Annotated in this window: 88 protein-coding genes, 2 tRNA genes, 1 pseudogene and 1 riboswitch (2 of these 92 only partly in view); of the genes and pseudogenes, 35 read left to right on the top strand and 56 right to left on the bottom strand. The window is 64.3% G+C overall.

The features are described 5' to 3' along the window. The 5 genes from RCH14_RS09985 to RCH14_RS09965 form a co-directional block, all read left to right on the top strand. Positions 1-270, top strand: partial view of a GH1 family beta-glucosidase gene (locus RCH14_RS09985; protein ID WP_343025967.1) — the 3' end only. It extends 1,074 nt beyond the left edge of the window; the window shows 270 of its 1,344 coding nt (coding positions 1,075-1,344); its start codon lies off the left edge, out of view; its stop codon occupies positions 268-270. A gap of 15 nt (positions 271-285) precedes the next feature. Next, entirely contained in the window at positions 286-1,626 is a 1,341-nt protein-coding gene (locus tag RCH14_RS09980; protein WP_343025966.1) for an MFS transporter, read from the top strand. After that, positions 1,623-3,812 (top strand): heme-degrading domain-containing protein, encoded by a 2,190-nt coding sequence (locus RCH14_RS09975; RefSeq protein ID WP_343025965.1) that lies wholly within the window; start codon positions 1,623-1,625, stop codon positions 3,810-3,812. The genes RCH14_RS09980 and RCH14_RS09975 overlap by 4 nt, the downstream gene beginning before the upstream one ends. A 305-nt stretch (positions 3,813-4,117) precedes the next feature. Then, entirely contained in the window at positions 4,118-5,227 is a 1,110-nt protein-coding gene (locus RCH14_RS09970) for an HBL/NHE enterotoxin family protein (protein WP_343025964.1), read from the top strand. Positions 5,228-5,294: 67 nt separating this feature from the next. Next, a complete protein-coding gene (locus tag RCH14_RS09965) occupies positions 5,295-6,098 on the top strand; it encodes a hypothetical protein (RefSeq protein WP_343025963.1) in 804 nt (267 codons plus the stop codon). A 151-nt stretch (positions 6,099-6,249) separates the two neighbouring features. On the opposite strand, the gene RCH14_RS09960 is transcribed toward RCH14_RS09965, so the two are convergent. After that, positions 6,250-6,546 (bottom strand): hypothetical protein, encoded by a 297-nt coding sequence (locus RCH14_RS09960; RefSeq protein ID WP_343025962.1) that lies wholly within the window; start codon positions 6,544-6,546, stop codon positions 6,250-6,252. A gap of 187 nt (positions 6,547-6,733) precedes the next feature. On the opposite strand from RCH14_RS09960, the gene RCH14_RS09955 reads away from it, so the two are divergent. The 13 genes from RCH14_RS09955 (at position 6,734) to RCH14_RS09895 (ending at position 22,873) form a co-directional block, all read left to right on the top strand. Next, positions 6,734-7,330 carry a hypothetical protein gene (locus tag RCH14_RS09955; RefSeq protein ID WP_343025961.1) on the top strand — a complete coding sequence of 199 codons (597 nt, stop codon included), beginning with the start codon at positions 6,734-6,736 and terminating at the stop codon, positions 7,328-7,330. A gap of 130 nt (positions 7,331-7,460) precedes the next feature. Beyond that, the gene (locus tag RCH14_RS09950; RefSeq protein ID WP_343025960.1) at positions 7,461-7,742 is read left to right on the top strand and encodes a hypothetical protein; all 282 of its coding nucleotides are present in this window, start codon (positions 7,461-7,463) and stop codon (positions 7,740-7,742) included. 5 nt (positions 7,743-7,747) lie between these two features. Further along, positions 7,748-10,663 (top strand): monovalent cation/H+ antiporter subunit A, encoded by a 2,916-nt coding sequence (locus RCH14_RS09945; RefSeq protein ID WP_343025959.1) that lies wholly within the window; start codon positions 7,748-7,750, stop codon positions 10,661-10,663. Continuing rightward, complete coding sequence (locus RCH14_RS09940; protein ID WP_343025958.1) at positions 10,663-11,007, top strand: Na+/H+ antiporter subunit C; 345 nt, start codon at positions 10,663-10,665, stop codon at positions 11,005-11,007. The genes RCH14_RS09945 and RCH14_RS09940 overlap by 1 nt, the downstream gene beginning before the upstream one ends. Next, positions 11,004-12,686 carry a monovalent cation/H+ antiporter subunit D gene (locus tag RCH14_RS09935; protein WP_343025957.1) on the top strand — a complete coding sequence of 561 codons (1,683 nt, stop codon included), beginning with the start codon at positions 11,004-11,006 and terminating at the stop codon, positions 12,684-12,686. The genes RCH14_RS09940 and RCH14_RS09935 overlap by 4 nt, the downstream gene beginning before the upstream one ends. Then, entirely contained in the window at positions 12,683-13,201 is a 519-nt protein-coding gene (locus RCH14_RS09930) for a Na+/H+ antiporter subunit E (RefSeq protein ID WP_343025956.1), read from the top strand. The genes RCH14_RS09935 and RCH14_RS09930 overlap by 4 nt, the downstream gene beginning before the upstream one ends. Continuing rightward, complete coding sequence (locus RCH14_RS09925; RefSeq protein WP_407070067.1) at positions 13,185-13,463, top strand: K+/H+ antiporter subunit F; 279 nt, start codon at positions 13,185-13,187, stop codon at positions 13,461-13,463. Before RCH14_RS09930 ends, RCH14_RS09925 begins: the two co-directional genes overlap by 17 nt. Then, a complete protein-coding gene (mnhG, locus tag RCH14_RS09920; RefSeq protein WP_343025955.1) occupies positions 13,460-13,834 on the top strand; it encodes a monovalent cation/H(+) antiporter subunit G in 375 nt (124 codons plus the stop codon). Before RCH14_RS09925 ends, mnhG begins: the two co-directional genes overlap by 4 nt. A 287-nt stretch (positions 13,835-14,121) precedes the next feature. Next, complete coding sequence (locus RCH14_RS09915) at positions 14,122-14,637, top strand: gluconokinase (RefSeq protein WP_343025954.1); 516 nt, start codon at positions 14,122-14,124, stop codon at positions 14,635-14,637. A gap of 94 nt (positions 14,638-14,731) precedes the next feature. Beyond that, positions 14,732-17,710, top strand: coding sequence for a TonB-dependent receptor domain-containing protein (locus RCH14_RS09910; protein WP_343025953.1), 2,979 nt, complete (start codon positions 14,732-14,734; stop codon positions 17,708-17,710). Positions 17,711-17,722: 12 nt separating this feature from the next. Next, on the top strand, positions 17,723-19,039 hold the full coding sequence (locus RCH14_RS09905; protein WP_343025952.1) for a gluconate:H+ symporter: 1,317 nt from the start codon (positions 17,723-17,725) through the stop codon (positions 19,037-19,039). A gap of 20 nt (positions 19,040-19,059) precedes the next feature. Then, entirely contained in the window at positions 19,060-22,095 is a 3,036-nt protein-coding gene (locus tag RCH14_RS09900) for a glycosyl hydrolase family 28-related protein (protein WP_343025951.1), read from the top strand. A 10-nt stretch (positions 22,096-22,105) separates the two neighbouring features. After that, entirely contained in the window at positions 22,106-22,873 is a 768-nt protein-coding gene (locus RCH14_RS09895; RefSeq protein WP_343025950.1) for a ThuA domain-containing protein, read from the top strand. Positions 22,874-23,056: 183 nt separating this feature from the next. Here RCH14_RS09895 and RCH14_RS09890 read toward each other — a convergent pair whose 3' ends face one another. The 4 genes from RCH14_RS09890 to RCH14_RS09875 all read right to left on the bottom strand — a co-directional run bounded on the left by RCH14_RS09890 (position 23,057) and on the right by RCH14_RS09875 (position 29,760). Further along, positions 23,057-24,493, bottom strand: coding sequence for a PepSY domain-containing protein (locus RCH14_RS09890; RefSeq protein WP_343025949.1), 1,437 nt, complete (start codon positions 24,491-24,493; stop codon positions 23,057-23,059). Positions 24,494-24,611: 118 nt separating this feature from the next. Continuing rightward, a complete protein-coding gene (locus RCH14_RS09885; protein ID WP_343025948.1) occupies positions 24,612-24,938 on the bottom strand; it encodes a DUF2149 domain-containing protein in 327 nt (108 codons plus the stop codon). Further along, positions 24,935-25,378 carry a MotA/TolQ/ExbB proton channel family protein gene (locus RCH14_RS09880; protein WP_343025947.1) on the bottom strand — a complete coding sequence of 148 codons (444 nt, stop codon included), beginning with the start codon at positions 25,376-25,378 and terminating at the stop codon, positions 24,935-24,937. The genes RCH14_RS09885 and RCH14_RS09880 overlap by 4 nt, the downstream gene beginning before the upstream one ends. After that, positions 25,375-29,760: a cobaltochelatase subunit CobN gene (locus RCH14_RS09875; RefSeq protein WP_343025946.1), complete on the bottom strand. Its 4,386-nt coding sequence runs from the start codon at positions 29,758-29,760 to the stop codon at positions 25,375-25,377. Before RCH14_RS09875 ends, RCH14_RS09880 begins: the two co-directional genes overlap by 4 nt. A 177-nt stretch (positions 29,761-29,937) precedes the next feature. After that, positions 29,938-30,157: riboswitch (cobalamin riboswitch) on the bottom strand. Positions 30,158-30,328: 171 nt separating this feature from the next. Here RCH14_RS09875 and kynU point away from each other — a divergent pair. The 3 genes and pseudogenes from kynU to RCH14_RS09860 form a co-directional block, all read left to right on the top strand. Continuing rightward, on the top strand, positions 30,329-31,591 hold the full coding sequence (gene kynU, locus RCH14_RS09870; RefSeq protein WP_343025945.1) for a kynureninase: 1,263 nt from the start codon (positions 30,329-30,331) through the stop codon (positions 31,589-31,591). Positions 31,592-31,624: 33 nt separating this feature from the next. Next, on the top strand, positions 31,625-32,512 hold the full coding sequence (gene kynA / locus RCH14_RS09865; RefSeq protein ID WP_343025944.1) for a tryptophan 2,3-dioxygenase: 888 nt from the start codon (positions 31,625-31,627) through the stop codon (positions 32,510-32,512). A gap of 73 nt (positions 32,513-32,585) precedes the next feature. Further along, a pseudogene (locus RCH14_RS09860) lies at positions 32,586-32,717 on the top strand (VOC family protein); the annotation flags it as partial. Positions 32,718-32,778: 61 nt separating this feature from the next. Here the strand turns inward: RCH14_RS09860 and ssb are convergent. After that, a complete protein-coding gene (gene ssb, locus RCH14_RS09855) occupies positions 32,779-33,300 on the bottom strand; it encodes a single-stranded DNA-binding protein (protein ID WP_343025943.1) in 522 nt (173 codons plus the stop codon). 421 nt (positions 33,301-33,721) lie between these two features. Between ssb and uvrA the strand changes: the two genes are divergently transcribed. Continuing rightward, on the top strand, positions 33,722-36,583 hold the full coding sequence (uvrA, locus tag RCH14_RS09850) for an excinuclease ABC subunit UvrA (protein ID WP_343025942.1): 2,862 nt from the start codon (positions 33,722-33,724) through the stop codon (positions 36,581-36,583). A gap of 61 nt (positions 36,584-36,644) precedes the next feature. On the opposite strand, the gene RCH14_RS09845 is transcribed toward uvrA, so the two are convergent. Both RCH14_RS09845 and RCH14_RS09840 read right to left on the bottom strand, forming a co-directional pair. Further along, entirely contained in the window at positions 36,645-37,667 is a 1,023-nt protein-coding gene (locus RCH14_RS09845) for a MerR family transcriptional regulator (RefSeq protein ID WP_343025941.1), read from the bottom strand. Between the two features lie 426 nt (positions 37,668-38,093). Then, a complete protein-coding gene (locus tag RCH14_RS09840) occupies positions 38,094-39,959 on the bottom strand; it encodes a phosphoenolpyruvate carboxykinase (GTP) (protein ID WP_343025940.1) in 1,866 nt (621 codons plus the stop codon). A gap of 368 nt (positions 39,960-40,327) precedes the next feature. Between RCH14_RS09840 and RCH14_RS09835 the strand changes: the two genes are divergently transcribed. Beyond that, positions 40,328-41,320 (top strand): D-2-hydroxyacid dehydrogenase family protein, encoded by a 993-nt coding sequence (locus tag RCH14_RS09835; protein ID WP_343025939.1) that lies wholly within the window; start codon positions 40,328-40,330, stop codon positions 41,318-41,320. An 18-nt stretch (positions 41,321-41,338) separates the two neighbouring features. On the opposite strand, the gene RCH14_RS09830 is transcribed toward RCH14_RS09835, so the two are convergent. After that, the gene (locus tag RCH14_RS09830) at positions 41,339-42,094 is read right to left on the bottom strand and encodes an L-asparaginase (RefSeq protein ID WP_343025938.1); all 756 of its coding nucleotides are present in this window, start codon (positions 42,092-42,094) and stop codon (positions 41,339-41,341) included. Positions 42,095-42,239: 145 nt separating this feature from the next. Here RCH14_RS09830 and RCH14_RS09825 point away from each other — a divergent pair, with 145 nt between their 5' ends. Continuing rightward, positions 42,240-42,725 (top strand): asparaginase domain-containing protein, encoded by a 486-nt coding sequence (locus RCH14_RS09825; protein ID WP_343025937.1) that lies wholly within the window; start codon positions 42,240-42,242, stop codon positions 42,723-42,725. Between the two features lie 103 nt (positions 42,726-42,828). Here RCH14_RS09825 and RCH14_RS09820 read toward each other — a convergent pair whose 3' ends face one another. The 4 genes from RCH14_RS09820 to RCH14_RS09805 form a co-directional block, all read right to left on the bottom strand. Further along, positions 42,829-43,725 (bottom strand): recombination-associated protein RdgC, encoded by an 897-nt coding sequence (locus RCH14_RS09820; protein ID WP_343025936.1) that lies wholly within the window; start codon positions 43,723-43,725, stop codon positions 42,829-42,831. Between the two features lie 75 nt (positions 43,726-43,800). Further along, positions 43,801-44,889, bottom strand: a complete 1,089-nt coding sequence (gene dinB / locus RCH14_RS09815) for a DNA polymerase IV (protein WP_343025935.1) — start codon at positions 44,887-44,889, stop codon at positions 43,801-43,803. Between the two features lie 96 nt (positions 44,890-44,985). Continuing rightward, positions 44,986-46,257, bottom strand: a complete 1,272-nt coding sequence (locus RCH14_RS09810) for an acetamidase/formamidase family protein (protein WP_343025934.1) — start codon at positions 46,255-46,257, stop codon at positions 44,986-44,988. Positions 46,258-46,385: 128 nt separating this feature from the next. Continuing rightward, positions 46,386-48,197: a S8 family peptidase gene (locus RCH14_RS09805; protein ID WP_343025933.1), complete on the bottom strand. Its 1,812-nt coding sequence runs from the start codon at positions 48,195-48,197 to the stop codon at positions 46,386-46,388. Between the two features lie 358 nt (positions 48,198-48,555). Between RCH14_RS09805 and RCH14_RS09800 the strand changes: the two genes are divergently transcribed. Beyond that, positions 48,556-49,524, top strand: a complete 969-nt coding sequence (locus RCH14_RS09800; RefSeq protein WP_343025932.1) for an IS1595 family transposase — start codon at positions 48,556-48,558, stop codon at positions 49,522-49,524. Positions 49,525-49,625: 101 nt separating this feature from the next. Here RCH14_RS09800 and RCH14_RS09795 read toward each other — a convergent pair whose 3' ends face one another. Both RCH14_RS09795 and RCH14_RS09790 read right to left on the bottom strand, forming a co-directional pair. Further along, positions 49,626-51,443: a S8 family peptidase gene (locus tag RCH14_RS09795; protein WP_343025931.1), complete on the bottom strand. Its 1,818-nt coding sequence runs from the start codon at positions 51,441-51,443 to the stop codon at positions 49,626-49,628. Positions 51,444-51,788: 345 nt separating this feature from the next. Beyond that, complete coding sequence (locus RCH14_RS09790; protein ID WP_343025930.1) at positions 51,789-54,026, bottom strand: TonB-dependent receptor; 2,238 nt, start codon at positions 54,024-54,026, stop codon at positions 51,789-51,791. A gap of 375 nt (positions 54,027-54,401) precedes the next feature. On the opposite strand from RCH14_RS09790, the gene RCH14_RS09785 reads away from it, so the two are divergent. Together RCH14_RS09785 and RCH14_RS09780 are read left to right on the top strand one after the other, a co-directional pair. Further along, positions 54,402-54,477: transfer RNA gene (locus RCH14_RS09785), tRNA-Val, on the top strand. A gap of 40 nt (positions 54,478-54,517) precedes the next feature. Further along, positions 54,518-54,594, top strand: a tRNA-Asp gene (locus RCH14_RS09780). Between the two features lie 110 nt (positions 54,595-54,704). Here RCH14_RS09780 and RCH14_RS09775 read toward each other — a convergent pair. Further along, complete coding sequence (locus tag RCH14_RS09775; protein WP_343025929.1) at positions 54,705-55,856, bottom strand: GGDEF domain-containing protein; 1,152 nt, start codon at positions 55,854-55,856, stop codon at positions 54,705-54,707. Positions 55,857-56,103: 247 nt separating this feature from the next. Between RCH14_RS09775 and RCH14_RS09770 the strand changes: the two genes are divergently transcribed. After that, positions 56,104-56,589, top strand: a complete 486-nt coding sequence (locus RCH14_RS09770) for a cyclic nucleotide-binding domain-containing protein (protein WP_221290483.1) — start codon at positions 56,104-56,106, stop codon at positions 56,587-56,589. Next, positions 56,586-57,782: an AI-2E family transporter gene (locus RCH14_RS09765; RefSeq protein WP_343025928.1), complete on the top strand. Its 1,197-nt coding sequence runs from the start codon at positions 56,586-56,588 to the stop codon at positions 57,780-57,782. Before RCH14_RS09770 ends, RCH14_RS09765 begins: the two co-directional genes overlap by 4 nt. Before the next feature lie 116 nt (positions 57,783-57,898). Here RCH14_RS09765 and RCH14_RS09760 read toward each other — a convergent pair whose 3' ends face one another. From RCH14_RS09760 to RCH14_RS09740, 5 genes are all read right to left on the bottom strand, one after another. Next, positions 57,899-60,178, bottom strand: coding sequence for a YgiQ family radical SAM protein (locus tag RCH14_RS09760; protein WP_343025927.1), 2,280 nt, complete (start codon positions 60,176-60,178; stop codon positions 57,899-57,901). Positions 60,179-60,285: 107 nt separating this feature from the next. Further along, the gene (locus RCH14_RS09755) at positions 60,286-60,570 is read right to left on the bottom strand and encodes a DUF4404 family protein (RefSeq protein WP_343025926.1); all 285 of its coding nucleotides are present in this window, start codon (positions 60,568-60,570) and stop codon (positions 60,286-60,288) included. A 226-nt stretch (positions 60,571-60,796) separates the two neighbouring features. Beyond that, the gene (locus tag RCH14_RS09750) at positions 60,797-62,956 is read right to left on the bottom strand and encodes a M3 family metallopeptidase (protein ID WP_343025925.1); all 2,160 of its coding nucleotides are present in this window, start codon (positions 62,954-62,956) and stop codon (positions 60,797-60,799) included. A gap of 67 nt (positions 62,957-63,023) precedes the next feature. Beyond that, entirely contained in the window at positions 63,024-65,147 is a 2,124-nt protein-coding gene (locus RCH14_RS09745) for a M3 family metallopeptidase (protein ID WP_343025924.1), read from the bottom strand. A 91-nt stretch (positions 65,148-65,238) separates the two neighbouring features. Next, positions 65,239-67,380 (bottom strand): M3 family metallopeptidase, encoded by a 2,142-nt coding sequence (locus RCH14_RS09740; protein ID WP_343025923.1) that lies wholly within the window; start codon positions 67,378-67,380, stop codon positions 65,239-65,241. 204 nt (positions 67,381-67,584) lie between these two features. Between RCH14_RS09740 and RCH14_RS09735 the strand changes: the two genes are divergently transcribed. After that, entirely contained in the window at positions 67,585-68,874 is a 1,290-nt protein-coding gene (locus RCH14_RS09735) for a GMC family oxidoreductase N-terminal domain-containing protein (RefSeq protein WP_343025922.1), read from the top strand. Position 68,875: 1 nt separating this feature from the next. Here RCH14_RS09735 and RCH14_RS09730 read toward each other — a convergent pair whose 3' ends face one another. From RCH14_RS09730 to RCH14_RS09720, 3 genes are all read right to left on the bottom strand, one after another. Further along, positions 68,876-69,079, bottom strand: coding sequence for a SlyX family protein (locus RCH14_RS09730; protein ID WP_183555154.1), 204 nt, complete (start codon positions 69,077-69,079; stop codon positions 68,876-68,878). Positions 69,080-69,141: 62 nt separating this feature from the next. Continuing rightward, positions 69,142-71,274, bottom strand: a complete 2,133-nt coding sequence (locus tag RCH14_RS09725) for a DUF4214 domain-containing protein (RefSeq protein WP_343025921.1) — start codon at positions 71,272-71,274, stop codon at positions 69,142-69,144. A 159-nt stretch (positions 71,275-71,433) separates the two neighbouring features. Further along, entirely contained in the window at positions 71,434-73,503 is a 2,070-nt protein-coding gene (locus tag RCH14_RS09720) for a UvrD-helicase domain-containing protein (RefSeq protein ID WP_343025920.1), read from the bottom strand. A gap of 217 nt (positions 73,504-73,720) precedes the next feature. Here RCH14_RS09720 and RCH14_RS09715 point away from each other — a divergent pair, with 217 nt between their 5' ends. Beyond that, positions 73,721-74,206: an SRPBCC family protein gene (locus RCH14_RS09715; protein WP_343025919.1), complete on the top strand. Its 486-nt coding sequence runs from the start codon at positions 73,721-73,723 to the stop codon at positions 74,204-74,206. 46 nt (positions 74,207-74,252) lie between these two features. Here RCH14_RS09715 and RCH14_RS09710 read toward each other — a convergent pair whose 3' ends face one another. Further along, entirely contained in the window at positions 74,253-75,692 is a 1,440-nt protein-coding gene (locus tag RCH14_RS09710; RefSeq protein WP_343025918.1) for a dihydrolipoyl dehydrogenase, read from the bottom strand. Positions 75,693-75,947: 255 nt separating this feature from the next. Between RCH14_RS09710 and RCH14_RS09705 the strand changes: the two genes are divergently transcribed. Then, complete coding sequence (locus RCH14_RS09705) at positions 75,948-76,544, top strand: PEP-CTERM sorting domain-containing protein (RefSeq protein WP_343025917.1); 597 nt, start codon at positions 75,948-75,950, stop codon at positions 76,542-76,544. Here the strand turns inward: RCH14_RS09705 and RCH14_RS09700 are convergent. The 5 genes from RCH14_RS09700 to RCH14_RS09680 all read right to left on the bottom strand — a co-directional run bounded on the left by RCH14_RS09700 (position 76,541) and on the right by RCH14_RS09680 (position 87,113). Beyond that, complete coding sequence (locus RCH14_RS09700; protein ID WP_343025916.1) at positions 76,541-78,574, bottom strand: primosomal protein N'; 2,034 nt, start codon at positions 78,572-78,574, stop codon at positions 76,541-76,543. The genes RCH14_RS09705 and RCH14_RS09700 overlap by 4 nt on opposite strands. A gap of 550 nt (positions 78,575-79,124) precedes the next feature. Further along, a complete protein-coding gene (hemE, locus tag RCH14_RS09695) occupies positions 79,125-80,207 on the bottom strand; it encodes a uroporphyrinogen decarboxylase (RefSeq protein WP_343025915.1) in 1,083 nt (360 codons plus the stop codon). A 61-nt stretch (positions 80,208-80,268) separates the two neighbouring features. Continuing rightward, positions 80,269-81,948: a DUF2875 family protein gene (locus tag RCH14_RS09690; protein WP_343025914.1), complete on the bottom strand. Its 1,680-nt coding sequence runs from the start codon at positions 81,946-81,948 to the stop codon at positions 80,269-80,271. A 33-nt stretch (positions 81,949-81,981) separates the two neighbouring features. Next, positions 81,982-84,330: a DUF3274 domain-containing protein gene (locus RCH14_RS09685; RefSeq protein ID WP_343025913.1), complete on the bottom strand. Its 2,349-nt coding sequence runs from the start codon at positions 84,328-84,330 to the stop codon at positions 81,982-81,984. Then, entirely contained in the window at positions 84,327-87,113 is a 2,787-nt protein-coding gene (locus RCH14_RS09680; RefSeq protein ID WP_343025912.1) for a type VI secretion system Vgr family protein, read from the bottom strand. The genes RCH14_RS09685 and RCH14_RS09680 overlap by 4 nt, the downstream gene beginning before the upstream one ends. 213 nt (positions 87,114-87,326) lie before the next feature. On the opposite strand from RCH14_RS09680, the gene RCH14_RS09675 reads away from it, so the two are divergent. From RCH14_RS09675 to RCH14_RS09665, 3 genes are all read left to right on the top strand, one after another. Further along, positions 87,327-89,267 carry a prolyl oligopeptidase family serine peptidase gene (locus RCH14_RS09675; protein ID WP_343025911.1) on the top strand — a complete coding sequence of 647 codons (1,941 nt, stop codon included), beginning with the start codon at positions 87,327-87,329 and terminating at the stop codon, positions 89,265-89,267. Then, positions 89,264-93,430 carry a DEAD/DEAH box helicase gene (locus RCH14_RS09670; RefSeq protein WP_343025910.1) on the top strand — a complete coding sequence of 1,389 codons (4,167 nt, stop codon included), beginning with the start codon at positions 89,264-89,266 and terminating at the stop codon, positions 93,428-93,430. Before RCH14_RS09675 ends, RCH14_RS09670 begins: the two co-directional genes overlap by 4 nt. A 149-nt stretch (positions 93,431-93,579) precedes the next feature. Next, the gene (locus RCH14_RS09665) at positions 93,580-95,481 is read left to right on the top strand and encodes a DUF885 domain-containing protein (protein ID WP_343025909.1); all 1,902 of its coding nucleotides are present in this window, start codon (positions 93,580-93,582) and stop codon (positions 95,479-95,481) included. Between the two features lie 108 nt (positions 95,482-95,589). On the opposite strand, the gene tatC is transcribed toward RCH14_RS09665, so the two are convergent. The 26 genes from tatC to RCH14_RS09535 form a co-directional block, all read right to left on the bottom strand. Further along, positions 95,590-96,345: a twin-arginine translocase subunit TatC gene (gene tatC, locus RCH14_RS09660; protein ID WP_343025908.1), complete on the bottom strand. Its 756-nt coding sequence runs from the start codon at positions 96,343-96,345 to the stop codon at positions 95,590-95,592. An 11-nt stretch (positions 96,346-96,356) separates the two neighbouring features. Next, complete coding sequence (gene tatB / locus RCH14_RS09655) at positions 96,357-96,878, bottom strand: Sec-independent protein translocase protein TatB (RefSeq protein WP_343025907.1); 522 nt, start codon at positions 96,876-96,878, stop codon at positions 96,357-96,359. 12 nt (positions 96,879-96,890) lie between these two features. Then, positions 96,891-97,133 (bottom strand): Sec-independent protein translocase subunit TatA, encoded by a 243-nt coding sequence (tatA, locus tag RCH14_RS09650; RefSeq protein ID WP_183555135.1) that lies wholly within the window; start codon positions 97,131-97,133, stop codon positions 96,891-96,893. Positions 97,134-97,279: 146 nt separating this feature from the next. Further along, a complete protein-coding gene (locus RCH14_RS09645; protein WP_343025906.1) occupies positions 97,280-97,654 on the bottom strand; it encodes a histidine triad nucleotide-binding protein in 375 nt (124 codons plus the stop codon). A gap of 152 nt (positions 97,655-97,806) precedes the next feature. After that, positions 97,807-98,148, bottom strand: coding sequence for a phosphoribosyl-ATP diphosphatase (locus tag RCH14_RS09640; protein WP_343025905.1), 342 nt, complete (start codon positions 98,146-98,148; stop codon positions 97,807-97,809). Next, positions 98,145-98,555 carry a phosphoribosyl-AMP cyclohydrolase gene (gene hisI, locus RCH14_RS09635; RefSeq protein ID WP_343025904.1) on the bottom strand — a complete coding sequence of 137 codons (411 nt, stop codon included), beginning with the start codon at positions 98,553-98,555 and terminating at the stop codon, positions 98,145-98,147. Before hisI ends, RCH14_RS09640 begins: the two co-directional genes overlap by 4 nt. 4 nt (positions 98,556-98,559) lie before the next feature. Beyond that, positions 98,560-99,321, bottom strand: a complete 762-nt coding sequence (hisF, locus tag RCH14_RS09630; protein ID WP_343025903.1) for an imidazole glycerol phosphate synthase subunit HisF — start codon at positions 99,319-99,321, stop codon at positions 98,560-98,562. A gap of 4 nt (positions 99,322-99,325) precedes the next feature. Beyond that, positions 99,326-100,102, bottom strand: a complete 777-nt coding sequence (gene hisA / locus RCH14_RS09625; protein ID WP_343025902.1) for a 1-(5-phosphoribosyl)-5-[(5-phosphoribosylamino)methylideneamino]imidazole-4-carboxamide isomerase — start codon at positions 100,100-100,102, stop codon at positions 99,326-99,328. Positions 100,103-100,145: 43 nt separating this feature from the next. Further along, positions 100,146-100,787 (bottom strand): imidazole glycerol phosphate synthase subunit HisH, encoded by a 642-nt coding sequence (hisH, locus tag RCH14_RS09620; RefSeq protein WP_343025901.1) that lies wholly within the window; start codon positions 100,785-100,787, stop codon positions 100,146-100,148. A 13-nt stretch (positions 100,788-100,800) separates the two neighbouring features. Then, positions 100,801-101,391: an imidazoleglycerol-phosphate dehydratase HisB gene (hisB, locus tag RCH14_RS09615; RefSeq protein WP_343025900.1), complete on the bottom strand. Its 591-nt coding sequence runs from the start codon at positions 101,389-101,391 to the stop codon at positions 100,801-100,803. A gap of 40 nt (positions 101,392-101,431) precedes the next feature. Beyond that, the gene (hisC, locus tag RCH14_RS09610; RefSeq protein WP_343025899.1) at positions 101,432-102,535 is read right to left on the bottom strand and encodes a histidinol-phosphate transaminase; all 1,104 of its coding nucleotides are present in this window, start codon (positions 102,533-102,535) and stop codon (positions 101,432-101,434) included. Beyond that, entirely contained in the window at positions 102,532-103,362 is an 831-nt protein-coding gene (locus tag RCH14_RS09605; RefSeq protein WP_343025898.1) for a site-specific DNA-methyltransferase, read from the bottom strand. Before RCH14_RS09605 ends, hisC begins: the two co-directional genes overlap by 4 nt. Then, entirely contained in the window at positions 103,359-104,708 is a 1,350-nt protein-coding gene (gene hisD, locus RCH14_RS09600) for a histidinol dehydrogenase (protein ID WP_343025897.1), read from the bottom strand. Before hisD ends, RCH14_RS09605 begins: the two co-directional genes overlap by 4 nt. Positions 104,709-104,715: 7 nt before the next feature. Continuing rightward, positions 104,716-105,390 (bottom strand): ATP phosphoribosyltransferase, encoded by a 675-nt coding sequence (gene hisG, locus RCH14_RS09595; RefSeq protein WP_183555113.1) that lies wholly within the window; start codon positions 105,388-105,390, stop codon positions 104,716-104,718. Positions 105,391-105,405: 15 nt separating this feature from the next. After that, complete coding sequence (gene murA, locus RCH14_RS09590; protein WP_343025896.1) at positions 105,406-106,656, bottom strand: UDP-N-acetylglucosamine 1-carboxyvinyltransferase; 1,251 nt, start codon at positions 106,654-106,656, stop codon at positions 105,406-105,408. 2 nt (positions 106,657-106,658) lie between these two features. Then, complete coding sequence (locus RCH14_RS09585) at positions 106,659-106,895, bottom strand: BolA family protein (protein ID WP_183555109.1); 237 nt, start codon at positions 106,893-106,895, stop codon at positions 106,659-106,661. A gap of 17 nt (positions 106,896-106,912) precedes the next feature. Further along, complete coding sequence (locus tag RCH14_RS09580; protein WP_343025895.1) at positions 106,913-107,680, bottom strand: ABC transporter permease; 768 nt, start codon at positions 107,678-107,680, stop codon at positions 106,913-106,915. Then, the gene (locus RCH14_RS09575) at positions 107,677-108,591 is read right to left on the bottom strand and encodes an ABC transporter ATP-binding protein (protein ID WP_343025894.1); all 915 of its coding nucleotides are present in this window, start codon (positions 108,589-108,591) and stop codon (positions 107,677-107,679) included. The genes RCH14_RS09580 and RCH14_RS09575 overlap by 4 nt, the downstream gene beginning before the upstream one ends. A 202-nt stretch (positions 108,592-108,793) precedes the next feature. After that, on the bottom strand, positions 108,794-109,051 hold the full coding sequence (locus RCH14_RS09570; RefSeq protein ID WP_343025893.1) for an STAS domain-containing protein: 258 nt from the start codon (positions 109,049-109,051) through the stop codon (positions 108,794-108,796). A 17-nt stretch (positions 109,052-109,068) separates the two neighbouring features. Then, positions 109,069-109,719, bottom strand: coding sequence for an ABC transporter substrate-binding protein (locus tag RCH14_RS09565; protein ID WP_343025892.1), 651 nt, complete (start codon positions 109,717-109,719; stop codon positions 109,069-109,071). Positions 109,720-109,734: 15 nt separating this feature from the next. Beyond that, entirely contained in the window at positions 109,735-110,481 is a 747-nt protein-coding gene (locus RCH14_RS09560; protein ID WP_343025891.1) for a VacJ family lipoprotein, read from the bottom strand. Next, the gene (gene mlaD / locus RCH14_RS09555; RefSeq protein ID WP_343025890.1) at positions 110,478-110,951 is read right to left on the bottom strand and encodes an outer membrane lipid asymmetry maintenance protein MlaD; all 474 of its coding nucleotides are present in this window, start codon (positions 110,949-110,951) and stop codon (positions 110,478-110,480) included. The genes RCH14_RS09560 and mlaD overlap by 4 nt, the downstream gene beginning before the upstream one ends. 24 nt (positions 110,952-110,975) lie before the next feature. Then, positions 110,976-111,758, bottom strand: coding sequence for a lipid asymmetry maintenance ABC transporter permease subunit MlaE (gene mlaE / locus RCH14_RS09550; RefSeq protein ID WP_343025889.1), 783 nt, complete (start codon positions 111,756-111,758; stop codon positions 110,976-110,978). Continuing rightward, the gene (locus RCH14_RS09545) at positions 111,755-112,558 is read right to left on the bottom strand and encodes an ABC transporter ATP-binding protein (RefSeq protein WP_332531268.1); all 804 of its coding nucleotides are present in this window, start codon (positions 112,556-112,558) and stop codon (positions 111,755-111,757) included. Before RCH14_RS09545 ends, mlaE begins: the two co-directional genes overlap by 4 nt. Positions 112,559-112,974: 416 nt before the next feature. After that, positions 112,975-114,438, bottom strand: coding sequence for a glutamate synthase subunit beta (locus RCH14_RS09540; RefSeq protein ID WP_343025888.1), 1,464 nt, complete (start codon positions 114,436-114,438; stop codon positions 112,975-112,977). A gap of 32 nt (positions 114,439-114,470) precedes the next feature. Next, positions 114,471-115,343, bottom strand: the final stretch of a protein-coding gene (locus tag RCH14_RS09535) for a glutamate synthase-related protein (protein WP_343025887.1). The gene runs 3,843 nt beyond the window's last position; 873 of the gene's 4,716 nt are visible here — the last part of the coding sequence; the start codon falls outside the window, past its right edge — the gene reads right to left on this strand; its stop codon occupies positions 114,471-114,473.

Genomic DNA, 115,343 nt, shown 5'->3' with positions numbered 1-115,343 from the left:
AATCCGGACGTGCTGGAAAACGGCCGCGTGCACGATGCCGCGCGCATCGCCTACGTGCGCAGCCACCTGGCCGCGCTCAAGGATGCGATGGATGCGGGCGTCGACGTGCGCGGCTACTTCCTCTGGAGCCTGCTCGACAACTTCGAGTGGAATTCGGGCTACGCCAAGCGCTTCGGCATCGTGCACGTGGACTATGCAAGCCAAGAACGCACGCTGAAGGACAGCGCACTGTGGTACCGCGAATTCATCGCCAGCCGCCTCAAGGCTTGATCAACAGGATCGATCATGCGCCCTGCCAAAACCGTATCACCGCTGCTGTGGGTCCCGACCGGCTACTTCACGATGGCGCTCGGTTACGTGATGCTCACCAGCGTCACCGCCATCATGTTCAAGAATCTGGGCATGGACAACGGCCGCGCGGCCCAGTATTCGAGCCTGTTGATCCTGGCTTACACGGTCAAGCCGCTGTTCGCGCCGTTCGTCGAGATGTACCGCACCAAGAAGTTTTTTGTCCTGTGCTCGCAGCTCGCCATCGGCGCCGGCTTTGCCGGCGTGGCGCTGCTGATGGAACTGCCCGGCTACATGACCTTTTTGATGGCGATCTTCTTTGCGCTGTCGTTCATCGGCGCGACGCAGGACATCGCCAGCGACGGCGTGTACGTCACCTCGCTCGACGCGCGCGCGCAGTCGCTGTACTGCGGCATCCAGAGCTTGTCGTGGAATATCGGCCCGATCGTCGCCGCCGGCGGCATGGTCTACCTGAGCGGCTACCTGCACACCCACGTGTTCGGCCATGATCCCGGTGTGTTCGGCCCGGACTGGATCGACGCCTGGCGCATCATCTTTCTGCTCGTCGGTGGCCTGACGCTGCTGATGGCGCTGTGGCACTGGCGCTTCATGCCCGACGGCGCGCGCGCCGCCGACACGCCATCGAGTGCGAAGGACGCCGGCCGCATCCTGGTCGACGCCTTCGTCACGCTGTTCCAGAAGCGCGGCGTGTGGCGCATGATCGCGTTCGCATTTCTGTTTCGCTTCAGCGTCGGCCTGCTGGAAAAGATCGGCCCGTTCTTCATGGTCGACCCGGCCTCGAAAGGCGGCCTCGGTCTGTCCAACGAGATGCTGGGCCTGATCTACGGCACCTATGGCCTGGCCGCGGTGCTGGTCGGCTCGCTGCTGGGCGGCCTGTATGTCGCCAAGCGCGGTCTGAAGTCGACGCTGTTCGTGCTGTGCTGCGCGATCAATATCCCGAACGTCGCGTTCCTGGTCATGAGCATCTACACGCCATCGAGCCTGGTGCTGATCACGCTGGGCGTGGCCATCGAAAAGTTCTTCTTCGGCTTTGGCGCAGTCGGTTTCATGATCTACCTGATGCAGCAGCTTGCACCGGGCAAGTACACGACCACCCACTACGCGTTCGGCACTGGCCTGATGGGCCTGTGTGGGATGGTCACGGGCGTCATCAGCGGCCACCTGCAAGAGATGATGGGCTATGTCGCCTACTTCGGCCTGGTGATGGTCGCGACGATCCCGTCGTTCGTGGCCACCTGGTTCGCGCCGTTCTATCACGACGACGGCAGCACGCCGGCGGCGGGCGTCGACACGGATGGCACGACGGTGCCGGCATGAAGCGCACGCTGCTCGCCACGGCGCTGGTGACGCTTGCTGCCGGCGCTGGATCTGCGCAGATCAAGGTCAATGCGGTGGGCTTCCTGCCGCAATCGCACAAGCTGGCCGTCATCCCGCAGGTGGCCGGCGCTAACCGGTTCGAAGTCGTCGACGTTGACGGCAAGGTCGTGCTGGATGGCGCGCTGGGCGCAGCAAGTCGCTGGGCGCCTTCGGGCGAAACCGTGCGCGTGGCCGACTTCAGCGCACTGACCCAGGCCGGCGCCTACCGCGTCCGGGTGGGCAGCCTGCTGTCCGCGCCGTTCACGGTTGCGCCGGATGGCTACCGCGCGCTGGGCGACGCGGCCCTCAAGGCGTTCTACTTCAACCGCAGCGGGGTCGCTCTCACGCCGGAGTATGCCGGCGCGTGGGCGCGGCCCGCCGGCCATCCGGACGACAAGGTGACGGTGCACGCCTCGGCAGCATCGACCGCCCGCCCGCAAGGCACGCGCATCGCCAGTCCCAAGGGCTGGTACGACGCCGGCGACTACAACAAATACGTGGTCAACTCGGGCATCGCGACCTACACGCTGCTGGCCGCGCTCGAGCACTTCCCCGATGCCTTCAAGCGCGACACCGGCATTCCCGAATCCGGCAACGGCGTGCCTGACATCCTCGACGAGGCGCTGTGGAACCTCGACTGGCTGCTGACGATGCAGGACCCGGCCGATGGCGGCGTGTACCACAAGCTCACCAACCTGCGCTTCGACGGGATCGTGATGCCGCATGCGGCATCGACCACCCCGCGCTACGTGATGGCCAAAAGCACGGCGGCGGCGCTCGATTTCGCCGCCACGATGGCCACCGCCAGCCGCGTGCTGGCGCCGTACGACGCGAAGTGGCCAGGCCTGTCGCAGCGCATGCTGGCGGCGGCGCAGGCCGCGTGGCGCTGGGCCGAGGCGCATCCGAACGTCGTTTTCAAGAACCCGAAAGATGTCGTCACCGGCGAATACGGCGACGCGCAGCTGGCCGACGAATTCGCCTGGGCGGCGGCGGAACTGTTCATCGCGACCGGGCAGGATGGGTATGCGCAGGCGTTCATGCGCCGTGACGCCGCCTTGAGTACACCAGCCTGGAACAATGTGGCGGCGCTGGGCTGGATGTCGCTGGCGCACCACCGCGACCGCCTGGCGCCCGGCATCGACCGCGCGCTGGTCGAACGTCGCATCGACACACTGGCCAGCCAGCTCGCGGCCACGGCCAACGACGGCTACCGGGTGCCGCTGGCATCAAAAGACATCGTCTGGGGCAGCAATGCGGTGATCCTGAACCAGGGCATGATGCTGCTGCAGGCCTATCGCATCAACGGCAAGCCGGCCTATCTGCAGGCAGCGCAGTCGAGTCTCGATTATGTATTGGGCCGCAATGCTACCGGCTACACGTTCGTCACGGGTTTTGGCGCGCGCCAGGTCATGCATCCGCACCACCGGCCGTCGATGGCCGATGGCGTGACCGCGCCGGTGCCGGGCTGGCTGGCCGGCGGCCCGAATCCGGGCCAGCAGGATGCCAAGGATTGCCCGCCGTATCCGGGCAAGCTGCCAGCGCTGTCCTATCTCGACCACGACTGCAGCTACGCCGCCAACGAGGTCGCCATCAACTGGAACGCGCCGCTGGTGTATGTGACGGCGGCGCTGTCCGCGCTCACGCCGCCGGCCGCACCGGCAACACCCATGACCCAGCCCACTGCATCGCTCGCCGCATTGCTGCACCAGGAGGAGCAGCTGCAATTTGACCGCTTCACGCCGGACATGGCGCGCGCGCTTGGCAGCTTGATGGTGGAACGGGCGCGCACCAGAGGGCAGGTGGTCACGGTGCGCATCAGCCGCGATGGCGCGGTGCTGTTCGAGCACGCCATGCCGGGTGCCCCAGCAGACCACCTGGACTGGATCCGTCGCAAGAACAACCTGGTCGCACGCACGGAGCACAGTTCGTTCTATACCCATGTGCAGGTGCGCCAGGAAGGCGGCGACCATGACCGGCTGCCGGGCCTGGACATGCGCGATTTCGCAGCCCATGGCGGGGCCTTTCCGCTGGTGGTACGCGGTACCGGTCGGATCGGCACGATCACGGTATCGGGCCTGCCCGGTCCCGAGGACCACGCACTGGTGGTCGAGACGCTGCACGCCTACCTGCAGGCCGGCGTCCGCTAGCGACTGTGTCCATGGCGCACATGGGCAACTCCCTTGGCCAGTCCGAAGGCAAGGCATTTATCGATCAGGCCACCGCTTTATCGCGTTGCCTTGATCGATCGCAAGCAAGACACCGTCAGTAATTGACCCAGCACTACTAATCTCAGAAGATCAGCCTGCTGCATCGCGCCATCGGCATCATGCCGCAGCGCAGCGCAAAGTCGGCAACGCCACCCACGTCCCTGATGCAGCGGCCCGGATAGCCCGGCACCGACAGGCCGTGTGACGTGCCAATCAGTCAACGTGTCCATCGAAGGAGTGTTTCCATGTCCGATCCCGCAGGCGCAGCACAAGGCATCAGCACGGCCAACAAATCGCAGACTTCGCAGGCGCTGATCATCCAGACCTACTGCAACAGCGTGAAAGAACAGCCGCTGGTCGACTTCAGCGGGCACGACAATCTGGCCATCTACCAGACCCAGATCAACAATGGCTTGAAGACTGCCCAGTCGCATGCCGACAATTATCTCAACACGATTCAGCCGAGCATCCTCTCGAACATCGCGAATATTTCCAATTTCTATGCGTTGAACAATGCGGTAGCAACTACGTTGCCGGCCGGCTCGACCGAGCAGCAATGGATTGAGGCCCTGACCGCCCTTCAGACACAAAGCGCGGGGTACCAGCAAGCGGCGAACGGCGTCGTCACGTCGCTGACTACCTTGCGCAATAACCTGACTTCGGACGCATCGGCGTTCGCGACCACCGTCAGCAACCTCAATACCGCCGTCAATGGCGACAACGGCGTGCTCGCCTCCGACGCGCACGAGCTCGACACGATTCAGTCGAAGATTGATGGCGCCATTGCCGGCATCGTCACCAGCGGCCTGGCGATCGTGGGCGGCGCCTTCATGATCGCGGTGGGCGGCATTGCCGATTTCGTCACCGCCGGCACGTCCACGCCCGTGGTCGTGGGCGGCATTGCCATCGTAGTGGCCGGCGTCGGTGGCGAGGCTGCCTCGGCGGTTGCACTGGCATCACTCAACAATCAGAAAGCGTCGCTGCTACAGGACGAAGCCAAAATGACTACAGAGGTCCAGCTCGCAACCGGCATCAGCAGCGGCTACCAGAGCCTGCAGGGTCAGGTCAAGAATGCCGTAGACGCCGCCACCGCGATGAAGAATGCCTGGGACATGCTGGGTGACGATATCGGCAGCATGATCACCGACCTGAAACAGGGCATCAAGAGCGCCGACACGATTCGTACCATCTTCCTGACTGCTGCCAATGGCGTGGCCAAGACTGTCCTGGCCGACGTGGAAACCATCAAGCAGCAGATGGCAGGCACCACGACGATCGTCGCGGCTCCCGGCCAGACTGTGGCCCAGGCCATCGTCGCAGCTGCCAATGCACCGAGCTTCGCCGCGCACGCCTGAACCCGCACCTGCGTACCTGCCGTGGCCGGCAACGCCCGCCACGGCCCCCACGATCAAGGAGAACAGCATGAGTGGTTTACTTTCGCAGGCCCTGCAAAATCTGATGACCGCTACGCAGCAGATTGCCGCCTTGTCGGGCTTGCCGCCCCAGGCACAGCAACTGCAGGCGGCTACCGGCGCCGCCATCAAGCCATTGGCAGGCCTGATCCAGAATATGCAGCAGACCGGCTCAGCCTTTGTCGCGCACGCCGTGCCGGAATTGAACGACATCATGGCGATGCTCACGAACAATCAGCCGATCGTCGACATCAAGGCCAAAATGTCCGCTGTGCTCGACCAGACGGCCAGCCTGGACAATGTCGTGATGGCAGTGACAAAGCAGGCCGAGTCGATCTCGAGCCTGATCTTCGGCGACTTCAATCAGCTTGCCATCATCGAAGCGGGACTGTCGGACCAGGCAACCACCCTGCAAGGCCAGTTGGGTGCCGCCCAAGGGGAAGAAGCGGCGGCTCAGAAGCGCTACTATTACCTGATCGCACTCGGCCCGTTCGGCCTGATTGGACTTGCGGCAGCGCTGGCGCTGTACCTGAAGCTGAAATCCGACGTGAACGGCATCGAATCATCGATCAGCAACCTGAACGCACAAATCAATGTGCTCACGGCGATGCGGTCGGCCTGCAACGCGCTGGGGACTGATTTCCAGAGCGTGATCGCGCGGACCTCGGATGTGCGCAATGCGATCGACCTGCTGGGCGGCTCGATCCAGCAGATAAATAACGATCTGAACAATGGAAGCGACCGGATCACCCTGGAAATCGTGGTGCGGGCGACCATCACCGAGATCACGGCGCTGGGGATCGATCTGGGTTGACACGACCCAGGCAACCCAGGCCACGTACGCTCCCGCCGCCGGGAAAACTCCCGACCAACCGGTTGCCACCCCGGCGCGGTCGCCACGATCGATGACCAGGACGGCGCAACTCGGGCGCACCGATCACGACTCGTTCTGCCAGATGCAGCGGCTAGAGCGCGTCGTTGCGTTCGCGCCCGGTCAGGCTGCGCCTGACTTCCTCGCGGTACAACTGCCAGGCAAAGCGCCACACCACCACGGTCACGATCACCAGCTTGCTCCAGATGAACAGCCAGATCGGGGTGGGCAGGTCGATGCCGAGGCTGGTCCAGCGCACTACGCCGGTGGCGATCATGATCAGCACGACCGGCGCCAGCGCCAGCACCAGTGGCTTGACCAACTGGCGCCGCGTGCGGCAGCTGCCGGTGGCGTCAGCCGAGACCGCACGGGCAAAAGGAAACGTCATCATGGAGGGCACGGGTTATTGGAATCGGCCCGGCAGTATGGACCGGGACGGGCCTGACATCCTACCAGCCCTCGCATCGGACAAGGGCAACTACTTGTACGCTGGCTTTACGCCGCTTTACATGTGCAGCCCTGTTGCCCACTCGGTGTCAGGCCGTTAAAGAGAGACGATTCGCCACAGGACAAATATCATGGTTTCCAGCATCAGCAGCAGCACCGCAACCCAGGCCACTTACGCGCCGGCCGCCAGGAAGACCCCCGATGAAACGGTTGCCACCCCCGGCCCGGTCGCCACGACCGATGACCAGGACCGCGCCGCTGCGCCGACCCAGAGCGCCGAATCGGCCGCCAGTGCGCGCCTGGGCGAGCAGTTGAACGCCCAGGCTGACGCGTCGCGCGTGCAGCGCGCCGTGGACGAAGCAGGCAGCGATACGGCAACGGCAACCGGGAGCGAAGCCGCGAGCGAGGCAGCAGCAGGGGCAGGGACAGAAGCAGCTGCCGCTCCGACCGGTGGCGCGGCGCCCGCCGCTGCGTCAACGGCCACGTCCGCCACATCGTCAACGACCAACGACTATGTCGCCGAGGCCGACACCGATTCGGACAAAACAGTCAGCGACGACGAGCAGGCCGCCTACGACACCAAGCTGCGCCAGCAGGCCGAAGCGGCTGCCGCGACCAAGGCAGCTGCAGCAAAAGGAGCCGATCCACAGGCAGCGCTGAGCGCCGAAGTGCGCGCCACGTATGGTGTCGAGAAGGCCGCCGAACCGGCGCTGAGCATTACCGCCTGAAGCCGGATCATGCTGCGCTGCACCCGGAGTTACAAGCAGTAAAATCGAAATAAACGATGAAACGCGTTGTAGTCATGTCGTCAACTACGGTAGAGTGTCGCATTCCGAGAAGTATTTTACGAGGCGGCGCATGCCAGAATTCAGCCCAACTACGCCCCCCGGATCGTTGATTGCCAACTATCTGCACGCCTGCTTTGCCAGGCTGCCGAATGCATTCTGGCAGCCAACCAAGCAACTATTACACGCGCTGGTGACCGCAAAGGTGCGCAATGCACCCGTGGCGCCCGCGACGCTTGCCCGTGGCGCGGCGCATCCATCGCGGATGCGCGCGCCGGAGAACACCATGAACCAGTCCCGAATCGCCCTGCGCCTGTGCGCGCGCCGTTATATGTCGCACTGCCCCGAAGGATGATGTCGATGACCTCACTGCCACTGATCCTCCTCGTTCTTCTTCCCTTCGCCGGCGCCATCATTTCCGCCTGCCTGCCCAACGGGTCCCGCAACCGGCCCGCCGTTGTCGCCGGTGCCTTCACTCTGGCGGCGCTGCTCATCGCCATCTCCAAATTCGACGAACTCGGTGCCGGCCAGGTAGTGCTGACACGCCATGAGTGGCTGCCGCTGTTCGGCCTGGACTTCATCATGCGCATGGACGGCCTGGCCTGGCTGTTCTCGATCATGGTGCTCGGCATTGGCCTCCTGGTGATCCTGTACGCGCGCTACTACATGTCCAAGCAGGATCCGGTGGCGCGCTTCTACGCCTATATGCTGGCGTTCATGGGCTCGATGATGGGCGTGGTCCTGTCCGGCAACCTGATCCAGCTGGTGGTGTTCTGGGAACTCACCAGCCTCACGTCCTTCCTGTTGATCGGCTACTGGCAAGACAGCAACGACGCCCGCCGCGGCGCGCGCATGGCGTTTACCGTCACCACCGCCGGCGGCCTGTGCCTGCTCACCGGCGTGCTGATCCTGGGCCACATCGTCGGCAGCTACGAGCTCGATGCGGTGCTCGCCGCCGGCGACCAGATCCGCGCCCATTCGCTGTACCTGCCGGCCCTGATCCTGGTGGCGCTGGGTGCACTGACCAAGAGCGCGCAGTTCCCGTTCCACTTCTGGCTGCCCCACGCGATGGCCGCGCCCACGCCGGTTTCGGCCTATCTGCACTCGGCCACGATGGTCAAGGCCGGCGTGTTCCTGCTGATTCGTCTGTGGCCGGCGCTGGGCGGCACGCCCGAATGGACCTGGCTGATCGGCGGGGCCGGCGTCATCACGCTGCTGCTCGGTTCCCTGTTCGCGATCTTCCAGAACGACATGAAAGGGCTGCTGGCCTATTCGACCATCAGCCACCTGGGCCTGATCACGGTGTTGCTCGGCATCGGCACGCCGCTGTCGGTGGTGGCGGCGATCTTCCACGTGATGAACCACGCGATCTTCAAGGCCTCGCTGTTCATGGCCGTCGGCATCATCGACCACGAGACGGGTACCCGCGACATGCGCGTGCTGCGCGGCCTGCGCCGTGCGATGCCCGTCACCGCTGCACTGGCCATCGTCGCGTCGGCCTCGATGGCCGGCGTACCGCTGCTGAACGGCTTCCTGTCGAAAGAGATGTTCTTTGCCGAGACCGCGCACGTGGGCGGCACCGAAGACTGGTCGATGTCGTATGCGGCCGTCGCGATGGGCATCTTCAGCGTGGCCTATTCGCTGCGCTTCATCAGCGTGTTCTTCGGCCAGCTGGCCAAGGATCTGCCGAAAGAGCCGCACGAGCCGGTGCGCTGGATGCGCTTCCCGGTCGAATGCCTGGTGGTGCTGTGTATCGCCGTGGGCGTGATGCCCGAGCGCGTGGTGGGCGACATCCTGGCCGTGGCCTCAAGCTCCGTGCTGGGCGCGGCCATGCCGGTCTACGACCTGGCGATCTGGCACGGCTTCAACCTGGCGCTCGGGATGAGTGGCGCGGCCCTGGTGCTGGGCGCCCTGCTGTATTGGGTGCTGCTGCGCCGCCACGACCTGCGCGAGCGTACGCGGGTACCGGTGCTGCACCGCCTCAAGGGCGCGCAAGCCTACGAAAGCACGATGCTGGCACTGTCCCTGGGCGCGACCTGGATCATCCGCCTGACCGGCACCCAGCGCCTGCAGCCGCAGTTGCTGGTGCTGATGTCGTTCATGATCGTCGTGCCGCTGCTGCTGGTCGATCCATGGTTCAGCCTGCCAGCCGTGAACCTGCTCGATATCGAGCCACTGTTCGCCGCGCTGTGGCTGATCGGTGCCGGTTGCGCCGCTGGCGCCGCCTACAAGGCCAAGTACCACCGCCTGGCGGCCCTGAGCATGGTCGGCGGCACCGGCATCGTCACCGCGATCACCTTCGTCTGGCTGTCGGCGCCCGACCTGGCGCTGACCCAGCTGATGGTCGAAACCGTGACCACGGTGCTGATCCTGCTCGGCCTGCGCTGGCTGCCGCCGCGCCTCGTGCCGAAGGTGCTCAAACTCAAGAAGGCGCCACCAAGCACCTGGTTGCGGCGCTCGCGCGACAGCCTGATCGCCGTCGGCGGTGGCGTGGGCATTGCCGCGGCCAGCTACGCGGTGCTGATGAGCAGCCCGCCGCCGTCGATCGGCGAATTCTTCGTGCTGCGCGCCCTCACCGAAGGCGGCGGCTCGAACGTCGTCAACGTACTGCTGGTCGACTTCCGCGGTTTCGACACGCTGGGCGAGGTCACCGTGCTGGCGGCCGTGGCGCTGACCGTGTACGCGCTGCTGCGCCGCTTCCGGCCCGCCACCGAATCGATCGCGATTCCCGTGCAGCAGGCCAGCGACGTCGATCCGACCAAGGATCAACCGCCAGGTGTGCAGGCGCGCAGCGGCTACCTGATGATCCCGGCCATCTACCTGCGCCTGCTGCTGCCGGTGATGGGCGTGATGGCGGCCTACTTCTTCATGCGCGGCCACAACCTGCCCGGCGGCGGCTTCGTCGCCGGCCTGATCTTTGCCACCGCGCTGATCGTGCAGTACATGGTCGCCGGCACCGACTGGGTCGAATCGCACCTGCGCCTGCGCCCGCACCGCTGGATCTCGTGGGGCCTGTTCTGCGCCTGCTTCACCGGCATCGGCGCCTGGTTCCTCGGCTACCCGTTCCTGACCAGCCACACGGCCCACCTCGACCTGCCCGTGCTGGGCGAACTGCACGTGCCGAGCGCGTTCATGTTCGACCTGGGCGTGTTCCTGGTCGTCGTCGGGTCGACCATGCTCACGCTCGTCGCGCTGGCCCACCAGTCGCTGCGCAGCCACCGCCTGGCGGCCGACGCCACGCGCGTCACCATTCCACCTGCCAAGGAGATCCTCTGATGGAGCTTGTTCTTTCGCTGGCCATCGGCATCGTGTTCGCCTCGGGCATCTGGCTTGTCCTGCGTCCGCGCAGCTTCCAGGTGCTGTGCGGCCTGATGCTGATGTCGTACGCCGTCAACCTGTTCATCTTCGCGATGGGCCGCCTGTGGGTCGATGCGCCGCCGCTCACCCCGGCCGGCACCCTGCCCAATCCGGCCATCCTGGCCGACCCGCTGCCGCAGGCGCTGGTGCTGACCGCGATCGTGATCGGCTTTGCCACCACCGCCCTGTACCTGGTGGTGATGATCGGTTCGCGCGGCCTGACCGGCACCGACCACGTTGACGGCAAGGAGCCCGATCTATGAGTCTGCACTGGACCCAGCACCTGATCCTGGTGCCGGTAATACTGCCGCTGCTGGTCGGCGCCGCGCTGGTCCCGCTCACGCAGGGCTGGCATCGCCTGAAGTTCTGGCTCAGCTACGCGTCGATCCTCGGCCTGGTGGCCAATGCGCTGGCGCTGGTCCACCTGACCGACGGCGGCGCCTGGCAAGACGGCATGGGCATCTACCTGGCCGCCAACTGGAGCGCGCCGTTCGGCATTGCGCTGCTGGCCGATCGCCTGAGCAGCATCTTGCTGCTGCTCACCGCCCTGCTGGGCCTGGCAGCGCTGCACTTCACCAAGCAGCGCTGGGGCCGGATCGGCGTGCACTTCCACACACTGTTCCAGTTCCTGCTGATGGGAATCAACGGCGCCTTCCTGACGCACGACCTGTTCAACCTGTTCGTGTTCTTCGAAGTGATGCTGGCGGCCTCGTACGGCCTGGTGCTGCACGGGTATAACGCCGAGCGCATCCGCGCCAGCATGCAGTACATCGCGATCAACCTGGCCGGCGCCCTGCTGTTCCTGCTTGGCATCGCCCTGATCTACGCCACCACCGGCACGCTGAACATGGCCGATGTGGCGGGCCGCGTACCGCTGCTGGCGGGCGACGACCTGGCGCTGTTCAAGATTGGCGCCACGCTGATGGCGCTGACCTTCCTGACCAAGAGCGCGATGTGGCCGCTGGGCTTCTGGCTGCCGACCACCTACGCCGCCGCATCGCCGCCGGTCGCGGCGATGCTGGTGCTGATGACCAAGGTCGGCGCGTATGTCGTGCTGCGCCTGTGGCTGCTGATCTTCTCGGACGATGCCGGCGCTGCTGCCGGGTTCGGCAAGGATGCGCTGCTGTATGGCGGCATGGCGACCATCGTGTTCGGCGCCGCCGGCATGCTCGCGACCGACACGGCCGGGCGCATGGCGGGTTACGCCGCGATCATCTCGTCCGGCACGCTGCTGGCAGTGATCGGCTATGGCCAGCCCAACCTGGTCACGGCCGGCATCTATTACCTGATCGGCTCGACGCTCGCGGTGGCCGCGTTCCTGCTGCTGATCGAGCTGATCGACCGCATCCGCACGCCACGCTCGGCGATGCTGGCGCTGACCATGGAAGCCTATGCGGTCGAAGACACGCCGGCCGAACCGGTCGGCCGGGGCGTGCCGGCCGTGATGGCGTTCCTGTCGCTGGCCTTTTCCGCCTGCGCGCTGATGATCGCCGGGTTGCCACCGCTGCCGGGCTTCATCGCCAAGTTCGGCATGTTCCATGCGGTGCTCCACCCGCAGGTCGTGGCCACTGCCGCAAACGGCGTCATGACGGGGCCGACCACGATCCCTGTCGCCGGCTGGGTGCTGATCGCGCTGATCGTGCTGTCGGGCCTGATCGCCGTGATCTCGATGATGCGCTTTGGCGTGCGCACCTTCTGGGCCAGCGGCGTGCTGGTGCCGCCCAAGCTGCACCGGACCGAAGTGGTACCGATTCTTTTCCTGCTGGGGCTGGCGATCGGGATGACCATCCAGGCCAATGCGCTGTTCGGCTACCTGGCGCGCGCCAGCGACGCGATCCATCGTCCGGCAACCTATATCGACCGCGTGCTGTCCGAGCCGACCCTGCCCGGGCCGGCATCCTCGCCCGCGCCGACCCTCAACCTGACACCGGAGGCGCCATGAAGCGCTGGCTCCCCCACCCCGTCGTCTCGCTGCTGCTGTGCGGCCTGTGGCTACTGCTGAACCAGACCCTCTATCCTGGCCACATCCTGCTCGGGATCGGGGTTGGCATCGCCGCGCCAATCCTGACGCGGTACCTCAACCCGCTCGGGTATCCGCGCATGGGCGCGCCGATGGTGGCGCTGCGCCTGCTGGGCTCAGCGTCGATCGAGGTGGTGCGTTCGTGCATCAACGTCAGCCGGGTGATCCTGTTCAACGACTATACCAACCTCAAGGCGCAGTTCATCCGGGTGCCGCTGACGATGCGCGACGAGTACGGCCTGGCCGCGCTGTCGTGCCTGATCAACATTACGCCGGGAACGGTGTGGACCGAACTCGACCCGGAGCGGCACGAGTTGATCCTGCATGTGTTCGACCTGCACGATGCGGCCTGGTGGATCGAGACCATCACCACCCGCTACGAGCAGCCCCTGATTGAAATCTTCGAGAAGAAAGGCTCCCATGGCGACCCTGCTTGAACTGTCGATTGGCTATGGCCTCGTGTGCACGGTGGCGGCGATGCTGCTGTGCTTTGTGCGCCTGCTGATCGGGCCCTCGGCCCACGACCGCGTGCTGGCGCTCGACACGCTGTGGATTTGCGGCATGCTGCTGGCGCTGGTGCTGGGCATCCGCTTCGGCACCCAGGTCTATTTTGAAGCGGCCATGCTCATCGCACTGATCGGTTTTGTCTCGACCATCGCAATGGCCAAGTTCCTGATGCGCGGGGAGATCATCGAATGAACGGTATCGAACACCTGCCCGGTTGGGCTGCGCTCATCGTCTCGCTGCTGCTGATCGTGGGATCGAGCATCGTGCTGATCGGCGCCCTGGGTCTGGTACGCCTGCACACCTTCTACCAGCGCATCCACGGCCCGGCGATCACGGTCTCGCTCGGCACCGCCAGCCTGCTGCTGGCATCCATGCTGTACTTCACGGTCGCGCAATCGCGCCCCGTGGTGCACGAGGTGATCATCGCCCTGTTCGTGCTGCTCACGGCGCCGGTGGTGTCGATGATGATCATGCGCGCCGCCGTCTACCGCGACCTCCGGGCCCGCAAGGCAAACGCCGGGGCGACCGAGGGCGACGTGTACTCGATCGTCGACGAAGAATAAACCACGGGCCGGGGCCGATACGCGCCCCGACCCGCCTCTCCCCGTAGAGTAAATACAACACGCCTGTCGTGACGTTGGCGCATCGCAGCAATGATAGCGCTATCAAGTCGCGTCCTTATACGCCGAGTCAACGGCCCTGATCCACCCCGACATTTTCCGCGAGACTCCCGCGCTGCTCCGCCATATTGCATTGCGTTGCAACATCGATATCTGGTTTACAAATTCTACAACCTCGACAACACTGAAAAAAAGCGCGATGTTAGCGCTAACGAAATAGAGGAGAAACGATGTCGGCAAGCAGCACATCCCCCGCCCTGCGCTGGGTTGTCATGGGTGTCAGCGGATCGGGCAAGAGCACGGTGGGGGCATTGCTGGCTGCCCATGACGGCGTCCCCTTCCTCGAAGGCGATGCCTATCATCCGCCCGCCAACGTCAGCAAGATGAGCGCCGGCATTCCGCTCGACGACGACGACCGCGCCGGCTGGCTTGCCAGCCTGGCCGGCGAAATCCGCACTGCGCGTGAACAAGGCCATGGCCTGGTGCTGTCCTGCTCGTCGCTGAAGCGGCGCTACCGCGACCTGCTGCGCGACGCCGATCCGGCGCTGCGCTTCGTCCACCTGGCCGGCCCACGCGCGCTGATCGCCACGCGCATGACAAGCCGCCCCGGCCACTACATGCCGCCGTCGCTGCTCGAGAGCCAGTTGCGCATCCTCGAGCCGCTCGAGCCGGACGAAACCGGCCTGACCCTCGATATCACACTGGCGCCGCAGGCGCTGGTGGAACGCATCACGGCCAGCGCCTGATCAGCGCAGCCCTTACCCATTTGCCAGCAGGCGTAGCCACCCACCCATAGAGGCGGCGCGCTTTCAACCAACGAGCATCGAGGAGACAACCATCATGCGCACACCCGTTCAACGCACTCTCATCAGCCTGGCCGTGGCCAGCGCCTGCTGGATGGTCGGCGCCGCCGCCCACGCCCAGCAGGCGCAAACCGAGCCGGCCATCGACACCACACCCGAAGCGACTGCGCCAGAGGCCACGGCGGCAGTGGCAGAACCGGCTTCCACGTCGGTGGTACGCATCTCGGGCTCACGCATCGCCGCGCGCGGCTTCTCCCAGCCGACGCCCACCACGAGCCTGAGCGCTGCCGACCTCGAAAAGGCGGCCAAGCCGAACCTGTTCAACACGCTGACCGAACTGCCGGCGCTGCAGGGCAGCACGGGCCGCACGACCAGCACCAACAGCACCAGCAGCGGCATCCAGGGCCTGAGTTCCCTGAGCCTGCGCGGGCTGGGCACGATCCGGACCCTGACGCTGCTCGACGGCCAGCGCGTCGTCGGCGCCAACGTCACGGGCGTGACGGACGTCAGCCAGTTCCCGCAGCTGCTGGTCAAGCGCGTCGACGTGGTCACCGGCGGCGCCTCGGCGTCGTACGGTTCGGACGCGGTGGGCGGTGTGGTCAACTTTGTCACCGATAAAACCTTCACCGGCTTCAAGTCGAATGTTCAGCTGGGCCAAACCAAATACGACGACGACCGGGGTGCCACGGTGCAGGCCGCCTGGGGCCGGGCCTTCCTCGACAACCGCCTGCACGTGACGGCCAGTGGCGAATTCACGAAGGAAAACGGGATCGAATCACCCGGCATTGGCGGCATGGGCCCGAACGGGCGCACCTGGTACCAGAACCCGGCCTATTCGGTCCGTCCACTGAACCAGACTGGTGACGGCCTGCCGCAATACCGCGTGATCTCGAACGCGCAGCAGTACCAGTATTCGAAATACGGCCTGATCACGAACGGCCCGCTGCAGGGCACTGCGTTCGGCGACGGCGGCGTGCCGTACCAGTTCCAGTATGGCTCCAACGGCCGGCCCACCGGCACGGGTGCGGTCACCGGCTGCGTCAATCCGTTCTGCATCGGCGGCGATTTGAGCGGCAGCGTGGGCTCGGGCACCAACCTGGCCATGAACTTCAAGCGCCAGGTGGCCTATACCCGCGTCTCGTTCGACCTGAACCCGGACAACCAGATCTACTTCACGGCCAACTACGGCAAGGTCGCCTCGCGCTTCTCGCCCAACCCGGGCGCGGCCAAGAACGCCAACCTGACCATCCAGTGCTCGAACCCGTTCCTGCCGGCCTCGATCCTGGCCGCCTGCGCGCAGAACAACATCACCAGCTTCCAGTACGGCACCGCCAACGCGATCTTCCCCGACAACATCGACGTGCAGCCGACCCGTACCCAGCGCCGCTTCGTCGTCGGGGCCGAAGGCAGGTTCGACCTGTTCGGCAAGTCGTGGGGGTACGACGCGTACATCACGCATGGCGAGAACAAGACCAATCTCGACGCCAACAACATGACGATCAACCGCCGCTACAACGCCGCGATCGACGCCGTGCGGGCGCCGAACGGGCGGATCGTCTGCCGCAATCCGGTGGCCGCCGCGTCGGGCTGCGTGCCGCTCAATATCATCGGCAACAACCCGGTCGATCCGGCCGCCTGGGCGTATATCGCGCCCGAGAACGGCCCGCGCCAGCGCACCACGCAAAGCCAGGATGTCGGCAGCTTCAATATCAACGGCGAATTGTTCGAAGGCTGGGCCGGCCCGGTCTCGCTGGCCACGGGCGCCGAATACCGGCGTGAAAAATACCGCGTGCGCGGCGACGCCTACGGCAATGGCGTCACGCCCGCTTCGCCGAACAACGCCATGTATCCGGTCGACCCGCTGCTCGACACCACGGTGGGCAACAACTGGTACGCCGGTAACTTCCACAACGGCGACGGCAGCTACAACGTGCGCGAAGCCTATGTAGAGCTGAACATCCCGCTGCTGAAATCGGCCACCTGGGGCGAAGCGAACCTGAACCTGGCTGACCGCGAGACCAAGTACAGCACCGCCGGCAAGGTGGGCAGCTGGAAAATGGGCGCCACCTGGCAAACGCCCATCGACGGCCTGCGCCTGCGCGGCGTGACGTCGAAAGACGTGCGCGCGCCGAACCTGAGTGAGCTGTATGCCGCGCCGGTGGTGGTCAACAACGTGGTCCAGTACCAGGGCAACACGATCAGCGTGCAGGAGCGCACCGTCGGCAACACGGCGCTGCGGCCCGAGATCGCGCGCAACAATTCGTTCGGCATCGTCCTGAGCCAGCCAACATGGGCGCCCGGCTTTTCGGTATCGCTCGACTACTTCGACATCAAGGTCAAGGGCGTGATCGCCGCGCTGACCATCCAGCAGGAAGTCGACCTGTGCGTGGCCGGCAACCAGGAAATCTGCGCGGCCATGGTGCTCAACAACCCGGGCAACAACTACGTCACGGTGCAGAACTTCAACCTCGCTTCGCTGCAGACGAAGGGCTTCGATATCGAGACCTCGTACAGAACAGGACTCGAACGAGTGAACCTGCCGGGGCGCTTCACGTTCCGCGCGCTGGGCACGCGCAACCTGCACTTCATCACCGACACGGGCGTGGTCGGCACGATCCCGGTGGACGCCGCTGGCTCGAACATGGGCAACACGCCGAAGTGGAAGGTGCTGGCGCAGCAAACCTGGGAGCACGACAAGCTCAGTCTCACGCTGACCGAGCGCTGGATCAGCGACGGCACCTACCGCAACGACTTCATCGAGTGCCAGACGGGTTGCCCGGTGTCGACACTGATCCACCCGACCATCTACAACAACCGGATGAAGGGCGCGACCTACGTCGACCTGGGCGGTAGCTACAACGTGTCCAAGCAATTGCAGCTCTACTTCAAGATCGACAACCTGGCCGACAAGGGCCCGGAACCGGCGCCGCAGACCAACGCCAGCTACGGCATCAACCCGGCGCTGTACGACGTGGTCGGGCGCACCTACCGGGCCGGCCTGCGCTACGGCTTCTGACCGGCCGGCGGCATGCTCGATATCGTCTCCGTGCTGCTGGCGGTGGGCCTGCTCACGCTGTTGATCGCATGGGGCAAGGTCCAGCCCCTGCTGGCCTTCGTGGCGGCGTCGCTGCTGGCGGCGCTGCTGCTGGGGGTGCCGCTGGCGCGCATCCCCGGCGCCATCGAAAAGGGCATCGGCGACCTGCTCGGCTCTCTGGTCGTGATCATCTGCCTGGGCGCCGTGTTCGGCAAACTGATCGCCGACAGCGGCGCAGCGCGCCGCATCGCCACCTGCCTGGTCGATGCGCTGGGGCCGCGCCGCCTGCCGATCGCATTGACGATCACCGGCTTCGTGGTCGGCATCCCGCTGTATTACAACGTCGGCTTCGTGCTGCTGGTGCCGCTGATCTTCTCGCTCGTCTACAGCTCGGGACGCCCCGCCGTGGCGCTGGCGATCCCGCTGCTGGCGGGCCTGTCGATCGCGCACGGCTTCCTGCCGCCGCACCCGGCGCCGGTGGCGCTGGTGGCCGCGATCCACGCCGACATGGGCACCACGCTGCTGTACGGGATCCTGGTGGCGGTGCCCACCCTGATCATCGCAGGGCCGGTGTTCGCCGTGACGCTCACGCGCATCCAGGCCAAGCCGGCCGCCATCTTCCAGGAGAGCCAGCAGGCGCCGGCTGCGCAGCTGCCCGGCGCGTTCAACAGCTTCGCCACCGCGCTGCTGCCGGTGCTGCTGCTGGGCGCGACCACGCTGTTGACGATGGTGCGGCCTGACCTGGGTGGCGTGCTGGCGTTCTTTGCCAATCCGCTGGTCGTGATGCTCGTCTCGTATGCGGTGGCGATCGTCTCGCTCGGCCTGGCGCAGGGGCGCTCGTTCGTCACCGTGATGCAGGGCCCGGCCGAGGCGATGCGCGAGATCGCGCCGATCCTCCTGATCATCGCCGGCGCGGGCGCGCTCAAGCAGGTGCTGGTCGAATCGGGGGTGAGCGCCGATCTGGGCGCGCTGCTCTCGGGCTTGCCGGTGTCTCCGCTGGTGCTGGGCTGGCTGGTGGCGACCGTGATCCGCATCTGCCTGGGCTCGGCCACCGTTGCGGGCGTCACGGCCGGCGGCATCGTCGCCCCGCTCGTCCAGAGTTCGGGCGTCGACCCGAACCTGATGGTGCTGGCCATCGGCGCCGGAAGCCTGATGTGCAGCCACGTCAACGACTCCGGCTTCTGGATGTTCAAGGAATATTTTGGCCTGTCGCTGCAAGACACGTTCCGCTCCTGGACGCTGATGGAAACGCTCGTCGGTGTGTTCGGCCTGTTGTTCGTCCTGCTGCTGTCCCAACTTTTATCGCTGTGATCCGTTTCAAGGAAACCACCATGATGACAAGGATGTTCGCTCTTCCCCGCGCACTGGCCTTCTTGCTGCTGCTGGCGGCCAGTGTCTCCGCCGGCGCCGCGTCGCTGTCAGCCTATCCCGCCATGCCGGTCGACCCGCGCGCGATCGTCGTGCGCGCCACCGGCGACGGCGTCACCGACGACAGCGCCGCGCTGCAGGCGGCCATCGACAGTGCGGCCAACGGGGGCCAGGGCGGCGTGGTGTTCCTGCCGTCGGGGCGCTACCGCGTCACGCGCTCGATCCTGATTCCACTGGCGGTACGCGTCTATGGCGTGGGGCCGACGCGCCCGGTGTTCGTGCTGGCGGCAAATACGCCGGGCTTTCAGAAGGGCGTGGCGAACATGGTGATCTTCACCGGCGGCGACCAGTACAGCGTGGGCAAGGTGCCGATGCCGGTGCCGAGCGCCGTGCCGTTCAGCGTTGAAGACGGCAAGGCGGTGCGCAACGCCAATTCATCGACTTTCTATTCGGCGCTGTCGAACGTCGACTTCGAGATCAAGGACGGCAACCCGGCCGCCGCCGCCGTGCGCATGCACACGGCGCAGCACTCGAACCTGAGCCACATCGATTTCCATATCGGCTCGGGCCTGGCGGGCGTTTATCAAGTGGGCAACGTGGCCTACAACCTGCGCTTTCACGGTGGCCGCTACGGCATCCTGAGCGAAAAGACCTCGCCGGCATGGCAATTCACGCTGCTCGATTCGACCTTCGATGGCCAGCGGGACGCGGCGATCCGCGAGCATGAAGCCAGTCTCACGCTGGTCAATGTCGACATCCGCAATACGCCGGTGGGGGTCGAGATCAACCGCGGTTATGGCGACTGGTTGTGGGGCAAGGACGTGCGCTTCGAGAACGTCAGCCGCGCCGCGCTCATCGTCAGTAACGAGAACAATGTGTACACGCAGGTCGGCATGGAAAACGCCAGCGCGCGCAATGTGCCGACGTTCGTGCGCTTTCGCGACAGCGGCCGGGCGCTGGCCGGCAAGGGCCGCGACTACTTGGTGAAAGAGTCCAACTACGGCCTGTTCATCAGGCAGATGGGCGAGCCGGGCCAGTTCTCGACCAACTACAAGACGGCGGCGCTGCCGGCCAATGGGGCACCAACGCGCGCGCTGCGCGCCCTGCCGGCATCGAACGACTGGGCCAATGTCCTGGAGTACGGTGCGAAGGGCGACGGCAGCACCGACGATACGGCGGCGCTCCAGAAAGCCATCGACAGCCGCCGCACGGTGTACCTGCCGCTGGGCTTCTACGTCGTCAACGACACGATCCGCATGAAGCCGGACACGGTGCTCATCGCGCTGCATCCGGGCTTGACGCAACTGGTGATTCCGAATGGCTCGCCGCAGTACCAGGGTATCGGCAGCCCGAAGGCGCTGTTAGAGAGCGCACGTGGCGGCGACGGCATCGTCTCGGGCCTGGGCCTGGCCACCGGTGAAGTCAACAACCGCGCCGTGGCGCTGCTGTGGCGCGCAGGTGAGCAATCGCTGGTGGACGACGTGCGTATCCAGGGCGGCCACGGCACGCGCCTGTACGACGGCAGCCGCGCCGACCCGTACAAGAAGGACGCCAGGTTCGACACCACCGCACATTGGGACCGCCAGTATCCGAGCGTCTGGGTGACCGATGGCGGCGGCGGCACGTTCTCGGGCATCTGGTCGCCCAGCGGCTATGCGCAGGCCGGCTTCTACGTCACCAATACCACCACGCCGGGCAAGGTCTACGAGCTCTCGGCCGAGCACCACATCCGCGCCGAGATCGTGCTGGACAAGGTGCAGAACTGGGAATTTTTGGCGCCGCAGACCGAGGAGGAAGTGCGCGACGGGGCTGACGCGGTATCGGTCGAGATCCGCAACTCGAAGAACATCCTGTTCGCGAACTACCACGGCTACCGCGTGACGCGTTCGTACAAGCCGATGCCGGCCGCGATCCTGATCACCAATTCCAGCGACATCCGGTTTCGTAACGTGCACGTGAACGGCGAGAGCGGCTTTGCCACCTGCGACGACGCCGGCTGCGCCACCTATCTGCGCGCCAGTAAATTCGCCTACGAGAACGCGATCCGCGACGTGACCAACAAGCTCGATGTGCGCGAGCGCGAGTTCGCCGTATTCGACTACAGTGGCGCGCAGCGCAAGGCCCCCGCGCCGCTGGGCAAGGTGGCCAGGCTCGAAGGCGGCTTCTATTCGATCGCGGGCGGCGCCGTGGATGCAGAGGGCAAGCTGTACTTCATCGACCGTCACTGGAAGCGCATCTTCAGCTGGACCAAGGATGAAGGCCTGGTCGTGGTGCGCGACGCGCCGCTCGATCCGGTCAACCTGGCGATCGACAACAGCGGCAACCTGATGGTGCTGTCGTCCTACGGCCCGCAGGCGAGCGTGTATGCGTTCGATCCGCGCAAGCCCGGCCTGGACATGACGATGATCCAGCCCACGCCGGTAACAGCCCGCAACGGTGGGCGCATCGCGGTGCCCGTCAACTTCTGGCAAAACGGCGAATTCAAGGACCAGCTCAATCCCGATAGCTACGAGTTCACGACACTGGCCGAACTATTCGCCCGCGACGTGGCGCTCCCGAAAGCGAACCAGTACGTCTCGCCCGACGGCAGCCTGGCGCTGCCGGCCTACCGCGTGCTGCGCCAGGGCGCGGCCGACCACCTGGGCTGGCGCTGGGCCGATTCGCTGCAGACGCACGGTTTCGTCACGGCCCCGGTGGGTGGGCGCGTCGTGTTTACCAACGGCTCGGAAAACCGCACCTTCAGCGGCGTGGTGGGCGCTGGCGGCGGGATCACTGATCTGAAGCTCGTGGCCAATCGCGGCGGCGAAGGCGCGGCGGTGGCGCCCAATGGCGACGTGTATGTGGCCAACGGCCAGGTCTTCATCTATGGCAAGGACGGCAAGCAGAAGGGGCGCATCGACGTGCCGGAGCGGCCGCTGCAACTGCTGTTTGGCGGCGCAAACAAACGGACACTCTTCATCCTGACCCACCACGCGCTGTACGCAGCGCAGATCAACTGAGGACGGCAATATGAAACGCATCACCAGGGTGCTGGGCGCAGCGCTGCTGCTGGCAGCGGCAGCGGACGGCATGGCCGAGGACCAGTTCAAGCTGCTGGTGCTGGCCATGCCAGGCAAATACCACTACGAGTACATCCCGATCGCGCGCGACAGCCTGGAACGCATGGCCAGGCTGCACGCGTTCGAACTCACCTACACCAACAAGCCGCAGGTGTTCGAGGGCGACCTGACGCAATATGCGGCCGTGATGTTCCTGAACACGCCGGGCGAAGAGCTGAACGCGGCGCAGCGCGCGAAGTTCGAGGCGTACATGCGCGGCGGGGGCAACGCGATCGTCGTGCACCGCGCCGCGATCACGCCGCCGAACGACTGGGTCTGGTACGAAAAGATGGTGGGCCGCTCGGTGGGGCCGCACCCGAAGCTGCAGACGGGCGTGGTCACGGTCGTCGACCAGAACTTCCCGGCCACCTTCGGCCTGCCCGCGCGCTGGATCTGGAGCGACGAATTCTACGTCACGACCAATCCCTATCAGGTGAAGATCGACACGGTGTTGAGCGTGGACGAGTCGAGCTACGACACGACGAAGATCTGGCCGGGACAAACCGTCAAGGGCATGGGCAAGGATCACCCGATCGCCTGGCACCACCGGCACGAACAGGGCCGCGTGTTCGTCACCACGCTGGGCCACAACGGCGAGATGTACCGCGATCCGCAGTACCTGAACCATCTGCTGGGCGGGATTTACTGGAGCGCGACGGGGTTGGGGCAGAAGCGCTGATCGGGCGTGCAAACCAATCGCCACTCGTGGCACAGTAACAACCGTTGGACGCGTGGACGGGAAACCCGTCCACGCTACATCGTATCGTCCGCGTAGGGTGGACGGCTACGCCGTCCACGCGTTCAAACCAATCTCGTTTGGCGGCGCAACAACGAACGTCGGACACGTGCACGATCATGCCGCTCACGTACGCTTTCGCAATCGCTTCCACCCCAACACCAGTCCCGTCGACGTCAGCGCGGCGCCCAGCGTGCACAGGGCAAACACGGCCACATCCCGCACCGGCCAGCGGCGCAACAACGCAAAATCCATCTGGTGCATGCCGCTGAACAGCCAGCGGTTCCAACGGCTGTCCCGGTCGACGAAACCTGCCACGCGACCATGCACCGCATCGATATAAAAGACCGGTGCATCCGGCAGGTGGAAGCGCGCACGCAGCACGGGGAAGGCGGCTTCGCGATGGTGGCCATAGTAATAGTCGTCGGCGTCAAGGAGCATCGTCGTCGTCATCGCCACCCCGGGCCGGATGGCCTGCGCGCTGCGCAGCAGCAGCGCTTGCGGCAACAAGCTGGACACGGCGCCATCCTGCGCGCGCAGCAGCGTGCGTTCGGTGCGGCCCAGGGCGCTCAGGTACAGCGTGCCGCCCACGCGGCGCCATTCCAGTTCGAGCGCGCCGGGATGCACCCGCAGCAAGGCGGCCGCATCGATTGCCAGGTCATCGCTGGTCAGCGCCCCGCCCGCGAATGCAAGGCGATCCTGCGCGGTCGCTCCGGGGTCGGAGGGAAAGCCGAACGGGCCGACCGACAGCCAGCCGCTGAACAGCCAAGTGATGACGAGCACACCGCCGCTCAGGCCCAGCCAGTGGTGCCAGCCCTGCCAGCCTTTGTACGGCGACATGCGCCCGCCCGCGTAACGGCGCTGCACGCGCAGTCGTTGGGCGCCCAGCACCATGCCGGTCACGGCCAGCAGCAGAGCCACGCCCGACGTCGACATCACGGCCAGGCGCCATGCTTCGTTGTGCTTGCGCAGCGGCGTGACGTAGACCCAGTGGACGACGGCGCCGACCCAGTTCCAGGCGCGCTCGCTGCGCGTCGTGTCGCGCACCAGTTCGCCGGTGCGGCTCGAGACGTACACCACGCTGCCGGCATCATCGTCGGCCGTGATGCGCAGCAGCGGCTGGTGCACGCGCACCGCGCCGAACGTCCACTGGTCCACATCAATGGCTTCGAACGACAGCGCGCGCGCATGCGGCGCCGCGCTGCGCGCACTGCTCGACGCTACCTGCTCGTCGACCACGAGCACTGCGCCGTTGTCAGCCCACACCGAGTTCCAGGTGCCGTCATGGCCAAAATGCCAGGCCGGGCGGCCCGCGACCGTGTTCAGGCGCACCGCATCGGGCATGCCCTTCAACGCCGTCTCGCGCCACGCCGCATCCGCGCTCACCTGCACACGCGCCGGAACGAGCGGCGCAAGCCACGTGCGGCGCTCCGCCTCGGTCAATTCGGGATACGGGACATACATCATCACGATGCCCGAGCCAAACCACAGCAGGACCAGCAGGCCGATGCCGATCCCCAGCCAGCGATGCCACAGGTACAGCTGGCGCTTCATCGAAGCCATCGCAATCCCGCTCAATAACGCCAGTGGAGCGTCCGCCCGGCATGCCGCTCGCCAGTAGCACACTGCAGGCCGATGATGGCCGGTAGCGCGCGCAACAAGGTTATTTTCATCATTTGCTCTATTTTTTTGCCGGGGTTTCCGTGGGCTCGATCAGCACCAGCTTGCCGGTCTTGGGATCGCGATAGACTTCGCCGACGCGGTCGTAACCGCTGCCGTCTTGCGTCACGCCGCTGGCGGGGCGCTCGATCTGGCGGCCTTTCTCGACGGGTTGCGGCGGTTTGATGGCGCCTTGCGAGCCGGCGATTGCCGCGATCAGGCCGCAGGCAAAGACCAGCATCACGTCGACCAGGTTGACCAGGCTCGCGCGCGGGTCTTCGTCGCTCTGATCGAAGCGTGCGTCGAGATGGCGATACAGGCGCAGGCGGCCACGTGCCGGGGCGCTCATGCCAGTGCCTCCATCGCGTCGAGCGTCTCTTCGTACCAGCGGCGACGCAGCTTGCCGATCACCAGGCCGGCAATGCCGGCAACGAGGCCCAGCACGGTCGCATCGAAAGCGACCGTCACGGCGCTCGCCAGCTTGGCCGGATCGCCTTCACCCAGCGCGGCCAGGCCAGGCCCGAGCGGAATGATCGTGGCCATCAAACCCAGCATCGGCGGGATGCGCGCCAGCAGGTCGGCGCGCTCCAGACGGTGACGGGCCAGCTTCTGCACGTGCTCGACGTTGCCGGATGCGCGCAGCCGGGCCAGCCCATGAAAGCGCTCCCCGACGGCGATGCCCGATTCGACCAGCGCAATGGCGCAGCCGGCCAGCAGCGCCACCAGCGAAGGCGTGAGCAGCCAGCTGACGGCGTCGTGCAGCCAGGCATAGGACAAGTGATCGATCATGGAGTACTCCTTACAGGTTGGGGGATGCTGCGGCCGCGCCACAGACCGAGCGCAAACAGGGCGAAGCAGGCCGCGAGGATGACCAGGACCTGCACGATGCGCAGGCCAGGGAGCGGCGCGGGTTCGGGTGGTTGGTTGAGTTCATACACGCGCATGGCTGGCGGTGCCGCCGGTGCGGGCGCGGAAGGCGCCTGCCCCTGCTGCGCGTCGGCGCGTGGCGGCGCCGCGGCCGGTGATGCCGCCGCGGCCGGCGCGCCGGCCGGCACCGGGACCGCAAGCACCGGCAGCATCTCGCCGCGCGCCTTTGCCAGCGTCACACCAAGCTGCTGCGCGTCGCCCCGATCGAGTTGCGGTGCCAGCCAGCCCCACATCGGGTGATCGGGCGACGTGTGGCCACTGCCCGGCAAGCCGTTGGCGGCGACCAGGCGCGCCAGCTCGCCGCCCATCGTGCGGATCGTTTCCGGATCGGTCTTCCAGAAGCCTTTTTCGGCCGCCACCATGAACACGGCCAGCATGTGCGCCTTGACGTGCGCGTTGTGGCGCTGGCCCAGAAATGCCGGCAGGCCGAGCTTGTGCGCATCGTCGAAGTAGACGGCCTTGACTTCGTCCCAGGCCCAGTTCTTCACCAGGTCCGGGCGCGTGACCTGCCAGCCCCACAGGTTCTCGATGAATTCCTGCCCCATCGTGCGTGCGCCCGAGTAGCCGTTGTCCATCAACGGGCGCAGCCACGCGGGATTCAGGAAGCGCCCGCGCAATTCGCCCAGCAGCGCAGTGGCCAGCGGCTCGACGTCGGCCTGGCCCGGCCGCCCGTGCTGCAGGATCAATGCGTCCGGCACGCGGCCGGTGCGCGTCTCGATGGCCAGCGACAGGCCGCCCAGATAGTCGAAGGCGTCGTTGTTGTCGAGCAGGCCGTACAGATTACTGGCGCGGCCGTGGTAGGTACGGTGGATGCCGTCCAGCGCCACATCGAAGGCGCGGTGCTGGGCGTCGCCATCGGCATCCAGGCCATACGCGTGGCCCATGCGGTTGCGGTAGGCGCGGCCGATTTCCTCGCGCTCGCGCCAGGCGCCCGAGCGTTCGGTCAGGCGGTTCACGCCGGTGCCGTACGCGCCCGGCGCATCGCCGAACACGCGCAGCGCGGCGCCCTGCCCCGCTTCGATGGTCGATGCGCCGCCCGCGACCAGCGCGCGCTGGCGCACCAGCCATTCGCGCGCGACCCGGTTGTCCTTCACGGCCTCACTACCCCAGGCGGCGCCCTGGAGCGGCGCCAGCGCGGCTTGCAAGGCTTCGCGCAGGGCTGGATCTTGCCGCGCCATCGTTTCAGCGGACGCCGCCAGCGCCAGCCGACCGGCGCGGTCGATCAGGCGGATCAGGTTCGGGTACAGGTCGCGAAAGAGGCCAGACGTGGTCACCAGCGCGTCGCGCCGCACGGCGCCCGGCACCAGGCGCACGTCAGTGACGATGCCGCGCGCATTCCAGACCGGCTCCGCGCCCATCATGGCCAGTGCGAAGCCGACCATCACGCCCTCATCACGCACGGCATCCGACGCCCACAGGATGATGCCTTCACTACCCTGCTCCCGCGCAGCGTCGCCCCTGCTGCGCGCCATCGCCTTGGCCGCCATCTTCTGCGCCAGCCCGAAACCCAGGCGCGTCGGCAGGATGTCGCCATCGACCGCGTGGAAGTTACGGCCCGTCGGCAGCGCCTCTGGTGAGCGCAGCGGGTCGTTGCCCTTGCCCGGCTCGATGTAGCGGCCATCCAGGCCCGCCAGCAGGCCGACCATCTCGCGCCGCGGCGAGTCGCGCAGCTTGTCGGCGATGGACGGATCGTCGATGCCGCTCTTGGTCATCGACTCGAGCATCAGGTCGAGCGACTTCTGGTCCCACGGCCGGCCAAACACGTGCAGGCCGAACGGCATGAATTTCTCTTGCAGCTTGGTCAGGTAGTGGCCAATCTCGTGCGCCAGTAAATCGTCATCGGCGGCGTCGAAGCCGATGCCCCTCACTTCGAGCACGTCGGACATCGATGCTTCGAGTTCGGCGCGCAGGTTCAGCGCCACGACGCGCTCGCGCATCAGTTGCGCGGCCTGCGTCTTGAGCGACTCGGACGACGCAGCTTCGAAACTCTCGACGATCTGGCGCAGCGACAGCAGCTCGTCGTACAGCGGTGTCGTCGCCAGCGGGGGCGTCAGGTGGTCGACGATGATCGCCAGCCCTCGGCGCTTGGCCTGCGTGCCTTCGCCCACGCCGTCGACGATGTATGGGTAGATGCCCGGCAGGTCACCCGCGATCAGGCTGGGATAGTCGTCGCTCGACAGACCCACCGCTTTACCGGGCAGGAATTCAAAGGTCGAGTGGCGCCCCACGTGCACGAGGGCGTCGGCCTTGAAGCGGTCGCGGATCCAGTGGTAGAAGGCCAGGTACTGGTGCGGCGGCGTGATGCTGGTATTCGCGTGCAGCAGTTCTTCATCGACTTCCCAGCCGCGCGGCGGCTGCGGACCGATGAACACATTGCCGAACGTGAGGCCCGGCACCAGCAGCTTGCCGCTGTCGACCATCACCTTGCCCGGCGCCGGCCCCCAACCGCGCATGCCTTCGATGCCGTAGCCGATCAGGCGCCGATACAGCGGCGCGAGCGCCTTGCACGGACTGGGTTTACTGTCATCGAGACAGGCGCGGTAGCCGTCTTCGAGCGCATGCAGGTCGCGCGTGGCCTGCACGCGCTGCGGATGGTCGACACCTTCGACCAGGTGCAGCAGTTCCTTGATGATCGTCTCGGCCTGTTTGCGGCCCGGCGCGCGCTCGCCCTGCGCTTCGGCGACCAGCACATCGGCATGCAGGCGGCCCAGCATGCCGTCCTTCATTTCGCCCTGCACGCGCGGTGCAAGCGTTGCGAACCAGCGCGCGTAGTCAGCCGCACTGACGCTATTGACGGTGGCGCTCATCTCGCGCAGCGCAGCGCGATCTTCGGGCAAATTCACGCCATGCGCCATGATCATGTCGAGCAGTGCTTCGGGCGTGGCCGGCAGATCGCCAACCGTGTAGCCGGCCGCCTTGAGCGCATGCAGCATGTCGAACAGCGACGCCGGTACGTTCAGGTTGTCGGCGCCGATGTTCTGGCGGCCCGGCGGGTGGTTGTAATAGACCATCGCGATGCGCTTGTCGGCATTGCGCTTGGCACGCAGCGCCAGCCAGCGGCTCACGCGCGCCGTCATACGATCGACTTCGGCCGGCAGCAGCACCGGCGGGCGGTTCTCGATGCCGGTCAGGCGGTCGCGCTGTGACTGGCCCAGCGCCGCCACCACCATCGGCTGGCCGATGCCCTGCAATTCGGGCAGCGCGACGCGGTACTGGACCGAATCGGGCGGCAAGCCGTCGGGCGAAAGCTGCCACCCGATGGCGGTGCGGTCCGACAGGCGGATCGCCTTGAACACGGGGATATCGAGGCGTTTGAAGGCTTCGCTGACGACTTCGCGCCCTTCGGCGGCGCCGACGACAAAGTCCTGCAGCACCACCAGCGCCGCCGGCCTGGCCGGCGCGATCAGCTCGGGCAGGCGCACCAGCGCTTCGCGCGACGCGCCGCCCCAGCGCGTGAGCAGCTGCACGCAGGCCTGCCCTTGTTCTTCGATGCGGCGGCACAGGGCGGCCGGCACCATGCCATCCATGTTTGCCAGGTCGAGCACGACGACGGTCGGGCGGTCCTTCAGACCAAGCTTTGCGGCGTTGCCCCAGGCGGCGGCGTCCTGCAGCTCGTTCTGGCCGACGCGCAGGCGCAGCGTCGGTTCTAGCAGCGGGGCGCCCAGCGCTGTCGACGGATGCAGCAGGTGGGCGATGAGGGCCGTCGTGTTGTCCACGCCGCCCGCTTGCCACACGCGCCGCGCCGCCAGCCATTGGCGCGCGGCGGGATTGGCCTCTGCCGCCTGCAGCGCGGCGGACGCCGGCGCTTCGGTTGCCAGTTCGCGCAGCAGCTCGGGCGCGAAGCCGGCCAGGCTGCCGTGCGCCGCGCGCGTCATCAGGTTCAGGCTTGCTTCGCCATTGAACGCCAGCACCGCGGTGCCTGGCTTTGCGTGGCGCGCCAGCGCATCCTTCATGCGGCGCGCCGGATCGCCGAACAGCGACACCGCCAGCACCGTGTCGGCGCGCGCGATCCACTGGCCTATCTCGCGTTCACTGGCGGCCATCAACTGGGCAGGTGTGCGTAACTGAATCCGGTCGCGCGGATGGCTGGCCAGGTGGCGGTGGGCGGCCTCGATCGCGCCCGGCGCGGCGCGCTCGGTGACCACGGCGAACAGGGTGGCGGCGTGGCTGTGGGCGCAGGCAAGCAGGAACGCGAGCAAAAGCGCCAGCGCAGTACAGGCGCGGGCAAGCGAAGCAGTGTTCATGTGAACGTTGACCTTTCAGCTGCGCGCCAGGGCGCGCATGACAACGGGCAGACGTCTTCCTTCCACGCTGGACGCGACAGGCCATGTGCACGCGTACGTGCGCACGCCTGCGCGAACGCATTGGCAACATAGAAGGAACGACGAACTACCAACAGGCACGCCCACACCCCGGGACGTACGCAATGCATCGTGATTGGCCGGTCTTCTGGCTTGCCGTCATCCTTCCCGGGTCCTGCCTTCCCGTGCACGGGGCACAGTGGCGTTCGACGAGGGTCGTCAGGCATACAGCAGCGGGGGCTGCGCCGGACTGGCGTGCGATGGATTCGCACACGTCACCGGCTTCCCGTTTCACCTTCCTGCAGACGAGCAGGACGGCACCATTCACTTGATTGGGCGCGATTCTACAGCCCGGGTGCGCCACTGTCACCGCATTCTTTGGCCATGCAGGTCATTTGGGAGCAGCCAGCGGCGCTGCATCGATCTTTAGCATGGCATCATCGGCGTCTGGCCTAGAATGGCGGTATCGTCCGGCATGGCCGGCACCAACTCATCCTTCGCGACGGTTCACATGATCACACAACAAGACTGCCTGGCCCTCGACGCGGCCGACCCGCTGGCGCCCCAGCGCAATGCCTTCGCGCTGCCGGACGGCGTGATTTACCTCGACGGCAATTCGCTGGGCGCCCGTCCCCGCGCGGCCCTGCAACGCGCGCAGGACGTGATCGCCGCCGAATGGGGCAATGACCTGATCCGCAGCTGGAACACGGCCGGCTGGTACGACTTGCCGCAGCGCCTGGGCACCCTGATCGCGCCGCTGATTGGCGCCGCGACCGATGAAGTGGTGGTCACCGATTCGACCTCGGTGAACCTGTTCAAGGCGCTGGCCGCGGCGCTCAAGATGCAGGCCGATGCGCCGGCGCACGCCGCACGCCGCATCATCCTCACCGAGCGCGACAACTTCCCGAGCGATATCTACATGGCCGAAGGCCTGATCGGCTGGCTCGAACACGGCTACGAGCTGCGCCTGCTCGACAGCTGGGCCGACCTGCCAGCCGCCCTCGAAGGCGACGCCGGCGCGCAGGTGGCGGTGGTGATGCTCACGCACGTCAACTACCGCACCGGGCGCATGCTCGACATGAAGACGATCACGGCGCAGATCCACGCCGCCGGCGCGCTGGCGATCTGGGACCTGGCCCATTCGGCCGGCGCAGTGGAGGTCGATCTGAACGGCGCGCAGGCTGACTTCGCGGTGGGCTGCACCTATAAATTTCTCAACGGCGGGCCCGGAGCGCCCGCGTTCATCTGGGTGCCGCAGCGCCACCACGCGCAGTTCACGCAGCCGCTCACCGGCTGGTGGGCGCACCGCCAGCCGTTCGCGATGCAGCCGGCGTTCGCACCGGTGGCCGGCATCAAGCGCGCGATGTGCGGCACGCAGCCGGTGGTGGCGCTGGCACTGATCGAATGCGGGCTGGCCGTGTTCCAGGACGTGACGATGGCGGCGCTGCGCAAGAAGTCCCTCGCCCTGTCGGACCTGTTCCTGGCGTTGCTCGAACAGGAATGCGCGGCGCATCCACTGGAGCTGATCACGCCGCGCAATCATGCGGACCGTGGCAGCCAGGTGAGCGTGACGCATCCGCACGGCTACGCAGTGATGCAGGCCCTGATCGCGCGCGGCGTGATCGGCGACTACCGCGAGCCGCAGGTCATGCGCTTTGGCTTCACGCCGCTGTACACGGGATATGACGATGTGTGGCAGGCCGTGATGGTGCTCAAGGATATCCTGGACCGCAGCGACTACCAGGTCGATGCCAAGCGCACCGCGGTGACGTGAGCGATTCTCGATCGATTCTCAAGAGAGGACACGATGCCCTGCCCTGTTACCCCTGATTCGTCCGCCAGCAACGCCGATGTGAGTGGCTGCCCTGTCGCGCAGCCCGGCTACCACGGTGCCAAGCTCGATTTCAGCAAGGACATGAGCTACGGCGACTACCTGTCGCTCGACACGATCCTCAATGCCCAGCATCCGCTGTCGCCCGAGCACAACGAGCTGCTGTTCATCGTGCAGCACCAGACCAGCGAACTGTGGATGAAGCTGATGCTGCACGAGCTGCACGGTGCGCGCGACAACATCGCGCTGGGCCAGTTGCCGGCGGCGATGAAGATGCTGGCCCGCGTGGCGGCGATCATGAACCAGCTCGTGCATGCATGGGATGTGCTGGCGACGATGACGCCGCCCGAGTACACGGCGATCCGCCCGTACCTGGGCGCGTCGTCGGGGTTTCAGTCGCACCAGTATCGCGAGATCGAATTCATCCTGGGGAACAAGAACGTCACGCATTTGCAGGTGCATCAGCACAAGCCTGACGCGCATGCGACGCTGCAGTGCGTGCTCGATAAACCGTCGCTGTATGACGAAGCGATCATGGTGATGGCGCGCAGCGGGCTGGCGGTGGATGCGGCGCGGGTTACCGGGCCGTGGCAGCAGGCGACGCGGTCGGATCCGTCGGTGAAGGCGGCGTGGATGGTGGTGTATCGCGACACTGACCAGTACTGGCCGCTGTATGAATTGGGCGAGAAGCTCGTCGATATCGAAACGGCGTTTCGCTTGTGGCGCTTCCGGCATGTGACGACGGTGCAGCGCGTGATCGGTTTTAAAACCGGCACCGGCGGCACGGACGGCGTGGGGTATCTGCGCAAGATGCTCGATGTCGTGCTGTTTCCGGAATTGTTCGAACTGCGCACCGAGCTGTAATCGCCTTCACACAAGGGGCGCATCGCCCTCACAATCGACAACCTTCGACAACCTTCGACAACCTTCGGCACCATTCGGCAACGAGAGAATCAAGCTGCACCAGCGCGGCGCCGAGTGCGAGCCGAAGGCGCACTTGCCGGTGCCGGGGGCGGTGGGTTTTATCGCGGCGGTGCCGCGCGGTGCGGTCGCTCAATACCTCGACCGCACAAAAAAGCGCCGTGAGTCACAGACCCACGGCGCTTTGATCGCTTCAACAACGTTTAGTCTTAGAACGGAATGTCGTCATCCATATCCGAGAAGTTCGGGGCCGGCTTCGGCTGTGGACGTGCTGCCGGTGCCGGTGGCGCCTGGCGTGGCGCTTGTTGGCGTGGCTGCTGTGGCGCCGAGTAGTCGTCGTCCATGCCGCCACCGCCCATACCGCCGCCCATGCCGCCGCTGTCGCCGCCCATGCCCTGGCGACCGCCCAGCATCTGCATGTTTTCAGCGATGACGTCGGTTGCGTAGCGCTCGATGCCGTCCTTGTCGGTGTACTTGCGGGTCTGCAGGCGGCCTTCGACGTAGACCGACGAGCCTTTTTTCAGGTATTGCGCGACGATCTCGGCCAGGCGGCCGAAGAACGAAATACGGTGCCACTCGGTCAGCTCTTTTTGCTCGCCGGTGTTGCGGTCTTTGGATTTGTACGAGGTGGCGACCGCGATGTTCGCGATGGCGTCGCCGCTCGGCATGTAGCGCACTTCCGGATCGCGGCCGAGGTTGCCGACGATGATGACCTTGTTAACTGATGCCATTTGATTACTCCTGCTGGGTATGATCAGCCCTGACTCTGCATGCTTCTAGGCGTCAGGGAACGTGGTGTTACAGCCCACCATTATGACGCCGGCGCCGACTTTTGCCACAATAATTTGTTGTGGCCCATCAGCCGCAATGGGGCATTCTCCTGTCGATTTTGTTGTCAATCCGACCTCGTCCATAACGCCGCAAGGGAATTATTTCAGGAATCTGAACGCTTTGTCATTGAAGCGCTCACGGATCGACCCACATACACCAGACTTCGCGTTCGCCACGCACTTGTGCACGGCGCAACCACTGGACAAATGTACAGCCGTAACAAAAACCAGCTACACTTACGGGTTCTCCCTGATTGGCCCGCTGATCATGTCTGAAGCGTTCGCGGCCCCGCCTTAACTAATAGAAAGTCTGCCCAACTTAATGGAAGAAATTCGCATTCGTGGTGCCCGCACGCACAATCTGAAGAATATCAATCTCGATCTGCCGCGCAACAAGCTGATCGTGATCACCGGTCTGTCGGGCTCCGGCAAGTCCTCGCTCGCTTTCGACACCCTGTATGCCGAAGGCCAGCGCCGCTATGTCGAGTCGCTGTCGGCCTATGCGCGCCAGTTCCTGCAGCTGATGGAAAAGCCCGATGTCGACCTGATCGAGGGCCTGTCCCCGGCCATTTCCATCGAGCAGAAGGCGACCTCGCACAATCCGCGCTCGACCGTCGGCACCGTTACCGAAATCCACGATTACCTGCGCCTGCTGTACGCGCGCGTCGGCACGCCGTATTGCCCGCAGCACCCGCACCATCCGCTGGCCGCGCAGACCGTGTCGCAGATGGTCGACTCGGTGCTGGCCATGCCGGAAGGCACCAAGCTGATGATCCTGGCGCCGGTCGTGGCTGGCCGCAAGGGCGAGCATGGCGACCTGTTCCTGTCGATGCAGGCCCAGGGCTTCGTGCGTTTCCGTATCGCCAGCGGCGTGGCCGCAGCCAAGATCTACGAGATCGACGACCTGCCCAAGCTCAAGAAGACCGAGAAGCACACGATCGACGTCGTGATCGACCGCATCAAGGTCAATCCGGACATCAAGCAGCGTCTGGCCGAGAGTTTCGAGACTGCACTGCGCCTGGCCGATGGCCGCGCGGTCGCGTACGAAATGGACACCGAGAACATGACGGTGTTCTCGAACAAGTTCGCCTGTAATGTCTGCGGCTACTCATTGCAAGAGCTGGAACCGCGCCTGTTCTCGTTCAATAACCCAATGGGCGCCTGCCAGGAATGCGACGGCCTGGGCCACATCGAATTCTTCGATCCGAAACGGGTCGTGGCCTTCCCGCACCTGTCGCTGGCATCCGGCGCCGTGAAGGGCTGGGATCGCCGCAACCAGTTCTATTTCCAGATGCTGCAGAATCTGGCGTCGCACTACGAGTTCGACCTCGACATACCATTCGACAAATTGCCGGCGGCATCGCAAGAAGCCGTGCTGTTCGGCTCGGGCAAGACGACGATCCCGTTCAGCTATGTGAACGAGCGCGGCCGCACGGTGATTCGCGAGCACACGTTCGAAGGCGTCGTCAACAATCTGCAGCGCCGCTATCGCGAAACCGATTCGATGGCCGTCAAGGAAGAGCTGGCGAAGTTCATCAACGAAAAAAAGTGCCCGTCGTGCGAAGGTGCGCGCCTGCGCACCGAAGCGCGCTTCGTGAAAATCGGCCAGGGCGCACAGCAGCGCGCGATCTATGAAGTGTCCGATAAGCCCCTTCGGGACACGCTCGAATTCTTCGAAACGCTGGAACTGACCGGTGCCAAGAAAGACATCGCCGAGCGCGTGATCAAGGAAATCATTTCGCGCCTCAAGTTCCTGAACAACGTCGGCCTGGATTACCTGTCGCTTGACCGCAGCGCGGACACCTTGTCCGGCGGCGAAGCGCAGCGTATTCGCCTGGCGTCGCAGATCGGCTCGGGCCTGACGGGCGTCATGTACGTGCTCGACGAGCCGTCGATCGGCCTGCACCAGCGTGACAACGATCGCCTGATCGCGACGCTGAAACACCTGCGCGACATCGGCAACAGCGTGCTGGTGGTCGAGCACGATGAAGACGCGATCCGCACTGCTGACTACATCGTCGACATGGGGCCGGGCGCGGGCGTGCATGGCGGGCAGATCATCGCCGAAGGCACGCTCGAGCAGATCATGAAGAACGAGCATTCGGTCACGGCCCAGTACCTCGATGGCCGGCGCCGGATCGAGGTGCCGAAAACGCGCACCAAGGCCGATCCGGCGCGCCAGCTGGTGATCACGGGCGCCAAGGGCAATAACCTGAAGGATGTGACCTTGACGCTGCCGGTGGGCTTGATGACCTGCATTTCGGGCGTCTCGGGTTCGGGCAAGTCGACCTTGATCAACGACACGCTGTACCCGGCGCTGTCGCGTCACCTGTACGGCTCGCAAACCGAGCCGGCCGAGCACACGTCGATCCACGGCCTGGAACACTTCGACAAGGTGATCTCCGTCGACCAGGCGCCGATCGGGCGCACGCCGCGCTCGAACCCGGCGACCTACACGGGCCTGTTCACGCCGATTCGCGACCTGTTCTCGACGGTGCCGACGGCCAAGGAACGCGGTTACAGCGCGGGCCGCTTCTCGTTCAACGTCAAGGGCGGACGCTGCGAAGCGTGCCAGGGCGATGGCGTGATCAAGGTCGAGATGCACTTCCTGCCGGACGTATATGTGCCGTGCGATGTCTGCCACGGCAAGCGCTACAACCGCGAAACGCTGGAAGTCAATTACAAGGGCAAGAACATCACCGAGGTGCTGGAACTGACCGTCGAGGATGCGCACGAGTTCTTCAAGCCGGTGCCGGTGATTGCGCGCAAGCTGCAAACGCTGCTGGACGTGGGCCTTGGCTACATCAAGCTGGGGCAGAGTGCGACGACCTTGTCGGGCGGCGAGGCGCAGCGTGTAAAACTGTCGCTCGAACTGTCCAAGCGCGACACGGGCCGCACGCTGTATATCCTGGATGAACCGACGACCGGCCTGCACTTTGCCGACATCGACCTGCTGCTCAAGGTGATCCACCGCCTGCGCGACCAGGGCAATACGCTGGCGATCATCGAGCACAACCTCGACGTCATCAAGACGGCGGATTGGGTGGTCGATCTGGGGCCGGAAGGCGGCGCCGGCGGCGGCGTCATCGTGGCAACGGGCACGCCGGAAGACGTGGCCAAGAACAAGGGCAGCGCCACCGGCAAGTATCTGAAGCCGTTGTTGAAGGCACCGGCGAAGGCATAACACGCCGCCTCAGGCAGCGCGATAAAGCAGGGGCAACGCCAGTGGCGCTGCCCCTGTTTTTTTATGCGCGCAAGGCCTGCATTGCCGCGCTGATGAACACGCTCATGCTTTCATCGACCATTCCCGCTTGCCGCAGTGCCGGCTCGTCCTGCAGGGCTTGCCGGATCTTTTGCTGGGTTGCCGGCCGGTCGCCGGCAAACGAGCGGAACAGATCGAACCACGCCAGCGCCAGCGCGCGTGCCTGCGGAGAGTCGGGCGCATGCCCTTCGTCCATGGCCGTGCGTACCTTTGCCACCAGCGGCGGCCACTCGGCATCGCGCTTGCCGAAGTTGGCGCGCATGAAAGCGAATTCGTCGTCGTCGAGGTAGTTCCGGTAGATCGACAACTGGTGCGCTTTCGAGGCAGCCAGGATGAACGTCATCATCTGCGATGAAATGCCGGTACGCTCCTGCACGCTGGGCTCGTGTTCGTGCATCGCGTTCAGCTTGGCGAACAGGATCGGATTGTTACCCGTGTCACGCCGGACTTTGGCCATCCACGCCATCGACAAGGCCTGCGCCCGTGGATCGCCAGGATCGGTGCCGGCATCCATCAGCGCCTGCACCTGCGCTACCAGTGCCTGCCACTCGGGCTCGACATCATCAGCCTGGGTATAAATCGGTAATTGCGTGAGTTCTTCCTGCGAAAAATACTTGTCGTACATGGTCATGTGCTCCAGCGTTGTCAGCCAATCGGCCAGATCCGGTTCCTGTCCGTCGGCCAGCTGCTCCTGCAGTTGCGACAGGCGGCTGCGCAAGGCTTTGGCCTGCTGGATCTGCTCGGTTAGCAGGCCAATCTGGCGTGCGACGACGGTGGAAAGCGACAGGTCGGCTCTGGTGAGGGTGGTTCCGATGTCGGCCAGCGCCAGCCCGAACCTGCGCAATGCCAGAATGCGGTGCAGGCGGGCGATGTCGGCTTCGTTGTACAGCCGGTAGCCGGCGTCGGAACGCGCGGAAGGCGATAGCAGCCCGATCGCGTCGTAGTGGTGCAAGGCACGGACCGTCAAGCCCGTGCGCTTTGCCAGTTCGCCAATTTTCAGCAGCATCGTCGTCATCCTTTCTTCATGCGCCAAGACAGGATGGAGCCTGACGCCACGTCAGGGTCAAGCCTACAATGAATTACAGCAACGCCATCAGCAAATAGCCGAGGCCGACGATCACCGCGTGGACGGCCAAGCCGTCCACCCTACGCCAACAGAGGGCAGTCGTAGGATGGACGGGTTCCCCGTCCACCCGGTGATGGTTGGCCGAAAGATCATTCGGCACGATCACAACACCACAAATGAATCAGTCGTAGGGTGGACGGGGTTCCCCGTCCACGCGGTGATGGTTGACGGAGAGATCATCGGGCACGATCACAGCACCAACAATCCACAAATGAATCAGGGGCAGCGCCACCGGCGCTGCCCCTGTTCTTTTTTTATGTTTTCACCGTCACGACGACGGCGCCTCCCCCACCAGGCAGCTTAAGCTCAAGCAGCCAGTTGTTTCTCCAGCCGGTCACGCGTCGCCACCAGCTCTTGCGGCAGGTGGTAGGCCAGCTTCTCGAACAGCTCGGTATGCAGTTTCAGTTCTTCGCGCCAGGCGTCCTTGTCGATCGATGTGATCTGCGCAAATTGCTGCTCGCTGAAGTCCACGCCTTCCCAGTTCAGGTCGGCGTAGTTCGGCGTGGTGCCGAACAGATGCTCGGTGCCGCCGGTGGCGCCGGCGGTGCGGTCCAGGATCCACTTCAGCACGCGCATATTGTCGCCGTAACCTGGCCACACGAAATTGCCCTGCGCATCGGTACGGAACCAGTTGACGCAGAAGATCTTCGGCAAGGCCGCTGGATCAATTGCTTCGACCTTTTTGCCCAGATCGAGCCAGTGCTGGAAGTAGTCGCTCATGTTGTAGCCGATGAACGGCAGCATCGCGAATGGATCGCGGCGCACGACGCCCATCTGGCCGGCAGCGGCAGCGGTGGTTTCGGAACCCATCGCGGCGGCCATGTAGACGCCTTCCACCCAGTCGCGCGCTTCGGTCACCAGCGGCACGGTCGTCGAACGACGGCCACCGAAGATGAACGACGAGATCGGCACGCCGGCAGGATCATCCCAGGCTGCATCGATGACCGGATTTTGCGTTGCGGCGACCGTGAAGCGCGCGTTCGGATGCGCCGCCTTGGTGCCCGATGCCGGCGTCCAGTCCTTGCCCTGCCAGTCGATCAGGTGGGCTGGTGCTTGTTTGGTCATGCCTTCCCACCAGACGTCGCCGTCGTCGGTCAGCGCGACGTTGGTGAAGATGACGTTTTCACGCAGCGAGGCCATGCAGTTCGGATTGGTCTTGTCGTTGGTGCCCGGGGCCACGCCGAAGTAGCCGGCTTCCGGGTTGATCGCGACCAGCTTGCCATCGGCGCCCGGCTTGATCCAGGCGATGTCGTCGCCGATGGTCGTGACTTTCCAGCCGTTGAATGCCTGTGGCGGGATCAGCATCGCAAAGTTGGTCTTGCCGCAGGCCGACGGGAACGCGGCGGCGATGTATTTCTTGTCGCCTTGTGGTGATTCGACACCCAGGATCAGCATGTGTTCGGCCAGCCAGCCGGTGCCGCCCTGCTGCGCCTCTTGATAACCCATGTTCGAGGCGATGCGCAGCGCGAAGCACTTCTTGCCCAGCAGCGCATTGCCGCCGTAGCCGGAACCGAACGACCAGATTTCGCGGGTGTCCGGATAGTGGACGATGTACTTGGTGGCATTGCATGGCCATGCGACATCGGCCTGGCCATCCACCAGCGGCATGCCGACCGAGTGCACACACGGCACGAAGTCGCCGTCCTGGCCCAGCACGTCGTACACGGCGCGGCCCATGCGCGTCATGATGCGCATATTGACGGCGACGTAGGGCGAGTCGGACAGTTCGACGCCGATGTGGGCGATTGGCGAACCGAGCGGACCCATCGAGAACGGCACGACGTACAGCGTGCGGCCGGTCATGCAACCGTCGAACAGGTCGTGCAGCGTGTTGCGCATTTCCGCCGGTTCCATCCAGTTGTTGGTCGGGCCGGCTTCTTCTTTCGTGGCCGAGCAGATGTAGGTGCGGTCTTCGACGCGCGCCACGTCCGACGGATCGGACCAGGCCAGGTAGGAATTTGGACGCTTGGCCGGGTTCAGCTTTTTCATCGTGCCAGCGGCAACCATCTCGGCGCACAGGCGGTCGTATTCATCTTCCGAACCGTCGCACCAGTAAATGCTGTCAGGCTTGGTCAGCGCAGCAATCTCAGCCACCCAATTGATGAGTTTTTGATGTTTGATGTAAGCTGGGACGTTCAGTGCGGCGACGCCGCCCATCACGGGTTGGTTCATGGGGATACCTCCAAATGCCAATTAAGAATTCGGGTGGACCGTTACCTTGCATCGTCTTTAACCGGGGCGCCCTGCGGTCGATCACGACGTTGGACAGCGCTCTGCGGCAGAAGCCGGAGTAAAAGCTTGACGATACAGCGGGCAGGTCGGCAGCTTCGAATGAAGCTGTGCGGTGCGTCTCGTGAGCACCGTTAGATACGTGTCAATCGCTTAAGTTCTGCGCCGATTGTACACCCGCAAAACAACGTTTCGACGGGTTTCACTACAAAAAAGTAGGAAAAATGCCCGACTAATGTAGTAGGCTATTTGGGCATTTGCCCTATCGTGTTATTTGTTTACAGGCAGATCATATAATTGTGACAACACCAATGAAAATCGCGATTCTTGATGATTATCAAGACGCAGCCCGACGCCTGGCATGCTATTCCCTACTCGACGGCCATGAGGTCAAGGTCTTCCAGAGTTCGACCCGCGGCCTGGGTCAGCTTGCCATCCGGCTGGCGCCGTTCGATGCGCTGGTCCTGATCCGCGAACGCACCGCATTGCCTGCAGCCCTGCTCGCCAAGCTGCCCAACCTGAAACTGATTTCGCAAACCGGCAAGGTCAGCGGCCATATCGACGTGGCCGCTGCGACCGCGCGCGGCATCGCGATTGCCGAAGGCGTCGGCTCGCCGGTTGCCCCGGCAGAATTGACCTGGGCACTGATCATGGCGGCCAGCCGCAAGATCGTGCCCTATGCCACCAATCTGAAAGAGGGCCTGTGGCAGACCGCATCGACCAATCCGGTACTCAACGGCGTGGGCCGCGTGCTGCACGGCCGCACGCTCGGGCTCTGGAGTTACGGCAAGATCGGCAAGCTGGTGGCCGGCTATGCGCGCGCGTTCGGGATGCGTGTCGTGGTGTGGGGTAGCGAAGCCAGCCGGCAGGCGGCGATCGCCGACGGCGTTGAGGCGGCGCCGTCGCGCGAGGCGCTGTTCGAGATGGCCGACGTGCTGAGCCTGCACTTGCGCCTGGCTGAATCGACTCGTGGCATCGTCACGGCGAGCGATCTGGCGCGCATGAAACCGGACGCGCTGTTCGTCAACACCAGCCGCGCCGAACTGGTGGCCGATGGCGCGCTGGAAAGTGCCTTGAAAAAAGGCCATCCCGGCATGGCGGCATTGGACGTGTTTATCAGCGAGCCGCTGGGACCGGATGCGCCCTTGCTGCGTATCCCGACCGTGCTGGCGACACCGCACCTGGGCTATGTCGAGCAGGACAGCTACGAGTTGTATTTCAGCGCGGCATTCGAGAATATCGTGCAGTTCGCGCAGGGTATGCCGACCAATATTCTCAATCCGGAAGCGTTGAACAGACGCTGAGCACAAGACGCCGCAAGCTCAGCGCAGCTCCGGCTCGCCTTTGATGTTGATCTTCGGCGCCGGCAGCACATGCGTGCCGGTCCAGAGCCCGGCCCAGCCAGGCGGCCAGCCGATGTCCGGCCCGGCATAGGGTTTGAGGCCCGCGCGCACCGGCACGATCGGCACCGGTGGCGCTTCGATCAGGCCGCCGCCCGGGGGCCGCTCCATGTTCAGGCTATACATATACCCGGGCAGCAGCAGGTCGCATGCCTGCGCGAACCACGCGGTGTGGTCTTCGTCGCGGCCCAGCGCTTCGGCCAATCCTTGCGGATCGAATTTGGCCAGCGCATGGATCAGCTCCTCGGTGCTCGCGCCCGGCACATCATTCCAGCCCATCACCGGATTGTTGTTGTACTCGGCGCCCGAACCATACCAGCCTTCGCGCCAGGTACGCTGCATCCAGTTGCGCGGCCCCGTGAACAGGTGCCAGCGCCAGTGCAGGCCGGACGGCTTGGGCCACGCGTACAGATACAGCTTCTGGTAACCGGCCTCGTGCAGCGCGCGCACGACGGCCATCAGGCGCGCGTGCGGCATGCGGTCGGGCGGGGCGCGCCGGAACAGGATCGGCTCGCCGTCGGCGTGCTGCACCTCGTCGTTCGACAGGTTCAGGTCTTGCGCGCGCGACTCGTTGCCGAAGCGCGCCGACACCCAGCCGGTCAGCAGGTTGACATGCGTGATCACGCCATAGCCGCGATGGCGCTGGAAGATCACGGTTCCGGGGGCAACTGCTTTCATGGCAAAAAGAATATAGAAAGGAGAAAATGGAAAACGATGGCGGGAAGGCTCATCCGATCCGGATGATTCTAGCGCAGTCGCCTGGAGATCGCCGGTGGTTTGGCGATATCATGAGGACCTTTTTTCAGCGAGTGGATAAACCAACATGACTTTGCGACTCATCGCCACCGGCGGCACTTTCGACAAGCATTACAACGAACTCAATGGCGTGCTGGGCTTTGCCGAAAGCCATTTACCAGAGGTCATCAAGCGCAGCCGCATGACGGTGCCGGTGGCGCTGGACGTGCTGCCGCTGCTCGATTCGCTCGAGATGGGCGACGCCGACCGCGAGCGTGTGCTGGCGACCTGCCGGGCTGCGTCCGAGAAGGCCATCGTGATCGTGCACGGCACCGACACCATGCGCGAGACGGCTGCCGTGCTGGGCGCCGCGAACCTGGACCAGACCATCGTGCTGACCGGCGCGATGATCCCGTATTCCATTGCCAATTCCGATGCGCTGTTCAACCTGGGCTTTGCCTGCGGCGTAGCCCAGGTGCTGCCGGCTGGCGTCTACGTGGCGATGAACGGTCAGGTGTTCCCGTGGGATAACGTGACCAAGAACCGCAGCGCAGGCGTGTTCCAGGGATTATAAATATCGTCGAAAAGCGGAAACGAAAAACGACAACGGCCGGACACCAGGTCCGGCCGTTCGATGCACCGGCGCCTTATTCAGGCGCCGTGTGTCTGACGCCTGATTACGCCTTGGCTTCGCCGCCCAGCGCTTCGACCACATCGGCCAGCATCTTCGACAGCTCGCCCGTCATCAGGACGATATCGTTGTCGAAACGTTCGTCGTCGTTGTGGGTCGCGCTTTCGCCTTCCTTGATCACGTCCAGCGGCTTGATGCCCTTGATCGCCAGCGACTCGGTCAGCACGAAGCTGACGCGGTCGTTCCAGGTCATGGCCAGGCGCGTGCACTGCTTGCCGGCGGCGATGTGGCGGCGGATGTCGTCCGGTTCCAGTGCGTGCTTCACGTAGCGTACCGCGGCGCGACTCTCGCCGGTGGCGCGCAGTTCGGTGTCCTGGTCGATCGTGAAGCCGTACGGCGCTTCGTCGGCTTCGAGCCAGCCGGTCATCACGGCCACTGGCGAGCGCTGCACGCGAAGCGACTCCAGCGGCATCTTGTCGACGGCCTTGAGCAGCAGCTTGACGACGTCATCGGCCTTGGCCGGGCTGGCCGCATCGACCACCAGCCAACCGTTGACCGGGTCGATCCAGGTCCAGACATTGCTGCGCAGCGTGAAGGCGCGCGGCAGCAGTTCGTCGGCCACGCGCTCTTTCAGTTCCTTCATGGCTTTTTTGCCTGGAGGGAAGCCCTGCGCTTCTTCCATTTCGGCCGCCTTGGCCTTGGCCACCTGGTTGATGACCGATGCCGGCAGCAGTTTCTTTTCGGTGCCCAGCATGATCAGCATCTGCTTGTTGACGACATGGACCAGGCCGCCGTTCGGGCGCGGTGCGTCCCAGCCCTGGCGCAGCAATTCGTTGCTGTTGGCAGGCACGAAGCTGCCCGGCTCGAGGGCCTTTTCCAGCTGTTCAGGGGTATAGGCCCAAGGGGCCGGCAGGCGGTAGATCTGGAGATTCTTGAACCACATAGGCTTAATCCGATTGTTTCAGTATTTCAAGGGAACGACATTCTACGCTGCACAGCAGCCGCAGCGTCAAAAATGTCAGGGTGTTGTCACGTCGTCCAGAGAATCGTCGAACAGCCGCAACTGCTCCACGATCTCGGTGTCGCCCAGGCGCACGCCGACGCCCAATAATCGCACCGGACGGCTGGCGCGCGCCCAACCGGTCTCCAGTAAACGCGCATAGGTCGGGATGTGTGGCGCGTACCCGACGCATTCGACGGTTGTCTGCTGGAAGTCCGAAAACTTGATCTTCACGAACAGCTTGTTGATGAATTTTTCAGCATTTGCCCGCTTGATGCGGCCCAGCAAATGCTCGTGCAAATCGGGCAGCAGCTTCAGGCAGGCCGCCAGGTCGGGCACGTCCGGCGTATAGGTTTCTTCGGTGCTGATCGACTTGCGCTCGCGCGAGGTATTCACCTCGCGATGGTCGATCCCGCGGCTCAGGTCATACAGCCGCACGCCGAAGCTGCCCATATGCTCTTGCAGCTTGTCCAGACTCCAGCCGCGCAGGTCGGCGCAGGTCTGGGCGCCGAGCCGGTTCAGTTTCTCGGCCGTCACCTTGCCCACGCCGTGCAGCTTCTTGACCGGCAGCGCCGCAACAAAGGCATCCACTTCGTCGGGCCGCACCAGGAACAACCCGTCGGGCTTGTTCCAGTCGCTGGCGATCTTGGCGACGAACTTGTTCGGGCCCACACCGGCCGAGGCCGTGATGCCCACCTTCTCGACAATGCGGCGCCGGATCTCTTGCGCGATCAGCGTCGCACTGCCCTTGCAGTGCTGTGAATCGGTCACGTCAAGGTAGGCTTCGTCGAGCGACAGCGGCTCGACGATCTCCGTGTAATCCTGGTAGATGGCCATGATCTGGCTGGACGCGATGCGGTATTTTTCCATCGCCGGCGGAATCACTACCAGCTCCGGGCACAGCTTCATCGCCTGGGCCGTGGCCATTGCCGAATGGATGCCGAAGCGGCGCGCTTCGTAATTGCAAGTGGCGACCACGCCGCGCTGCTCGGCACGCCCACCCACTGCCAGCGGCCGGCCGCGCAGCGACGGATCGTCGCGCATCTCGACCGATGCATAAAAGCAGTCGCAATCGCAGTGGATGATTTTTCGGGCAGGGGCGTTCACGCTGGCGGGGCCGCCCCATGCGGTCAGACACTGCCGGGGTCGATAACTGTAATTGCATACAGTATCTTCTAAAAATCTTCCCCGTGCAAATGTTGCTTATTTCTTGCCAGACTTCTCGGTGAACCCGTTCTTCACCTTGCTGAAGTCGGCCTTGCGGATCATCCCGTGCACGCCCTTGGTGCCGTCGACCACCTGGCTGACCTGGAAGTCGCTGGCCGCGCTCAGGTAGGCAAATGCGGTGGCGCGGTCCATGCCCAGCATCTCGGTCAGGAAGCGGATCGATTCGCGCGTGGCGTCCTTCATCGCTTCGTCCAGATCGGGATTCAGGCCGATCGTCACCCAGTGATCGGCCGTCTCGCCCAGCGGCTTGGTCAGGCTGCCCGAGCGCGATGGAATGCCGGGATCGCCTTTTTTCAGGACCGTGATGCGAAAGGTCGGGCGCATCGAATGCTCGAGCGCGGTCAGCGCCACCTCGCCGTCACCCTGCGCCATGTGCGGGTCGCCCGTGTAGAAATTGCCGCCCTTGACCAGCACCGGCAGGTAGACGGTCGAGCCCACACCCAGGTCGTTGATGTCCATATTGCCGCCGTACAGGCCGGGCGGCACCGAGTGCACCGGCTTGGTCGTGTCCGCCGCCACGCCCATCACGCCCATGAACGGGGCGGTCGGGAACGTTATTTCAGTGCCGTTGGCGGTCTTCATCACGGCTTCCCACTTGCCGGCCTTGGTGCGCCGGATCGGGGTGAATACCGACACATTGTTGTAGGCGCTTGGATTGGCTGCCGAGGCATCCGCTGCCGGCTTCGGCGTTTCCGGGAATTCGCCGGGCAATGCACCCTTGCCGTGGCGATTGGAAATCACGCCATACGGCACGCGCGGCACGGCCGAGAGCAGCTCGACCTTGAGCACATCGCCCGGCTCGGCGCCGTCGATCGCCACCGGCCCGGTCACGATGTGTGGCCCGTCCTCGGCAAAATCATGGGCCAGCGACGAGCCGGTGATGGCGATGCCATCCTTGAGGACCATATTGGCGGGAATGCCCTTGCTGCCAAAATACGCCAGCGGATTGCGGCCCTGGTCTTCGACCAGGCCTTCGTGCGACAGCGTATCGAAGACCACCGTGGCGCCGGACGGGACCGACAGCACCGGTTTCGTGGCTGCATTCGGCAAGTAGCCCCAGGTGATCGTCTCCACCGTCGAGGGCACGTAATACACCTCGTGCTTGGTCCCTGGGACAATGACCCGCCCCGGCTTGTCGGCTAGCGGTTGCAGCGGAAGCTTGTCGGCGGTCTGGGCGAACACCGCGGTTGCGGGGGCAAACACGGCCAGGGCAAGGGCGGTCGCGAGCGTAATGGTGCGCAATTTCATGAAGGACTCCGGTCGATGGCTGCTTGGCAGGGAACCCTGTATGCATGCAATCAACGTGCCATGTGAAATCAGGCATATAACGCTTCAGCCCATCCACGCACGCACCAGCAAGGTGCGTGCATCAAGACTTACCTGGTCAGCGACAGCGCATACCGGCCGTTGCTCGTGCCGGTGCCGCCACTGGTGTAGACCACCCGCAGATAAAGAACTGACGTGCTGGTGCTGGTATTGGCGAACGTGATGGTGTCGGCCACGCCGGCGCCGTTCAGGCTCACGCCCAGTTGCTTGCCTGCGCTGTTGTACAGGTACAAGCCATAGTTGGCGGTTGCCAGCACCGCGCTCAAGCTGGTCTTGAGCGTCTTGCCGGCTGGCAGATCGACCCGGAAGTAATCGGTATCGGTCGCCGTGCCCAGGTTGCCGGTGACGCTGGCATTGACAGGCGTGACCGGATCGGCCGTGGCGATGGTGTTGTTCGATTCGCTTTCAGCAACCGCCACAGGCGCGGCGCTGCTCTTGGCCCAGTCGGCCGCGGCGCGTGCATTGACGATGCCTGCGCCGCAGCCCGTGCAACTGGCCGGAAACGCGCGCGCCGTCGACTTCAGCTGAGCTGCGATCACGTCCGGCGTCAGGTTGGTGTTTAGCGCCAGCATCAGGGCCGCCACGCCGGCCACGTGCGGCGCGGCCATCGACGTGCCCTGGTAGACAGCGTAGGTGTCCGCAAGCGGCGCGCCCCTGCCGCTGTTAAGCGTGGAGAGCACGCCCGAGGCGCCATCGCCACCCGGTGCAGCCACCGAAACCAGGGTGCCGAAATTTGAATATCTGGCGCGTCCGCCAGTACGGCCTGTAGCGGCCACGGCGATGACGCCGGCGCAGTTGGCCGGGCTGGCGTTGCTGACGTTCATGGCCGAATTGCCCGCTGCGGCCACCACCACCGCGCCGCGCCCGCGGGCCCCGTTGACGGCGTTCTGCATCGTCGCGCTGCATGCGCCGCCCCCGCCCAGCGACAGGTTCAAGACGCGCGCTTTGTTGGGATTGGCCGGCACGCCCGCGACGGTACCGCCGGATGCCCAGATGATCGCATCGGCGATGTCGGACGTGTAGCCGCCGCACTTGCCCAGTACGCGCACCGGCAGGATTTTGGCGTTGTAGGCCACGCCTGCCACGCCAGCGCCATTGTTGGTGCGCGCCGCCACCGTGCCGGCCACATGCGTGCCGTGCCAGCTGGATGGCTGGTCAGAAAATGGCTGGCCGCCGCCGCAGGCGCCGGCCGTGACGCCGTCGCCCGGGTCGGTCGCATCGTTGTCGCGCCCATTGCCGTCATTGCCGATGGCGGCGGTGCTGATGAAGTCGTAGCCAGGCAGGATCTGCCCGTTCAGGTCGGCGTGGGGACGGTAGCCGGTGTCGATCACGGCCACCACCACGCCGGTGCCGGTTGAGATATCCCAGGCTGTCGGCAGGCGCAGGCCGCCCACGGCATCGTAGTAATGCCACTGGTCGGTAAAGCGCGGGTCAGTCGCGGTGGCCGAATGGGTCATGATGCGGTCCGGTTCGGCATATTCGATCGATGCATCGCGCATCATCATCTCGTTCGCCAGCGAGCGCACCTCGGCCAGATTGTGCCGCCGATCAAGCCTGAACACTTTCGCGCCGTTCGAAAGCGCATGGCTTTCCCGGACCAGTACGCCGAATTGCTGCCCGGCGCGATCGATCCGAGCCTTGCGCGCGCTGCTGCCGCCCTCCACGACGACGGTCGATCCGTTGGCGGCGGGCTGGACGTCGCGGTACTTGACGATGATGCGGTCGGTTTCCAGAATGGACTGCGGCTCCTGGGCACCGGCCATGGCGGCGCTGGCCGCCAACACGGGGAGTGACGCCAGCGCCAGCCAGAATGCGGTGCGCTGGGTCAACGCCGCAGCGTGCATCGAATGCGTTTGTTTCATGATTCTTCCCGTTCAAGTTCTGCATCAGGCATATCGATGCGCCTGAGTCATGACGAGGCCAGCTGCATCGGGCGCCGCACTATAGCGACAGAGCCAGAGTATCCTGAAGGCAATATTTTGTCGCGTGGAAATTCACACCCTTTCAGCATAGTTACAACACTTACACTGGTCGTTTCCTCAACAACATTTTTTCTTTGGGGCAACTAGGTAAATACAAAATATGTGGTACCTGATTTTAGTTAATTAACGATCATGAACAGACAGTGCTGACGGCGCAGTCCACGTTAAATAGAGCTGAGCTTTGAACTGATGAGCGGCCCCACGGTCCAACCCCTGTCGCCAGTGTCAGGAGTCGATCATGAAAGCGCCACGTTTCAAACGTTGGTTCGCAACATTGCCATCGCTGAACGGGGCGCAGCGTCGTCAAGTGCTCGATGCCCTGCACCCTGCGGCCGGCCTCGACCAGGTCGTTGCGCTCATCGCCCAGGCCAGGGCGCCAGGGCGCTGTTGTCCCAGCTGTGGCAACGCACGCTGCAACCGGCACGGGTTTGCCAACGATCTGCAGCGTTTTCGCTGCTGCAATTGTGGGCGCACTTTCAACGACCTGAGCGGCACGCCGCTGGCGCGGCTCAGGCTCAAGACCAAATGGCTCGCCTACTCCCAGGTGCTGCTGGACTCGCTCCCCGTGCGCAAAGCCGCAGACCGGGTCGGCGTGCACCGCAATACCGCCTTCCGGTGGCGCCACCGCTTTCTGGCTTGGGTCAAGCTCGACCGGCCCGCAGCGCTGAACGGCATTGTCGAGGCTGATGAGACGTTCCTGCTCGAATCGCAGAAGGGCTCGCGCGCACTCGACCGCCCACCCCGTCGCCGGGGCGGGCGCGCTGCCCGGCGCGGCATTTCCCGTGAGCTCGATTGCATCCTCGTGGCGCGCGACCGCAACGGGGGCACCATTGACGCCGTCACTGGCCGCGGTGCGCTGACGGCCGCGCAACTCGAACGCGGCTTGCTGCCCAGGCTCGATCCACAGGCGCTGCTGGTCAGCGACAGCCATGCCGCCTACCGTGCCTTTGCACGCAAGCACAGGATCGCGCACGAGGTGGTGAATCTGCGCGCGGGCGTGCGCGTCAGGCGCCTGGGTAACCTTGCGATCCACGTACAGAACGTGAACGGGTATCACCAGCGCTTCAAGGCCTGGCTGATGTGCTTTCGTGGCGTGGCGTCACGCTACCTGCCCAATTACCTGGGCTGGCGCTGGGCCCTCGATGGGGGACGGTTAAGTTCCCCGGAACACTTGCTGCGCATCGCAGTCGGCGTCATCAACAGATAACGTTGACTGCGCCAAAAAAAACACGCGCGAACGAATCGCGCGTGTTCCGAATTCACAAAACCACCCTGCCCCATGAAAAACCATGGCGCAGAGTCACTGGCTTACCAGTTCAGTTTCAGCGTGTAACGGCCATTGGTCGCGCCAGTACCGCCCCCGTAATAGGTCACACGGACATAGCGGATCGCCGTGCTGCTGGTGGTATTGGCCGAGTTGAGGCTGTCGGTCGCGCCAGCGCCGTTCTGGCTGGTACCCAACTGCGTGCCGGTGCTGTTGTACACGTACAGGTCGTAATCGGCAGTCGTCGACGTCGGGGTCAGGCTGGCTGCCAGTGTCTTGCCGGCTGGCAGATCGACACGGAAATAGTCCGTGTCGGTCGTGCTGCCAAGGTTGCCGGTGACGGTTGTGTTGCTGGCCGTGACCGGATCAGCCGTGGCTGTCGTGTTGTTCGACTCGCTTTCGGCCAGCGTGGTGACGGGCGTGCCGCCACCGCCGCCCGTGGCCGACGCCACGGCAGCGGCGGCATCGACGATGCCGGTGCCGCAGCCCGAACAGCTGGCCGGGAACGCGCGCGCCGTCGACTTGAGCTTCGACTCGATCTCGTCCGGAGTCAGGTTGGTGTTTACCGCCAGCATCAACGCCGCCACGCCGGCCACGTGCGGCGTGGCCATCGACGTGCCCTGGTAGGGCGCGTAGCTGTCTGCGGCCGGCGCGCCGGTGCCGCTGTTGAGCGTCGAGAGCACGCCCGAGGCGCCATCGCCACCAGGCGCTGCCACGTCCACCAGCGTGCCAAAGTTGGAGTACGACGCGCGCCCACCGGTACGGCCGGTGGCCGCCACCGCGATCACGCCCGAGCAGTTGGCGGGGCTGGCGTTGCTGACGTTGACGGCGTCGTTGCCAGCAGCGACCACCACCACCGCGCCGCGCGAGCGGGCACCGTTGATGGCGTTTTGCGTGGTCGCGTCGCAGGCGCCGCCGCCGCCCAGCGACAGGTTCAGCACGCGCGCCTTGTTGGCATTGGCTGGCACGCCCGAGACCGTGCCGCCGGACGACCAGGTGATCGCGTCCGCAATGTCGGACGTGTAGCCGCCGCACTTGCCCAGCACACGCACTGGCAGCACCTTGGCGTTGTAGGCCACGCCTGCCACGCCGGCGCCGTTGTTGGTGCGCGCCGCCACCGTGCCGGCCACGTGCGTACCGTGCCAGCTCGATGACTGGTCACGGGTTGGCTGGCCGCCGCCGCAAGAACCGGCGGTGACGGCGTCGCCCGGGTCGCTCGCGTCGCTGTCGCGGCCGTCGCCGTCGTTGCCGATGGCGGCGGTGCTGATGAAGTCATAGCCGGCCAGTTGCTGGCCGCTCAGGTCGGCATGCGGCCGCGAGCCGGTGTCGATCACGGCCACCACCACACCGGCGCCGGTCGAGACATCCCAGGCGGCCGGCAGGCGCAGGCCACCGGCGGTTTCGTAGTAATGCCACTGGTCGGTATACCGCGGGTCGGTCGGCGTGGCCATGTGCGTCATGATGCGGTCCGGCTCGGCATATTCGATCGACGGGTCGCGCGCCATCATCTCGGCGGCCAGGGACTTCACTTCGGCAAGGTTGCGCTTGCGGTCGAGCTTGAACACTTTTGCGCCGGTGGAAATCGGGTGGCTTTCCTTGACCACGACGCCGAACTGCTGGCCGGCGCGATCGAGCTTGGCCTTGCGCTCGCTGCTGGTACTGGCCACGCGCGCAGCGATGCCATTGACGGCCGGTTGCGCGTCGCGGTACTTCACGATGATACGGTCGGTTTCCACGATGAACTGCGGGCCCGGGGATGCCGCATCGCCCGCAGCCGCCAGGGCCGCGCTCGAGGCGAGCGCCAGGGATACCGCGGCGCACATCTTCAACACTACAGGACGAATCGAATGCGTTTGCTTCATTTTTCTTCCTTGCTCAAGGTTTTCCGTCGGGCGAAAGGGCTCGCCCGTATCGTTGTAAGTCCGGACTTTGCCGGCGCCGCATCGAGGCGGCTCAGCCAGCGTAGCGCGAAAGAAAGATTTAACGGAACGCAAACATGAGAGAGTGAAGCGTGCATACAACGGTTACATGTCTAAATTTTGCAAAACCATGTTTTGTTCGGCAAAGAGATAATTTTACCAAATACTTTACACCTAAAATTTGTTGACGAAGATTTATCGCATAGTGCTCAGATGCAAAAAAGGGCCGCGCAGTGCGCGGCCCTTTTCGTTTGTGACACGCCAGCCTCTTGCGAGGCCGGTCAATTCTTAGAAGTTACCCTTGAATTGCATGCCCCACTGGCGCGGCTCATTGGTAAAGCCGGTCAGGTTGTTGAAGTCGATCGCGCCGGTGATACGGCGCTGGTCGAGCACGTTGCGGCCGAAGGCTGCCACTTCATACTTGCCATTGCCGAAGATGTAGCCGACGCGCACGCCGCCTTCGGTCAATGGTGCACCGGTGAACTCGGTCGACTCGTACAGGAAGAAGTTGACCTTGCTGCGGTACGACCAGTCGGTGTAGAAGTACAGCTCGCCGTCACGGAACGGCACGCCGTAGCGGGCGGTGGCGTTGAAGGTCCAGCGCGGTGCCTGCGGCAGCGCATTGCCGTCGATCACGACACGGCCGACGCTGTTGAGCGGGTCCGTGATCGTGCACGCGCCGCACTTGTTGACCGACAGGCTGCCGTCGCGGATCTGCGTGTAGTTGTAGCTCGCGCCAGCGCTCATGCGCAGGGCGGTGCTGATGGCCGCTTCGAAGTCGAACTCGGCGCCGCGGCCCTTGGTCTTGTCGGCGTTGATCAGGCGGTTGACGTTCGAATTGCCACCCACCACGGTCAGCTGCTGGTCGTCGATCGTGTAGTCATAGATCGAGAACGAGGTGCGTGCGCGGCGCTCGAACAGGTCGGCCTTGATGCCCAGCTCGACCGACTTGATGGTTTCGGCATCGGCGACCGTGATCGGCACCGAGGCCGACGCAGCAGCGATACTCGGGGCGCGGAAGCCCGTTGCGGCGCGGCCGTAGACGTTCACGTCAGGCGTCAGCTTGTAGGTGGCCGACAGGTCCCAGCTGACCTTTTTCTTGTCCGCTTCGACCGATGACGGGCCGATCTGGACGACGTTGGTCGCTTCGATGGTGCGGAACTCTTTCTTGTCCTTGGTGTAGCGCAGGCCGCCGCGGATGGTCCAGTCAGGGGTCAGGTTGTACGTTGCCGAAGCGAACGCAGCCCAGGCTTCGTTCTTCTGGGTCGACACCAGGCGCGACGTGCGCGCGAAGGTGGTGCTGTCGAAGTTGTCGCTGCCGCCGGTGACGTCTTCATCGAAGAAGTAGACGCCGGTCTGCCAGTTGAACGGGCCGGTGTTCTGCGATTCGACGCGGAATTCCTGGGTGTACTGGTCGAGGTTGCTGATATAGCCGTTGGTCTCGACCTGGAACGGGATGAAGCCCGGGCCGGTCGGCGTGCCGCCGTCGATATCGCCGCGGCTCGAGTAGCCGATGATGTGCTCGTAACCGGTGATCGACGACAGCTTGTAGCCGCCCAGATCCCATTCCAGGCGCAGGTTGATGCCGTTGCTTTTCAGGTCCTGATCGTTCTGGGCATTGGTGACGACCTGGTCCAGATTGGTGCCGTCGGCAAAGGTGTTGCTGCCCTTCTTGATCAGGTTGGCACGGAACAGACGCGCGCTGCCATTGGTCTGACGCTGGTGGAAGCCCAGCAGGCCGGTGACGCCATCTTTGCTGTACAAGAACTGCACGCGCTCGGCGTGTTCGTTGTAACCGTCGAGTTCACCGCGCTTGGTGGTCTTGGCCGGGGTGCTGTAGTTGTCGACGTAGTCGTCGCGGTGCTGGCCGACAGCCGACACGCGCATCGCCACATTGCTCGACAGCGGCACGTTGACGGCGCCTTCGGCATTGAACGTGTAGTGCGATGCAGCCGAGACGTTGTAGTAACCTTCGGTGCTGTTCAGGCGTGGCTTTTCGGACTCGAACTTGACGACGCCGGCCGGGGTATTACGGCCGAACAGCGTGCCCTGCGGGCCGCGCAGCACTTCGACGCTGGCCAGGTCGAAGATCGGGAAGCCCTTGAGGATCGGGTTCTCTTGCACGATGTCGTCGTACACGAGCGAGACCGGCTGCGAGGCGAAGGTGTTGAAGTCGGTATTGCCGTAGCCGCGGATGTAAAAGCGCGGGAAGGTACGGCCGTTCGACGATTCCACATTCAGGCTCGGCACTTTGCCGGCCAGCAGGCGGATGTCGTCGCCGCCGGAGACCAGGACGTCCAGTTTGTCACCCTTCAGGGCCGTCACCGACACCGGCACGTCGCGGATGTTCTCGGTACGGCGCTGCGCGGTCACGGTGACCGATTGCAGCTGCAGGGACTCGGGTGCCGGTTCGGCCGGAGCCGCCGTCTGGGCCGCCGCCTGCGCGATCGGCAGCAGGGCGAGGAGCGCCAGTGCTGCGCCATGGGAGCAGGTGACGCGCTTGTGCATCTTGGACATCTTGGTCATGGAGTATTTTCCTGGTGATGATAAAAGAACCGGTGTCTCCGTTCTTCTTTTCCAACGCCCCCCGCCGGGTGCGCGGGCGGTGCTATCCCGCCCTCGGCAACGCGCATCTATGGCGCCCATCTTTTCGATGTCTTGAAGTTGCCGACTTGCTAAAGGCGGTATTGTCCGTGATGGTTATCAGCTCGGCAAGTGAATAACTCGATGACGCCATGATTACAACACATGCATATGTATCGGCTGCGGGCGGGACACGCCACAAGAAAAAATAGCGCTTTCGATATTTTTTCGAAAAACCCCTTGCAGACCCTGAAAGGCACCCTCTATAATTCGGTCCTCTTCGACGCAATGACAAGCGTCAGTAGACATCAACGAGATGGGCGCTTAGCTCAGTTGGTAGAGCGGATCCCTTACACGGATTAGGTCGGGAGTTCGAGCCTCTCAGCGCCCACCAAGCATCTCGACGATGGATCGAAGGATGATCATCGTAAAACGGAGTGGTAGTTCAGTTGGTTAGAATACCGGCCTGTCACGCCGGGGGTCGCGGGTTCGAGCCCCGTCCGCTCCGCCAGCATCACTGAAGAAGGGTCCGATTCGTCGGGCCCTTTTTCTTTTTCTGCTTCTGTTTCTGCTTCTTGTTTGTGCGCCGGTGTGCATCACGGCCAGCGCCTGGCTTTTACGCTAGGCCCGCTTGCGCACCAGCTCCCCGATCTCCACCCGATCCCGCCCCGCGCGCTTGGCCGCATACAGCGCATGGTCGGCACGCGCCATCGCCCCGCCCAGATCCTCGTGCGGATCGAGCACCACCGCGCCAATACTGACCGTCATCCGGTAGGTCGGGCCGCTGGTGATGATCGTCGCTTCGCGGATCGCGCGGCGCAGCCGCTCGGCAGCCTGCACCGCCCCATCGAGGTCGGCGCCGGGCAGCAGCAGCGCGAATTCTTCACCGCCCAGGCGGCCGATCGTTTCGTGCGCACGCAGGATCTGCCGTACGGTGCGTGCGAACACGACCAGCGCCTCGTCACCCGAGGCATGGCCCCAGCGGTCATTGATCTGCTTGAAGTGGTCGATGTCGATCATCAAGAGGCCCAGGCCGGTACGCTGGCGCTGGGCCAGCAGGCGCGCACCATCGGCATGCTCCAGGAATGCATGGCGGTTGGGTAGTCCGGTCAGGGAATCGGTGGTGGCCAGCTTCGCCATGCGGTGATCGTCCTTCTGCTTGCACAGCAACAAAAAGCCGAAGCCGTTGACGATCATGAGCAGGTAGCCCGTCAGGTACACCACCTGCTGGGCGGCGCCAGGATCGAGCGGGCCCTTGCCCAGCCATCCCGAAACCACCCAGACGACGACGGCCGTGGCGAACAGCGCGTCATTGACGCCGATGATCCGCTGCAGCAGCGAAGCGCTGCGCCGGCGCAGCAGCGCCCATGCCATGGCGGCAGCGAAGAATGCCACCACGGCGCCCACGAGCGCACTGAGCTGGACATGATTGGCCCCACGCGCTGCAGCCGCCAGAACGATGGCAGAAGACAGTAGCGTGATCGGCAACAGCACCCGCCCCCAGCGTGCGAAGCCGAAGAACACACAATAGGCCGCCATTTCAAGCGACATTGCCAGAATCCAGACGATGCCCTCAAGGCCGACGACCACCGGCAAGCCCAGCACCGGGCTCGCCCAACCGATCAGCTGGCTCACGCCCATGCCAAGCCGCGCCCACATCCACAGGCGCAGCCCGGCACTAGGCGCCGCGCCGTGGGTGTAGCCCGCCATCAGAATCGCAAAGCCGACGTTGCCGATGGCGAGCGCAAGAAGAAAAGTCTGTATATCAATCACTGCCTGTCCTTGAAAAGGCACTTGCGGTCCGCCTCGCCTCCCAGCGCCCGCCGAAATTACAAAACAACCATTTATGTTGCTCTAAGGAACTATGTTACACGTTTTCCAATTTGGTCGAGCGCACGCTTGACGCCTTCTATGGACAGGCCGCCACACCACCGTGCGCACGCGACGCTTTTTGATGCGTGGCAGCATACGATCGCGGATAATCAAACAGACAACAGACCGCACCACCCTGGAGCACGCCTTGATTTTTCGTTTTCTCAAACCGCCGCGCATGTCGCCGCGCCTGCATCGGCTCAAGAGCTCATCGCTGTTTGCTGCGCTCACGCCGCTGGAATTGAAGATCGTCGATGGCTTGCTGCACGAGCGCCGCTATCTGAAAGACGAAATCATGTTCGACGAGGGCGAAGAAGGCCAGGCGCTGTATCTGTTGATGAGCGGCCGGGTGCGCATCAGCCGCCTGCACGAGGGCATGACGCAGGTCGTGGCCGAACTTGAGCCGGGCGGCTTCTTCGGCGACCTGGCGCTGCTCGACAACTCGCCCCGCAATGCCCAGGCACGCGCGCTCGAACCGTGCGAAGTGGCCGTGTTCTTCCGCGCCGACTTTCTGGGCCTGATGGAAACCGACGCCGTCATCGGCTACAAGATTTCGCTGGCACTGGCGCGCCACATTGGTCTGCGCCTGCGTGAATGGATGGGCACCGGCAGGCCGCAGCTGGAAGCGCTGTGAGCACCCACCTCGACCCTGCCCACGGCCCCGAGCGCGCCGGCCCGGTCGTCTGGACCGGCATCATCGGCGGCACCTGCCTGCTCCTGCTCGTGGTCCAGAAGCTGCTCTGGCTCGCCCTGCCCTTCATCTTGGGCGCTGTCCTGTACTACATCCTGCTGGGCCCGATGCAGCGCATGGTGCGCGCGGGCTTTGGCCGCAACGCCGCCGCGCTGTGGGTCTGCACGCTGTTCTTCACGCTGACCGCGCTGGCGCTGACGGCGGCCATGGCCTGGGGCGACGGCCCCGAAGAAGATTCGTGGGAAGCGACGATCGGGCTGTATCTCGACGGCGGCGTCGCCTTCGTGCGCAATTCGATGGGGTTGCTGGAAGCGAAATTCCCGCTGCTGGCCGAGATGCGCCTGACCTCGACCGTCAACCGGGCGTTCACCAACTACACCAACGACTTCGCGCAGAACCACCTGGGCGACATCGTCGTGGGCATCGTGACCTGGGTGCCGTCGCTGTTCCTGGCGCCGTTCCTCAGCTTCTTCCTGCTGCGCGACGGTGTGCGCTTCAAGAAGTTCCTGGCGCGCGCGGTACCGAACGCCTACTTCGAGCCGGCGCTGTACCTGCTGCACGAAGTCGACCAGACCGCGCGCCGTTACTTCGAAGGGCTGCTCAAGCTCACGGTGCTCGACACGATCGTGCTGGCGCTGGGCCTGTGGATCATCGGCGTGTCCTCGCCCCTGCTGCTGGGGCTGATCTCGGCGGTGCTGGCCTGGGTGCCGTTCGTCGGCTCGATTGCCGGCTGCGCGCTGGTGGTCATCGTCGCCTCGACCGATGCGCCGGGCGACCCGCTGATGGCCTACGGCGCCATTGGCGTGTTCGTGCTGGTACGCCTGCTGGACGACTTCATCTTCATGCCGGCCACGCTGGGGCGCAGCCTGCACATCCATCCGCTGGTAACCGTGCTGATGATCTTTGTCGGCGGCATGCTGGCGGGCGTGGTGGGGTTGATGCTGGTGCTGCCGCTGCTGGGCGTGGTGATGGTGATCGGCGAGACGCTGGGCGTTCTGGTCACGCATCCGCGCTTGCGGGCACGGCACCGCTATGCAAATTCATTGCGCACGCGGCAGGCCAGCATGGACCTGGACATCGCGCGCGAGCGGCGCGGGGCGCCCACGCCGAACGCGAATCTCAAGAAGCCGCTATAGGGCGCTCCGGCACGAATGCCGTAGGGTGGGCGGGTTTCCCGCCCACGCGTTCAAACCAGCTTCGCACTGTGGCATGCCAGGTTATGTTGAACGCGTGGACGGCGTCGCCGTCCACCCTACTTGCGCACGGTCTTCGGCTTGGCCTTGATGGTCGACAGGATCGACGGCTTGACCTTCGACGGCGGCGCCATGAACGGCGTGGTGGCCGGCGTACGGTCGGTGCGGCCGCGTGGTGCGCCGGCGCCCATCGTGCGCTTCGGTGCGCCATCGGCTGGCCGCCCTTTCGGTGCCATGCCCGGCCCGCGGCGCTCTTCGCGCAGCGAACCAGTGGCCATCTCGCCACCCGGCGCCGGTATCAGGTGCCGGTCGCTGTTACCGATCAGGTCGCCACGGCCCATGCGATACAGGCCTTCGCGCAGGATCGGCCAGTTCTCGGGATCGTAATAGCGCAGGAACGCCTTGTGCAGCTTGCGCGTCTTGCCGCTCTTTGCCGTCTCGACGATTTCCGAATCCTCGGTCACCTTCGCCAGCGGGTTGCGGCGCGAGTGGTACATGGTCGTGGCCATCGCCATCGGCGTCGGCGTGAACGTCTGCACCTGGTCGAGCTTGAAGTTGTTTTTCTTCAGCCACAGCGCCAGGTTCAGCATGTCTTCGTCGGTCGAGCCCGGGTGGGCGGCGATGAAGTACGGGATCAGGTACTGCTTCTTGCCGGCTTCGAGCGAGTACTTGTCGAACATGCGCTTGAACTCGTCATACGCGCCGATGCCCGGCTTCATCATCTTCGACAGCGTGCCGGCTTCGGTATGCTCCGGCGCGATCTTCAACAGGCCGCCCACGTGGTGGGTGACCAGCTCTTTCACGTACTCGGGCGAGCGCACGGCCAGGTCGTAGCGCAGGCCGGAACCGATCAGGATCTTCTTGATGCCGGGGATCGCGCGCGCCTTGCGGTACAGCGAGATCAGCTTGCTGTGGTCGGTGCCCAGGTTGCTGCAGATGGTCGGGTACACGCACGACAGGCGGCGGCAGCTTTCCTCGATCGTCTTGTCCTTGCACGCGAGGCGATACATGTTCGCGGTAGGGCCACCCAGGTCGGTGATGGTGCCGGCGAAGTTCTTGGTCGTGTCGCGGATCAGTTCGATTTCGCGCAGGATCGACGGCTCGGAACGGCTCTGGATGATGCGCCCTTCGTGCTCGGTGATCGAGCAGAAGGTGCAGCCGCCGAAGCAGCCGCGCATGATGTTGACCGAGTAGCGGATCATTTCCCAGGCCGGGATGTGCGCCTTGCCGTAGCTCGGGTGCGGCGCGCGGGCGTAGGCCATGTCGTAGACATTGTCCATCTCGTCCATCGCCAGCGGCAGCGGTGGCGGGTTCAGCCAGACATCGCGGTCGCCGTGCGCCTGCACCAGCGCGCGCGCATTGCCCGGGTTCGACTCGAGGTGGAACACGCGCGACGTGTGCGCGTACATCACCGGGTCGACGCTGACGGTTTCAAAGCTCGGCAGGCGCACGACGGTCTTGGCCGCTTTTTCGCGGGCCGCGGCCTGGCGCTGCTCGCGCGTCATGATCATGATCGGCTTGACCTCGGGCTCGGGCGCGGCGTTGTCGAGCGCGCAGGCTGTCGGGTCTTCCAGCGCCATCGCGTACGGGTTCGGCTGCTTGTCGATGCGGCCCGGCACATCCACGCGGGTGGAATTGTGGACCGACCACTCTTCGTCCGGCAGCCAGCCCAGCGGTACCAGGAAGGCGGTACCGCGCAGGTCGCGAATCGTCTTGATGTTTTCACCCGCAGCGATGCGGCGCGTCAGGTCGACCAGCGCGCGCTCGGCATTGCCAAAGATGAGCAGGTCGGCTTTTGACTCGAACAGCACCGAGCGGCGCACCTTATCGGACCAGTAATCGTAGTGGGCGATGCGGCGCAGCGAGGCTTCGATGCTGCCGGCGATCACCGGCACGCCCGGAAACGCTTCACGGGCGCGCTGGCAATAGACGGTCACGGCGCGGTCGGGGCGCTTGTTCGGCGCGCCTTCCGGCGTGTAGGCGTCGTCGGAGCGGATCTTGCGGTCGGCCGTGTAGCGGTTGACCATCGAATCCATATTGCCGGCAGTGACGCCCCAGTACAGATTGGGCTTGCCCAATGCGCGGAACGGCTCGACCGAGGTCCAGTCGGGCTGGCTGATGATGCCGACCCGGTACCCCTGCGCTTCGAGCAGCCGGCCAACCAGCGCCATGCCGAAGCTCGGATGGTCGATGTAGGCGTCACCCGTGATCAGGATGATGTCGCACGAATCCCAGCCCAAGGTGTCCATTTCGGCGCGGGACATCGGGAGGAAGGGTGCGGTCGGGGCGCGGCTGGAGCGCTTGGCGACCGTCGCAAAGAGATTGGCAGGGGAGTTCATTGAACGGCATTGTACCGGAAAACCATTTACGGAGCATGGAAGGCCCCGAAAAATGGCTTAAAATCAATGACTTGTGGCTATTCCGCCTACTTTTTCGGCAGGGTGAATCAGATACCCATGTTCGACAGGATCTGGCCCAGCTCACGCAAGCCATGCTCGACGCGCGGGTGGCGGGCGGCAAAACGGGCTGCCAGCTCCTGCGTGCGCGAGCCCAGGCCATAGGTATTGGCATCGAGCTCTTGCTCGGCGCGGCGGTCGAGCACTTTCTCGATGTCGCCATCGAGCTGGCGCAGCAGCGTTTCCAGTTCGACATCGGTCTCACCGGTTTCCTGCAGTGTGCGGTGCAGGGCTTTCAGGCGTGCCTTCAGATCGGCATCGTGTTCGGGTTGCATCGTGATCTCCGTGGATTGGTCGATTTCATTGTAAGGCATGGGGCGTGTGGAGGAGAACACGGCCGTGCGGAAGGCGCAAAGGATCATTGAACGCGTGGACGGCAGAGCCGTCCACCCTACGGTCAATTCACCAACGACCGGCCAAAACACCCGTAGGGTGGACGGATTCTCCGTCCACGCGGTGATAGCGACCGGTCAATTCACCAACGACAGGCCAGGACACCCATCAGTTACCCGTCAAGCCACGACGCTCCAGCAGCGGCTTGATATCCGCATCCTTGCCGCGGAAATTACGGTACATCTGCATCGCGTCCAGCGTGCCGCCACGCGAGAGCAGCGTCTTGCGGAAATGCTCGCCGTTCTTGCGCGTCAGGCCGCCATTGGCCTTGAACCACTCGACCGTGTCGGCGTCGAGCTTCTCGGCCCACAGGTAACCGTAATAGCCGGCCGAGTAGCCCCCCGAGAACGTGTGCGAGAAGTACGTGCTGCGATAGCGCGGCGGCACCAGGGCGAAGTCAACGCCGGCTTTCTTGAGCGCCTGCGCCTCGAACGCCAGTACATCGGTCGGAATCTGGTTCGGCGCCAGCTGGTGCCAGGCCTGGTCCAGCAGCGCAGCAGCCAGATACTCGGTGGTGCGGAAGCCTTCGTTGAACTGCGACGACGCCTGCACCTTGTCCAGCAGCGCTTTCGGCATCGGCTCGCCGGTCTGGTAATGCTTGGCATAGTTGGCCAGCACTTCCGGCCAGGTCATCCACATCTCGTTGACCTGTGACGGGAACTCGACGTAGTCACGCGGCACGCGCGAACCCGAGAAGCGCGGGTACTGCACGTCCGAGAACATGCCGTGCAGCGCGTGGCCAAATTCGTGGAACGTGGTGCGCACTTCGTCGTACGTCAGCAGCGTCGGCTCGCCGGCGGCCGGCTTCGGGATGTTCAGGTTGTTGGCGATGACAGGCTTCGTGCCCAGCAGCTTGCTCTGGCTGGCCCAGGCATTGGCCCAGGCACCGCCACGCTTGTTCGAGCGGGCATACGGGTCGAACGTGAAGATCGCCAGTTGCTTGCCATCGACGTCGAACACGTCGAACACGCGCACGTCGTCGTTGTAGCCAGGCAGGTCCTTGCGCTCCTTGAAGGTGATGCCGAATTCCTTGGTGGCGGCAAAGAACACGCCATCGACCAGCACGCGGTTCAGTTCGAAGTACGGACGCAGCTGGCTGGCGTCGAACGCGTAACGCTCGGCGCGCACCTTGTCGCTGTAGAAGCTCCAGTCGTGCGCGGCGGCCTTGAAGCCGCCTTTTTCGGCGTCGATCACCTTCTGGATGTCAGCCGCTTCCTTCTTCGCGTTGTTCACGGCAGGCGTGGCCAGTTCGGCCAGCAGGCTATTGACGGCGCCGGTGGTCTTGGCGGTCTGCTCTTCCAGGTTGTAGGCAGCGTGGTTCGGGAAGCCCAGCAGCACGGCACGTTCGGCGCGCAGCTTGGCGATCTGCAGCACGGTGTTGCGGGTGTCGAATTCACCGCCACGGCTGCCGCGCGCCATCGATGCGGCCAGCAGTTTTTCGCGCGTGGCGCGGTTGGTCAGCACCGACAGCGATGCCTGCTGGGTGGTGTTCACGACCGGCAGGGCAAACTTGCCATCCAGGCTGCGTTTTTTTGCTTCGGCAGCGGCGCCGTCGATGGCCTTGTCGCTCATGCCCGCCAGTTCGGCGCGCGAACCGACCACCAGCGCCGAGGCGTTGGCTTCTTTCAGCGTGTCTTGGGCGAACTTGGTCTGCAGGGCGGCCAGCTGGCTGTTGAAGGCCTTCAGCTTTTCCTTGTCGGCGTCCGACAGCTTGGCGCCGGCGCGCTCGAAGTCATTGTTGTAGCGGTCCAGCAGGTAGGCCGATTCGCTGTCGAGCTTCAGGCTGGCGCGCTTGTCGTACAGCGCCTTGATGCGGGCGTACAGCTTGCCGTTCAGGCGGATCGCGTCGCTGTGCTGCGACAGCTTCGGCGCGATGTCGCGGCCCAGCGCGATCAGCGTGTCGTTGGTGTAGGAACCCGACAGCGTGCCGAAGGCGGTGCTCACGCGGTTCAGCATGCGGCCCGAGCGCTCCATCGCCACGATGGTGTTCTCAAACGTCGGCGCCGCCTTGTTGTTGGCGATCTTCTCGATCTCCGCCGTGTGCTGGCGCATCGCCTCGGCGTAGGCCGGAGCGAAGTGCTCGTTCTTGATCTTGTCCCAGGCCGGGTAGTTGTATTGCAGGCTGCTCTCTTTGGCGAACGGGTTGCTCGCGTCGAACGGTGCCGCGGCGGTCATCGCTGCGGCAGGCGCCGGCGCCTGCGCGGCAAACGCGAAATTGGCGACGGCGGCGCTGACGGCGGCGGCCAGGATGATGTGGGTACGTTTCATGTTCTTGTGCTTTTCACGATAAGGATAAGGACCTGCTGGCAGCCGGCGCAAACCGGCTGCCCTGGCGTCAATTCAGGCCGCGGCGCTCGAGCAGCGGCTCGATGACCGGATCGCGGCCACGGAAGGCGCGGTACATCTCGACCGCATCGACGGTGCCGCCTTTTGACAGCACCATGTTGCGGAAGCGGTCGCCGTTCTTGCGCTGCAGGCCGCCGTTTTCCTTGAACCACTCGCCGGCATCGGCGTCGAGGCGCTCGGCCCACAGATAGCTGTAGTAGCCGGCCGAATAACCGCCGCCCATCGCATGCGAGAAGTACGTGCTGCTGTAGCGCGGCGGGACCGGTGCGAAGTCCAGGCCCGCGTCCTTCAGCGCCTGCTGCTCGAACGTCTTCACGTCGGTCGGGATGGCCTTGGAGCCCAGCTGGTGCCAGCGCTGGTCGAGCACCGCAGCGGCCAGGTACTCGGTGGTGCGGTAGCCTTCATTGAACTTCTGCGACGCGCGCAGCTTGTCCAGCAGTTCCTTCGGCATCACGGCGCCGGTCTGGTAATGCTTGGCGTAGCTGGCCATCACTTCGGGCCAGGCCATCCACATCTCGTAGACCTGCGATGGCAGCTCGACATAGTCGCGCGGCACGCTGGTGCCCGAGAAGCGCGGGTACTTGACCTTCGAGAACCAGCCGTGGGTCGCGTGGCCGAATTCGTGGAACGTCGTGCGCACCTCGTCCCAGGTGAGCAGGGTCGGCTCGCCTGGGGCCGGCTTGGTCAGGTTCAGGTTGTTGGTGATGACCGGCTTCTTGTCGAGCAGGAAGCTCTGGTTGACCAGCGAACTCATCCATGCGCCGCCGCGCTTGTTCGGACGCGCGTACGGGTCGACCACGAAGATGGCCAGGTGGGCGCCATTTTCTTCGAACACGTCATACACGCGCACGTCGGCGTCGTAGGTCGGCAGGTCGGTGCGGCGCTTGAAGGTGATGCCCCACAATTTGGTCGCGGCGAAGAACGTGCCTTTTTCGAGCACGTTGTCGAATTCGAAGTACGGCTTGAGCTGGTCGGCGTCGAACGCGTACTTGGCGGTGCGCACCTTGTCGCTGTAGATCGCCCAGTCCTGCGCGGCCAGCTTGAAGCCGCCCTTTTCCGCATCGATCACGGCCTGGATCTCGGCCCCTTCTTTCTTCGCGTTGCGCACGGCCGGCGCGGTCAGATCGCCCAGCAGCTTGTTGACCGACGTGGTGTTCTTTGCCGTCTGGTCTTCGAGCGAGTAGGCGGCGTAGTTCTCGTAGCCCAGCAGCTCGGCACGTTCGGCGCGCAGCTTGGCCAGTTGCAGCACGACGTCGCGGTTGTCGAATTCGCCGCCACGGTTGCCGCGGATCATCGACGTGGTGAGCAGCTTTTCGCGCGTGGCGCGGTTGGTCAGCACGGCCAGCGGCGCTTGCTGCGTGGTGTTCACAACCGGGATGACGAACTTGCCTTCCAGGCCGCGCTTGGTTGCCTCAGCGGCAGCCGCGTCGATGGCTTTCTCGGGCAGGCCGGCCAGTTCGGCGCGGGTGTCGACGACAAACGCCGACGCGTTGACTTCCTTGAGCACGTTCTGGCTGAACTGGGTCTGCAGCGCGGCCAGCTTGCCGTTGTACTCCTTGAGCTTGACCTTGTCGGCAGCGGACAGGTTGGCGCCGGCGCGCACGAAGTCCTTGTAATAGCGCTCGAGCAGGAACGCCGATTCGGCGTCCAGGCCGAGCGTGGCGCGCTTGTCGTGCAGGGTCTTGATGCGCGCGAACAGGGCCGGGTTCAGGCGGATCGCATCGCTGTGGGCCGCAAATTTTGGCGCCAGGTCCTTGTCCAGTGCCTGCAGCGTGTCGTTGGTGTACGAACCGGTCAGCGTGTAGAACACGGCGCGCACGCGGCCCAGTAACTCGCCCGAGCGCTCCATCGCCACGATCGTGTTGTCGAACGTCGGCGCCGCCTTGTTGCTGGCGATCTTGCCGATTTCAGCAGCCTGCTCGCGCATGCCTTCGTCGAATGCCGGCGCGAAGTGCTCGTTCTTGATCTTGTCGAAAGCCGGGTAGCCATACTGCAGGGTGCTCGGCTTGGCGAAGGGATTCGAGGCCGGCAGCGCTGCGCTGGCCGACTTGGAAAATGCGAGGGTGGCAAGGGCAACGCCGGCTGCGATCAGCAGCAGTTTTGGACGGTTCATGGAGTCTCTTGTGCAATGGAAGAAAAAGGGTAGCTCAATGGCGCTGCGCGCCGCCGGCACCGCTCGTGACGGTACAGGCGGCGCGCAGGCATCAGTCGTTCGACGGCGTCGCGGTCAGGCCGCGGCGTTCCAGCAGTGGGCCGATGACCGGATCGCGGCCACGGAAATTGCGGAACAGGTCCATCGCTTCTTGCGTGCCGCCGCGCGAGAGCAGCGTCTTGCGGAAATGGTCGCCGTTCTTGCGCGTCAGGCCACCGCTTTCGGTGAACCACTTGACCGTCTCGGCGTCCAGGCGCTCACTCCACAGATAGGCGTAGTAGCCGGCCGAATAGCCGCCGCCCATCGAGTGCGAGAAGTACGCGCTGCGGTAGCGCGGCGGCACCGGAGCGTATGCAACGCCGGCATCGGCCAGCGCCTTCGCTTCGAAGCTGAGCACGTCGGTGGGCACCTGGTTTGGCGTGATCTGGTGCCAGCGCTGGTCGAGCAGCGCTGCGGCCAGGTACGCCGTGGTGGTGTAGCCCTGGCCGAACTTCTTCGACGCGACGACCTTGTCCAGCAAGTCCTTCGGCATCGGTGCGCCGGTCTTGTAATGCTTGGCGTAGTTGGCCAGTACTTCAGGCCAGGTCACCCACATCTCGTTGACCTGCGACGGATACTCGACGAAGTCGCGCGGCACGTTGGTGCCCGAGAATTTCGGGTATTTCACGTCCGAGAACATGCCGTGCAGCGCGTGGCCGAATTCGTGGAACGTCGTGACCACTTCGTCATACGTCAGCAGCGTTGGCTCGCCGGCTGGCGGCTTCGGAATGTTCAGGTGGTTGCCGATGACCGGCTTCTGACCCAGCAGGTGCGATTGCGAGACGTACTCGTTCATCCAGGCGCCGCCCTGCTTGTTGCTGCGTGCGTACGGGTCGAAGATGAAGATCGTCAGCAGCTTGCCGTCGACGTCGTACACGTCGAAGGTACGCACGTCGGCGTCGTAGGTCGGCAGGTCCTTGCGTTCCTTGAACGTGATGCCGTATTCCTTGGTCGCGGCGAAGAACACGCCATCGACCAGCACGCGGTTCAGTTCAAAGTACGGGCGCAGCTGGCTGTCGTCGAAATTGAATTTCTCGGCGCGTACCTTGTCGGCGTACAGCGGCCAGTCCCAGCTTGCCAGCTCGAATTTGCCGCCGTCTTTGTTGATCGCGGCCTGGATCTCGACGGCTTCCTTCTTGGCATTGTTCACGGCCGGCTTGGCCAGGTCGCCCAGCAGCTTGTTGACGGCGGCCGGATTGCGCGCGGTTTCCAGTTCTTGCGAATAGGCCGCGAAGTTCGGATAGCCCAGCAGCACGGCGCGTTCGGCGCGCAGCTTGGCCAGGCGCAGCACCTGTTTGGTCGTGTCGAATTCGCCGCCCTTGGTGCCGCGCTCAAGCGAGGCTTTCATCAGGCGCTCGCGCGTGGCGCGGTGCGTCAGGGTCGACAGGCCAGGCTGGATCGAGGTGTTGACAATCGGGATCGCGAACTTGCCCTTCTGGCCGCGTTGCGCGGCTTCAGCAGCAGCGGCATTGATCTCGGCATCCGACAGGCCCGCCAGTTCGGCGCGGGTGTTTACGATCAGGGCGGCGGCATTCGCGCCCTTGAGCACGCGCTGCGAGAAGTCCGACTGCAGCGAGGCGATCTCGCCGTTGTAAGCCTTCAGCTTGGCCTGGTTGGCCGCCGACAGGTTGGCGCCGGCGCGCACGAATTCCTTGTAGTAGCGCTCGAGCAGGTGCGTCGATTCGGCATCCAGACCCAGCGAAGCGCGCTTGTCGTGCAGCGCCTTGACGCGCGCGAACAGCTTCGCGTTCAGGTGGATTGCATCGGTGTGCGCCGCCAGCTTGGGCGACATCTCGCGATCGACCGCGTCGAGCGTGTCGTTGGTGTTAGCGCCGTGCAGGTTGCTGAAGGTCGCGTTCACGCGCGCCAGCAACTGGCCGGATTTTTCCAGCGCCACGATCGTGTTGTCGAACGTCGGCGCCGCCTTGTCACCGGCGATGGCGGCGACTTCGCGCAGTTCTTCGCGCATGCCGGCAGCGAACGCAGGCAGATAGTGCGCATCCTTGATCTTGTCGAACGCCGGGTACTGCAGCGGCAGGCTGCTGGGCTTGGCGAACGGGTTGGAAGCGTCGAGGGCGGGTGCGACAGGTGCTGCGATGGCGGAACACGCCAGCGCGACGCCGGCTGCCACGATGAGCAGTTGAGGACGGATCATGAGGTCTTTCGCTAACACTGAGGAAGGGCGCTGTCGCCAGTGGCTCGACAGCAGTGCGCTGAAGATCATAGCAGGCTTGCATGGCACTTGTAACAATTAAAAAGTAGCGCAATGTATCAATCCGCAGCCCCTGTATTGACGTGCATACGGTGAGCGCCGTGCTAGCATCGGGGCCCTTTTGCGGTCTCTTTGCGGCGCTTTTTCATGACCCTTTCTTCCTCTTCCTTCGACGCCATCGTGGTCGGCACCGGCCCTGGCGGGGCCAGCGTCGCGCGCGAACTGGCCCGCGCCGGCAGCCGGGTTTTGATGCTCGAACAGGGCGGCGCCGCGCCGCTAGCCGGCACCGTCACGCAGATGGCATCGATGGCGGCCGTGCCCGGGCGCGGCGCGTTCATCCATCGCGATGCGTCGCTGCTGGTGAGCGGCACGACGCTGGGCGGCAGCTCGGCGGTCAACTTCGCCACTGCGGCCGCGCCGCCGGCGGCGTACTTCGCCGCGTATGGCATCGACCTGGCCCCGAGCCTGGCCGAACTGCGCGCGGAGCTGCCGCTCGCACCCCTGCCCGATACGCTGATCGGCCCCATGGCCACGCGCATCATGACGGCGGCGCGCGCGGCCGGCATCGACTGGCACAAGCTCGACAAGATGATCCGGCCGGCGCTGTGCCGCAGCGGCTGCTGGCGCTGTACCTATGGCTGCCCGTACGGCGCCAAGTGGAGTGCCCGCGATTTTGTCGAGCAGGCGATCGGCCTCGGCGCCACGCTGCAGACAGGCAGCCGCGTCACGCGCGTGCTGCTGGAACAGGGCCGTGCAAGCGGTGTCGAGGTCAGGCAACACGGGCAATTGCAGACGATCCATGCACCGCTGGTGATCCTCAGTGGCGGCGGAATCGGCAGCCCGCGCATCCTGCACGCCTCAGGACTGGGGCCGCGCGATGCGCCGTTCTTCAGCGATCCGGTGGTGGCCGTGATGGGCAGCGTGACCGACATCGATGGCGGCGCCGAAGTGCCGATGGCGGCCGGCTGGCATGACCCGCAGGCCGGCATCGCGCTGGCCGACCTGACCTTGCCGCGCCCGATGTACCAGGCCTTCGCGGCGCAGGTCGGACGCGTGGACCGCTTGTTCGCGCACCGGCGTACCCTGAGCATCATGGTCAAGATTCGGGACACCATCAGCGGGCGCATCGGACCGCGCTGGGCCGACAAGCGCCTGAGCGCTGGCGATCGCGTTCGCCTGCAAAAGGGCGAACTGATGGCGCGCACGATCCTGCAGGCGGCCGGCGCGCGGCACGTGTTCAAGAGCTGGCATTTTGCGGCGCACCCGGGCGGCAGCGTGCGCATCGGCGCCGGCGTTGATGCCGATCTGCGCACGCGTGCGCCGGGTGTCTATGTGTGCGATGCGTCGGTGATCCCGCAGCCATGGGGCTTGCCGCCGACACTCACGCTGCTGTGCCTGGGCAAGCGCCTGGGGCAGCACCTGGCGCGTGTCGAATGACTTAATAGTGTGGAGGGCGTTCGTTGAGTGGTGCCTGGCCGGCATCGCGCAGCGAGCGCAGGTGGTCGGCCAGCTTGCCGACCATTGCCTCGAGCTCGTCGATACGGCGCTCCTGGCGATAGATGGTCTTGTTCAGCTCATCGAGCAGGTCTTCCTGCTGGGAGAGCTTGATTTCAAGATTGACGAAACGTTCTTCCTGGTCCACGGCGCACTCCGGTAAAGCCGGCATTATGCCAGCATGGCCGGGGGCGCCGTGCACCTGGCAGGTCAGGCGTAGGGAATGAAGTCCAGGCCCTTGCCGACCGTCTCGATAACGAGCGCCTGGTTTTCCGGGCTTTCGCTGAACTCGATCACCAGCTGTTCCCGGCCGAGGCGACCGATTTCCGCCGTCCAGTACAGCAGGCCGCCGGCATCCGGCTCGCGATTGAGCACGTTGTCGTACAGCTTGTAGATGAACTCGTCATTGCTTGGCGCGGCGCCATACAGCGTGTCGAATTCCGGCGCTTCCATGAAGCCGGCAGCGATCGTGGTCAGCAGCGTGCCGTTATCGAGGTGCTTGGTCCAGAAGCCCAGGCCACCTTCGTCCGACTCGCGGCCCATGATGGCCTGGTACAGGCGGAAGATCTTGGCCGAATTGTCGTCGATCGCTTTCCAGCCATCGTTGAACTGGATGCGCTCGACGTTGAACAAGCCGTCGACTTCACCATTGGCACCCGTTACCGAGTAGCCCCAGGTTTCCTTCTTGACGGCGAAGTCGGCGCGCGCGCCGCCAAACACCACGGTATCGATGCCGGCGCCGGCGTCCACGGCGGTGCTGCCGGCGTTCATGACGATGGTGTCGGCGACGGCGGTGCCGGCCTGGTAGCCTGCATGCGAAATCGATACGGCAGCCGTGACTTGTCCGGCGCGGGCATTGCCGGCCAGGTCCAGCGACGTCACGATCACGTTGTAGCTACCGTTTGGCAGCGGTTGCGACGTCAGCGACCATGCACCATTCGCGCCCACCACGGCGCTGCCGATCTTGGTGAAGTCGCCGTCGCGATACAGTTCGATCGTGGTGCCGGCTTCGCCGCTGCCGCTGAAGACGGGCTTGTTGCCGCCCGCGGGCATGGCGATATTCACGGTCGGGATCGTTGGTGGCGTGGCGTCGATGTGGAACGTGACGCCGCTGCTGCCCGTCGACGCGTTGCCGGCCGCATCGGTGGCAGTGGCGTAGGCGCGGTAGTTCAGGCCGTCGGCCAGCGCCACGGTCGAACGGGCGCTCCACAGGCCATTGGCATCCGCCGTGGCGGTGGCGATGACCTGCTCGTTGAGATAGACCTTGACCGTCGAATAGGCTTCCGCGGTGCCGTTCATGCCAGGCTGGCTGCCGCGCGCATACAGGTAGCCGTTCTGCGTCACGGCCATCACCGGCGGTGGCGGCGCCACGTTGTCGGTCGCCACATTCGCGCGCTCGACGCGCATGTCGGCAAACTGCAGCCATTCGATATCGCGCAGCGTATCGGTGCCGTCGGCCCCCGCCACCGCCAGCGCGCCATCGGCCAGCGTGGAAAATGCATACCCATCGCGGTTGCCATTGAAAATGGCCGTGTCCGTTCCTGCGCCGCCGTCCATCATGTCGTTCCCTCCGTTGCCCTGCAATATGTCGTTGAATTGGGTGCCGGTCAGGGCGTCGTCCTTGTAGCTGCCCGTCAGATAGCGTGCGCCCGTCGTGCTGTTGATGCCGAGCTCGCCGCGCAGGCCGTCGCCACCATACAGCCAGTTCAGTGCCGCGACGTCGTAGGGACGGTAGGTGCTGTGCCAGCCGCCGACGCTGGTATACGACATGATCGTATTGCTCGTGTTGTCTTCGCTGTCGGGGAGCACGGCCAGGTTGTCATCACCGGGTTCGGGGAACGGGTGCTTCAGGCCCAGGGCGTGGCCCAGTTCGTGCAGCAGGGTTTCGTAACCCTGGCCGCCGGCCGTCAGATCCTGGGTCATCGCGCGCCACTCGACATTGTCCAGGTAGATGTAGGCGTTGGCGTTATACGCGGTCAGCGTGGTTTCGGTGCCGGTCCGCTGCGACAGCCAGCTGTTCAGGCCCGTCGTGCTGGCGCCATCCAGGTTCAGATTGGCCAGATGGAACTGGGCGCTCGTGCCGGACGCCGTTTCCTGGAATTGAATCCCGGTCACTTGCTGCAGATAATTGAACGCCGTCCGGGCATTGGCCTGCTGGGAGACGCTGAATGCTTCCTGGCCAGTCCGGCCGCTTTCGTTGCCCGCAGTGGTCGAGAACGTGTAGAACAGGACGTTGGCGTTGTTATTGCTGAGGAAGTTCCAGTCGGGCCCCTTGTCCAGCAAGGCGTCGATATGGTTCAGTCCCGTAAGCGGGGTGACGGTGATGTCGGAAGGAGTTGCCATGAATCAGTCAATAATAGTTGCAGCAAGGTAAATGCCGTGGGAATTTAGATATCAAAATCTCGTTATCCCGGCAAGTATTTCTTGCTCGACACTTGAAGTCAAATAGCATTTCAATCGTGCGCACGACTTGCCGATCCATCAAGGCTTGCGCACAACGGTTTACTCCGGAACCGGCCGCGGTGTTGCCAACAAGGCTTTCAAACTTGCCAATCTTGCCTTGGGACTCAGTATTTCCGATTCCATCGGCGCGGCCTCACCAACGTCCAGCGCCATTTCCTTGATGAAGCGCGATGGATCGCAATTGACCAGCTCGCCAGCGCGTTTGCGCCGCTTGCACCAGCTCACGTGCAGCGTGCGCTGGGCGCGCGTGATGCCCACGTACATCAGGCGCCGTTCTTCCTGGATGCGCGCCGAGATCGTTTCGATGGAGGCGTCCGGGTCACCCTTGTGCGGCAGGATGCCCTCTTCCACGCCAACCAGGTACACGTGCGGGTACTCCAGCCCTTTCGAGGCGTGCAGCGTCGACATGCGCACGGCATCCTGCTCCTCGTCCTGGCCTTCGAGCATCGACATCAAGGCCACCATCTGCGTCAGTTCCAGCAGGTTCTTTTCTTCGCCATCGCGGTCGCGCCCGCCACGCCCGCGCTCTTTCAGCCAGTTGGTAAATTCGAGCACGTTCTGCCACTTGGCCTGGGCCGCGCGGTCGTCGAAGCCTTCGTACAGGTAATGCTCGTAATTCATTTCCTTCATCATGTCGTCGAGCACCTCGGCCGCATGGTCGCCGGCGCCCAGCGGGCCGGGCCGGGTCGCGCGGTCTTCCAGCTCGCTGATGAAGTGGCAGAAGTTGCGCACCGAGCCCAGTTGCCGCTCGGCCAGCTTGGCTTCGATGCCGCCCTTGCGCGCCGCCTCGAATAACGAACAATTCCACTGCTTCGAAAATTCGCCCAGCACTTCGAGCGTGGCCATGCCGACCCCGCGCTTGGGCGTCGTGATGGCGCGGATGAAGGCCGGGTCGTCGTCCTGGTTGGCGATCAGGCGCAGGTAGGCAATGATGTCCTTGATCTCGGCCTTGTCGAAGAAGCTCTGGCCGCCCGACATCGTGTACGGGATGCGCTCCTTGCGCAGCGCCTGCTCCATCACGCGCGCCTGGTGGTTGCCGCGGTACAGGATGGCGAAGTCGGACCAGTTGTTCTTGCGCTGAAAGTGCTCGGACGAAATCAGCATCGCGATCTGGTCAGCTTCCTGGTCGTCGTTCTGCATGCCCATCACCTTGATCGGCTCGCCCAGGCCGTGCTCGGACCACAGTGACTTCTCGAAGATCTTCGGGTTGTTGCCGATCACGGCATTGGCCGCCTGCAGGATGCGGGTGGTGGAGCGGTAGTTCTGCTCGAGCTTGATCACGCGCAGGTCGGGGAAATCGACCTGCAGCGTTTTCAGGTTCTCGACCGAGGCACCGCGCCAGGCGTAGATCGCCTGGTCATCGTCGCCCACGGCGGTAAACATCGGCTTCTTGCCCAGGCCCGTCACCAGGAGCTTGACCAGCTCGTACTGGCAGGTATTGGTGTCCTGGTACTCGTCCATCAACAGGTAGCGCAGGCGGCGTTGCCAGCGGTCGCGGATCGGATCGTTGTTGCGAAACAGTTCCACCGGCAGGCGGATCAGGTCGTCGAAATCGACCGCCTGGTAGGCCTGCAGCGTGGCCACATAGCTGCGGTAGACGCGCCCGGCCTGCGCTTCGTCTTCGTCGCGCGCCGCCTTGATCGCGTCTTCCGGATCGACCAGGCCGTTCTTCCACAGCGAAATCGTGTTCTGGATGCGGCGAATTTCCTGCTTGTCGGTGCTCAGCGCCAGGTCGGACACGATCGTGTAGCAGTCGTCGCTGTCCATGATCGAAAACTTGTCCTTCAGCCCTACCCCGGCCGCTTCCTGGCGCAGGATGCGCACGCCCAGCGAGTGAAAGGTCGACACGGTCAATTGCTTGGCCTGCTTCGGCTGCTTGAGCAGCTTGGCGATGCGCTCCTGCATCTCGAGCGCCGCCTTGTTGGTAAAGGTCAGCGCGGCAATCGTGCGGGGATCGTAGCCGCAGTGCTCGATCATGTAGGCGATCTTTTGCGTGATCACGCGCGTCTTGCCGGACCCGGCGCCTGCGAGCACCAGGCAAGGGCCGTCCAGATACAGCGCGGCTTCGCTCTGCGGCCCGTTAAGGCCGAACTTTGGTGCGTTAGACATGGGGAAGTTTTCGGTGGGACAGAGGTCGATTGTAACAATCTGGCGGGCGCAGCGGGCGATGGCGCGTCGCAGGCCAAGCCGGATTGCAACATGCGGCCGCTGTGCTCGTGTTTGCCCGCATGCTCCTGCGAGTCAGCCGGGGATCGGGTACCATGCGACCTTTGCCAGCGACACGCCAGGCGCGACGCTGCAGCCCTATTTTTCTGGAAATCTGCACATGAAATTCGAACATCTCGTCGAAATCAACGATCCGATGAACCCGCTGCTCGACACGCTCACCCGCGAGCAGCTGTGGCACGGCCTGGTGCTGCGCGCCGAGCAGCCGAAGCTGTTCATCCCGCACCTGGACACCTGCGAGATCCTCGAGCGCGACGCCGGCGTCATGCGCCGCCGCCTGACCTTCGGCCCGCTGGTGATCGAAGACAAGGTGACCTTGACCCCGCTGCAAGAGGTGCACTACGACGTGCCGGCCCAGGGCGACATCACGGCCTCGACGCTGCGCATGGTCATCGAGGCGCCCACCAGCGCCATGCTGCTGGTGCGCTTCTGCTACGACGACGGCATGGGCGAACATGTCGACCAGGCCAATGCGATGTACGACGAATTCAAGAAGTCGGCCTACGAAGAAGCCGACATCGACACGGTGCGCATCCTGCGCCAGCTGGCCGGCCAGGGCAAGCTGGCCAGCACCCTGCTCAACTGATCCGGCGGTCCGGCGATCCGGCGGTCCGGCGATCCGGCGACGCGCTCTAGAGACCCGGCTGGGTCTCGGCGGCGAGGGTGGTGCTCTCGCCCTGCGACAGGTTGGTTGCCAGGTCGCGTAGCGCGGTGCGTACGCCTTCTTCGATCACCGGGTGATAGAACGGCATCTCCAGCATCTGGTCGACCGTCAGGCGCATCTGGCACGCCCATGACAGCAGGTGCGCCAGGTGTTCGGCGCGCGGCGCGATCATCTCGGCGCCCAGGAACAGGCGCGAGCCGTATTCGGCATACACCCGCAGCATCCCCTTGTTCTGCAACATGACGCGGCTGCGGCCCTGGTTCTCGAACGACACGCTGCCCACGGCGAATTTGCGTTGCCCGCCCGCGCACAGTTCCCGGTAGCTCTTGCCCAACGTGGCGATATTTGGCTCGGTAAAGGCGACCGCGATCGGCGTGCGGCGCAGGCCCGGACGTACGTCGGGGTAACGGCCCGCATTGTCGCCGGCGATCTTGCCGTGATCAGCCGCGTCGTGCAGCAACGGGCGCTCGTTGTTGGCGTCGCCCGCGATGAAGATAGAGCTGGTGCCACACTGCATCGTGCGCACGTCAAAGGTCGGGATGCCGTCGGCGCCCCGCTCCAGGCCGGTCAATTCCAGCCCCAGGTCATGCACGTTCGGCCTGCGCCCGGCGGCCATCAGCACGTACTGAAAGCGTTCGCTGCTTTCCTTGCCCAGCGCGTCGCGCACATGCAAAACGACCTCGTCGCCCTCCTGCACTGCTGTCACGATCTCGCTCTGGAACGCAATGTCGACTTCCTCGCCCAGCACGCGCGCAGCGCAGCGCAGCACTTCGGGGTCGCTGATGTTGGCGATGGAGCCGCCGCGCGCGTAGAAACGCACGCGCACGCCCAGGCGGCTCAGGGCCTGGCCCAGTTCGAGGCCGATCACGCCGGTGCCGATCACGGCCACCGAGGCGGGCAGGTCATTCCAGTAAAACACGTCGTCGCTGGTGACGATGCCGGGACCGACGTTCTCGAGCTGCGGCAGGCGCAGTGGCGTCGAGCCGGTGGCGATGACGACGCGCCCGGCGTGGATCTCGGTATGGTCGTCGACCTGCAGCGTGCACGGGCCGGTAAAGCGTGCGTGGCCCTGCAGGCGGTCCTGAACGGGAATGGCTTCCACGGCCTCGAGCACGAAGCCGACGAAACGGTCGCGTTCGCGCTGGACGCGCGCCATCACGGCCGGGCCATCGATCCGCACCTCGCCGGCATGCACGCCAAACGGGCCGGACGTGTGCAGCGTGTGCGCCGCCTCGGCCGCAGCGATCAGGAGCTTGCTCGGCATGCAACCGACCCGGGCGCAGGTGGTGCCGTAGTGCGCGCCCTCGATCACCACGGTGCGCGCGCCCTGCGCTTTGGCTGCGCGATAGGCCGTCATGCCGGCGGTGCCAGTGCCGATGACGGCGACATCCACGTTCAATTGTTTCATGGTGCTCTTTCGCTGTTGACAGGCAAAACGATACGCTATTTCAAGCACGCTGGTGGCAGGACTGACCGATTCAGCATGCCATCGGGCGCCAGCGTTTTAAAAATGATGTTGAATAACTGTCGATAAATCTTACAAATCGCAAGTTACAACTTTAATTTTCAGAAACTTTATTTAAAAGAATCAATTGCATAGATCAAAAATAGAAATACGGCATGATATTTGCTCTACTTCGGGTTCACCCACCAAGGAGATCCCATGTCACTTGCTTCCTTCAACAAACTGCTTGTTAGCCTGTCGCTGTTCGCTTGCTCTTCCGTGTTCGCCGCGCCGCTGGTTGTCAATGTTGCTGGGGTCACGAGCCAGGGTGAGATCGGCGATCCAGGCAATACCGTGCTGAACTTTAACGTCGGCGCCAATTCGGTCATTACCAGCGTCGCCTACTCGTTGAACCTGACGGCGTTCTCGCCGAGCTGGCTGTCCGAAATTGGCCTGGCGTTCACCGCCTCGGACGGCATCGACGGCGTGGTGTTCAACCCGGGTTTCGGCGATGACGGTCCGGGTACCGCGACCTACGCCGGTTCCGCCACTCTGGCCGACTTCGGCCTGGAGTTCGCAGTTGGTGCCGACGGCATCCTGCGCCTGGAATTCTATGAAGACTTCGATGACTTCGCTGGCGTCGATGGCATCTGGAACTTCGGCACCCTGACGTTTGGCGTGGAACCCGTCGACGTGGAAGTGCCCGGCGAAGTGCCTGAGCCAGCCACCGGTCTGCTGCTGGGCGCCGGCCTGGGCATGATGGGCTATGCAAACCGTCGCCGCCAGGCGGCGCGCAAGGCTGCCAGCGCGGCTTAAATATCGAGCGGGTCGACTTCGAGCGACCACTTCACGCGGGCCTTCATGGCCCGCAGCGCTTCCATCCACTCGCGCAGGAAGGCCTGCAAGGCCGGGCGCGAGCTGGACTCCACCAGCAGCTGGGCGCGGTCCATATTGTGCACGCGCGTCATCGTCATCGGGATCGGGTCATTGATCAGGATGCCGTCGTGCGCCAGGCAGTCGCGCGCGCTTTCCAGAAACGCAATCGCGATCGGCAGCTCGCGCGCTTCGGCCCGCAGCAAGGCCTGGTACATGTAGGGCGGCAGGCCCGCTTCGCGCCGTTCGTCGAGCAACTGGCCGGCAAAGCGCTCGTAATCGTGGCGCATCACCGCGCCGTACAGCGGATGCTGCACGTAGCGCGTCTGCACCAGCACCTCGGATGGCGCCCCGGCCCGTCCCGCGCGCCCCGCCACCTGCATCAGCTGCGCGAACAGACGCTCGCTGGCGCGGTAGTCCTGCGAGAACAGCGCGGTATCCGGGTTCAGAATGCCCACCAGCGTGAGCTTCTTGAAGTCGTGGCCCTTGGCGACCATCTGGGTGCCGATCAGGATATCGACCTCGCCCCGGTGCACGCTGTCGAACGCCGCCTGCGCGCTGCCCTTCAGGCGCGTGGAATCGGCATCGATGCGCAGGATGCGCGCCTCGGGGAACATCGCCCGCAAGCCCTCTTCGACGCGCTGCGTACCCCGGCCCAATGGCTGGATGTCGACATTGCCGCAGGTGGGACACGAGCGCGGGATGCGCAGCTCCAGACTGCAGTGGTGGCAGCGCAGCCGGTTCTCGGGCTTGTGCAGCACCATGAAGGCGGTGCAGCGCGTGCAGTCGCTGATCCAGCCGCAGGCGTCGCAGGAAATCACCGGGGCATAGCCGCGCCGGTTCAAAAACAATAGTGACTGCTCACCGCGCTCCAGACGCAGGCGCAGCGCCGCGACCATCTCGGTGGTCAGGCCATCACGCCCGCGGTCGCGCTCCATGTCGATCAGGCGCACGCGCGGCAGCACGGCGTCCTGGACGGCGCGCGCGCGCAGGTCGAGGCGCTGGTAGCGCCCCGAGCGCGCGTGGTGCCACGATTCGAGCGATGGCGTGGCCGAACCCAGCACGATCGGAATGCCCAGCTGGTGCGCGCGCCAGACGGCCAGGTCGCGCGCCGAGTAGCGCAAGCCTTCCTGCTGCTTGTACGACGGGTCGTGCTCTTCGTCGATCACGATCAGTTGCAAGTGCGGCAGCGACGCCAGCAGCGAAAGCCGCGTGCCGAGCACGATGCGCGCCTGGCCCAGGTGCGCCGCCAGCCAGTGCAGCATGCGCTCGCCTTCGGACAGGCTGCTGTGCAGCGTGGCGAGCATCATGCCCGGGAAGCGCGCCCGGATATTGCCTTCGAGCTGCGGCGTGAGGTTGATCTCGGGGACCATGATCAGGATCTGCGCCTGCGGGTCGCGCGCCAGCACCTGGGCACAGGCTTGCAGATAGACCTCGGTCTTGCCGCTGCCGGTCACGCCCCATAACAGGAACGGCTTGAAACCGATGGCGCCGCCGATGGCGTCGGCCGCTTCTTGCTGGGCCGTGTTCAGCACCGGCATGCCCACTGCGGTAGCGTCCTGCCCGGCCTCGAGCTTGGCCAGTTTTTTCAGCGCGCGCCCCAGGGCCACTGTTTTGGGCACCCGCAGGTTCTTGGGCAGGCCGGGCAACGCCACCTCGCCGAGCGGGCGCTGGTAGTACTCGGCGGCGAACCGGGCCAGTGCAAGCCAGCGCCCGGACAGCGGCGCCAGCTCGCCCCGCACCGCCAACGCATCCTTGAGTTTTTCGGGCGGGACGTCGCTCGTGGCCTTGACCGCGACGATCAGGGCCATGACCTCGCGCCGCGCAAACGACACCAGCGCCAGCTGGCCGGGCAGCGGTTCGTCACCGGGCTGGCAGGGCCAGCGGTAGTCGAAACTGCTGTTGAGCGGCGTATCGATCACGACTTCGAGGAAGCAGTACGGTGTGACCGGTGCTTGGTTGCTGGTTGACAATCTAGGCCCTGTGCAAATCTGTGGAGAACTTTGTGAATAGTGGGGGACTTGACCCTATCAAAGGTTTACGTTAGATCAAGTCTGGGACGATAATTCCTCAATTCAAGACAATTTTAGTCTTTGTAATCAATGACTTGAAAAACCGTCCAAAAACCTGTTAACAACCTTGACCACATTCGGTCGCTTGTGCATAACTCTGCAATTTTTCGTGGAAAACTCGCTGCGATGCGTCAGACAGTTAAGGCAATACATGAAGTTTCACGCTAAGTCCCGGTAAACCAAACACTTTTCCGCACCCTTGCCACGCCTGTTGATAACTTTGTGAACAAGGCGCCCAATCCGGTTGAATTCTGCTGGACAACGTTGATCGGAAAGACAGCCAGATCGCATAACCTGAGAAGAAACCCCTTACAGATCATTGACTTACGCGTAAACACGAAAAATCGAGATGTCCACAGGAACGTTTATCGGATTTGCGGAAGTTGTGAACAAGTGAGGAAGTCGGCTTGCAATCGCACTCTTGAGAGTGCGCAGCAAGCCGGGGACAAGATTACGCGGCGCGCTGCTTGCGGCTGAAGCTGTGCACCGCCTCGACCATCGCGGTGACCGATTCCGGCGGGGTGAATTGCGAGATGCCATGGCCCAGGTTGAACACGTGGCCGTGGCCATTCGATGGCGTGCCATAGGCCGTCAGCGAGCGCTCGACTTCGGCCGCAATCTGCTCTGGTGCGGCAAACAGGATCGCCGGGTCGAGGTTGCCCTGCAGCGCCACGCGGTCGCCGACCAGCGCGCGTGCAGCGCCCAGGTTCACGGTCCAGTCCAGGCCCAGCGCATCGGCGCCGATGTCGGCCATCTGGTCGAGCCAGATGCCGCCGCCCTTGGTGAACACGACGGCCGGGATGCGCACGCCATCTTTCTCGCGCTGCAGGCCTGCCAGAATCTGCTGCATGTATTGCAGCGAGAAGGTCTGGTAGGCGCCATCGGCCAGTGCCCCGCCCCACGAATCGAAGATCATCACGGCTTGCGCGCCGGCGTCGATCTGCGCGTTCAGGTACGCGGTGACGGCCTTGGCATTGATCTCGAGGATGCGGTGCATCAAATCCGGGCGGCTGTAGAGCATCTTTTTGACGGTGTGGAACTCGCGCGAGCCGGCGCCTTCGACCATATAGCAGGCCAGCGTCCACGGGCTGCCCGAAAAGCCGATCAGCGGCACGCGGCCATTGAGGGCGCCGCGGATCTGCGTGACGGCCTTGAACACGTAGTCGAGCGAGCCCATGTCGGGCACTTCCAGCGCATGGACCTGCTCTTCGGTGCGCAGCGGGCGCTCGAACTTCGGACCCTCGCCATCGGCGAAATACAGGCCCAGGCCCATCGCGTCAGGGACGGTCAGGATGTCCGAAAACAGGATCGACGCGTCCAGCGCGAAGCGATCGAGCGGCTGCAGCGTGACTTCGGTGGCGTAGTCGGGATTTTTTGCCAGGCCCAGGAACGAACCGGCGCGCGCGCGCGTGGCGCGGTATTCCGGCAGGTAGCGGCCCGCCTGACGCATCAGCCACACCGGGGTGTAGTCGGTCGGCTGGCGCAGCAGCGCACGCAGGAAGGTGTCGTTCTGGAGCGGGGCAAATTGTGGCATGGCTGACAATGGACGTGGACGATAGACGCCTATTATCGCACTCTCGCGCAGCCACTTGCGCCTACGGAACGGCGGTAGGCGCGTAATTCGCAGGATCGACCGGGGGCGGTCCGACCGGGCCAAACACGTCCTCCTTTGCCCTCTGAGGCGCAGGCCCCTGCGCAAGCGGCGGCTTGATGAAGATGAACGTCGCTTCAGCCGGGTCGCGCAGGTTCACTGCCAGGCTGGTGCCACCGGCGCGGTAGCTGCCCAGCACGCCGATCGCCATCTGCATGAACAGGGTGGCCGCGCCCGTGTTGCCCAGGCGTCGGTCGAGGTTGATGAACTGGTCGATCCGGCTGCTGTCGATCTCGGGGCCGCCCTCGGCAGCGTAAGCGCGCAGCATGCCCTCCAGGGCGATCAGCTGGCTGGTCTGGTTGCCGGTGGCGGCAATGACGCGTGCCGGACCCTGCGCCCGTTCGGATTCGGGCAGCGTGCGCAGCGCTTGCCTGAGTCCCTCGAGCAGAACTTTCTCGCGCGCGTCCCGGCGTTTGAGCGGTTTGCCATGTTCGTCGGTGGTCTTGACGAACACGGGGCGGTGGATGAAGCCGCGCGAAGTCATCTCGTCGAACATCTCGAGCTGCAATTTGCTCCACGGAACGGGAAACCAGGGCGTCGGCTTCCAGTCTCGCGGTGGGCGGTGCTTGTCCAGGCGGTCATGGTGCAGAAGACTGACTTCGCCGCTGCCGCGGATGTCTGGCCGCACGGCGAACTTCGCGGCGAAGTCAAGCCATTCGGCGGCAGTGATTGCGCGGCCGTTGCTGTCGGGGTCTGCCCGCGGCAGGGACTGTTCCATCTCAAAATGGGCCAGGAACAAGCGACGCGATACCCCATCGCGGTTGATTACGTCGATGGGAGTCGGGGGTTTGTCGATATCATCGAACGCATAGGGCCGGATTGCCTCGACGCGTTCGCGCCGGGCCAGGATGAACAGCGCCGCCGCGTCCGGCATCTCGGGAATGTAATAACCGTCTTCTGCGAGAGGAGGCGAACCCGGAGCCCGCATCATTTCCCTCACCGTCATGCCATCGTCCGAGTTCAGGACAACGTACGGCACATCGGGATTGGCGTCGAAGAAGCCGAACACGTCCTCGAGAATCCGGTCCGGCCGCTCGGAATAGCGCCGTGCGGCTGCGACGAACAGGCTGGTGGCCATGCCCTCCCCGCTGGTCCCGTTGGCCAATCCCATATTGGGCGACAAGGGGCCGTCGGGATACTTGCTGTGGTCTGGCGGGCCCGCAGCAAACACGGGTGTGCCCCAATCGACGACCGAATAGCCTGCACCGTTTCGCAAGGCATCACCTGCTCGTCCGCCACTTGCGCCGCGTTTGTCGAACTTTGTCCATGGATATTTTTTTGGGTCTTGCTCGCGCAGGGACGTGTAAGGCGTTCCGGTCTGCAACGCTTCCCACAGTTTTCCCTGCCGGTATTTCTCGAAGGTGACACCCAGGTTGATCACCTCCAATACATACTCGCGCCGCCCCTGCTCGGTACGTGCTGCAGCCAGGTGCGCACTTGCCTGCGTTGCCGCGGCCGAAGCGGCAACCTTGCGCGCGTCGGCTTCTCGTACCGAGAACAGCAAGCGTCCTCCGATCAGTACGACAATTCCCAGCAATGCAATCCACCATAATTTATGCATTGTTTCCTCCGAATGTGTAGAAGCAGTGACCTGAGGCGGCCGTGTGCATGACGTTTCAGTCATGGCGGCTCGTTGCCATCGCGTTGCCTGGTAGGTTCAAGGGGTCGGCAACATCGATTCGACAACAAGACAGCGAGGTAACCCTTCCGGAGGAAGGGGAAGATTCGCGGGCAAGGCGCCATTTGAGTAATACACCTGATTACCTTCGATTAAGGCTTTGCGCCAGGGACGTTCGTCGGCCCAGTAAGCCGCAAACTCGAATTGAAAATCGTCCCATGTCAGAATCCCGGGCCGGGGTTTATCTCTACCCCTGGGCTTCTTCAAGCGCCAGTCCGCTACCGCGCACAGATACTTGTAAAACAATGGATCGGTTGGCGCCTTGCCACCACCAATGGCCACGTCATACGCCGTCACCTGCTCATGATTTCGCCGGCCGCCAAACACAGCGCTGTGAAACGATCGCGCCACGCTGGTCTTTTGCCAGCGCAGACGTGCCTCTTCCGCCGTTTCGGTGCGCTGGATCAGCAGCCTGGGGGGATCGACTGGCCGATCAAATCCCAGTCCCAGGCAGACATACACCTGCATCACTTCGCACTGATCCTTGGCCTTCTTGCCCTGATTGCGCTGGTGCGTCAATGCGAATCGCTGTTCGTTCAGCTTCGCCACCCGTTCCCTGTGCAACAGGGGACGGGGGCTGGCGACCGGGTTGTAGCGGCCCAGCGAGGCCACGATTCCAATCGGGTCAGGGATACATTCCCAGCATTCGCTGATCCCGTAATCGCTGGTCACGGACGTCGCGGCGTCGATCTGGTCGACATTCTCGCTGGCGCCGAAGCGGCGCTGTGCATCCGGGAACGCGCCTTCGCCCATGCTGGCCGGTACCGGTCTGGCCAATGCTTCGCCCGTGATGCGCCGCATGCCGAAACGCATGCTTTCCTCTGCCGACGCGTCGTCGGGTGCATCGTCCTGCTCCGGTAAGTGCTCGCGCAGCGCGTGATTGCTGATCATCGAATCGCTGGCGGCGGTGTGGGCATGATCGTCTTCGCCCGGAAGGCGCAGTGCAAAGTCGTGCGGCGCCTGGCCGACGAGGACCGGATTGCCCTTACTAAAATTCGGTCGCCGCTTGAGCGTGAACACGCGCTGGAAGAAACCGGCGCCCAGTTCCGCTAATGGACGGAACAGCACTGGCACTGGCACCGTGGCGGTATCCGGTATGTAGCGGCCCGTTCGGTCCTGCCCGCCACGCGAGCGGGAGTGGGAGCGGGCCGCTACCTGGCGATGGCCACGCTGAAACTCGGGAATGCCCTGCCAGCCGATGCCTTCGACGCCAGCGAACGCCACCGTCATGTCCTCCGGCGAAAAGTAGAGGTAGACCTTGCCCCGGTTGTCGCGATCGGCCGCAGCCACCCAGCCGGGTCCGACTGCTCCCATATGCTTTCTGGTGTCGCCGAGCTCGGCCAATGGCGGGGCCGGATGTTTGCCCGCATGGACGCCCTTGACGATATTGGCCAGCGTGGCAAGGCGCGCACGCAGGCTCTGGCCACCGCTGATGGACCGGTAACGATCCGTTCCTGTCGTCATCTGCGCATCGGCGCCCGAGTAACCATCGACCATGCCCGCCACGAGCGGGGCCTCGTCGATCAGGCTGTAAGGGGGATTGCACAATACCAGTGTGTCGGCAGGCCGAGCACCGGGCTGGTCGGTCTTCATCTTCGGATCGAGCAGGAATGCCTGTGCAAGCAAACTGATCAGGCATCCCTGGCTGTGCGCGACGATCGAGACAGTCTCGTTCTCATCGTAGTCGCGGATCATCGAAATCAGTGCAGCCAGCCGCCGCGCGGCCAGAATCATGTACAGACGCCCAGGATTGTTCATGATCGGGTGGGTGGCGTCGCGCGCGCCCCAGTCGAGCGCTCCCCGCGCATCGCCCTTGCCACGGTTCCACATCTCGGCCAGCGAATTGGTCGCATTGGCGAACGGTCCGCCGCCTTTCGAGTAGTCGCGATCGAGCCGGTTGCCATGGCGGTCGAGCGCCTGGCCGTGTGACGTTTTCCGCCAGTCCTGGACACGCCCTTCCTGTTCGCGATATCCCCAATAGAAGGGAATAACCGGGCTGTGGGTGTCGGGGCTGATGGTTCTCTTGTAGAACACGGCGTCGGGATCTTCTTCCAGCCGTGTGCGATCGGTTTGCTGCGGCATGCGGTAGCTTGCCGGCCGCAGGTCACCGCGCAGGCGCTGCGTCAACCCGGTGCACAGGCCTGCTTCTACGGCCTCGTACGCCACACCCACATCATTTACGCCGTGCACGAGAATGACCGAGCCTGGAAGATTGTGCTTGGCGGCGACGATCTTCTTGTTGCCCTGACCCGGCAGGGTCACGCCCTGGCCATCGCCCCGGCTGAATGGGAGCTTCTTGTACAGTCCCGGATTCGACGCTGTGCTCATGCCTGTCCCTCCTCGCGCAACTCGATGTTTGCAAGATGCATCTGCTCGTGCTCGAGCGGCGGCGTGGTGCCGCCGTCGTCGACATTGCCCTCGCTGCTGCCCGCTGCCGAATCGATGCGATAGCCCAGACCGGGCGCAGGAACACCGCCATCGAGATGTGGATAGAAGCGCGGCTCGAACACGAGGTCGGTGCCCGCTTTTTCAAATACAGGCAGGTGGGCATCCATCGTTTCGGGGCCATCCCACAAGAATTCCGCGCCGTGAAATTTCAGCGGTTCCTTGCTGCCCAAAACAGGTGGACCATCGCCAAGCCGGAAAAACGAGCCGTCGCCGGCCACCAGCAGGATGGTCTTGGCGGCAATCGTGATCGTTCCGTCGCTGGCGCTGAGTTGCATGCTCTTGGCAGCGTTAATGGCGATATCGTCATGCTGGCTTTGCAGCAACAGCTTGCCCTGATGGGCGATGACCTTGACACCGCCACTGCGGGCGAACAGCGACACGCCAGCGCCGGCATTGACCGCAAACCGCTGCCCGGCGGTCAACTGCAGATTCTGCAGCGCCGTGCTGTCGATGCTGGTGGCCGAATAGCTCACGATTGCCTTCGAACTGGCAAAGCCGATCCCGGCGGACGAAGTCAGCGCAATCACTGGCTCGCTGGTTTCTTCCGCTGGATCGGATGACGACGCCGTATTGCTGCCGTTCTCCCATTGCCTGAAGCGGTCAAGCAGGGCGTCCTGTTGCGCCGCATCGTGTGCGAGCGCGCCATGGTCGGCGGCGTAATCGCCCAGAGAACTGCACAGCTCCCCGCATTCGCGGAGCAGCGCCAGGTAAGCGTCGCGCCCGAGCTGGGCACCTTTTTTGCCGCTTCCACCAAGCAATTCCCAGGCACTGAGCAAGATTCCACGCGCCGCTCGCAATGCAATGGCATGGTCGGTGCGCAGCTCGGCGCCCTCGCCGCGTGCCTTGGCGCTATTGTCTTGACGCGCCTCGGTGAGATAGCCGAGATTGAGTTCGCTGGCGCCGTGGTCGCTCGCCAACTGCGCGCTGATCTGGCCCGGCGTATCGTCCAGCCGCAACTGGTTGCCGCGCCCGCCACCGTGTACCTCGCGGCTGCGCAGACCCGATTGGTAACGCGACGCCGGGAGTCCGTCTTCGCGTTTGAATGCCGGAGGCGGCGCGGCGCCGTTGTACACCTGGCCGATGATGACCGGCTTGTCCGGATGGCCGCCAACAAAGTCGACCAGCACTTCGGTGCCAACCGGCGGCAAGAGCCGTGCACCACTCTGGCCATGGCTGCCGGGGCCATTCCCAGCCCAGCTCGAAGCAACCCGCACCCAGGCCGAATCACGCCCGCTGCCCTCGATATTGGCACCACCGGCACCGCCTGCACGCGAATGCTCGGGCATGCGGGCCGCGATGAATTGCACCTTCACGCGGCCCAGCTCATCGCACCAGACTGCCCCTTTTTCGGGCCCTGCCACGATGGCGGATTGCAACTGAGGGCGCACCGGGCGCGCCGCCGGAGGGACAATGGGAATGCGTCGGCGCACACAGCTAAAACGCGTCACATAGCGCAAGGGCATCCCGTCAGCGCAGGATATCGACTGATCCATCCTGCGCGGCCAGCCGCTACGTTCAAACAGACGCTCCACACGCGCGCCAATTTCCACTGGCAAGTGGTTATCGGCGCAGAACGCCTGCTCGGTGACGACGAACTCGCGGTCTTGCTGCGGGTGGGAGCCGATTTCCGGGTGACCTTCGAGGGCAAACCACTCGCCGGCGGCCAGATCGCGCACGCTGCCTTCGCCGGTAAACCGCTTGGCGGCATACTCATGCCATTTCGCGCGGGCGTCGCCGAGATCCTGCAGATCCCGTGTGTTGTCGCCCAGATGCGGTGCGCCCACCAGGTAGTCGTCCAGCCGCGCAGCCAGGGCGCTGCCGTACCCGCCCTGATCGGCCAGCGACGGCGACCCGACCATCATGCCCACGGGGCTGCCCGATCGCTTGTAGTCCCAACTGTGCAACGACACCATGCCCGGTACGAGTTCGCGGATACCGCTCCATGCGGTGATGGTGTCACGCTGCTCGGTGGCGTCATCGCGGTGAAAGCGCACCGTGTGGGCTGCATTGCGGCGCAAGTCGCTGGAATCACCGAACAGGACCAGCGTATGCCCGAGGCTGTCGGCAGCCTTCGCCAATCCCGGCCGGAAAAACCACGCAATGCCACGCTGCTGCATCAGCCTGCGTATGAAATTGGCGTCGGATTCATCATGCTGCATGATGAACCGGCGGGGCGGGAACTGGCGGCTGGTGAGGCTAGCTTCGATGTGCAGGTGGAAGGTACTCGCCACTGACGGCATGCTTGCTTGCCACTCGCCGACGAGCAGGCGGATGATGTCGAGTTCATTCTTGTCGCGCCATACCCTGGTATTGCGCTTGTGCTCCATCACCGACAATGCATCGCGCATCACCAGCTGGTAGGTCGCCATGCCGCCATCGCTCTGCCCCGATACCGCGCTGGTCACGATGCCACATATACGGCGCAATCCTCCGCGATCGGTGACGATCTGGAGTTCGGCTGGCACGCCGATAAATTGCTTGAGGGTCAAGGTAGCGCTGTTGGCGACACACAGCAGGCGGACCTCCGTGTCACCGCAGACAGCCTCGCTGCCGACCACCCGCTGCGGCAACAAAGGCGATGACTGCCATCCGTCCAGGATCAGGCGCAATGGGCGGTTATGGGCTGCAAATACAGTCTGTGCGAGGCGGTGCAGGCTCGCCATATCGTCAATTGCCATTGTGGATCTCCTCGGGCGCACGGCAAGGCTACTGCCTGCAAGCAACCATTATCCCGAGGCACGAATGCCGCCAACTTGTGCAAGCGCATGTCAGGGACAGCTGGCGGTGGTTGAAAGCACGGGAAAAGGTTAGCGCGCTCCCCGTACCGTTCACCTTGAGCTCTTATAATGCGCACTCCCCCAATGAGAGATCACACCATGACCGTTGCCACCAGCAAACAAGCCACGCCATGCGGCGCCTGGACTTCCCCGATCACTGCTGCCGTCGTTGCTGCCGGCGCCGTGCCGCTGGCGCAGCCGATGCCCGATGGCGCTGCCATCGGCTGGCTTGAGGGGCGCACCAGCGAAGGCGGGCGCATGACGCTGATGGTGCACGACGCGGGCGGCACGCGCGAACTGACGCCGGCGCCGTTCAATGTGCGCAGCCGCGTGCATGAATACGGTGGTGGCGCGTATCTGCTGAGCGGCGGCGTGGCCTGGTTTTCGCACCATGCGGACAACCGCCTGTACCGGGTCGAGAACGATGGCCAGCCGGTCGCCGTCACGGCCGCCGACACCGGGCATCGCTTCGCCGACTTCGTGCTCGACGCCGGGCGCGATCGTTTGGTGGCGGTGCGCGAAGACCATTCGCCCGGCGCGACCTATCCGGTCAACACGCTGTGCGCGGTGGGCTTTGACGGCGCCGAGACCGTGCTGGTCGAGGGCAGCGACTTCTATGCCGCGCCGCGCCTGTCGCCCGATGGCCGCCAGCTGGCCTGGCTGTGCTGGGAGCTGCCGCACATGCCGTGGGAAGGTACCGCGCTGTGGCTGGGCGATGTGGCCGCCGACGGCGCGATCGTCAACCGGCGCCTGATCGCCGGCGGGGCCGATGAAGCGATTTGCCAGCCCGAATGGTCACCTGGCGGCGTGCTGCACTTCGTGTCCGATCGCAGCGGCTGGTGGAATCTGTATCGTTACGCCGCTGACGCTGTCGACGCCCTGTGCGAGCGCGCGGCCGAATTCGGCGTGCCGCAGTGGAACTTCGGCGGTTCGCAGTACGCTTTCCGTTCCGAAGAGCAGATCGTGTGCGCGTATATCGAGATGGGCGTGAGCCACCTGGGCATCGTCTCCACCCACGACGGCAGCCTGACGCCACTGGAAACGCCGTATGAAGACATCCGCGACGTCAAAATCAGCGGCGACATCGTGACGCTGCTGGGCGGCGCGCCGACCATTGCGCCCGAACTGGCACGCATCGACCTGGCCGGCGCGCCGCTCGACGTGCTGGCGCACTCGATTCCGCAATTGCCGGCCACGTCGTACCTGGCCGTGCCGCTGCCGATCAGCTATCCAAGCGCCAACGGCCGCACCGCCCACGCCTTTTACTATGCGCCGGCCAATCACGACCATGCCCCGCTGCCGAACGAGCTGCCACCGCTGATCGTGATCGGCCACGGCGGCCCGACCAGCATGGCCACCAGTACGCTCAAGCTCTCCACCCAATACTGGACCAGCCGCGGTTTCGCGGTGCTGGACGTGAACTACGGCGGCAGCACGGGCTTCGGGCGCGAGTACCGCAACCTGCTCCAGCACCAGTGGGGCGTGGTCGATGTCGAGGATTGCGTGGCCGGTGCGCGCCACCTGGCGGCCATCGGGGCGGTCGACCCGGAGCGCCTGCTGATTCGCGGCAGCAGCGCCGGCGGCCTGACGGTGCTGTCGGCGCTGGCCTTCCACGACGTATTCAAGGCCGGCGCCAGCTATTACGGCGTGTCCGACCTGGCCGGGCTGGATCTGGACTCGCACAAGTTCGAGTCGCGCTACAACGCCTACCTGACCGCGCCGCCCGAGCGCGCCCAGGCCGTGTACCGTGAGCGCTCGCCGATCCACCACAGCGACAAGTTGCGCAGCCCGATGATCTTCTTCCAGGGCCTGGACGACAAGGTCGTGCCGCCGCAGCAGTCCGAAAGCATGGTCGACGCGCTGCGCGCGCGCAAGCTGCCGGTGGCCTACCTGACGCTGGAAGGCGAAGGCCATGGCTTTCGCAAGGCCGACAGCGTGGTGCGCACGCTCGAAGCCGAGCTGTATTTCTACCTGCGCGTGTTCGGCATTGCCGTGCCGGCCGACCTGCCCGCCATCGAGATCGAGAATCTCGCCGCATGAAGAGTGGCCCATTGCCAGGCGACGTGCGGGCGCAGCTGGCGGCCTGCAGCGCCGAAGAACACGCAATCCTGACGCTGCTCGCGATCGCCGGCGAGCCGATGGGCCGCCAGCGCATCCTCGAGCACATGCGGGCGCTCAATGCGCCGTTGCCGGCCGCGCAGTGGGCCGATGAACTGGCGCGCCTGAAGGCCGAAGGCCTGCTGGTCGACGCCAACGAACGCGGGCTGGCGCTGGCCCCGGCGGCCAGCTGGCCCGTGCTCGACTTCGCCCTCGACAGCGGCCTGTTCGACGTGGTGGCGGAGGCGTATGGCGCAGTATCGACCGTGCGCCGCGACTGGCAGGGTCACCTGATGCTGCGCAGTTACCGCCAGGGCCTGGCCCTGCTGCGCATCGCGCTGCTGACGCGGCAAGACTTCGACGTCGTCACGCCGCTGCTCGACGCCTGCCTGGCCTGCCATGAAGCGAGTTACCTGCATCCGCTGGTCGATGTCTGCGCGCGCCCGTTCACGCCGGCGCTGATCGATCGGATCCACCCGCGCCTGCGCGAAACCGTGCTGCATGTCCTGGTGGTGCATGTGCGCAGCGAGCCGGCACTGGCCCCGGCCGTGCGCGCCTGCGCCGAGGGCTACATCACGCGCAGCAACCCGGAAAGCCTGCTGCGCCGCGCACTCGGCGAACACTACATCCTGTGCGGGCGCCTGGACGACGCGCTTGATCTGGTCGCCGAGATGACCGATTCACCGGGCCTGTTCCTGCGCAGCGTCGTCCAGCTTCTACGCGACGATGTCGACGGCGGCCTGGCGGGCGTCGAAGCAGCGCTGAAGCAGTTGCGGCGCGAGACCGGCAAGCGCAAGGCCACCTTCAGCGGCCATTGCGCGCACATCGCCGTGGCCGCCCTGCTGCGCAGCAGCGAACCGGCGCACCGCAAGCTGGCCGACGCCTGGCTCGAGATCGAAACACGCGCCGTGCAGCGGCCCGACAACGCGGTCTGGTTCCAGCTCGGCATGCTGCACGAAATCCGGCGCGGCACCGTCGACGCCAGCCTGTTCGCCACCCGCAGCTGGGAGCTGTCGCTGGAACCGACCGTATTCCGCGCGCTGATCCACTACTGGCTGGCGCTTCCCGCATTGAACAGTCAGCGGGCGCGCCTGGAAGACATGCTGGCGCAATCCGAACTGGCCGGGTTCGACCTGTGGTCGGCGCAACTGGCCGGCGTGCTGGCGCAGATGGGCCAAGCGGGTTATCTGATTCACGAGGCGCGCGCGGGCGAAGTGCGCCAGCGCCACCGCTTGCCCGACATGGCGCTCTGGTTCACGCGCGAAGAGGCGTGGGAGCGCCAGCTCAATGCGCTGATCAACCTGCAGCCAGCCCTCACCATCGAGCAGGTCAAGGAATCGCGCCTGGTCTGGCTGATCCGTCACGACCCGCATCTGGGCGTGCAGGAAATCGAACCGCGCGAGCAAAAGCGCGATGCGCAAGGCGCCTGGAGCCGCGGCCGCGCGCTGGGCCTGAAACGCCTGGCCGAAGAAGGCGCGCAGCTCGAGTTCCTCACCGCGCAAGACCTGCAGGCGATCAATGCGATTGCCGGGCGCCGTTACTACGCCGGCAGCGGCATCCGCTTCGAACTCGAGGTGCACAAGGCGCTCGCTGCCCTGGTCGGCCATCCGCTGCTGTTCTGGATGGCCTCGCCCGGCACGCGCGTCGAGCTGCTGCCGGGCGAGCCCGAACTGCTCGTCAAAAAACAGGGCGACAAGGTGTCGATCACGCTGCACCCGGCGCTCGACAACGAAGACGGCGATGTGGTCATCACGCTCGAGACGCCCACGCGCCTGCGCCTGGTGCGCATCAACGACGAGCACCGCCGCATCGCCGCCATCGTCGGCGCCGGACTGGACGTGCCGCTGTCGGCCGAGCGGCGTGTGCTGCGCGCCATCGGCGCGGTCGCTTCCAGCGTCACCGTGCAGTCGGACATCGGCGCGAGCAGCGCCGACATCGACACGGTGCCGGCCGATGCGCGCATGCACATTCACCTGCGCCCCTACCAGCAGGGCCTGCGCATGCAGTTGCTGGTGCGCCCGCTGCCTGCCGGCGCTTACTACGGCCCTGGCGAAGGCGCGGCCAGCGTGATCGCCGATGTCGACGGCATCCGCACCGAAGCGCAGCGCGACATGAATGGCGAGCGCGACGCCGAGCGCGAGCTGGTCGGGCGTTGCCTCATGCTCGAACAGGCCGAGCAGGAACACGGCGAATGGCTGCTCGGCCAGCCGATGCTGGCACTCGAACTGGTCGAGGAGCTCAGGGCATTGGACCCGGCCTCGATCGTCGTGGCCTGGCCCGAGGGCGAATCGTTCCGCGTCACCAAAAAAGCCACCTCGAAATCGGTACGGGTCCAGATCCGGCGCGAGCGCGACTGGTTTGCCGCCAGCGGCGACATCGTGATCGACGAAGGCCGCGTGATGAGCCTGCGCACGCTGCTGGAAAAGCTGCGCGAGAGCGGCAGCCGGTTTGTCGCGCTGGGCGAGAACGATTACCTGGCCCTGTCCGACGAACTGCACCGGCGCCTGATGGAACTGGGCGCGTATGGCGAACTGCATGGCGACGGCATCCGCACCCACGCGCTGGCCAGCTTCGCGCTGGGTGAACTGGCGCATGATGCCGGCAGCGTCGACGCCGATAGCGCCTGGCGCGCGCACCTGACGCGCATGGCCGACAGCGCCGCCTTCACGCCCACCCTGCCCTCGACGCTGCAGGCCGAGTTGCGCGACTATCAAATCGAAGGTTTCGAGTGGCTGGCGCGCCTGGCCCACTGGGGCGTGGGCGCCTGCCTTGCCGACGATATGGGCCTGGGTAAAACGCTGCAGGCGCTGGCGCTGCTGCTCACACGCGCCAAGGACGGCCCCGCGCTGGTGGTCGCGCCGACGACCGTCTGCCTGAACTGGATCGACGAGGCGGCGCGCTTTGCGCCGACGCTGAACCTGAAACTGTTCGGACCGGGCGAACGCGCCGCGACCGTGGACGACGCCGGGCCGTTCGACGTCGTCATCGTCAGCTACGGCCTGCTGCAGCAGGAGGCGGCGCGTTTCAAGGGTCGCCGCTGGCACAGCATCGTACTGGACGAAGCGCAGGCGATCAAGAACATGCACACCAAGCGTTCGCAGGCCGTAATGGCGCTGCAGGGCGACTTTAGAATGGCCGCCACCGGCACGCCGCTGGAAAACCACCTGGGCGAATTGTGGAACCTGTTCCGCTTCATCAATCCGGGTTTATTGGGCAGCGCCGAGCAGTTCCAGCTGCGCTTTGCCGGCCCCATTGAAAAAGCCCAGTCCGAGAAGGTGAAGGACCGGCGCGCCGAAGTCGCCGCCCGCGCGCGCCTGCGGCGCCTGACCGCGCCGTTCATCCTGCGTCGCACCAAGGCGCAGGTGCTGGCCGAACTGCCGCCGCGCACCGAGATCGTCATCCCGGTCGAACTGAGCGCCGAGGAAAGCGCACTGTACGAATCGCTGCGGCGCCAGGCGCTCGACAAGCTGGCCGCGCTCGAGGCGCCCGAAGGCCAGAAGTCGATCGAGATCCTGGCCGAGATGATGCGGCTGCGCCGCGCCTGCTGCAATCCCGAGCTGGTCGCGCCCGGCGCCGGCATCATCAGCAGCAAGCTGGCCGCGTTCGCGCGCCTCACGGCCGACCTGATCGAGAACCGCCACAAGGTGCTGGTGTTCAGCCAGTTCGTCGACCACCTGACCCTGATCCGCCAGCATCTCGACGCACAGGGCGTGCGCTACCAGTACCTCGACGGGTCCACGCCAATGCAGGAGCGCAAAAAGCGGGTCGACGCGTTCCAGGCCGGCGACGGCGACATGTTCCTGATCAGCCTGAAGGCCGGCGGCGTGGGCATCAACCTGACGGCGGCCGACTACGTGATCCACATGGACCCGTGGTGGAACCCGGCGGTGGAAGACCAGGCCTCGGACCGCGCGCACCGGATGGGGCAGCAGCGGCCCGTGACGATTTACCGGCTGGTCGCGCGCGGCACGATCGAAGAAGGCATCGTCGATCTGCACCGCCACAAGCGCGACCTGGCCGACAGCCTGCTCGAAGGCACCGAGATGGCCGCGCGCATGTCGCCAGCGGACATGCTCGACATGCTGCGCACGGGACTGGGCAAGTAGCGCTGCCTTGATAGAACACCAAGATCGCACCTTGTCCCGTTCGTGTCGGAATGTTTCAACCGTCCGCAACCGGCGGGTTTGGTGCTAACCTGCACGCGATTCGCGCCGTTGCGGATCACGAATTCACACTTGTTACAGGGCCGAATACGATGATAAAAACGAAAATCGCGCTGGCAGCCTTGCTGGCCTGCTTCGCACTGGCGCCGGCCAGCGCCGCCACCAAACCAGCCAAGAGCAAGGCGAAATCGACCAAGGTCGTCAAGAAGTCGACCAAGGCCAAGAAGGCCGTCGTCGGCGCCGCCGCCATTGGCGCGACCGCCGCTGTTGCCAGCAAGAGTGCCAGCGCCAGTGACAGCGCCGCGCCAGCGAAGGCCAGCGAAGGCCGCCTGGATCGCCGCATGGCCACCCTGAGCATGCAGTACCTGACCGCGCTGTGGCGCGTCGATCCGGAAGGCGGCATCTACGTCGGCAAGTTCGACCAGGCCGCGAACCTGACGCTGCCCGACCCTGCCACGCGCGCCAAACAACTCGCCTTTGCCAACGAGTGGCTGGAAAAATTCGGCAAGCTCGATCAGAAGCAGCTCTCGCCGCGCTACCGCACCGACCTGGTCCTGCTGCTCAACAAGCTGGAAAAGGACCGCTGGGCCTTGAGCACCTGGCGCGAGTTCGAGTGGAATCCGTCGGCCTACAACATCGCCGCGCCGCTCGACCTGATTCTCAATACCGATTACGCGGCCAAACCGCAGCGCCTGCGCACGATCCTCAAGCGCCTGACCGACGTACCGGCCTATTACGCGGCCGCGCAGGCGTCGATCAAGACGCCGACGCGCGAGCATACCCAGCTGGCGATCAGCCAGGCGCCGGGCACGCTGGCGGTCCTGGCCGACCTGGGCAAGGCGGCCCAGGAATCGATCCTGACCACGCAGGAAAAGACCATCTTCGCGCAGCGCATCGCCAATGCCGGCACGGCGGTGCTGGGCTACGTCGACTTCTTGAGCGACATGGAAAAGCGCCAGGCCGCCAATGGCCAGGCCCGTCCGTTCCGCATCGGCAAGGCACTGTACGAGCAGAAGTTCGCGCTCGACATCCAGTCCTCCAGCAGCGCCGAGCAGACCTACCGCAAGGCCCTGGCCACGCGCGAAGAGCTGCTCACGCACATGGACAAGATCTCGGACGAGCTATGGCCGCGCTACATGGCCGGCGTGGCCAAGCCGGCCGAGCGCTTCCAGAAGATCGGGATGATGATCGACAAGTTATCAAGCCGCCACGTCAAGCGCCAGGACTTCTTTACCGAAATCCGGCGCCAGATCCCGCTGCTGCAGGACTGGGTGATCAAGCATGACCTGCTGACGCTCGACCCGAGCAAACCCCTCGAAGTGCGCGAGACGCCGATGTACCAGCGCGGGGTGGCCGGCGCGAGCATCGATGCGCCCGGCCCGTACCGCGCCAAGGACAAGACGTATTACAACGTCACGCCGATGGACAGCCTGACGGATGCCCAGGCCGAGAGCAGCCTGCGCGAGTACAACGAGTGGATCCTGCAGATCCTGAACATCCATGAAGCGATTCCGGGCCACTATGCGCAGCTGGTGCACGCGAACCGCTCGCCGTCGCTGATCAAGGCATTGTTCGGCAATGGCGCGATGGTCGAGGGCTGGGCGGTGTACGGCGAGCGCATGATGCTCGAATCGGGTTATGGCGACAATGCGCCCGAGATGTGGCTGATGTACTCGAAGTGGAACCTGCGCAGCGTGACCAACACGATTCTCGACTACAGCGTGCACGTCAACGGCATGAATCAGGCGCAGGCCATCGACCTGTTGACGCGCCAGGCCTTCCAGACGCGCCAGGAAGCCGATGAAAAATGGCGCCGCGCGACGCTCACGTCGGTCCAGTTGACCAGCTACTACAGCGGCTACGAGCAGATCATGGAATTGCGCGAGCGCCGCAAGGCGCAACTGGGCGAGCGCTTCAACCTGAAGGCGTTCCACGATCAGTTCTTGAGCTACGGCAATGCGCCGGTCAAGATGATTTCGGAACTGATGCAGTAACGGTGTGAAGGACGCGGCGCGGTAGCGTGCCGCCACCGGCGATGTTGTTCCTGCAACAGCAGGAGCAACATCGCCGGGATTCGGGGGCGAATCGGGAGGGGAGTTGCGTTACGCCGTTTCTTCGGGCGCGCGCGTGGCGCGGGCGAACATCGGCGCGACCAGCAGGCCCAGCTCGTAGAGCAGGCACATCGGAATGGCCAGCGCCAGCTGGCTGACCACATCCGGCGGCGTGACGATCGCCGCGATGACGAAGGCGCCGACGATCACGTACGAGCGCACTTCGCGCAGCTTCTCGATCGGCACGATGCCCATGCGCACCAGGATCACGACGACCACCGGCACTTCGAACGACGCGCCAAAGGCCAGGCACATCGACATCACGAAATCGAGGTAGTTTTCGATATCGGGCGTGACCGCGATCGACGTCGGCGCAAACGCGCTGATGAAGTGGAACACGCGCCCGAACACGAAGAAGTAACAGAACGCCACGCCGCCAATGAACAGCAGCGACGACGAAATCACGAGCGGCATCACGAGGCGTTTTTCGTGGGCGTACAGGCCCGGCGCGATGAAAGCCCAGGCCTGGTAGAACACCCAGGGCAGCGCCAGGATGAAGGACAACAGCAGCGTGACCTTCATCGGTACGAGGAACGGCGAAATCACGCCGGTGGCGATCATGGTCGAGCCTGGCGGGAGCGAGGCGATCATCGGCGCGGCAATCAGGTCGTAGATCTGGGACGGGCCAGGCCAGGCCATCAATGCGGCGCACACGATCGCAATGCCGATCGAGGCCTTGACCAGGCGGTCACGCAGCTCGACGAGGTGCGAGATGAAGGTATCTTCGCCGGCGGCTTGTTCAGTCATCAGCTAGGCGATCAGAAAAAAGAGGTAGTGGAGTTGGCGCCCGCGCCGGGACGGTACTTGCGCACGCGGGCCGCGCCGGACATCACATGGCGCTTGGTGCCATGGCGATTCTTGTACCAGGCCGGCACACTCGAAGTGCGCACCAGCTTCTTGCGGCGAAAGTCCTTCGCCTTGCGATCGATATCGGCCACGGTGGGCGTGATCACGTGCGCGCTTGCATCCGCGCCGCGCTCGTCCCACAACGCTTCGACCTCATCGACATGGCTGGTCACGGACGAGCCGAACTCCCCGGTTGCCGATTCAACATCGTTCTTGAACGACTGCGCGCGCTCCTGCACTTCCTTGTGCAGATTGCGCAGCTCGTCGAGCTCGATCTCACGGCTGACCTCGGATTTGATGTCATGCAGGTAGCGCTGGGCACGCCCATAGAGCGTGCCAGCCATGCGCGCCACCTTGGGCAGCTTTTGCGGCCCGATCACGATCAGCGCAACAACGCCGATGATCGCGATTTTCGACAGTCCAAGATCGATCATGAGGACGCCGGGTTACAGGCGGGTCTTGTCGCGGGCTTCCACGTCGATGGTCGACTTGTCGGCCACCTGCTGCGTTGCCTGGACACGGGCGGCTTCTGCTTCGGCAGCCCGCTCTTCGTCGCCCTTGACGCCGTCCTTGAAGCCCTTGACGGCCTTGCCCAGGTCGGAACCCATATTGCTGATTTTTTTGGTGCCGAAAATCAGCATCACGACCACCAGCACGATGACCCAGTGCCAAATACTCAATCCACCCATATTGTTCTCCTGATGGCGCCTGGCGCCTGAAAAATTAGTGCTGCGCAAACTGCATACATACCGAGTATATGCGATGCGGGAGCCGGTTGCTCCCAATCGAACTTAACCCGAACTTAACCCGCACTTAAGCCAAACCTGGACGCTGCCTACAGCCCCAGAGGGCGCCATGGACGCGGCCCGCCGTACAGGTGCAAGTGCAGGTGATACACCTCTTGCCCGCCATCCGGACCGGCGTTGATCAGCGTCTTGAAACCGCCGACCGGCTTGCCAGCGGCGTCCATCTTGACCGCAATACCATTTTGCTCGGCAAGTTTCGGCGCCAGCGCCAGCATCTTGCCCAGCAGCGCCGCATGCTCGTCAGTGCAATCGGAGAGCGTGGCCACGTGCACCTTCGGAATCACCAGCAAGTGCACGGGCGCTGCCGGATTGATGTCCTTGAACGCCAGCACGTCAGCGTCTTCATAGACGATGGCAGCCGGGATCTGCTTGGCAACGATCTTGCAAAAAATGCAGTTATCCATTCTGTCTCCAGATGATTACATTGCGTGACACGCAAGCGAGCACGGGCATCCTACCAAGGCTCCATGACATCGCCATGACGACGAAGGACTGATTATGACACCGGTTCGGCGGGTTGGCACGCCAGCCATGCACGCCAGGCCGGCGTGCAGGGTCAAGCGTCGGTGCGCGCAGCTTTCTCGTCCAGCCCCGACACGCCTTCGCGCCGCGCCAGTTCGTCGAGCACCTGCTGCGGCGTGAGGTCGAACTTGGCCAGCAGCACCAGCGAGTGGAACCACAGGTCGGCGCATTCATACAGCACCTTGGTGGCATCGCCATCGACGCGGGCGTCCTTGGCGGCCATCACCAGTTCGGTGGCTTCCTCGCCGATTTTCTTGAGGATGGCGTCGTCGCCCTTGGCAAACAGCTTGGCGACATACGATGCGGCCGGGTCGCCACCATTGGCAGGTTTGCGCGATTCGATCACGGCCGCGACGCGGGCCAGGGTAACGCTCATGGGGTCTTCTTGTCTTTTGAGTAAATCGTGTCGGGGTCTTGCAGAACCGGCTCGACGCTGTGCCAGTCGCCGTTGTCGTATTTCTGGAAGAAGCACGAGTGACGCCCGGTATGGCAGGCAATCGAACCGACCTGCTCGATCTTGAGCAGCACGACGTCTTCGTCGCAGTCCAGGCGGATCTCGCTCACCTTCTGGATGTGGCCGGACTCTTCGCCCTTGTGCCACAGCTTCTTGCGCGAGCGGCTCCAGTACACGGCTTCGCCCGATTCGACGGTGCGGGTGAGCGCTTCGCGGTTCATCCAGGCGAACATCAGGACGTCGCCGCTGGTTGCTTCCTGTGCGATGACCGGCACCAGGCCGTGTTCATCCCAGCGCACTTTATTGAGCCATTTGGCATTCGTTGTCATCGCGTTACTCCAGGCGCATCGGGATACCGCGCTCGTGCATGAAGCGCTTGGCTTCCCCGACCGTGTGCTGCCCGTAGTGGAAGATGCTGGCCGCCAATACCGCGTCGGCGTGGCCCTGCAGGATGCCGTTGGCCAGGTCTTCCAGGCTGCCGACGCCGCCCGAGGCGATCACGGGGATGCCCACGGCGTCGGACACGGCGCGGGTCAGGCCCAGGTCGAAGCCCGATCTGGTGCCGTCGCGGTCCATGGAAGTGAGCAGCAACTCACCGGCGCCGAGGCTTTCCATCTTGCGCGCCCATTCGACGGCATCCAGCCCCGTCGCATTGCGCCCGCCGTGGGTGAACACTTCCCAGCGGCCCGGCGCGATCTGCTTGGCGTCGATCGCCACCACGATGCACTGCGAACCGTGCTTGTGGGCGCAGTCGAACACCAGCTGCGGGTTGGTAACGGCCGACGTGTTCATGCTGACCTTGTCGGCGCCGGCATTGAGCAACCGGCGCACGTCTTCCACCTTGCGCACGCCACCACCGACGGTGAGCGGAATGAACACGGTCGAGGCAACGGCTTCGATGATCGGCAGGATCAGGTCGCGGCCATCGCTCGAGGCGGTGATGTCGAGGAAGGTGATTTCGTCGGCGCCTTGCCCGTCATAGCGGCGCGCGATTTCGACCGGATCGCCGGCGTCGCGCAACTCGTTGAAGTTGACGCCCTTGACGACCCGGCCGCCGGTGACGTCCAGGCAGGGGATGATGCGTTTTGCGAGCATGGAATCAGGCGCCAGCGCCTTCGGTCAGTTCATCGGCGCGGTCCTGGGCCGAGGCCAGGTCGAGCGTGCCTTCGTAGATCGAGCGGCCACAGATCACGCCCTCGATGCCTTCGTCCTGCACTGCGCACAGTGCTTCGACGTCGGCCAGCACGTGCACGCCGCCCGAGGCAATCACGGGAATCTTCACCGCGCGCGCCAGCTTGACGGTCGCTTCGATGTTCACGCCGCCCATCATGCCGTCGCGGCCGATGTCGGTGTAGACGATCGATTCGACGCCGTAGCCTTCAAATTTCTTGGCCAGGTCGATCACTTCATGGCCCGACATCTTGCTCCAGCCGTCGGTGGCAACCTTGCCGTCGCGCGCGTCCAGTCCAACGATGATGTGGCCCGGGAAGGCGCCGCAAGCGTCGTGCAGGAAGCCCGGATTCTTCACGGCGGCGGTGCCGACGATGATGTAGCTGATGCCGTCATCCAGGTAGCGCTCGATGGTGTCGAGGTCGCGGATGCCGCCGCCCAGCTGCACCGGGATCTCGTCGATGCCATTCTCTTCGGCGTATTCCTGCACGATCTGCAGGATCGACTTGATGGCCGATTCGTTCTTGGGTTTGCCCGCGAATGCGCCGTTCAGGTCGACCAGGTGCAGGCGCCGCGCGCCCTGCTTGAGCCAATGCAGCGCCATTTGGGCGGGATCTTCGGAAAACACGGTGGCGAGTTCCATATCGCCTTGTTGGAGGCGAACGCAGTGACCGTCTTTGAGGTCGATGGCGGGGATCAGCAGCATGGTCGTTGTCGGTAGAGTTAACGGGTTAAATACGAGGGATGAATCAAGGATTCCAGTGGATGAAATTACGGTACAGGCGCAAGCCCGCTGCCGCACTTTTCTCCGGGTGGAACTGGGTGGCGACGATATTATCGCGGCCGACAGCGCAGCAGAACGGACCGCCGTAATCGGCTTCGCCGATGACATCATGCGCGTTTTCGGGCGCTGCGTAATAACTGTGCACGAAATAGAAGTAGCTGTTGTCTTCGACGCCGTCCCACAGCGGGTGCGCGCGCGACTGGCGCACGCGGTTCCAGCCCATTTGCGGGACCTTGAAGCGCGAGCCGTCGTTCTGCAATTTTCCATCCAGCTGGAAGCGCACGACCTTGCCCGGCAACAGACCCAGGCCCGGGGTGCCACCGTTTTCTTCGCTGGCGTCGAACAGCATCTGCTCGCCCACGCACACGCCCATGATCGGGCGCGTCTTCGCGGCGCGCAGCAGTGCGTCTTCCAGGCCCGATTCGCGCAGGCTGCTCATGCAGTCGCGCATCGCGCCCTGCCCCGGCAGCACGATGCGGTCGGCCGCATCGAGGTCGGCGGCGGAGCTGGAAACGACGACATCGGCTTCGGGCGCGGCAGCGCGCAGCGCCTGGACCACCGAGCGCAGGTTGCCCAGTCCGTCGACCACAACAATTTTATTTGCCATGTCGCGTCGCGCCTTACAGGCTGCCCTTGGTCGACGGGATGATGCCGGCGGCGCGTTCATCGAGCTCGCTGGCCATGCGCAGCGCGCGGCCGAACGCCTTGAACACGGTTTCGCACTGGTGGTGGGCATTCACACCGCGCAGGTTGTCGATGTGCAGCGTCACGCCGGCGTGGTTGACGAAACCGCGGAAGAATTCACCGGTCAGGTCGACGTCGAAGGTGCCGATCATCGCGCGCGTGAACGGGATGTGCATTTCCAGACCCGGGCGACCCGAGAAGTCGATCACGACGCGCGACAGCGCTTCATCGAGCGGCACGTAGGCGTGGCCATAGCGGCGGATGCCCTTCTTGTCGCCGATGGCCTTGGCCACGGCCATGCCGAGCGTGATGCCGGTGTCTTCGACCGTGTGGTGCGCGTCGATGTGCAGGTCGCCCACCGCTTCGACTTCGAGGTCGAACATGCCGTGACGCGCGATCTGGTCGAGCATGTGGTCGAGAAACGGCACGCCCGTGTTGAGCTTCTGGCGGCCGGTGCCGTCAAGATTGATCGACACGCGGATCTGCGTTTCGTTGGTGTTGCGGGTAATGTCGGCGGTACGGGTCATTGCTCGGGTGCTTTTCAAGGTACGTAATAACTACGGGACGCTACGACAGGGAAGCCTTCAGGGCGGTCAGGAACTGGTCATTCTCTTGCGGCGTGCTGACCGTGACGCGGATGCAGTTGGCCAGCAATGTGTGCATTTTACTCAAATTTTTGATCAGGACCTTCTCGCCGTGGAGAAGCTTGCAGGCGCGCTCGGCATCGGGCACGCGCAGCGCGATGAAATTGGCGGCCGACGGGAACACTTCCACACCCGGCAAGGCGGCCAGCGCGGCGGCCAGGCGGGTGCGCTCGACGTTCAACAACTCGGCCTGGCGGTCCAGCACATCCAGATGCTCGAGGGCGAATTCGGCCGCTACCTGGGTCAGGATATTGACGTTGTAGGGCGGGCGCACTTTCTCGAATTCGGCCAGCAGCGGCGCGGCCGCCGTCATGTACCCGAGGCGGATGCCGGCCAGGCCGAGCTTTGACAGCGTGCGCATCACGACCAGGTTCGGGTGCTGCGGCAGGCGGTCCATGAAGCTGACCTTGGCGAACGGCTGGTAGGCCTCATCGACGACGACCACGCCCGATTCGCCGAGCGCCGTGATGATCGCTTCCATGTCGGCCGCGTCGTACAGGTTGCCGGTCGGGTTGTTCGGGTATGCCAGGAAGACCAGCGACGGCTTGTGCTCGTCGATGGCGGCCAGCATTGCCGGCAGGTCCAGCGAAAAATCGGGCTTGATCGGCACGCCGACAAAATCGGCACCGGCAAACTGCGCCGAACGCGAAAACATCACGAACGCCGGCACCGGCGCCATGACCACGGCACGTTTCGAGCCGTCGCGTTCCTGGCGCGCAATCGTGGTCGCCAGGATCGTGATCAGCTCATCCGAGCCGTTGCCGAGCAGGACGTCGTAACCAGCCGGGATGCCCAGTTTGGCGCAGATGGCGTCCTTCAGCGTGCGGTACGACGGCACCGGATAACGGTTCAGCGCCGCATCGGCCAGGCGCGCGCCGAGTTGCGTGCGCAGCTCGTCCGGCAGCTGGTACGGGTTTTCCATCGCGTCGAGCTTGACGTAGCCGCTTGAATCCGGCACGTGGTACCCCCCGACCGCGCGCACGTCGGCGCGGATGGTGTTCTCGATCAGTTTGGCGATGTCGGTCATGAAGTTTCTTCCGTGGAGAGTGTGGCCATGGCAGCCTTGGCCGCCTTGCGTTTTTTTGCCCCGGTCAGCGGCACCTCGGGCGCAGCCAGGCGCTCGTGGATGATGGCGCAATACGCGGGATTGAGTTCGAAGCCGGTGTACTGGCGCCCCAGGCGCTTGGCGGCGATGGCCGTCGTGCCGCTGCCCATGAACGGGTCGAGCACGATGCCGCCCGGCGGGCACGAGGCCTTGACCATACGCTCGATGATCTCGAGCGGCTTTTGCGTCGGGTGGTCGGCGCGCTCCGGATGCTCGCGGTGCAGGCGCGAGACGCTCCAGACGTCCTTCGGGTTGTAGCCCACTTCGAGCCACTTGGCGCCGATGAAGATCGAGCGCGAGCGGGCCTTCTTGGTCGCCGCGTCATACGGGATGCGCACCGCGTCCAGGTCGAAGTAATAGTCTTTGCGGTTGGCGAAAAAGCCGATGGTGTCGTGCACCGACGAGAAGCTGCGCACGCTGCCGCCCATCGACGGCACGCGGCGGTCCCAGATGATCTCGTTCATCATCGTCATGCGTTTTTTCAGCATCACGAAGATCTCGGGCGTGAAGCGCCACGTGAGAAAGATGTACAGGCTGCCGTTGGGCTTGAGCTTCGGCACCACCGCGTCGATCCACTGCTCGGTCCAGGCCAGGTAGGCCTCGACGCTTTGCTGGTCCGAGGCGTTGCCATAGTCCTTGCCCAGGTTGTACGGCGGGTCAGTCAGGATCAGGTCGATGGACCCGTCCGGGATGCGCGCCAGCCCTGACAGCGCATCCTCGCAGAATACCTGGTTGACCCAGTCGTTCATGATGCCTGGGGCGCAGTTGGCAAAGGAACTGGGTTCAGTCGTAGTTCGGCACTGCGCGCGTGCGCCTGCAGGCCTTCGCCATAGGCCAGCGTGGCCGCGACCTTGCCCAGCGTTTGCGCGCCCGCTTCGCTGACCTGGAGGATCGACGAGCGTTTCTGGAAATCGTACACGCCCAGCGGCGACGAGAAGCGCGCCGTGCGCGAGGTCGGCAGCACGTGGTTCGGGCCGCAGCAATAGTCGCCCAGTGATTCGGACGAGTAGCGGCCCAGGAACATCGCGCCGGCGTGGCGGATCTTGTCGGCCCACTGCTGTGGATCTTCAGCCGAGATCTCGAGGTGTTCGGCCGCGATGCTGCTGGCGATCTCGCATGCTTCCTCCATGCTGCTCACCTTGATCAACGCGCCACGGTCGCCCAGCGACGTCGTGATGGTGGCCGCGCGCGGCATCGTCGGCAGCAGCTTGTGGATGCTCGCTTCGACTTGCGCGATGTAGTCAGCGTCTGGGCACAGCAAGATGGCCTGCGCCAGTTCGTCGTGCTCGGCCTGCGAAAACAGGTCCATCGCGACCCAGTCGGGATCGGTGGTGCCATCGCACAGCACGAGGATTTCGGATGGCCCCGCGATCATGTCGATGCCGACCGTGCCGAACACGCGGCGCTTGGCGGCGGCGACATACGCGTTGCCGGGGCCGACGATCTTGTCGACGGCCTGGATCGTTTCGGTGCCATACGCCAGCGCGCCGACTGCCTGCGCGCCGCCAATGGTGATCACGCGCGTGACGCCCGCAATCGCCGCCGCAGCCAGCACCATCTGGTTCTTCACGCCGTCCGGGGTCGGCACGACCATGATGATTTCCTTGACGCCTGCCACGTGGGCCGGAATCGCGTTCATCAGGACCGACGACGGATACGCTGCCTTGCCGCCCGGGACATAGATGCCGACCCGGTCCAGGGGCGTCACGCGCTGGCCCAGCACGGTGCCGTCAGGCTCGGTGAAGGTAAAGCCGGTGGACGATTCTTTCTGGCGCTCGTGGTACACGCGCACGCGGTCGGCCGCGACCTGCAGCGCAGCGCGCTGGTCGTCGGGCAGCGCAGCGAGCGCTGCTTCAAGCTCCGCCTGCCCAACGTCGAACTGCGCCATGCTCGTGGCGCCGCCGTTCGGGATGCGGTCGAATTTGTTCGTGTAGTCGAGCACGGCGGCGTCGCCACGCGCTTTTACATCGCGCAGGATGCCGGCGACGGCCAGTTCGATGGCGTCGTCGGTTTCGGCTTCAAACGCGAGCAGCGCGCTCAGCGTGGTGGCGAAGTCGGGTGCGGTCGAATCGAGCTTACGGATCTGTACTGCCATTTTGCGTCTAGCCTTTTGCTTTGGAGGCGCGTTCGAACGCGTCCAGGATCGGTTGCAGGCGCTCGCGCTTGAGCTTGAGCGCAGCCTGGTTGACTACCAGGCGCGAGGAGATATCCATGATTTTTTCGACTTCGACCAGGTTGTTGGCGCGCAGCGTGCCGCCGGTCGAGACCACGTCGACGATGGCGTCCGACAGGCCCACCAGCGGCGCCAGCTCCATCGAGCCATACAGCTTGATCAGGTCGACGTGCACGCCCTTGCGGGCAAAGTGCTCGCGCGCGGTGTTGACGAACTTGGTCGCCACACGCAGGCGCGCGCCCTGGCGCACGGCGCTTTCGTAGTCGAAGCCCGCGTTGACCGCCACCGACATGCGGCATTCGGCGATGCGCAGGTCGATCGGCTGGTACAGCCCTTCGCCGCCATGCTCGAGCAGCACGTCCTTGCCGGCCACACCGAAATCGGCAGCGCCGTACTGAACGTAGGTCGGCACGTCGGAGGCGCGCACGATCAGCACGCGCACGCCGGGGTCATTGGTCGGCAGGATCAGCTTGCGCGAGGTTTCCGGGTTTTCCAGCACCTCGATCCCGGCGGCCGACAACAGCGGCAGGGTGTCTTCAAAGATGCGGCCTTTGGACAGCGCCAGGATCAGCTGGGTCTCGTCCGTATTGCTGGTAAAAGTCATGGTGATTCGATGTGATTACTTGATACGGACGATGTCGGCGCCCACCGCCGACAGCTTCACTTCCATGCGGTCGTAGCCGCGATCGAGGTGGTAGATGCGGTCGATCAGCGTCGTGCCTTCGGCGGCCATGCCGGCAATGACGAGCGAAGCCGACGCGCGCAGGTCGGTCGCCATGACGGGCGCTCCGATCAGGCGCGTGACGCCGTCGATGAACGCGGTATTGCCGTCGGTCGTGATCTGCGCGCCAAGGCGGTTCATCTCTTGCACGTGCATGAAGCGGTTTTCAAAAATCGTCTCGGTCACGCGCGAGGCGCCGCCGGCGATCGTGTTGACGGCCATGAACTGCGCCTGCATATCGGTCGGGAAGCCAGGATACTCGGTCGTGCGGAACGACACCGGCTGCGGGCGGCCATCCATCTTGGCGCGGATGGTATCGGTGCCGACGGTCAGCTGCAGGCCAATTTCGCGCAGTTTGTCGAGCGCCACGTCGAAGATATCGGTGCGGGTGTTGGTCAGCTGGATGTCGCCGCCGGTGGCCGCGACGGCGCACAGGAAGGTCGCCGCTTCGATGCGATCCGAGATCACCGCGTGGCTGGCGCCATGCAGCTCCGGCACGCCCTGGATCACCAGGCGGTCGGTGCCGATGCCGTCGATCTTCGCGCCCATGGCCACCAACAGATTGGCCAGGTCGGTCACTTCCGGCTCGCGCGCGGCGTTTTCGAGCACCGTCTCGCCGTCGGCCAGCGTTGCGGCCATGAGCAGGTTCTCGGTGCCGGTCACGGTGATCATGTCGGTGCGGATGCGCGCGCCCTTGAGCTTCGTGGCCTTGGCGTGGATGTAGCCGCCTTCAATCGTGATCTCGGCGCCCATCGCGCGCAGGCCCTGGATGTGCTGGTCGACCGGGCGCGAACCGATGGCGCAGCCACCAGGCAGCGAGACCTTGGCTTCGCCGAAGCGCGCCAGCAGGGGACCCAGCACCAGGATCGAGGCGCGCATGGTCTTCACCAGTTCGTACGGCGCGACCAGGTTGTTGATCGCGCTGCCGTTCATGGTGACGTTTTCGTCGTCCAGATCGATTTTGAGGCCGGTCGTTTCCAGCAGCTTGAGCATCGTGCGCACGTCATGCAGGCGCGGCACATTGGACAAGTGCAGGTCGCCCGCAGTGAGCAGGCCCGCGCACAGGATGGGCAGCGCCGCATTCTTGGCGCCGGAAATCGCGATGTCACCTTGCAGGCGTTTGCCGCCGACGATCTGGAGCTTGTCCATGATTAGCCTTTGAATTCTTCAGGGGTCAGGGTTTTCATCGACAGCGCGTGGATTTCCTCGCGCATGCGGTCGCCCAGCGCGGCGTACACGATCTGGTGGCGCTGGATCGAGCGCTTGCCGACGAACGCTGGCGAGACGATCACCGCCTCGAAGTGCTGGCCGTCGCCATTGACGGTCAGGTGGGTGCATTCAAGACCGGCGCTGAGATAGCCGTGAATCAGTTCGGGTGTGGTGGCCACGATAACTCCAAAAATATTTAGTGGCGCAGCTTGTAGCCGCGCTTGAGCAGGTTGATTGCCATGGCCGTCAGCACCGCGAAGAACACGGACACGATGGCCAGGCTGGTCCAGGGCGACACGTCGGACTGGCCGAAGAATCCGTAACGGAACCCGTCAATCATATAAAAGAACGGATTGAAATGCGAGACGGCCAGCCAGAATGGCGGCAGTTTTTGTACCGAATAGAACACCCCGGCCAGGAACGTCGCCGGCATGATCAGGAAGTTCTGGAACGCGGCCAGCTGGTCGAACTTCTCGGCCCAGATGCCGGCGATGACGCCCATCGTGCCGAGAATCGCGGCGCCCAGGATCGCAAACACAACGATCCACACCGGCGCGACAAACGTCAGGTGCGCGAACCAGGCGGTGATGGCAAACACGCCGGCGCCGACCACGATCCCGCGCAGCACCGCCGCGCCGACATACGCCGCCAGGATCTCGGCATGCGACAGCGGCGCGAGCAGGATGAATACCAGGTTGCCACTGATCTTGGACTGGATCAGCGACGACGACGAATTGGCGAACGCATTTTGCAGCACGCTCATCATCACCAGGCCGGGAATCAGGAACGACGTGTAGGCCACGCCCTCGAGCATCTCGACCCGGCCGTCGAGCACATGGCCGAAGATGACGAGGTACAGCATGGCGGTGACGACCGGCGCGGCGACGGTTTGCGTGGCCACTTTCCAGAAGCGCAGCGACTCTTTGTAGAACAGGGTGCGGAACCCGATGGAAAACAGATTCATTGCTTACCCTCTTCCATGATCTGGATGAAGATGTCTTCCAGGTCGGCCTGCTGCAGCTGCATCTCGTCGATCACGGCGCCGGCTTCGCGCAGGCGCGCCAGGATCGGTTCGACGTCGGCGTAGTCGTTCACGCGCAGCGTGTATTTGTTGTTGTTGGCGGGTTCATCGTGCGACACGAGCGAACGCAGCTCGACCGGCAGCGCGCCGGATTTCAAGTGCACGACCAGTTGCGAGCCCGAGACACGGCGCAGCAGGGTGCTCATCGTGTCGAGCGCCACCACATTGCCACTCTTGAGCATTGCCACGCGCTGGCACATGGCCTGCGCTTCTTCGAGATAGTGGGTGGTGAGCACCACCGTGTGGCCGCCTTCGCGGTTCAGGCGCGCGATGAACTTCCAGAGCGTCTGGCGCAGTTCGACGTCGACGCCGGCGGTCGGCTCGTCCAGCACGATGACCGGCGGGCGGTGCACGAGGGCCTGCGCCACCAGCACGCGCCGCTTCATGCCGCCCGACAGCGCGCGCATATTGACGTCGGCCTTGTCGGTCAGGTCGAGGTTGTGCATCACTTCGTCGATCCAGCCATCGTTGTTGCGGATATCGAAGTAGCCGGACTGCAGGCGCAGCGTTTCGCGCACCGTGAAGAACGGATCGAACACCAGCTCTTGCGGCACGACGCCCAGACGCTTGCGCGCTTCGCGAAAATCGGTCACGACGTCGTGGCCATGGATTTTCACGCTGCCGGCGTCGGGCCGGATCAGACCCGCGATGGTGGAAATGAGGGTGGTCTTGCCGGCGCCATTCGGGCCCAGCAGGCCAAAGAACTCGCCCTCTTCGATGGAAAGGGACACGCCCTTGAGCGCCTTGAAGCCCTTGTAGCTCTTCTCGACACGGTCAATCTGGATTGCAGTCATGCGAAATGGGAGGCGCGACGCGCGATAGTCACAACAAAACGGAGGCCGGCTGGGGAACGCACCAGGACCGTGCAGGAAAACAGTCCATTATAGGTGAAATCACCACGTCAAGCGGGCCAGGCCCAGAAACCCGGCGGGACGCCGTGCAGGCACTGATAGTGAAACGCGGAAGAAAAAAACGGGCAGCCGAAGCTGCCCGTAGTCATGCTGGTGCGACCAGCGGGTCGACCCCGTACAGGGACGACAGCTTGCGCACGTTGTCCGGCACATTGATGAACGTAAGACGGTGCCCGGCGCTCAGTGCGCGGCGTTGCCAGGCGAGCAGCAGGGCCACGCCCGACGAATCGGCCGACTTCACGCCGGCCAGGTCGAACACGGTTTCGCCAGCGCTGATCGCCGCCTCACCCTGCGCCAGCGCCAGGCGGGCGCTGTCGAAGGTCATGGCATCGATCGTCAGCATGGGATTTGCCTCAGCCATTACTTGACCGGTGCTGCCAGTGGCTTGGACGCCAGTTGCGCGTTGCGCTCGGCCAGGCGCTTGATCAGGCCATCGACGCCGCTCTTGCTGATCTCGCTGTTGAAGGTGCTCTTGTAGGTCTCGACCAGCCAGGCGCCCATGATGTTGACGTCATAGATCTTCCAGCCGTTGCTGCCCTTGGACAGGCGGTAGTTCAGCGTGATCGGCTCGCCGCGCGCGACGTTGACCTGCGAGCGCACTTCGACGTCAGTGTCGGCAGGGCTGGATCGCATCGGCTTGAACTCGACGGTTTCGTTCTTGATCGTCGACAGCGCGCCGGAGTAGGTGTACACCAGCAGCGTGCGGAACTCGTTCGTCAGGCGCTTTTGCTGGTCCGGCGTGGCGGCGCGCCAGTGGCGGGCAGCGGCTTGCTGGGTCATCTTTTCAGCATCGACGTAAGGCAAGATTTTGGTATTGACCAGACCCATGATCTTGCTGCGGTCGCCCGACTGGATTGCTTTGTCGCTCTTGACGCTGTCGATCACTTCGGCGCTGATGCGCTTGACCAGCACGTCCGGCGCTTCGGCGCTGGCGGCAGGCTGGGCGATCACGCTCGTGGAAAAGGCAGCGGTGACTGCGGCGGCGGCGATCAGGTGCATGAATGGCTTCATCGTGTTCCTTTCAACTTACTTCGTTTCGGAAGGCGCAGGCGCGTCGGCTTCGTCAGCCTGGCGCGGCACATTGCCGTCGTAGACCTGGCTCTGGCGGCGCTGCAGGTAGCTGTCGCGCAAGAACTCGTAACGATCCAGTGCAACGTCGTCCATCAAGCCCGACGCGTCAAGCAGCGCAGCGCGCTTGTCGATCAGATTGACGCCGGTGCCGACATTGCGCCAGTTGACCGGCGTCTTGTAGCGCCAGATGTTGCCGGCACTGTCGGCCGGCAGCGCTGCGGTATCACGCACCGTAGATGGGCCCAACAGCGGCAACATCAAGTACGGACCGCTCGGTACGCCCCACTTGCCCAGCGTCTGGCCAAAATCTTCGTTGTGCTTCTGCATGCCGGCTTCGGACGCGATGTCCAGCAGGCCGAAGATGCCGAAGGTCGAATTGACCGCCACGCGGCCAAAATCGGTCGCGCCGGCTTCGCCCTTGCCTTGCAGCAGATTGTTGATCGAGCTCCAGGCATCCGACAGGTTGCCAAAGAAATTGTTCACGCCCGTTTTGGCAAAGCTTGGCACGACGTTCTTGTAGACGGTTGCAGTTGGCTTGAGCACCGTGCGGTCGACAGCGTCGTTGAAGGAATAAACCGCGCGGTTATAACCTTCGAGCGGATCCTGCGGATTGTTCGCGGTGGTCGCGCAACCGGTCAGAACCAGGACAGCAGCGGCGGCGGCACAGAGACGCAGGTGCGAAAGCATGTTGGTGTAGTTCATTGACTACCTTCCTTTCCATCAGCAGCCTTGCTGTAGATAAATTGATTAATTAAGTCTTCCAGGACTGTCGCCGACTGGGTGCGAATGATGCGATCGCCTTCAGCCAGATTGTTCGTGTCGCCACCGGCTTCGATGCCGATGTATTGCTCGCCAAGCAGACCCGCGGTCAGAATCTTCAACGAACTATCTTTTGGAAATTTATAGTCAGTGTCCAGATCGAGGCGCACAGATGCCTGGAAGCTCTTGTCGTCAAAGGCAATCTGGCCCACGCGACCGACCACCACACCAGCGCTCTTGACTGGCGCCTGGGGCTTGAGGCCACCGATATTGTCAAACCGGCCGCTGACGGAATACGTCTGCCCGAACGACATGGACTTCAGATTGCCGGCCTGGAACGCCAGGAACAGCAGTGCAGCCAAGCCCAGCAGCACGAACAGGCCAACCCAAACGTCGATAGTTTTGCGATGCATTTTATTACCCTAAAACCGTGTTAGTTATTTATTGAACATCAGGGCGGTCATGACGAAATTCAGCCCCCAGACCAGCAGCGATGCAATCACGACAGTGCGTGTGGTAGCACGCGACACGTCTTCTGGCGTCGGCTGGGCCTGGTACCCCTGGAACAGGGCGGTAAAGGTCACTGCGATGCCAAAGATAAAGCTTTTAATCACGCCGTTCAGTACGTCAGCGCGCACATCGACGCCAGATTGCATCTGCGCCCAGAAAGAACCTTCGTCCACGCCGATCAATTTCACACCGACGAGATAGCCGCCCAGCACGCCGACGGCTGAAAACACGGTGGCCAGCACCGGCATGGCGATCACGCCTGCCCAGAAACGTGGCGCCAGCACCCGTTGTACCGGATTAATCGCCATCATTTCCATGGCCGACAATTGCTCGCCCGCTTTCATCAGGCCAATCTGGGCCGTCAACGAGGTGCCGGCACGGCCGGCAAACAGCAGCGCAGTCACGACCGGCCCGAGTTCACGCACAAGCGACAGAGCGACGACCTGGCCCAGCATCTGCTCGGCGCCGTACTGGTTCAGCGTGTAATAACCCTGCAGGGCCAGCACCATGCCGACGAACAGGCCGGACACGGCAATGATCACCAGCGAATAATTGCCAATAAAGTGGATCTGCTCAGAAATCAAACCCGGACGGCGAAACGCGCCTGGCGAGACGCGCAGGATGCTGATGAACGAGCGAATGGCAAAGCCGAGACCGGCCAGGCCTTCGCGCACCGAGCAACCGATATAACCAAAGAAACGGGCGATCATGTGCGCGCTCCCAGGCCCAGGTCGTCGGCCAGCGTTTTGCCGGGATAATGGAACGGCACGGGGCCGTCCGGCTCGGCATTGACGAACTGGCGCACGTACGGATCAGTCGACACGCGCAGTTCGGTCGGCGTGCCTTCGGCGACGATCTTGCCAGCGGACATGAAGTAGACGTAATCGGCAATCGCGAAGCACTCTTTCACGTCGTGCGAGACGAGGATCGAGGTCGAGCCGAGGGCGTCGTTCAGGTTGCGGATCAGATTGGCGGTCACGCCCATCGAGATCGGGTCGAGGCCGGCAAACGGCTCGTCGTACATGATCAGTTCAGGGTCGAGCGCAACGGCGCGCGCGACAGCCACGCGGCGCGCCATGCCGCCCGAAATCTCGGCCGGCTTGAGGCGATGCGCATTGCGCAGGCCCACGGCATTGAGCTTCATGAGCACGAGGTCGCGGATGAGTTCTTCAGGCAGGTCGGTGTGCTCGCGCAGCGGAAACGCCACGTTATCGAACACCGACAGGTCGGTAAACAGCGCGCCAAACTGGAACAGCATGCCCATGCGCCGACGCAAGCGGTACAAGCCCTGCGTATCGAGGCTGTGCACGACTTCGCCGCCAATGCGGACTTCGCCGCGCTGGGGGCGAATCTGGCCACCGATCAGGCGCAACACTGTCGTCTTGCCGCAACCGGAACCACCCATGACAGCAATGAGCTTGCCACGTGGGAAATCCATGCGCAGATTCGACAGAATGGAACGCTCACCGTAAGCAAAATGCAGATCGCGGATTTCGACTAGGTTCGACACAGCATCATTTGAGGTTAGGGAATCCGGTATTGTAGTGCAGAAAGCTATTTACCCGCTTGAGGGACCCGATTTTACCCCCGGCAGACGACGTGACATTACAACACTAATAACTATGTAGTCAGCTATTTAACTTTGTAAGTCATTGTTTTCATTGGATTATGCAACTATGCCAATATTGCGATTCCTTGTGAGGAATCAAACTATTTGAAACAGTTTTACATAAACCGCTCGATATCGGCTGCGTCATCCCGCGACAGCGTGCCAGGCCATTTTGCATTGCAGCATCCAAATTGGGGACGGCTTTGCGAATTAGCAAGTGACAGTTTATAAATAGTTTGTCATGCATATGTCGCCGGGCTGCAGGGGAGCCAGCGAACATGGCGGTCGCATTGCACGACCGCCATTGACCTCATGTTTTAGCGCGGCAAAACTGACGCGCCCATCAGGAACTCGTCGACCGCGCGTGCACATTGACGGCCTTCGCGGATCGCCCACACCACCAGCGACTGGCCACGCCGCATGTCGCCCGCCGTAAACACTTTCGGGTTCGACGTCTGGTAGGCCAGCTCGCCCTCGGTGGTGGCGCGCGCATTGCCGCGCGGGTCTTTTTGCACGCCGAAGGCATCCAGCACCTGCTGCACCGGCGAGACAAAGCCCATCGCCAGCAATACCAGATCGGCTTTCAGTTCGAATTCGGAATCCGGCACTTCTGTCATCTTGCCGTCCTTCCATTCGACGCGACAGGCGATCAGCTTGTCCACTTTGCCGCCCTTGCCTTCCAGGCGCTTGGTCGCCACTGCCCAGTCGCGCTCGCAGCCTTCTTCGTGCGACGACGAGGTGCGCATGCGCGTCGGCCAGTAGGGCCAGACCAGCGGCTTGTTTTCGTGTTCCGGTGGCTGTGGCAGCAGTTCGAATTGCGTCACCGACGCCGCGCCGTGACGGTTCGAGGTACCGACGCAGTCCGAGCCGGTATCACCGCCGCCGATGACGATCACGTGCTTGCCGGTGGCTTTCAGCTGGTCCTTCAGCTTGTCGCCGGCGTTGACGCGGTTTTGCTGCGGCAGGAAGTCCATCGCAAAGTGCACGCCCTTGAGCTGACGCCCTGGCACCGGCAGGTCGCGTGGCTGCTCGGCGCCGCCGGCCATGATCACGGCGTCGAATTCTTTTTCCAGGTCTTCCGGGAAGATGGTGTCGCGCGCCATATTGCTCACGCTCGCCGGGAAGTCCTTGCCAATCAGCACGCCAGTGCGGAACGTGACGCCTTCGGCCTGCATCTGTTCGACGCGACGGTCGATCAGGTCTTTTTCCATCTTGAAGTCGGGGATCCCGTAGCGCAGCAGGCCACCCAGGCGGTCGCTCTTTTCAAAGACCGTCACGTCGTGGCCGACGCGCGCCAGTTGCTGGGCCGCAGCCAGGCCGGCCGGACCCGAGCCGACGATGGCGACCTTGCGGCCGGTGCGCTGGCTCGGTGGCTGCGGCACCACCCAGCCATGCTCCCAGCCGGTGTCGATGATCTTGCGCTCGATCGACTTGATGCCGACCGGGTCGTCGTTGATCCCGAGCGTACAGGCCGACTCGCACGGCGCCGGGCAGATGCGGCCGGTGAACTCGGGGAAGTTGTTCGTCGAGTGCAGGTTCTCCAGCGCGTGGCGGTAATTGCCATGAAAGACCAGGTCGTTCCAGTCCGGGATGATGTTGTTGACCGGGCAGCCCGTATTACAGAACGGAATGCCGCAATCCATGCAGCGCGCGCCCTGGACCTTCGCCTGCGCGTCGGTCAGCGTGATGACGAATTCCTTGTAGTTCTTCAGACGCGCGACCGGTTCGAGATGATCCTCTTCCTGCCGTTCGAATTCCATGAAGCCGGTGATTTTGCCCACAATATTTTCCTTGGTCGTTGGTCCGCGGCTGCTTACGCGGCCTGATCGATCTTGTCGTTCGCTTCTTCCATGCTCGAGAAGTGCATCTCTTCGAGCGCGCGCTTGTAATCGGTCGGGAACACCTTGACGAACTTGCTGCGGCTGTTGGCCCAGTCGTCGAGCAGGTTGCGCGCGCGCGTGCTGCCGGTGTACTTGAAGTGGCGCTCGATCAGGCGGCGCAGGATCGCTTCGTCCGACTCGCGCTCGCTGGTGCGCGACTGGCTATGCCAGGCCGCCGGATCGCTCTGGTCCTTCGACGCCAGCACCCGCTCGAGATTGACCATCGTCGTGTTGCAGCGCGCTTCGAATTCGCCTTTCGGGTCGTACACGAAGGCCACACCGCCCGACATGCCGGCGGCGAAGTTGCGGCCGGTATCACCCAGCACCGCCACGGTCCCGCCGGTCATGTATTCGCAACCATGGTCGCCGCAACCTTCGACGACGGCCGTGGCGCCCGAATTACGCACCGCGAAGCGTTCGCCGGCCACGCCGTTGAAGAAAGCCTCGCCCGAAATCGCGCCATACAGCACGGTGTTACCGACGATGATGTTGTCTACTGCCCAGCCACGGAACTCGGTGTTCGGCCGCACGATGATGCGCCCGCCCGACAGGCCCTTGCCGACGTAATCATTGCCTTCGCCGACCAGGTCCATCGTGATGCCACCGGCCAGGAAGGCTGCGGCCGACTGGCCCGCCGTGCCTTGCAGCTGGATGTGGATCGTGTCGTCCGGCAGACCGGCGTGGCCGTAGCGCGTGGCGACTTCGCCTGAGAGCATGGCGCCGACGGTGCGGTTCAGGTTCTTGACCGGCGAGATGAACGAGACGCGCTCGCCTTTTTCAAGGGCCGCCTTGGCTTGCGCGATCAG

It is taken from the genome of Massilia sp. MP_M2, from assembly GCF_039123635.1.
GTDB lineage: Bacteria > Pseudomonadota > Gammaproteobacteria > Burkholderiales > Burkholderiaceae_D > Telluria.
The sequence above is the reverse complement of the archived record's forward strand: the minus strand, read 5'-3'. Positions and strand labels throughout refer to the sequence as shown.

What these genes read in the sequence shown, in the direction of transcription:
- RCH14_RS09980 (WP_343025966.1), top strand. Translation starts at nt 286, where the DNA reads ATGCGCCCTGCCAAAACCGTATCACCGCTGCTGTGGGTCCCGACCGGC.
- RCH14_RS09975 (WP_343025965.1), top strand. Translation starts at nt 1,623, where the DNA reads ATGAAGCGCACGCTGCTCGCCACGGCGCTGGTGACGCTTGCTGCCGGC.
- RCH14_RS09970 (WP_343025964.1), top strand. Translation starts at nt 4,118, where the DNA reads ATGTCCGATCCCGCAGGCGCAGCACAAGGCATCAGCACGGCCAACAAA.
- RCH14_RS09965 (WP_343025963.1), top strand. Translation starts at nt 5,295, where the DNA reads ATGAGTGGTTTACTTTCGCAGGCCCTGCAAAATCTGATGACCGCTACG.
- RCH14_RS09960 (WP_343025962.1), bottom strand. Translation starts at nt 6,546, where the DNA reads ATGATGACGTTTCCTTTTGCCCGTGCGGTCTCGGCTGACGCCACCGGC.
- RCH14_RS09955 (WP_343025961.1), top strand. Translation starts at nt 6,734, where the DNA reads ATGGTTTCCAGCATCAGCAGCAGCACCGCAACCCAGGCCACTTACGCG.
- RCH14_RS09950 (WP_343025960.1), top strand. Translation starts at nt 7,461, where the DNA reads ATGCCAGAATTCAGCCCAACTACGCCCCCCGGATCGTTGATTGCCAAC.
- RCH14_RS09945 (WP_343025959.1), top strand. Translation starts at nt 7,748, where the DNA reads ATGACCTCACTGCCACTGATCCTCCTCGTTCTTCTTCCCTTCGCCGGC.
- RCH14_RS09940 (WP_343025958.1), top strand. Translation starts at nt 10,663, where the DNA reads ATGGAGCTTGTTCTTTCGCTGGCCATCGGCATCGTGTTCGCCTCGGGC.
- RCH14_RS09935 (WP_343025957.1), top strand. Translation starts at nt 11,004, where the DNA reads ATGAGTCTGCACTGGACCCAGCACCTGATCCTGGTGCCGGTAATACTG.
- RCH14_RS09930 (WP_343025956.1), top strand. Translation starts at nt 12,683, where the DNA reads ATGAAGCGCTGGCTCCCCCACCCCGTCGTCTCGCTGCTGCTGTGCGGC.
- RCH14_RS09925 (WP_407070067.1), top strand. Translation starts at nt 13,185, where the DNA reads ATGGCGACCCTGCTTGAACTGTCGATTGGCTATGGCCTCGTGTGCACG.
- mnhG (WP_343025955.1), top strand. Translation starts at nt 13,460, where the DNA reads ATGAACGGTATCGAACACCTGCCCGGTTGGGCTGCGCTCATCGTCTCG.
- RCH14_RS09915 (WP_343025954.1), top strand. Translation starts at nt 14,122, where the DNA reads ATGTCGGCAAGCAGCACATCCCCCGCCCTGCGCTGGGTTGTCATGGGT.
- RCH14_RS09910 (WP_343025953.1), top strand. Translation starts at nt 14,732, where the DNA reads ATGCGCACACCCGTTCAACGCACTCTCATCAGCCTGGCCGTGGCCAGC.
- RCH14_RS09905 (WP_343025952.1), top strand. Translation starts at nt 17,723, where the DNA reads ATGCTCGATATCGTCTCCGTGCTGCTGGCGGTGGGCCTGCTCACGCTG.
- RCH14_RS09900 (WP_343025951.1), top strand. Translation starts at nt 19,060, where the DNA reads ATGATGACAAGGATGTTCGCTCTTCCCCGCGCACTGGCCTTCTTGCTG.
- RCH14_RS09895 (WP_343025950.1), top strand. Translation starts at nt 22,106, where the DNA reads ATGAAACGCATCACCAGGGTGCTGGGCGCAGCGCTGCTGCTGGCAGCG.
- RCH14_RS09890 (WP_343025949.1), bottom strand. Translation starts at nt 24,493, where the DNA reads ATGGCTTCGATGAAGCGCCAGCTGTACCTGTGGCATCGCTGGCTGGGG.
- RCH14_RS09885 (WP_343025948.1), bottom strand. Translation starts at nt 24,938, where the DNA reads ATGAGCGCCCCGGCACGTGGCCGCCTGCGCCTGTATCGCCATCTCGAC.
- RCH14_RS09880 (WP_343025947.1), bottom strand. Translation starts at nt 25,378, where the DNA reads ATGATCGATCACTTGTCCTATGCCTGGCTGCACGACGCCGTCAGCTGG.
- RCH14_RS09875 (WP_343025946.1), bottom strand. Translation starts at nt 29,760, where the DNA reads ATGAACACTGCTTCGCTTGCCCGCGCCTGTACTGCGCTGGCGCTTTTG.
- kynU (WP_343025945.1), top strand. Translation starts at nt 30,329, where the DNA reads ATGATCACACAACAAGACTGCCTGGCCCTCGACGCGGCCGACCCGCTG.
- kynA (WP_343025944.1), top strand. Translation starts at nt 31,625, where the DNA reads ATGCCCTGCCCTGTTACCCCTGATTCGTCCGCCAGCAACGCCGATGTG.
- ssb (WP_343025943.1), bottom strand. Translation starts at nt 33,300, where the DNA reads ATGGCATCAGTTAACAAGGTCATCATCGTCGGCAACCTCGGCCGCGAT.
- uvrA (WP_343025942.1), top strand. Translation starts at nt 33,722, where the DNA reads ATGGAAGAAATTCGCATTCGTGGTGCCCGCACGCACAATCTGAAGAAT.
- RCH14_RS09845 (WP_343025941.1), bottom strand. Translation starts at nt 37,667, where the DNA reads ATGCTGCTGAAAATTGGCGAACTGGCAAAGCGCACGGGCTTGACGGTC.
- RCH14_RS09840 (WP_343025940.1), bottom strand. Translation starts at nt 39,959, where the DNA reads ATGAACCAACCCGTGATGGGCGGCGTCGCCGCACTGAACGTCCCAGCT.
- RCH14_RS09835 (WP_343025939.1), top strand. Translation starts at nt 40,328, where the DNA reads ATGAAAATCGCGATTCTTGATGATTATCAAGACGCAGCCCGACGCCTG.
- RCH14_RS09830 (WP_343025938.1), bottom strand. Translation starts at nt 42,094, where the DNA reads ATGAAAGCAGTTGCCCCCGGAACCGTGATCTTCCAGCGCCATCGCGGC.
- RCH14_RS09825 (WP_343025937.1), top strand. Translation starts at nt 42,240, where the DNA reads ATGACTTTGCGACTCATCGCCACCGGCGGCACTTTCGACAAGCATTAC.
- RCH14_RS09820 (WP_343025936.1), bottom strand. Translation starts at nt 43,725, where the DNA reads ATGTGGTTCAAGAATCTCCAGATCTACCGCCTGCCGGCCCCTTGGGCC.
- RCH14_RS09810 (WP_343025934.1), bottom strand. Translation starts at nt 46,257, where the DNA reads ATGAAATTGCGCACCATTACGCTCGCGACCGCCCTTGCCCTGGCCGTG.
- RCH14_RS09805 (WP_343025933.1), bottom strand. Translation starts at nt 48,197, where the DNA reads ATGAAACAAACGCATTCGATGCACGCTGCGGCGTTGACCCAGCGCACC.
- RCH14_RS09800 (WP_343025932.1), top strand. Translation starts at nt 48,556, where the DNA reads ATGAAAGCGCCACGTTTCAAACGTTGGTTCGCAACATTGCCATCGCTG.
- RCH14_RS09795 (WP_343025931.1), bottom strand. Translation starts at nt 51,443, where the DNA reads ATGAAGCAAACGCATTCGATTCGTCCTGTAGTGTTGAAGATGTGCGCC.
- RCH14_RS09790 (WP_343025930.1), bottom strand. Translation starts at nt 54,026, where the DNA reads ATGACCAAGATGTCCAAGATGCACAAGCGCGTCACCTGCTCCCATGGC.
- RCH14_RS09760 (WP_343025927.1), bottom strand. Translation starts at nt 60,178, where the DNA reads ATGAACTCCCCTGCCAATCTCTTTGCGACGGTCGCCAAGCGCTCCAGC.
- RCH14_RS09755 (WP_343025926.1), bottom strand. Translation starts at nt 60,570, where the DNA reads ATGCAACCCGAACACGATGCCGATCTGAAGGCACGCCTGAAAGCCCTG.
- RCH14_RS09750 (WP_343025925.1), bottom strand. Translation starts at nt 62,956, where the DNA reads ATGAAACGTACCCACATCATCCTGGCCGCCGCCGTCAGCGCCGCCGTC.
- RCH14_RS09745 (WP_343025924.1), bottom strand. Translation starts at nt 65,147, where the DNA reads ATGAACCGTCCAAAACTGCTGCTGATCGCAGCCGGCGTTGCCCTTGCC.
- RCH14_RS09740 (WP_343025923.1), bottom strand. Translation starts at nt 67,380, where the DNA reads ATGATCCGTCCTCAACTGCTCATCGTGGCAGCCGGCGTCGCGCTGGCG.
- RCH14_RS09735 (WP_343025922.1), top strand. Translation starts at nt 67,585, where the DNA reads ATGACCCTTTCTTCCTCTTCCTTCGACGCCATCGTGGTCGGCACCGGC.
- RCH14_RS09725 (WP_343025921.1), bottom strand. Translation starts at nt 71,274, where the DNA reads ATGGCAACTCCTTCCGACATCACCGTCACCCCGCTTACGGGACTGAAC.
- RCH14_RS09720 (WP_343025920.1), bottom strand. Translation starts at nt 73,503, where the DNA reads ATGTCTAACGCACCAAAGTTCGGCCTTAACGGGCCGCAGAGCGAAGCC.
- RCH14_RS09715 (WP_343025919.1), top strand. Translation starts at nt 73,721, where the DNA reads ATGAAATTCGAACATCTCGTCGAAATCAACGATCCGATGAACCCGCTG.
- RCH14_RS09710 (WP_343025918.1), bottom strand. Translation starts at nt 75,692, where the DNA reads ATGAAACAATTGAACGTGGATGTCGCCGTCATCGGCACTGGCACCGCC.
- RCH14_RS09705 (WP_343025917.1), top strand. Translation starts at nt 75,948, where the DNA reads ATGTCACTTGCTTCCTTCAACAAACTGCTTGTTAGCCTGTCGCTGTTC.
- hemE (WP_343025915.1), bottom strand. Translation starts at nt 80,207, where the DNA reads ATGCCACAATTTGCCCCGCTCCAGAACGACACCTTCCTGCGTGCGCTG.
- RCH14_RS09690 (WP_343025914.1), bottom strand. Translation starts at nt 81,948, where the DNA reads ATGACTGAAACGTCATGCACACGGCCGCCTCAGGTCACTGCTTCTACA.
- RCH14_RS09685 (WP_343025913.1), bottom strand. Translation starts at nt 84,330, where the DNA reads ATGAGCACAGCGTCGAATCCGGGACTGTACAAGAAGCTCCCATTCAGC.
- RCH14_RS09680 (WP_343025912.1), bottom strand. Translation starts at nt 87,113, where the DNA reads ATGGCGAGCCTGCACCGCCTCGCACAGACTGTATTTGCAGCCCATAAC.
- RCH14_RS09675 (WP_343025911.1), top strand. Translation starts at nt 87,327, where the DNA reads ATGACCGTTGCCACCAGCAAACAAGCCACGCCATGCGGCGCCTGGACT.
- RCH14_RS09670 (WP_343025910.1), top strand. Translation starts at nt 89,264, where the DNA reads ATGAAGAGTGGCCCATTGCCAGGCGACGTGCGGGCGCAGCTGGCGGCC.
- RCH14_RS09665 (WP_343025909.1), top strand. Translation starts at nt 93,580, where the DNA reads ATGATAAAAACGAAAATCGCGCTGGCAGCCTTGCTGGCCTGCTTCGCA.
- tatC (WP_343025908.1), bottom strand. Translation starts at nt 96,345, where the DNA reads ATGACTGAACAAGCCGCCGGCGAAGATACCTTCATCTCGCACCTCGTC.
- tatB (WP_343025907.1), bottom strand. Translation starts at nt 96,878, where the DNA reads ATGATCGATCTTGGACTGTCGAAAATCGCGATCATCGGCGTTGTTGCG.
- tatA (WP_183555135.1), bottom strand. Translation starts at nt 97,133, where the DNA reads ATGGGTGGATTGAGTATTTGGCACTGGGTCATCGTGCTGGTGGTCGTG.
- RCH14_RS09645 (WP_343025906.1), bottom strand. Translation starts at nt 97,654, where the DNA reads ATGGATAACTGCATTTTTTGCAAGATCGTTGCCAAGCAGATCCCGGCT.
- RCH14_RS09640 (WP_343025905.1), bottom strand. Translation starts at nt 98,148, where the DNA reads ATGAGCGTTACCCTGGCCCGCGTCGCGGCCGTGATCGAATCGCGCAAA.
- hisI (WP_343025904.1), bottom strand. Translation starts at nt 98,555, where the DNA reads ATGACAACGAATGCCAAATGGCTCAATAAAGTGCGCTGGGATGAACAC.
- hisF (WP_343025903.1), bottom strand. Translation starts at nt 99,321, where the DNA reads ATGCTCGCAAAACGCATCATCCCCTGCCTGGACGTCACCGGCGGCCGG.
- hisA (WP_343025902.1), bottom strand. Translation starts at nt 100,102, where the DNA reads ATGCTGCTGATCCCCGCCATCGACCTCAAAGACGGTCACTGCGTTCGC.
- hisH (WP_343025901.1), bottom strand. Translation starts at nt 100,787, where the DNA reads ATGGCAAATAAAATTGTTGTGGTCGACGGACTGGGCAACCTGCGCTCG.
- hisB (WP_343025900.1), bottom strand. Translation starts at nt 101,391, where the DNA reads ATGACCCGTACCGCCGACATTACCCGCAACACCAACGAAACGCAGATC.
- hisC (WP_343025899.1), bottom strand. Translation starts at nt 102,535, where the DNA reads ATGACCGACATCGCCAAACTGATCGAGAACACCATCCGCGCCGACGTG.
- RCH14_RS09605 (WP_343025898.1), bottom strand. Translation starts at nt 103,362, where the DNA reads ATGAACGACTGGGTCAACCAGGTATTCTGCGAGGATGCGCTGTCAGGG.
- hisD (WP_343025897.1), bottom strand. Translation starts at nt 104,708, where the DNA reads ATGGCAGTACAGATCCGTAAGCTCGATTCGACCGCACCCGACTTCGCC.
- hisG (WP_183555113.1), bottom strand. Translation starts at nt 105,390, where the DNA reads ATGACTTTTACCAGCAATACGGACGAGACCCAGCTGATCCTGGCGCTG.
- murA (WP_343025896.1), bottom strand. Translation starts at nt 106,656, where the DNA reads ATGGACAAGCTCCAGATCGTCGGCGGCAAACGCCTGCAAGGTGACATC.
- RCH14_RS09580 (WP_343025895.1), bottom strand. Translation starts at nt 107,680, where the DNA reads ATGAATCTGTTTTCCATCGGGTTCCGCACCCTGTTCTACAAAGAGTCG.
- RCH14_RS09575 (WP_343025894.1), bottom strand. Translation starts at nt 108,591, where the DNA reads ATGACTGCAATCCAGATTGACCGTGTCGAGAAGAGCTACAAGGGCTTC.
- RCH14_RS09570 (WP_343025893.1), bottom strand. Translation starts at nt 109,051, where the DNA reads ATGCTGACGATCGATGCCATGACCTTCGACAGCGCCCGCCTGGCGCTG.
- RCH14_RS09565 (WP_343025892.1), bottom strand. Translation starts at nt 109,719, where the DNA reads ATGAAGCCATTCATGCACCTGATCGCCGCCGCCGCAGTCACCGCTGCC.
- RCH14_RS09560 (WP_343025891.1), bottom strand. Translation starts at nt 110,481, where the DNA reads ATGAACTACACCAACATGCTTTCGCACCTGCGTCTCTGTGCCGCCGCC.
- mlaD (WP_343025890.1), bottom strand. Translation starts at nt 110,951, where the DNA reads ATGCATCGCAAAACTATCGACGTTTGGGTTGGCCTGTTCGTGCTGCTG.
- mlaE (WP_343025889.1), bottom strand. Translation starts at nt 111,758, where the DNA reads ATGATCGCCCGTTTCTTTGGTTATATCGGTTGCTCGGTGCGCGAAGGC.